Below are 112,875 nucleotides of genomic sequence, written 5' to 3'. Positions count from 1 at the left end.
CTGGGCGGAGCCAAGGACATGCCCTGCCGGGACGAAGCGGATATCGACCGGACCGATCGACGTCATCGCGCCCGGCACCGCCTCCTGCCGGCTCTGCGTAAAGCCCTCGCCATAGCGCAAGGCCATGATCGCCAGCGTCTCGCGCGTCGCCAGGACGGCGCCGTGTCCCGCCCGCGCATGGTCGGAATGGCCATGGGTGATCAGCGCCCGCGCCACCGGGCGAACCGGATCGATATGAATGTCAGCCAGCGGGCAATAGAGGCCGGCCGGCGTCGGGATCAACAGCTCCGAAGGGCGCATTGTCTGGTCTGGTGCATGGGCGTGAGATAAAGTCGATCGCTCATGGAAAAAATCCAGCCTCGTTTCTCGACGTCGTCCGGCGATCCCCGACTCGACCGCCGCTATGAATGGGCGGCCGCCGCGCTCTCCGAGGGAGACGCCGCAACAGCCGTCGATCTCCTCGATCAAACGCTCGGGGAGGCGCCGGGTTTCGTCGCGGCCTGGCATCTCTACGGCAAGGCCAAGGCGAAACTTGGCAGCAAGGAGGAGGCCGCGGAAGCATGGCGGCAATGCCTGGTTCTCGATGATGCGGATCATCTCGGCGCCAGGCTCGATCTCGCGCGCATCGGCGCGATTCCGGCGGAACTGGCCGCCTCCGATGCATTCTCCGGCCGTCTCTTCGACGAATACGCCGAACGTTTCGATAGTCACCTCGTAGAATCCCTGTCCTATCATGGTCCAGCCCTGCTGAAGGACGCACTTGCGCGGGCCTGTGCAGCGCAAAACCGCGCCCTGTCCTTCGCCATGACACTCGATCTCGGTTGCGGCACCGGGCTGATGGGCGAAGCGATCAGAGCCGAAACCGAGTTTCTCGCCGGCTGCGATCTCTCGGCCCGGATGATCGAGAAGGCGCGCGCCAAGTCACGCGATGACGGAGGCCCGCTCTATGACAAGCTCGCCGTGGCGGGCCTCGTCGAATTCCTCGCAAGCCGCCGCGATGCGTCGGCCGATCTGGTCATCGCGGCCGATGTCTTCGTCTATCTCGGCGAACTTGCGCCGGCCTTCGCTCAAACGGCGCGGGTTCTGACAGCCACGGGCCTGGTTGCCTTCACCGTGCAGGATCATGACGGCGAGGACGTGATCGTCGGTGAGGATCGTCGTTTCGCCCATGGCGAACGCTGGCTCCGGCGGCAGTTGTCCGAAGCTCGGTTGACGCCGCTCCTGCTGGAGGCCGCAAGCACGCGGAAGGACCGCGGGAAGCCGGTGCCGGGGCTGGTTGTGGTGGCGGCGCGCGCTTAGGCCAACGCAAGGTCTCAGGGTCCCATGGCCCAAAGGGGCGGGATTTCACTCTCGCCCCGCACCGCCTATCTCTATCCCGCATGGATGCCCCCGCCGCCTCCCTCCCGCCAGGATTCGCCGACTGGTTCGCTTATCGCGGCTGGACTGCACGCCCGCATCAGCTTGCATTGCTGGAAGAGGCGCGCGCCGGGCGCTCGACCCTGCTCGTCGCGCCGACCGGCGCCGGCAAGACGCTTGCGGGCTTCCTGCCCTCGCTGGTCGAGCTCAGCGAGGGCAATGGCCGCCGTGACGGCCTGCACACCCTCTACATCTCGCCGCTCAAGGCTCTCGCTGTCGACATCGCCCGCAATCTCGAGACGCCGATCCGGGAGATGGCGCTGCCGGTCACGGTCGAGACCCGCACGGGAGACACCTCCGCCGCCAAGCGCACCCGGCAGATCGCGCGACCGCCGGACATCCTGCTGACCACGCCGGAACAGCTCGCCCTCCTGGTCTCGCACCGGGATGCGAAGCCGTTCTTCGCCAGCCTCAGGCGCGTCGTGCTCGACGAGTTGCACGCGCTCGTCACCTCGAAGCGCGGCGACCTGCTTTCGCTCGACCTGGCGCGGCTGCGCAAACTCGCGCCAAAACTCTCGGCTGTGGGCCTCTCGGCGACGGTGCGCGAGCCGGCCGACCTGCAGCGCTATCTCGGCGGGGTCGGGACTTCGGCCGGGCTGGTCGCCGTCAAGGGCGGGGCAAGCGCGCGGATCGGCATCCTGCAATCCGCCAACCGCCTGCCGATGGCCGGGCACACCACCGGCCATGCCATTCGCGACGTCTACAAGGCGATCGGCGATCACCGCCTGACCTTGGTCTTCGTCAATACGCGCATGCAGGCCGAGTTCATGTTCCAGGGCCTGTGGAACATCAATGACGACAATCTGCCGATCGCGCTGCATCACGGCTCGCTCGACGCCCAGCAGCGCCGCAAGGTCGAGGCGGCGATGGCCGCGGGCAAGCTGAAGGCCGTCGTCTGCACCTCGACGCTGGATCTCGGCATCGACTGGGGCGATGTCGACCTGGTCATCAATATCGGCGCGCCGAAGGGCGCGAGCCGGCTGATGCAGCGCATCGGCCGCTCGAATCACCGCATGGACGAGCCGTCGCAGGCCCTGCTCGTTCCCTCCAATCGCTTCGAACTTCTGGAATGCCGCGCCGCCCTCGACGCTGTCGCTGAAGCCGCTCAGGACACGCCTGAGCCCCGTATCGGCGCGCTCGATGTGCTGGCCCAGCACGTGCTCGGCATCGCCTGTTCCGACGGTTTTGCTCCGGACGCGCTCTACGAGGAGGTGCGCACCGCGTCGCCCTATGCCGGCCTTGCGCGGGTCGATTTCGACGCCGTGGTCAATTTCGTCGCGACCGGCGGCTATGCCCTGCGCAGCTATGAACGCTTCGCCAAGCTCCGGCGGGGCAAGGACGGGCTCTTCCGCGCAAGCAACCCGCGCGTGATCCAGCAATATCGCATGAATGTCGGCACCATCGTCGAATCGACCATGCTCAAGGTCCGGCTTGGCCGGCTGCGCAGCGCAAGGCCCGGCCAGCCCGGCATGCTGAGCCGCGGCGGCCGTATCCTGGGTGAGATCGAGGAGTATTTCGCGGAGACGATGACGAGCGGCGACACCTTTGTCTTCGCAGGCGAGGTGCTCCGCTTCGAGGGTATCACCGAGAACGAGGTCGTCTGCTCGCGCACCAATCCGGGCACCGACCCAAAGATCCCGTCCTATGCCGGGGGCAAATTCCCCCTCTCGACCTTCCTCGCGGCCCGCGTGCGCGCCATGCTCGCCTCGCCGCAGGAATGGGCCAGGCTGCCGGACGAGGTGTCCTCCTGGCTGCATGCGCAAAGGCTGAAGTCGCGCCTGCCCAAACCCGGCGAGTTGCTGGTCGAGACCTTTCCGCGCGGTGGGCGGTTCTATCTTGTCGCGTACCCGTTCGAGGGCCGCCTCGCCCATCAGACGCTCGGCATGCTGCTGACGCGGCGGCTGGAGCGGGCCCGCATGAGACCGCTCGGCTTCGTCTGCAACGATTACGGTATCGCGGTCTGGACGTTGGGCGACATGTCGGCGGCGGTCGCCCGTGGAGCGCTCTCGCTCGACGAACTGTTCGCCCAGGACATGCTCGGCGACGATCTCGAGGCATGGCTCGCCGAATCGGCTCTGATGAAGCGCACCTTTCGCGCCTGCGCCATCATTGGCGGGCTGATCGAACGCCGCTTCCCCGGGCAGGAGAAGAGCGGCCGGCAGGTCACGATGTCGAGCGATCTCGTCTACGACGTGCTGCGCCAGCACGAGCCTGACCACGTGCTGCTGAAAGCCGCATGGGCCGACGCTGCAACAGGCTTGCTCGATATCCAGCGGCTCGCTCAAATGCTGACACGAATCAGCGGCCGGATCGTGCATCAGCCGCTGGACCATGTTTCGCCGCTCAGTGTTTCGGTAATGCTCGAAATCGGACGCGAGGCGGTTCATGGCGAGGCAGCCGACGAGATCCTGGCGGAGGCTGAAGCGATGATGCTCGAAGAGGCGATGGCGTGACGCTGCCCGCAACCAACGAATTTTCAGCCCGTGAGGCGGGAGCACTCATGCTCGGGCGGCTCGCAATCGTCCCCGATCTCTCGGGCGCGCTGTGGCTGCCCGAAGAGCGCACGCTCGTCGTAGCCGATCTGCATCTGGAAAAAGGCTCGGCCTATGCGGCGCGCGGCATCTTCCTGCCGCCCTATGATTCCGCGACGACGCTGGCGACGCTGACGGCCGCGATCCTGCGTCACGCTCCAGCGCGCGTCATCGCGCTTGGCGACAGCTTTCACGACCGCGGCGCGGAGGAGCGGATCAGCAGTGACGATCTGCGCTCCCTGCACCTGCTGCAAAAGGGCCGTGACTGGCTCTGGGTGACCGGCAACCACGACCCCGCGATCAGCCGGACGATGGGCGGCGAAACTGCGGCCTGCCTCGCGATTGCAGACGTCGTGCTGCGCCACGAACCCGATGCGGCTGAGGCCGGCTTCGAGATCGCCGGGCATCTCCACCCGGCGGCCAAGATCAGGATGCGCGGGCGGGCCCTGCGTCGCCGCAGTTTCGCGCTCTCCGGGCGGCGCTGCATCCTCCCGGCCATGGGCGCCTATGCCGGCGGGCTGAACCTTCGCGATGCCGCCTTCCGTCCGCTTTTTCGCGACGGTCTGACGGCGCATATGCTCGGCGACGGCAGGCTCTTCCGGATCGATCGGCAGTTGCTGCTGGCGGACTGATGCGGGRCCATCGTTCCCGGAGAGCGCCAGCGCACCCGGCTCTGAGCTGAAGCAATCTCTCCATTACCAATGGAGTGCTCGACAGCAGCAGGATCGCCGAGAAGGACCGGTTCCGACTTTTTCACATGCTGTTTGCCCGCTACGGGTTGCGTCCGGCGGGGGCTTGTGGCATCAGGACGCCGCTTCGGAACGACGCCGCGCCTGCCATCGCCGATTTCGCGATTGAACGGCGCTTCAAGGCTTACGGTCCTGCTGCGGTAGCTCAGTGGTAGAGCACTCCATTGGTAATGGAGAGGTCGAGAGTTCAATCCTCTCTCGCAGCACCAGCCCAACACGCCTGAAATCACGCAAATCAATGTGAGCATGGGTTACACACCCGCTTGGCGGTACGTGGGCGGCCGGTATGCCTGTTCTCACAGCTCGCCATCGCCGATATCCAAGGACCGGCATCCGTCCCTTGGAAATACCGATCGGACAGCCACCCCATCACAGATCGTCACATTGTGCTGAAACCGAGCCTCACGGACTGATCGCTCCGTCCTCCCATCGCGCTCGCGACCGCTGCTACCGTCAGACAGGCTCTGCGCGTGCCGTCACGGCCCCGCGCATCTTCTCAGTGTAGTCCGTCAAGCTCGGCCAGACCGAGGCGATGACGTCGAGTTCGGCCAGGGACGACATCGTGTCGCCCTGGGCCAATGCAGGACGCAGTCGTGCCTGGGCTGACAGGAGCGCTTGCCCCTCTGGCGTATTGCGCAGGCTTGCCTCGCCCAGCACCGTGAAGATCGGCGTCGCTTCGGTGCGCCCGCGAACGGCGATGCGGTCGAGTTCAAAGACAAAGAAGGCGTCCTCGATCGCGCGCGCGGTCCCGTCTCCGATGACGACCGGCACCGCGTAATCCTTGGTCACGCCCTCCAATCGCGACGCGAGATTCACGGCATCGCCCAGAACAGAGTAGTCGTAACGCCAGCGCGACCCGATATTGCCGACAACGCACATGCCGGTATTGACCCCCACTCCGACGGCAAGCGGCGGCAGACCGGGCTCCTCCATCTGGAGTTCCCCATTCAAGCGCTCGACCGCCTGCGACATTCTTAGCGCGGCGGCGATGGCAGCACTCGCATGGTTCGGATCGGACAGYGGCGCATTCCAGAATGCCATGACGCAATCGCCCATATATTTGTCGATTGTGCCACGGGCCTCCAGGACCTGTTCCGATAGCGCATCGAGAAGGCGGTTGATGATGCTGGTCAGCCGGATCGGGTCATCTTTCAGGCGCTCCGACAGGCTGGTGAAGCCACGCACGTCGCAGAACAGGACGCTGATCTCGCGCCGCTCGCCGCCCAGCTTCAACGAATCGGGATTGCGCGCGAGTTCCTCGACCAGATCGGGCGTGACGTAGCGGGAAAAAGCCTGCGAAACGGCGGCGCGCAGCCGGCGCTCGCGGGCGTAGTCGATGCCAAAGCGTGCGCCGAACCCTATGAAGGCCGCAAGCGTCGGCGTCACCGGCGGCAGCCAGACTCGGCCGTAGCGCAGCAGGAGCCAGCTGCCGGCGGCAATGGCAATGACGCTTGCCGCCGCGATCACGCCCGTGCGCCAGGTGATGGCCGCCGAGCCCGTGCCGCAGCCGATCAGGGAGCAAACCAGGACGACGGCTGCGATCGCGCTGAGTGGTGCGGGTCTGATCCAGAGCCCATGCCTGAGATTATCGAGCAGGGTCGCGTGGATCTCGACGCCCGACGTCAGTGTTCCGGTTTTCGTGGTGTAGGGGGTGGAAAACGCATCGTTCGCACCGGAAGCAGCAGTCGGGGCCGCCTTCAGGTTGAACCCAACCAGCACGACCTTGTCTTTGAGGAGGCCTGGCGGAAGAAAGGCTGCCGGGTCGAGCGCCTGATAATAGGAGACCGTCGGATAGGTGCGTGGTCCGCCGAGATACTGGATCAGGACACGCTCGGGGATAGCGGGCAGGGGTTCGCCAATCTGGCCAAGGAGCGCGGCGGCAAAGCTGCCTTCGATGCGTGGCATTCGCCGCAGGACGCCGTCGCTGTCGAGATCGACGGAGGTCACACCGGTTTCCGCGCCGTTTTCCGTGAACGCCGGCAGGGGCTCGACCAGCGAGACCTGCGTGCCATGGTCCATGGCGATGACTTCGCGATCTGCCGCCAGCACCATGCCGGGTGCGAGCGCAGCGGCAAGAGCGGCATCGGCGGCTTCACCCGACGGTTCCGAGAAGATGATATCGAGGCCAATGACCTTCGCGCCTGCCTGCTTCAGGCTCTGGACCAGGCGGGCGTGAGTTGCGCGCGACCAGGGCCAGCGCTCGGACAATTCGGCGAAGGACGGCTCATCGATTGCGACGATCACGGCCCCGGGCTGATCCGGCTGGGGCGGGGCGATCATGGTCAGGATATCGAAGACCCTGGCCTCGACGATCCTGATGCCGGCGCGGCCATGCAGCGGCACGATGAGAAGCGAAACCAGCGCTGCCAGTAAAATGTTGCGCAGGCGGGGGCGCCCGCGCAATTCGATCTGCAGGGCCCTGTAGCGGTGAAGCAGAGCCGCGGCGACCCGGCCTTGAGCAGGCGCTGCGCGCGCCATCAGAACCGGACCTTGAGCGAGCCGGCAATCGTGCGGCCCGCACCGAGGATCGCTTCGCTGGTGCCGACGCGCGCGGCGACCTGCTCGTAGCGCCTGTCGAAGACGTTGAGCAGGGAGAGTCCCAGCAGAAAGCGCCGATCCGGCGTTTCGTAGCTGGCCGCGAGGTCGGTGGTCCAGAAAGGATCGAGCTTGACGCCGCCGGGACTGTCGTAGCGCTCACCGATATAGTTCTCGATCACCGAGAACTTGATGCGGCTGGGATGGACGAAAGTCAGCCCGGCGCGCGCGAAGCGACGCGGCACGAACGGCACGTCGACTTCCAGGCCGTTCGCGTCGATCGTACTGGAATTGGCCATGCCGATGGTGCCGAAGACGCCGATGCCATGCGTCAGCCAGATATTCGCGGTCGCCGTGACATAGTCGATCCTGGCCTTGTTCAGGTCGAAGCTGTCGAGCGTGTCGGGGAAATCGAGCCGCAGGTTTCGGGCTCGCTGGTTCTGGTACTCGACTGCGGTGAAAATGTTCTGGGTCCATTCGGCGTCCCAGCGCAGCGCCACCGTTTCCTTGTTGCCGCCGAGCTGGACCGGCAGGGCGTTCGGAACCAGCCCCACCGTGGTCACCGGTGACAATGTGAACCCGTTCGGCAACTCGGTGTCGCGCCGCCAGGCCGCGCGCAGCCAATGGTTATCGATCGGGGAGAAACCTATGCCGATGCGCGGATCGGCATAGGTCTTGGACCGCGACGGCCCCATATCGGCGCCGAGCAGCTGGATGCCACCCTCGATCTGGATCTTGTCGGAGGGCTGCCATTGCAGATTGGTATAGGCGCGACCGGCCGTGAAATTGCTGCGGGTGCCGTCAAAGGTGTCGTTGCTTTCCAGGAACGAAATGAGGGGAATGGACAGCGTCGCGCCTTGCGCGATGAAGCTGCGAATGCGTCCGCTCTGGCCTTCGAGGCCGCTGCGCAAGGTGAAATCGCCGAAGCCGAAGGTATGGCTGAGCGCGGCCGTGACTGAATCGACCTTCGTGTCCTTCCGCTCGCGCGTGTCGAGCGACAGGAAGAACGGCCCGAAGGTTGGATCGTCGATGACGGCGGCATTCGTCACAGTCCGACGCTGTGACTGATCAGCCCCGGTCGCGACCACTGCACCGGTCAGCACGTTGCGGTAGCCGAATGTGTGGCTCCAGCCGGCGCCGGCCTGATAGGTCTTCACGGAATTGGTATCAGCGTCGAAGAGGTTGATCGCCGGAGCGATCAGATCCGGCTTGGCTGAGTTCACCGTGCCCCAGAGCAGGAAGCGATCGGCCGCACTGGGCGCGATACCGACGAATGCCGCCGCCGACTGGCCGTCTTCGCCGCCGGCCCGGCCGCGGCGATTGCCCGTGTCGATCCGGTTATAGGACAGGGAAACCGATGTCGGCACCGGCTCGTTGCTGAAGGCCTGGACCATGGCCTCGCTTTGCCAGCCGTTGCGGCCGTTGCGGCGTATGAGAGAGCCGCCGAACTCGATGTCGATGAAGGGCCGGCGCAGCAGATCGATGCGGCCGATACGGCCGGAGACCGCCAGCGGATCGAAGAACAAGCCCTGCAGGATGAGGTTGCCGGCGACATCGGCGGTACCGCCTTCGATCTGGTCGAGCGTCGGGCGGGCGAAGAGCGGCCGGGCGCGGCGCGCTGCCGATTGGTCGAAATAGCTCGTGGCGCTGAACGGATCGGCGACGCGGTCGGTGTAATAGCGCCCCCAATCCTCGAGGCTCAGCAGGCGATAGGCCTGCCCGAGATAGGAACCACCGGTCTTCGTCGTCGCCAGCGCCGCGAAATAGCCCCCACGGTTGCGATAGCGTCTCACAGCCTCGCGCGCATTGATGATGGCGGCATCGGCCTCGAGCTGGTCGACGGCGATGGCAGTCCGGGTGATGGATATGATGGGATCGTTCTTGTCGAGACGGTCGGCATTGTCGAGCGCCTGGCCAGCCACTTCCAGGTCACCACTCTGATATTGGGCAATGGCGACCGCGAGCAGACTCTGCGCGTCAGCTGGATTGGCGGCGCTTCCGGCGAGCGTGAACTCCAGCGCCTTCGCCATGTCGCCCTTCTGCAGGTAGTAGCGCCCCTTGGCGGTGTAGGCGGCATCGAGCGAGGGATCGAGCGCCAGTGCCTTCTCGATCAGCCTTCCGGCTTCATCGACGCGGCTCTGGTCGAGCAAGAGAGTGGCGAGATTCGCATAGGCAACAGGATCATCGGGATCGACCGCGATAGCCCGCCGGAAGGCACGCTCGGCCTCAAGCGGCGCATCGCGGGCGCTCTCGGCGAGGCCAAGGCCGTTCCAAAGCGTGGCCTCGCCGGGAGCGACCTCCGTGCCGCGCGTGAAATCGGCAACGGCCCCATCGAGATCGCTGTCGATGCTGCTCTTGAGGTAACCGGAGGCCAGCAGCGTCTCGGGGCTGTCGGGATCGATGGTGCGCATGCGCTCGACGGTGGCCCGCATCTCGTCGCGTCGGTTCAGGAGCAACGAGACCTGCGCCGACACCATCGAGGAGAGCAGGTGGCGGGGCGCCGCCTTCTCCGTCTGACGCAGCACGTTTGCCGCCTCTTCCAGGCCTTTGCCGAAGCCCATGACATAGGCGGCACAGACATTCTGGTCCGCTCCACCGACGCGTGGCATTGGCAGCACGCGCTTGGGTTCGGCCATCGTGGCGGCGGCGTAATAACCGCATCGCGCCGTCAGTTGCTGGCGCCCCGTCGTGCCACGTGCCGCCCGCGCGAACAGCGCGGCTGCTTCCTTGTAGCGCTTGGCCGAACCCGCGAGCATCGCCTCGACGAGATCGAGGCGGGCGCTCTGGCTGGAACGGTTCGCCTGCGTCTCGCCCGTACCGCGCCGCGCCGCAGTCCAGTCCTCGTCCGGGCCCGGGATGAAAGCCGGACGCTGGCCGAGGCGCCGGCGCGCCTCCGCCACCGCCTGCAGCACGATCTCGCGCGGATCATGACCCATGCCATTTTCCGCAATCGCGACCCAATCCTCAGTCGTGCGCGCCGGGATCGGGATGGCGGCGAGCCGCGCGCGCTCGCTGCGCCGTGCCGCACCGTCGAGGCGGGTCGCCGGCAGGCCACGGAACAGGCCGCGCAGCTCCATGTAGAACAGCATCTGCTCGCGATCGTCGGACCTGACCAGAACGGTCTTGGTCGGACGTTCTCCGATACGCGCCGTTGCGCCTTCGCCTTGCTGGACCGTGACCGAGCCCTGGGGGTTGCTGAACTCGACTGTGCCTTCCAGCACGACCAGCGACGTGCGGTCGCCCTGGACCGACAGCGACCAGTCGGTGCCGCGGATCGCGGCCGAGGCGGCCGGCGTCTTCACGGTCACGCCAGTACCGCCGCGCGAGGCACGAGCCCAGACATTGCCATTCGGCACTGTCAATTCGGTCGTGCCCGTCGCCGCTGCGACCTGGTTGACGACGAGCGTCGACTGGCGCCCGACGCGGATCGTCGTCTGGTCCTGAAAGGTGATGCCGAGCGTCCCGATCTCACCGGTACGCAGCGTATCGCCACCAACCACGTCCTGGCGCACGACGGCCGGGTGCCAGCGCGGCTCTCGCTGCAGCTGGAGTTCCTCGCCCCCCTTTGCGGAGACGATGGCGCCGGCGCGAGGCGTCGATCGCGGTACAGGCTCCTGGGCCGATCCCGCCGTCGACGTTGCGGCCACAACCATGAGGCCGGCAAATCCCCGGCGAACGACGCGGCGGAACATGGTGAAGCCCCCGGAGCAATCCAAAACCGTCTAACTAGCTTTTGCTGGTTACAGGTATTAGGGGATGACCTACCGTCCGGCTGTGCCTTTTAGGCAACATGCCGGAGAAGATTTCCAAGCTCCGATTAAAGTGACTTGGCCAAAGATATGGCCCATGTCCACGGGACGGCAGTCAACAAGAGTGCAATCAGCCCCCGCTTGAGGCAGCGAAACTTCGAACGCAGTATCCGGGCGTTGACGTAACACTGGTTCAACACGTCATCGAGGTATTCTTCTTCCGTCATCTTGACGAAGCGAGAACGAAACTCGTCCTGCGGGAGGCCTGCGACAGTACCGAAAAAGGAGAGCGATGGTTTTCCAGCCCGCAGGCGAGGAATCTGCCCGCGCATCAACTGGTACAGAACCGTCGCGAACCCGCCCGCCGCAACGGCCAGGGCAAACATAAAAATGCCGTTCCATTGCTTTACGGCAGGCGTTGCAGCCGAGAGCGCGCCCATCATAGCAACTGTGATGCCCATCAGCCCGGCGCTGCGGCTATCATGCCGCCCGATCCAGTCGATCATCTGCGAAAGCGACTTCTCGGCCCGCTCCCTGACCCAGTCCTCAGCCATTTTCTGCCCTCGCCCCCACCAAGTCCCTTTGCGTCAATCCACAATCACGCGCAAGTACTCTCAGTATCGACCCGACGTGCGAGAGAGATCGGCATCGTTGCTCATTCCATCGCGGCATCAGGCGCCAGGACGTCTTCGGTTGGAATACAGCTTCAGCTGGCTTCGAACTTCCGGGCTCGAAACGCGCGCATTTTCGCGCGGTTGCCGCAAACCTCCATCTCGCACCAGCGTCGCCGCCGATTCTTGGTCGTGTCGAACATGAGCCAGCCGCAATGGTCTCCCTCGCAGCGCTTGACCCGCGCGAGATCTTGCTGGGTCATCACGGTGAGAGCCGAGAGCGCAATCGGCCCGAGCACCGCCTCCACGAGGGCCGTGTAGGGGTCCCATGTCCAGGCGAATCCACCGCCTGAGGTCGAGAGCCGCGCCCGGCTCAGGCAATGGGCATGAACCGCCGTCAACGCCGCGCGATCCTCCTCCCGCGGCGTATCGCGCCGGGCCAATGCCGCGCCGATCTCGTAGACGGTTTCCCGAAGCGCATGGGCCTCGCTCAGCAGCCGGGAAGCGAGAACCTCGTCGGCAGCGACCATTGCCAGGGCCGCATCCCTGTCCGTGTCACTAAGCAGTTTTGCGAGATGCGCCCAGAGGACGATATCGGCCCCGTTATGCAGATACTCGGCATGCTGCGTCCCTCCCCGATCCGCGACAGAATTGACAAAATCGAAGGCGAGCTCGCTGGCGATAAGCGGCAAACTCACAGCGCGGCTGGGGGGCGGCAGGTCGTTGGCATCCATGTAACCGCCTATACCCGTTTAAAAGGTTCTATCAAGCGCTTTCCTCGCGCTCCCTCCCGTAGCGGAGAGCCAGCGGGACACTTGCCCTCGGGGATGCCTCTGACCATGTTGCTGGCCCTCCCGCAGACCGGACGCGGCATCTTGCAGGTACGCTGCGACAGCAGTGCGATTTCAGCAAGGAGGCGCCGCGGCCACCCTTTCGAGCCGTTCGAAACACAGTTCGAGTTCGGCATCGGTCACGGTCATGGGCAGAGAAAAGCCGATGCTGGCCGGCCCTTTGGACGTCGTCGAAAGGCCGAACTCGAAACAGCGCGACACGAGCCTGGCCGCGAATGCCGGGCCGGGATTCATGCCGAAAGCGGCGGGGTCGAACTCGATGGCGAGCAGCAATCCGCACCCTCGTACGCCGAGAATGGCGGGGGCCTCGCTTGCGAGAGCGGCGATGCGCGACCTGATGCGCCGTTCAAGCTCGGCAGCGCGCCGCACCAACCCGTCACGCTCGACGATATCGATCATGGTCAGGGCGGCTCGCGTGGTGAGCGGGTTCTTCTCATGCGTGTAGTGACCGAGATCGAGCTCGGGGGCGATGTCCAGCCGCGCGTCGGCGATGACGGCGGCGATCGGCAGGAGCCCACCACCCAGCGCCTTACCGAGCACCACCGCGTCGGGTATGGCGCCGACATGTTCAAAGGCGAAGAAGCGGCCGGTCTTGCCGAGGCCTGATGGAATCTCGTCGAAGATCAGCAGTGCGCCGTGCCGGTTGCAGAGATCGCGCACTTCGGCCCAGAGCCCGTCCGGCGGGACATGGCAGTTGGAACGGATCGGCTCAGCGACAACGGCCGCGATGCCGGTCTCGGACCTCCCAAGAGCTTCGCGCATCTCCGCGAGCATGCGCTGCGCGCCGTCCGGCGCCCAATAGGGCGTCACGTGCCGACGCCCCGGCAGGAAGGGGCCGAGGCGCGGGTCCGCTGCGGCTTTCGACAGGCCAAAAGCGCCGAAGCCGTGCCCGTGATAGGAGCCTTCCAGCGAGATCGTCTCGTGGCGGCCCGTCGTCACGCGCGCCAGCTTCAGGGCGATCTCCATGGCGTCCGAACCGCCGGTCGCGAAGAGAACCTTGGCCCGCGCACCGGGCCAGTACGCCAGCAGCTTCTCGGCCAGCCCAACTGCGGGTTCGTTGGTGAAGCGGCGCGGCGCGAAGGGCAGCGTATCGAGCTGACGCTTCAACGCCGCGATCACCTCGGGGTGACCATGCCCGATATGGTGGACGGTGTTGCCGTGCAGGTCGATGAAGCGGCGCCCCTCGCTATCCTCGAGCCAGATGCCCTCCGCGGCCCGCAGTGCCGACAAACAGGGGCTCGATCCCTTCTGGTGGAAGAAGGCAGTTGCGTCGCGCGATACGAGATTGTCTTCCATGGCCATCGTCATTTCGAGAATGCTGAGAAGCGCGGCAACGTCAGCCAACGCAGTGGCGAGAGCCGGTGCCGACCAGGCTCCCTGCGCTTTTCGATCAATCTTGCGAGGCCGATGGCGGCGAGCGCGAAGGCCAGCAGGACGAGGCTCTTGGCGGCGGCATAGCCGAATTCACCAGAGCTGGCGTGGTTGAAGATCGCCACCGAAGCGAGCTTGTGGTTGCCGGAGACCAGGAAGATGACCGAGGACAGTGTCGTCAGCGCGTCGATGAAGACATAGAGCATGCCGAGCAGCAGGGCCGGCAGCAAGATCGGCAGCGTGACGTTCAGGAAGCGCAGGACGAGGCCGGCGCCAAGACTTTCTGCTGCTTCGTCGATGGAACCGTCCACGCGCTGCAGGGCTGCGCGGGCGGCCAGCACGCCGACGAAGATGTTCGAGAACAGGATATTGACGACGAGGATCGCTGAGGTGCCGGTCAGCGACAGGCTCGGAATGCCGAAGGGGATGTTGAAGGCGACGATATAACCGATGCCGAAGATGATGCCGGGCAGGATCGCCGGCACCAGCACGAGGAAGACGATGAGGTTGGCGCCCGGCGGCCGCAGGCGCTCGACGACATAGGCGATCACCACGGCGAACAATCCACCCACCGGGCCCGCGATCACACCGATACGCAGGCTTTCCCAGACGAGTTCGAGACCGCGCTCGGAGCTGCCATAGCCCGTGCCGGCAAGGCCGACCTTTGCGCCTTCTCCCGTGAAATGGCCGAGCGTCAGGCTCCAGTCGGTGCCCCAGACCTTTGTCACAGCACCCAGCGCCATGGTGCCGTAGACCGCGAAGATGAGCGCGCCCACCATCCCGGCCAGCGTGGCCAGGCCGATGCGCCAGGAGCGCGGCATGGGCAGCTCGGAGCGCCCCGCGATGCTCGCGCTCGAGTAGCCCTTGCGGCGCCCGAACAGCTCGAGGCCGAGATAGAGCAGCAGCGAGGGGATGATCAGCCAGACACAAAGCGCGGCGGCAAGCGGCGTATTCCTGTAGGCGGTGATCTCGTCATAGACGATCCCGGCGAGAACAGGGGTATCCCGGCCGAGAATCAGCGGATTGCCGAAATCCGTCAGGCTCATGATGAAGACGAGCACGATCGCGCGTTTGATCGCGGGCAAGGCCAGCGGCAGCGTGACATGGCGAAAGGTGGTGAAGTGACCAGCGCCAAGTCCGGCTGCGGCCTCGTCGATGCGCCCGTCCTGCCGGCGCAGGACGTTGTCGAGAATGATCAGCGTCGCTGGCATGAAGGACAATGTCTGTGCCAGCACGACGCCGAGAAGACCGTAGAGATTGCTCTCATCAGCGTCGATCAGCCCGAGGCCCTGGTCGAGCAGCGAATGCGTCACCAGCCCGCGCCGGCCGAACAGCATCACGGTCGCGGTCGCGATCAGCACCGGTGGTGCGACCAGCGGCATCAGGAAGACGCCTCTCATCACAGAGGGCCAGGGCACGCCGCCGCAATTGATGCCGTAAGCCAACGCAAACGCCAGGGGCACCGTGAAGACCACCGACAGGCCGGCAAGCGTCAGGCTATTGAATGCAGCGTTTCGAAGATAGGAATCCTGGAAGACCTTCAGGTAGTGGTCGAGCCCCCAGCGCTCCTCGGAGCCATTGCGCAGCGTGTCGAACGCCTGCTGGCCGATCAAGCTCTTCACCCTGAAGGCGAGCGCAGTCCGTTTGTGCAACATCACATGCGCGAGCGCCTGATTGTCGGCCACCTCGGCCCTGTCCTGCGGCCCAAGGGCGGTGAGTGCGGCCTGCATCGCCTGAGCCTGTTCGGAATAGGGCGCGGTGCGATCCCAGGGCGGGGTGAGCCCGGCGAGCCGGAAGGCCGCAGCGCTCCCTTCGACGCGTTCCGGCTCGGTCGCCGTCTCGCTCCAGCGGCGCATCAGGATTGCCCTGTCTTCCGTCGGTAGCTGGTCCAGGGCCTCGACCGTGACCGCCTTCAGGCGCACCAGAGGCATCGGACCGGAGATGACGAAGCTATTGACGAGCACGGCGCCGATCGGCACGCCGATGAAGACCAGCAGCAGCAGCGTGACGACGCCGCTCGCGAGTGCACGCGGCACTTGGCGCAGCAGGCGCGTCATGACCGGCCCCGCGCCGGTATCAGCGCCGCGCGCCGAGCATCTGGCATGACGATGACCGGCGCGCCGCGTGTGCCGATCCGCTCAGCCTCGTGCGACGGGCAATCGGCAATGACGGTCCGCCCGGAGTCCAGCGTCACGGTGAGGCGCACGACGGCACCAAGGAAGGCCGCGCCCGCGATCCGCCCAGGGAGCCCGCTTACCCCAGGGTGGGCAGCTGAGGCGACCCCAATATGCTCGGGCCGATAGACAGCGGTGACGCGTTCGCCGGATCGGATATCGGGCGGGAGCGCCATGGGCCAGATCTCGCCATAGGCGTCCACGCCGCCGGCCACCGCATGCCCTTCGATCAGGTTCGAGACGCCGATGAACTGCGCGACGAAGAGGGAACCGGGGCGGTGATAGATTTCCGCGGGCGTGCCGATCTGCTCGAAGCGTCCGTTGCACATCACCGCGACCCTGTCGGACAGGGCCAGGGCTTCTTCCTGATCATGCGTCACATAGAGGGTTGTGATGCCGAGCCTGTCGATGATCGACCGCAGCTCGTTACGCAGCTTGACGCGGATGCGAGCATCGAGTGCCGACATCGGCTCGTCGAGCAGCAGCACCTCGGGATCGGATGCGAGCGCGCGCGCCAGTGCGACGCGCTGCTGCTGACCGCCCGACAATTCGTGCGGATAGCGTTCGAGTAGTCGCTCCATCTCGACGAGTCGTGCCAATTCGACGACGCGGCGCTCCCGTTCATCGCGGCCGCGCGAGGCGATCATGAGCGCGAAACCGATATTCTCGGCGACGGTCTTCGTCGGAAACAGCGCATAGGACTGGAAGACGAAGCCCATGCGCCGCCGCGCTGGAGCCATGTCGGTGACATCCTGCTCCGCGCGCAGGACGCGCCCGCCATCCGGCCGCACGAAGCCGGCGATGATCCGGAGCAAGCTCGTCTTGCCGCAGCCGGAATCGCCGAGAAGGGTCACGAATTCTCCCTTGGCGAGATCGAGCGAGACGGCATCGACCGCCCGGGCGGAACCGCCATAGGATTTGACGATGTCGCGCACGGCCAGATGCGGCCGGCCCCTCACGAGGGCCGGTCGCTCTGCGGCAAAGGGCGAGGCCGCCAGTTCGATCACGGTGGCCAAATCCGTCACTGCTTGAGGATGCGGCTGGCGAATTCGCGCCGGAACGCTGTCATGTCGACGGGGCGGCGCATCTGCCAGAGCGTGATCTGCTTCAGATCGACCAGACCGTGCCCGGGCACCGCGGTCGCGCCCACCACCTTGCCGAGCACAGCGGCGGCATCGTCGCTCGCCATGAAATCGAGGAAGACCTTGGCCTCGGCCGGGTTGGGACCGCCGGCAACGAGACCACCGCCCTCGGTGACGTTGGGCGTGATCCGGCCATAGACGATCTCGACCGGCTTGCCCGAGGCCTTGGTCTCGAAACAGGTGGTATCGAAGGTCAGGCCGATCGCGACTTCGCCCGCGCCGGCCAGTTGCGCGCCACCGGAACCTCCATCGGAATACTGGTAGACGTTCTCGTTCAGGTTCTCGACGAACGGCCAGCCGAAAGCGTCGACGAAAGTGGTGAGGATGGCGCCGCCGGTGCCCGATTTGAGCGGCGACGGCAGCGAAATCTCCTTGCGATAAGCCGGCCTGATCAGGTCTTCCCAGGTCGCGGGCATCGGCAGGCCCTTCTGCGCCAACCGTTCCTTGTTGACGACCATGCACATCGTCGTGGCGAAGTACTTGTTGTAGAAACCATCAGCGTCGCGGAAGGCGGGCAGGATCTTCGAGCCCTTCGGCTCGTAGGGCTCGAATACGCCGGCCTGCTTGAGTTGCTCCAGAGCGGCGTTGTTGACGAGATAGACGACGTCGGCCTGGGGCTTGGCCTTCTCGGCGATCGCGCGTTCGGCGATCGGGCCGGTCGAACCCGATACGAACTTCACCTCGATATCGGGATGCTTTTTCTTGAAGGCGCCGACCAGCGCGGTGTTGACGCTGTCGGAGGCGTTGTAGATCACGACCTCCCTGGCGTGTGCGGCGCCGCCTGCCAGGGTGAACGCCGCCGCCGCGATGGCGGCGATCCGTGTGAGGCCTTTGATGCTGGGGCTTGGCATGAATGTCTCCGTGCCTTTAGGAGCTGTCGTGATATAAGTGTTGCTAAATTGTGTGACACTGAAATGAAGCTTCACTTATTCTAACGCCGGCCCGCCCCATGAACCTGTCCCAACTCCGTGCCTTCCACGCCGTCGCGAGCCATCGCACGTTCTCAGCCGCCGCCCAGGCGCTGGGCGTCAGCCAGCCTGCGATCACCCAGCACGTGAAATCCCTTGAGGATGCCGTCGGGACGCGCCTGTTCCTGCGCATGGCGGGCGGTGTAGAACTGACGCCGGACGCACTCGACCTGTTGCCGAGAGTCCGGCAGGCAATCCTCATGCTCGACGATATCTCAGCCCGGATGAGCAACGGCCGCAGCCTTGCCGTGGGTCATCTCTCCATCGGTCTATGCGCGCCTTATGTGGCGATGCCGATCCTGAAGCGCTTTGCCGTCGAGCATCCGGGAGTGCAGCTCGACCTGCGGCTCGAAAATTCCAGCAACCTGCTGGACCTCGTCGCGCAGCACCGCGTCGACATCGGCATCGCGACCCTGCGCGAGCCGCATCCGGATTTTGCCTGCAACTTTCTGCTCGATCAGCGGCTGGAGATCCTGGTCCATGCCGGCCATCCCTGGTGGGAGCGCAGCCAGGTCGAGGCAGCCGAACTGGTGGGTCAGCGCCTCGTCACGCGCGAGGCCGGCTCAATGACCCGCCATCTCTTCGAGACGGCGCTGGCCGACCACGGCATCGAGATCACGCCGCATCTGATCCTTGGCAGCCGGGAGGCGGTCAAGGAGGCCGTAGCGGCCGGCATCGGCGTCGGAATCGTGCTCGACCGCGAGCGCGGCTTCGACCCCCGGCTGCGCGCGCTGACCGTCCGCGACTTCGATGTCATGGCCGGAGAGTATCTGGTCACGCGCCGGGAGACCCGCAGCCTCGGAAGCGTCGGCGCCTTCGTCGCCATCGCGCTCGCGGCCTTCAAGGGAGGAGCGGCCGATCGCCGCCTGTAGATCGCAGCCCGGCTGGGGCCGGGCCGCTCAAGGGCTGCCCTGCGCTGCGGACTGGCCAGCCGGTGGCTGGCACATTCCGCAGCTTCAGGTCCGCTCACGTGCCAGCGGCGGCAAGGATCACTCGGCCGGGGCGAGCAAGGGCTCGTCGAGCAGGTCCGGCAGATCGCCGCTCAGCGCGGCCTTGAGCCGGTCCTGATCAAGCTCGCCCTCCCAGCGCGCCACCACGATCGTGGCGACGGCGTTGCCGATGAAGTTGGTCACCGCACGGCATTCCGACATGAACCGGTCGATGCCGAGGATCAGCGCCATGCCGGCAACCGGGACGGCCGGCACGACGGACAGGGTGGCGGCCAGCGTGATGAAGCCAGCGCCCGTGATCCCGGCCGCTCCCTTCGAGCTCAGCATCGCCACCAGCAGCAGCAGGATCTGGTCGCCGAGCGGCAGGTGGATGTCCATGGCCTGGGCGATGAAGAGCGCCGCCAGCGTCATGTAGATATTGGTGCCGTCGAGGTTGAACGAGTAGCCGGTCGGCACGACGAGGCCGACGACGGAGCGCTTGCAGCCGGCCTGCTCCATCTTCTCCATCAGGGTCGGCAGCGCTGCCTCCGAGGAGGACGTGCCGATCACCAGCAGGATCTCTTCCTTGATGTAGCGGATCAGCGCCAGGATCGAGAAACCGTTATAGCGCGCGACCGCACCGAGCACGACGAGCACGAAGATCGCCGAGGTCAGGTAGAAGGTGCCGATCAGCATCGCCAGATTGGCGACGGAGCCGATGCCATAGCGGCCGATGGTGAAGGCCATGGCGCCGAAGGCGCCAAGCGGGGCCGCCTTCATCAGGATGGCGACGAGCTTGAAGATCGGCGCCGACAGGGCCTGCAGGAAGTCGACCACCGGCTTGCCGCGCTCGCCCACCATCGACAGCGACAGGCCAAACAGCACCGAGAAGAACAGCACCTGCAGGATGTCGCCGGAGGCGAAGGCGCCGACGATCGTGTTCGGGATGATGTTCTGGAGAAAGCCGACCACGCTGGAATCATGCGCCTGGGTCGCGTAGCCCTGCACCGATTTCGCGTCGAGGCTGGCGGGGTTGATGTGCAGGCCGGCGCCCGGCTGCAGCAAGTTACCGACCACAAGCCCGATGATCAGCGCCAGCGTCGAGAAGGTCAGAAAGTAGATCATCGCCTTGCCGGCGACGCGCCCGACCTTCTGCATGTCGCTCATTCCGGCGATGCCGGTCGAGACCGTCAGGAAGATGACGGGCGCGATGATCATCTTCACCAGCTTGATGAAGGCGTCTCCGAGCGGCTTGAGGGCAGCGCCCTGCTCCGGCCAGAAATGGCCGAGCAGGATGCCGGCCGCGATGGCCGCGAGCACCTGCACATAGAGATGCTGATAGAATTTCCTGGCAGGGGCCGGCTGGGCCGGCGCCTGGTCGAGCGTGATCGCCATGACTTCCTCCTTGGGGTCGGTCTCGCGGTGTTCTTGCTGTTCTGGACGCCGCTTGGCCGCGCTGTTGGCAATCGCCGTGCCAAGCCCTGAAGACGAATTTAATTGCGTATATTCAAAGGCTTGACCGGCCACGCGCTTCTCGCGGCGATGCACCCTGGCGATCCCCCGCACAGCGAAAGGTTGATTTGTGCGGATTTCCGCACATGATGGGACATGACCATACCCCCGCCGGAAGAGCGCGACCGCTGGGCGGCCAGGCGCCGCTGGATCGCCTTCGGGCTGCTTGTCGCGGTCATCGCCGTCGTCGCCTTCGTGATCGCCGGCGATATCGGCCGCAACCGCGCCATCGCGACCACGCACGCTCGCGCCGAGGATGCCGGCACGCTGGCGCTCGCGATCCTGCGCGGCGAATTGGAGAAGCAGCGCGCATTGCCGGTCATCCTGGCGCGCGATCCCGATGTGCGCGCGGCCCTGGTCGATGGCGACAGGCAGGCCCTCGACAGCAAGCTGGAGGCGATCGCGCGCGAGACCCGCGCCGCCGTGATCTATGTGCTCGGCAAGGACGGGATCACGATCGCCGCGAGCAACTGGCGCGAGCCGACGAGCTTTGTCGGCAACGACTACGCCTTCCGCGACTATTTCAGCGCTGCCGTCTCCGGCGGCGCGGCCGAGCAGTTTGCGCTCGGCACGGTCAGCAAGCGCCCCGGCCTCTACATCACCAGCCGCGTGGATGACGGCGAGACCGCGCTCGGCGTGATCGTGGTCAAGGTCGAGTTCGACCAGGTCGAGGCCGATTGGCGGGCGCTCGGCGGGCAGACCTTCGTCGTCGACAAGCGCGGCGTCGTGCTGCTCTCCACATTTGCGGACTGGCGCTTCCGGGTCGAAGAGGCCCTGGCCCCACAGACAGCAGCTGAGATCCGGCAGTCCCTGCAATTCGGCGCCGCGCCGCTGACGCTGCTGCCCTTGCAGCGCGAGGACGAAATCGTCCGCGGCACCGGCGCTGTTGCCGGAGCGCATGTCGCCTCGCGTATCCCGATCCCGACCACCGACTGGAGGCTCGAGGTGCTCCTCCCGGTCGACCAGGCGATCCGCGACCAGCGGGCGGAACTGCAGACGCTCATCGCGCTCCTGCTCATGCCGGGCGCCGCGCTCGGCGCGCTGGCGCTGCGCCGCCGTCAGGTCAACCTCGCCAGGCGCAGCGCCGAGGCGCGGATCAAGGACGAGCTCGAACGGCGCGTCGCCGAGCGCACCGCCGCGCTCGCCGGAGCGAATGCCCGGCTCGTCGAAGAGATGGCGGAGCGCACGCGGGCGCAGGAGCGCCTCTCCGATGCGCGCGAGGAGTTGGCAAAGGCCAACCGACTCGCAACCTTGGGCCAGGTCACGGCCGGCGTCGCCCACGAAATCAACCAGCCTCTCGCCGCGATGCGGACCTATGCCGAGAATGCCCGCGCCTTCCTCGAGCGTACGGATGCGGCCAGCGTCGACGGCGCGCTGGGCAAGATCGTCAGGCTGACCGAGCGGATCGGCACCATCACGGACACGCTGCGCGGCTTCGCGCGGCGCGGCGGGGGGCCGCTTGGGCCGGTCGATCTTCGAGAGGCGATCGACGGCGCGCTGATGATCCTCGATGCCGCGCTGCGCCAGGCCGGCGTCACGCCGGTGGTCCCGGCGCTGACCCCGCCGGTCTCGGTGCTTGCCCGCCCGGTCGAACTCGAACAGGTCCTCGTCAACCTGATGCGCAACGCCATCGAGGCCATGGCCCAGCGCCGGAACGGGCAGGCACCGCGGCTCGCCATCAGCATCGCAACTGAAGCCGAGCACGTCGAGATCGCCATCGTCGATAACGGACCGGGGCTCGACGCGGAGGCCCTGGCGGCGCTCTTCACCCCGTTCCGCACCACGAAATCGCGCGGGCTCGGCCTCGGGCTGGTGATCTCCCACGACATCGTCGCGGCCTTCGGCGGCACGCTTAATGTCGCCAGCCGCGCCGGAAAAGGCAGCACCTTCACGATCAGCCTGAAGAGAGCCGCATGACCGGTCCCGACAGCACCCACGGCATCATCGAGGTCGCCTTCGTCGATGACGATCCCGATCTGCGAGACGCCAATGCGCAGGCGCTGCGCCTCGCCGGCTTCCGTGCGGTGCCACTGGGCTCGGCCCAGGCCGCGCTCGACCGTATCGGCCCGGACTATGCCGGCGTCGTCGTGACCGATGTACGTATGCCCGGCATGGACGGCATCGCCTTGTCCAGGCAACTGCGCGCCCTCGATCCGGACATTCCGGTGATCGTGATCTCCGGTCATGCGGATATCGCCATGGCGGTCGAGGCGATGAGCGAAGGCGCTTATGACTTCATCGCCAAGCCCTATTCGACCGAGCGCCTGGTCGAAACCTTGCGCCGTGCGGTGGAGAAGCGCGCGCTCATCATCGAGAACCGTCGCCTGCGTGCGCTTGCCGCCAGCTCCGACGAGGAGACCGCGCTGCTCGGCGAGGCGCCTGCCATCCTGCGCCTGCGCCAGACCATTCGCGATCTCGCCGATGTCGATGTCGACGTCCTGGTGCTGGGCGAAACCGGCACGGGCAAGGAGGTCGTCGCCAATCTGCTGCATCGGCTCGGTCGCCGCCGCGACAAGCCCTTCGTCGCGCTGAACTGCGGCGCGCTGCCCGAGAGCGTCATCGAGAGCGAGCTCTTCGGCTACGAGGCCGGCGCCTTCACCGGCGCGCAGAAGCGACGGATCGGCCGCATCGAGCATTCCAGCGGCGGCACGCTCTTCCTCGACGAGTTGGAGAGCATGCCGCCCGCAGCCCAGGTCAAGCTGCTGCGCGTGCTGGAGATGCGCGAGATCACGCCGCTCGGCTCCAACGACCTGCGCCGCGTCGACCTGCGCGTCGTCGCCGCGACGAAGCTCGATCTAGGCGACCCCGCGCAGCGCGGCGATTTCCGCGAGGATCTCTATTACCGCCTCAACGTGGTCACGTTGCGCATCCCTCCCCTGCGCGAGCGGCGCCGCGACGTGCCGCTGCTCTTTGCCCAGTTCCTCGCCCGGGCGGCGCGAAAATACGGGCGCGAGGTGCCGGCGCTGGACCGCAGCGTCGAGCGTCACCTGGTCGAGAATGCCTGGACGGGCAATGTCCGTGAGCTGGTCCATTTCGCCGAACGCGTGGCGCTCGGGCTCTCCGGCGACATGCCGGCTGCGCAGGCGCGCGAGGATGCCGTGCCCTCCAGCCTGCCCGAGCGCCTCACCGCGATCGAAGCGAACCTGATCCGCGAGGCGCTGGAAGCCAATCGCGGCGATGTCCGCGCAACCCTCGAGATGCTGGGCATCCCGCGCAAGACCTTTTACGACAAGCTCGCCCGTCACGGCATCGACCGCGCGGCTTACGCGATGCCCGGGTGAGCTCCGGCGGGGATAACCGCCCGCGCACCGGCGTGCGAGCGGATACCAACGGCACGAAATCGCTTGATGCCCCCCGCAGGGAGGCCGTTGTGGCGCAAAGCCGGACTCGGGCATTATGGCCGGTGTCCGCCATCGTCATCGTGAACGTCAGCGCCAAGTCCTCAGCGTGCGCCGCCGCTCCTGCCGACTGGCGATCAGCTTCAGCCAGGGCGCCATGTGGAAAGCGCTCATCAGCACGTACATCGGCACCATTCCGTTCAACGGAGATGCGCCTTGTGCGGCCGTGCAGAGGATATCCAGCTGACCACCGCCATTCATGCCGGTGAGCAGCGCCATGACCGCGAAGGTCGGCGCTGCCGCGAGGCATAGCCAGTCGGCAGCACCGTGAGCCGCCACGCCGCCGCTTTCGGAACGGATCGCCATGACCTCACTCACCCCTGCTCGTATTCGTCGTGGCGGCGCCACCAGGGACCACCGGCCTCGTTGCGCCCCTTGGGTGCGCGGTCGAGCCAGGGATACATGCCCCAGATGCCATCCACCCCGCGCGCATAGGTGGAATAGGTGTGGTAGACGACGCCATTGTCGCGCACGAAGGCGCTCATGCCCGGCCTGTCGCGCGTATATGTCGGCACATCGGTCCCGGACATGGCCGCGAAATCGGCGACGGGGCCCGTGACCGGCAGTGCGTCCATTACGAAACCGCTGCGCCGATAGTTGTAGTCTATCGCCCCCGCGCGCTGCACGTCCTCGGTGAACGAGACGTTGAAGTCGTAATTGAAGTCGCCGCCGGCCGAGGATGCCCAGGGAAACGTCCACCCCATCCGCTGCTTGTAGGCCTGCAGCTTGGTGAGCGGCGCCCGCGACACCGCCGTGAGCGTCACATCGTGGTTCGCGAGGTGCAGGTAGAAGCCGTTGAACCCATCGGCGATTGCAGAGCAGGACGGGCACCCCGCCTTGTAGTCGGGCCCGAACATGAAATGATAGACGAGGAGTTGCGAGCGCCCTCGAAAGAGGTCCGTCAGTGCGGCGCTGCCATCATCGGTCTCGAAGCGGTACTCCTTGTCGACCTGCACCCAGGGCAGTTCCTGGCGCCGCCGCGCCAGTTCGTCGCTGCGCCGTGTCAGGTCCTTCTCGTCATCGAGCAGCCCGAGCCGGGCGGCCAGCCACTCTTCACGCGTCCCGGTGATATGTATCGTCATTGTCGCAGCTCCTGTCGTCAGGTGACCTTCGCCGCTCGCCCCTCTTGCGAAGCGACGGGTGGTCGGCGGTGATGAGATTGATAGGGACAGCGCCTCGAGGGGTGGGAGTGACAAATGTGACGGGATTCCGATGGACTCTCTGATCACCGCGGCGGCGCGCGCGCTTGCCGCAGGCGATCCCCTCGGCGCCTTGAACCGGGTTGCGCTGCGCGACGATGCGCCCGCGCTCGCGCTGCGGGGCATCGCGATGGCCCAGCTCGGGGATCTCGTTCGGGCGAAGGGTCTCCTGCGGCGCGCGGCCCGTTCCTTCGGCCCGAAAGAGGCCGTGGCGAGAGCACGGTGCATTGTCGCCGAGGCCGAGATCGCGCTCGCCTCCCGCGATCTCGGCTGGCCTGCGAAGGCGCTCGATGCAGCGCGCGCGACACTCGAGGAGCACGGTGACCGGCTGAACGGCGCCCATGCGCGGCATCTCGAGGTGCGCCGGCTCCTGCTGATCGGGCGCCTCGACGAGGCCGAGCGCAAGCTTGCCGAACTCGACCCCATCCCCCTTCCGCCCGCATCGCGGACCGTCCACGAACTGGTGGCGGCAGGAATCGCGATGCGACGCCTCCGGACGAAGGCGGCGCGTGTTGCGCTTGCGCATGCCGAAGATGCGGCGCGCCGTGCCGGTATCCCGGCGCTGACCGCAGAGGTCGAAAGCGCGGCCCTCCTGCTGAGCACAACGGCAGCACGGCTGATCGCGCGTGGCGAGGAGCGCCCGCTCCTGCTCCAGGATGTCGAGACGCTGCAGGCGTCGGATGCTCTCGTGGTGGATGCGTGCCGATATGTGGTGCGCGCCCCGCACAGGGTTGTCTCACTCGCCACCCGCCCGGTCTTGTTCGCATTGGCACGGACACTGGCCGAAGCGTGGCCCGGGGACGTATCGCGCGACATGCTCGTCGCGCGGGCCTTCGGAGCGAAGCAGGCCGACGAATCGCACCGCGCCCGGTTGCGGGTCGAAATTGGGCGGCTGCGCCGATTGCTGCGGGGGCTGGCCGGCTTAAGCGCGACGAAACAAGGCTTCTCGCTAGCGCTGCACCACGCTGGCGATGTCGCCGTCCTGGCCCGGCCCGTTGAGGAACGGCATGCGGACGTGCTGGCTTTCGTTGCCGATGGTGAGGCGTGGTCGAGCTCCGCGCTCGCGCTTGCGCTTGGCGCCAGCCAGCGGACCGTGCAGCGGGCGCTGGACGCGCTTGCGGCAACCGGAAAGGTGCAATCCTTCGGTCACGGACGGGCGCGGCGCTGGATCACCCCGCCGATGCCGGGATTCACGACAACCTTGTTACTCCCCGCTCCGCTGCCAAGCGACTAGGATGAGAGGCATGGAAAAATCAGCAGCCGAAATTCTCCGTGAGTATGGTCCCTTTCCGGGTGTCGACCACGTCCACGGATTGACCTTCGATGGCCAGCACGTCTGGTTCGCGTCCGGCGACAAGCTGAGCGCGCTCGACCCTGCCAGCGGGAAGACGGTTCGCTCGATCGAGGTGGCAGCACATGCCGGAACGGCCTTCGACGGCCAACACCTGTTTCAGCTTGCCGAAAGCCGCATTCAGAAGATCGATCCGAAGACCGGTCATGTGCTTGCGACGATCCCCGCTCCGGGCGGCGGCGGCGACTCGGGGCTCGCCTGGGCCGAAGGGACACTCTGGGTGGGGCAGTACCGGGACCGCAAAATCCATCAGATCGATCCCGAGACCGGGACGATTCTTCGCACAATCGAATCCAATCGCTTCGTCACCGGAGTCACGTGGAGCGACCAGGAACTCTGGCACGGCACATGGGACGGTGACGAGAGCGACTTGAGACGAGTCGACCCTCGAACGGGAGAGGTCCTGGAGGTGCTCGATCTGCCGCCCGGCATGGGCGTGTCAGGGCTCGAGGCCGATGGCGGTGATCAGTTCTTCTGCGGAGGCGGAAACAGTGGCAAGGTGAGAGCCGTCCGCCGACCGAGGCGCCTGGCCTAAGCCTCGATCCCTGCCGGCCGCGCTCGCCTGCAGCGCAGTTCAGTTCGTCAGGACGGTGAACTCAGTCTCGATCGACGAGGCGTGGCGTTGATGATCGAAGCCGTAGATATGGATCGAGATCGCGTCCGTGCTGCCGAGGTTCTGCATGCGGTGGATATTGGGACCTGAGGGCAGCATGCAGCCCACGAAGCCCGGCATGCGCGCATGCTCCTGGGTGGGGACGGCACGGCTCTCGTCGACGGCGCGATACCAGGTCTCGGTGACCGTTCCGCTGACCACCCCGAAGCAGCAGGAGCAATGGTGATCGTGGATCGACGTCGCTGCGCCGGGGCTCCAGACCATCGCCCAGACGCTGACGCCATCGTCACCCACGAGAAGGTTCCGGGCATAGCTGCCGGGCTTGCGCTCCAGGGGCAGGCGCAGAATGGCTTCCGGATTGGCAACGATCTCTTCGAGCACCGCGCGGGCCGCCTTGAGGTAATCGCGGGAAAGCGTGCCGCTATCCGTCCGCAGGACCTGCAGCACGTCTGCGCGCCTGCCCTCGCTCAAGAACCCCTGCATGACGCGAACTCCCCTCTCCATCGCTTGCAGCAAGGATAACTCGGGAGACGGGAAACGCGTTTGCGATCTCGGTCAAAAATTCCCCACTTCTAGAAACTCATACCAATTTGTTCTCTGTCCTTGAAATCTGTTACCCATTCCATGATCAAATGGGCAACCGGATCGCGCGATCGCATGAGGGACCATGGCCAAGCTGGATGAGTTCGATCTCAGAATTCTCTCCTGCCTGCAGAGGGACGCCAGCATGCCGCTGGCCGAGCTGGCCGCAGAGGTTGGCCTCTCGGCCACTCCATGCTGGCGCCGCGTGCAGAAGCTGGAAGGCAGCGGCCTCATTCGAAAGCGGGTGGCGCTGCTCGACCGTACAAGGCTGGGAGCCGGCGTAACCGTCTTCATCGCGGTCAAGACGAGCCGCCACTCGATGGAGTGGCTCGAGCGCTTCCACGCCGCCGTCGCCGACCTGCCCGAGATCGTCGATTTCTATCGGATGAGCGGCGAAATCGATTACCTGCTCAAGGCTTTCGTGCCCGATATCGCGGCCTATGACGCCCTCTACAAGAAGCTGATTTCACGCGTCGACCTCAACGACGTGACCTCCATGTTCGCAATGGAGGAGCTCAAGTCGACAACTGCGATCCCCCTGGCCTTCGCCAAGGACGGCTCCTGAGCCCGGAGCAAGCGCCAGTGGCTGTCGACCCCCGGTCCTCCGGTCGCGCAATGCTCGGCAACCGCCGGCAATCCCGGACGGTTCGGGCTCAACCCTGTCAATGACCGTGGCGACATTGTCCGTGATCGGCCAAGGCCTCGATGATCGCACAGTCGCAAGCCTTGACGCCGCCCGAGCAAGTGGTGGCGATGCGAGCGAGCTCGGTCTCCAGCGAGCGCAGCTTCGCGATCTTGTCGCGGACCTCGTCGAGATGGCTGACCGCGATCGCATGGGCTTCATCGCAGGCCATCGCCGGATTGTCGGAGAGGCGGAGCAGGGTCCGGATGCCTTCTACGGGGAAACCCAGATCTCGAGCGTGCTTGATGAAGGCGAGCCGCTCGATATGGCGTCGTCCGTAGCGGCGCTGATTGCCTTCCGAACGCTCGGGTGGCGGCAGCAGCCCGACCTGCTCATAATAGCGAATGGTCTCGACCTTGACGCCGGTCCGATCGGAAAGTCCGCCGATCGGAACCACCCGTTCGAGTTTTTTTGCCTCGAGCATGATTTCCCTCTTGAACCTCTAGTCACTCCAGATTGTACATGGGGTGTCTCACAAGCCCGTCAAGCGGAGACAAGTCATGTCCAGCACTGCCCAAGCCAAACCGCAGCTCCTGAGCTGGAAGGTTGGCGGCATGGACTGCGCAAGCTGCGCGGCGACCATTCGTGGCGCGGTGGAGCGCCTGCCCGGCGTCAGCGAGGTCAAGCTTTCCGTCATGGCCGAGACGCTGTCGCTGGCCCTCGACGAGAGCCGCACCAAGCCGGCGGCAATCGAAAAGCGCGTCGCAAGCCTTGGCTACACCACGACCTCGATCCAGGCGAAAGCAGCGCCCGTCGCTGAGACCGCTGCGCCCGGAGGATGCGGGCACGATCATGGCTCCGAGGCCCACGACCATCATAGCCATGCTGCACCCAAGCCGGCCCATGTTCACGGTCCCGGATGCTCCCATGACGACCATGATCATCACAGCCACGCCGCACCCAAGCCGGCGCATGTTCACGGCCCTGGCTGCTCCCATGACGATCATGGCCACCCTGATCATGATCACGGCCACGCGCATGCCCGTTCGGATGCAGGCGAAGCGAAAGCTGCGGCACGAACGGCTGACCAGGGGCACGGCCTGCCCGGCCATGTTCACGAAGCGACGCCGAAGGGCGTCTCCTGGTATCAGACCAACAAGGGCCGGCTCGTTCTCGGCACCGGCGCCCTGCTCGGCGGCGCCTGGACCGCGGGCCTGATCTGGCCGGCCGCAGCCCATTGGGCCTTCATTCTCGCCTGCGTGATCGGCGTCACTCCCGTGGCACGCCGCGCCTTCGCCGCCGCCCGCGCCGGCATGCCCTTCACCATCGAAATGCTGATGACGATCGCTGCCGCCGGCGCGCTCTTCATCGGCGCAGCGGAGGAGGCGGCCCTCGTCGTCTTCCTCTTCGCCGTCGGTGAGGTCCTCGAGGGCGTCGCCGCCGATCGCGCGCGTGCCTCGATCCGCGCGCTTGGCGACCTCGTTCCCAAGACCGCCCTCGTCGAGGAGAACGGCGCAACCCGCCAGGTCGATGCGGCCAAGCTCGCGATCGGACAGACGGTCCTCGTCCGTCCGGGTGACCGCATCCCTGCCGACGGCGACATCACCGACGGTATCTCCGGGATCGACGAGAGCCCGGTCACCGGCGAATCCGTGCCGAAGACGAAGGGCGTCGGCGAACCGGTCTTTGCGGGCTCGGTCAATCGCGAAGCCGCGCTGCGTGTGCGGGTGACCAAGGCGGCGCAGGACAACACCATCGCCCGCATCATCCGGCTGGTCGAAGAGGCGCAGGAAGCACGCGCACCGACCGAACGCTTCATCGACCGGTTCTCGCGTGTCTATATGCCTGCGATCGTCGGTCTTGCGCTCGCCGTCGCACTCGTCCCGCCGCTGTTCTTCGGGGGTGAATGGGCGGTCTGGGTCTATCGGGCCCTGGCGCTGCTGCTGATCGGCTGCCCCTGCGCGCTCGTCATCTCGGTTCCAGCCGCGATCGCCGCCTCGCTCTCCTCCGGCGCCCGACAGGGCCTGCTGATGAAGGGCGGCGTCGTCATCGAAACCGCCGCAAAGACCGGGATCGTCGCCTTCGACAAGACCGGCACGCTGACCGAGGGGCGCCCGCGCGTCACCGAGGTCATCAGCCTCGGCAAGACCGAGGCCGATGTGATCGCCCTGGCCGCTGCGGTCGAGACCGGTTCGAGCCATCCGCTGGCAGAGGCGGTTCTGGCACGTGCGAAGCAGGATGGCATCGCGATCCGCCCCGCCTCCGAGGCAGCCGCCATCCCCGGCCAGGGTGTCACCGGCACGCTCGATGGCATCTCGATCYTCGTCGGCGCACCGCGTCACGCGACCAGGCGCGCCGAATTCGACGCCAAGGCGAGCGCTGCGGTCGAACAGCTCGAATCGGCTGGAAAGACAGTGGCGGCCGTGATCGCGAACGGCGCTCTCGCCGGCCTGATCGCGCTGCGCGACGAGCCCAGAGCCGATGCCGCGACAGCGGTCGCAGAGCTGAAGGATCTCGGCGTCCGCTCCATCATGCTGACCGGCGACAATGCCCGCACCGGCGCGGCCATCGCCCGCGCACTCGGCCTGGATCACAAGGCCGAGCTGATGCCCGACGACAAGGTCACGGCGATCAAGGCGCTCGGCGCCGACGCGCCTGTGATGATGGTCGGCGACGGCATCAACGATGCCCCGGCGCTCGCGGCAGCATCCGTTGGCGTCGCCATGGGGTCCGGCACCGATGTCGCCCTGGAGACCGCCGATGGCGCGGTGCTGAAGAGCCGCGTGCGCGACATCGCTGCGATGATCCGGCTGGCGCGGGCCACGATGGGCAATATCCGCACCAATATCACGATTGCGCTCGGGCTGAAGGCGGTCTTCCTGGTCACCAGCGTGCTCGGCTATACCGGGCTCTGGGTCGCGATCCTCGCCGATACCGGCGCGACCGTGATCGTCACGGCCAATGCACTGCGCCTTCTGCGTTTCGACGCAGGCAAGGCCGGCTGATCAAGGGAACGGAAGCCTGCCCATGAGTCCGATGGAGATCGCGAGCTATCTGATGGTCGTAGTCTACGTCATCAGCTTCCTCGCGATGTCGGCCATCCTGGCGAAGGAGGCCGGACGGCCGATCTGGCTGTTCGGCAAGGGCTCGGAGCCGCAGGGCGTGCCGGCCCTGCTCTTCCGGATCGCCTTCATCGGCGGCGTGCTCTGGCCCCTCGGCCTGGCGATCTTCGGCAACCCGATCAAGGCCGACCCTTTGGCAATCTGGCTCGACGGTCCCTGGTTCGACGTGTTCGGCCATCTTCTTGTTGTCGTCGGCGCCTGCATCGCCATCATCTCGCAGCGTTTCATGGGCGTGTCCTGGCGTATCGGCGCGGCCGAGGGCGAGCTTGGACCCATCGTCGATGGCGGTCCCTTCGCGATCTCGCGCAATCCGGTCTTCGTCGGCCAGGCCGTCCTGTTCACCGGCCTCTTCATCGTGCTGCCCAATCTGATCCAGATTGCTTTGACGCTGGCGCTATTCGCGGCGATCGCCCTGCAGGTCAGGATCGAGGAGCGCGTGCTCGCAGCCTCGCTCGGCGAACCCTATCGCGATTATCAGCGCCGCGTCCGGCGTTGGATCGGGACCAGGCGCCCGCGCACCGCCCCTGCGCGATAAGCCTTCGTTCACCATCCCAGCGCTTCCGCCGCTGCACGCATGGCGGGCAACGTTGCCGTAATCTTCACCAGCAATTTGCGCGGTGTTCGACTGATCCGATCCACGGATTCGGGAGCAAGGAGACGCGGCGAGGCCCCCGGCTGCCGCGAGGAGTTATCGATGCATCGTTCAATCCCGATCATGAGCCTCTGCCTGCTGGCAGTGCTTGCGGTCCCAGCGGCTGCGGCGGATCGCCCGGTGCCGCGCACCCAGCAATGGCCGACCCACACCCAGCCGCTTCGCTATAATTGGAACGGCGTCTATGCCGGTATTCACGCTGGCGGCGCATTCGACCGCTTCACAGGAGTGACCAGGAAGAGCCGCAACGAGACGCTGCTTGGCGGCCAGATCGGTTACAACGTCCAGACCGGCAGCATGGTCTATGGTCTCGAGGGCGATATCTCGATGAACGGCTTCGGCAAGGGTTCGTCGCGCAGCACCGTCGGCACCAGCGCCGACACGCGCTATGTCGGAACCGCCAAGGCCCGCGCCGGCGTCGCCTTCGACCGCGTCCTCGTCTATGCCACCGGCGGTCTTGCCTATGGCAACATCAAGGCGACGAATAACGGGATCTCGAAGACGAAGAGCAAGGTCGGCTATGTCCTCGGCGGCGGCGTCGAGTACGGCATCACCGAGAACCTGTCGGCTAAGGTCGAGTACAACTACGTCTCGCTCGGCAAGCAGAACTTCCAGTTCGGCTCGGCCCGCACCAAGGTCGGTGTCAATGAACATCTGGTCAAAGCCGGTGTGAACTACCGGTTCTGATCCGCTAGACTATCCGGGGCCCGGTCGCTCCGGGCCCGAATAACCTACGGCCCAGAGGGCCGTTCATGAGCATGGATGGGATGTGATGCGTTTGAAGAGCTGCCCCGAGCTTTTCTGCGACGCGTTCCAGCCATGGCCTACGGCAGGAACGACATGCGCGCTCTGATTGTCGAAGACGAACCGGAGCTGATGTCGTTCCTGTCGTCCCTCCTGCTTGGTGCAGGTTTTATTGTCGACCGCACCAGCAGTGTCGAAGCGGCGCTGGCCGCCCTCAAAACGGCGCCCTTCGACATCGCCGTCGTCGACCGGCGTCTGCCGGACGGCGACGGCCTGTCGATCGTCAAGGCGATGAAGACGGCGGAACCCCGTCCAGCCTTCCTGATCCTGACCGCGCGAGATGCGAAATCCGACGTGATCGACGGCCTCAATGGCGGCGCGGATGATTACCTGGTCAAGCCCTTCGAACCGGGCGAGCTGATCGCCCGCATCAGGGTCATTGCGCGGCGCCGCTATCCCGGCCGCTCGCTGGTGATCTCGGCAGGCAACCTCTCGATCGACATCGAGGGTCGCAACGCCTCGGTCTCGGCCGTTCCGCTCGACCTGCGACGGCGCGAGGCGCTGATCCTGGAAGCGCTGGTCCAGCGCGCCGGGCGTGTCGTCACCCGCAACGTCCTGATCGAAGCGGTCTATGGCTTCGATGACCTGATCGAGTCCAACACGCTCGAAGCCCAGATCTCGCGGCTGCGCCGCAAGCTCAAGGAGGCTGCCGCGAATGTCGAGATCTCGTCGCTGCGCGGCATCGGCTACATCCTGAGGAAGTCCGAACAGCCCGTGTGAGGCCGCCGGGCTCGGTCCCTGTCACCAATCGACCAAGATCATCAGTCCAGATATCGTATCGGGCCTGATGATCTGGCCGTCCGTGCTTGCATCGGCTTTCCCGAACTCCGCATTCCCCGTTTCGGGCCGATGGTTGAGCCCGTCATTCTCCTTCAGAGAACAGCAGGCGGACGGTCGTGCCACCGCCGCGCGTCGCCAGGACGGTCAATGTCCCGCGATGTGCGGTCATGATGTCCCGTACGATGGTGAGGCCGAGCCCCGCTCCGGTCGAGCGCGGCGACATGCGGTTGAACGCCTCCGTCACTTCCGAACGCTGGGTTGCCGCGATGCCGATCCCGTCATCCGCCACTTCCAGCACGACGCCATCGATGACCCGCACGATGATGCTGGATTTCGCCTGGGCATGACGAAGTGCGTTGTCGATCAGATTGGCCACCGCGGCGCGAACCGTGGCTTCGTTGGCCATGATCGTTCGCGTGTCGTCGCCCTCCTCCTCGAGCGCCACGTCGATCGCGTTCTGCAGGATCAGCGGCGCGAGATCGACGAGTACGTCACGGGCCACGCTGTTGAGCTGAACCGGCTCGAACGGCAGATCGGTGCTGTGCAGCCGGGCGAGCTGCAGCATCGACGAAACGATCGTCGTCAGCCGGTTCACATCGGTCGCCAATGCGGTGCGCACGACGCCATCGGAAACAGTGTCGATCTTGGTCCGCATGACGGCGAGCGGCGTGCGCAATTCGTGCGCGACGTTGTTCATGAAGCGCCGTTGCACATCCATGTTGCTGGCGATCTGGTCGAGCGCTGAGTTCAGCGCCGTCGTCAGCGGCATCAGCTCGACCGGCGTTTCCTGTGTCGGCAGCAGGCCTCGCGGCGCCCTGGGATCGATGCTGGCCGCAGCTTCGGCCGCACTCCGCAGCCGCGCGGTGATATAGGAGACCGACATGGCGATCGCCGAGGCGATGATGACCCCGAATATGAAAGAGATGACCAGCGCCGGAATCGCGATGGCCCGCAGGAAATAGGCAAGAATCAGGTCCCATCCCGGACGTCCGCCGCCCGTCGCGACGATGACGCGGCTGCCTTCCATCTCGATGATGTCGAAGGCCAGGCCGTTGTCGCCGCCACCACCGACCCGCATCTGCGCAGCAATCGTCGGTCCATCGAGCCTGACATCGATGGGAAGGCTCGGCCGCAATTCTGGGGCATACTCGACAACGGACCGTCCGTCGGAAACCAGATACCAGAGTCTGGGGCTGGCGCTCTCGATCTTGATCAGGGTCGGCGTCTTCTCCACCCGCAACCCGTCAGCCGCAGTCTGACGCACGCCTTGCCGAATGATCTCGGAGGTCACATCGTTGCGTAGCGCCCCAGGATCCTCGGTAATGAAAGTAAAGGCCAGCACAGCGGCGATGACCGCCGCGAAGAGGGCGAAGCCGAGAAGCGTCAGCCGGATCGTCAGGGCGCGTGAGAGCGAGATCACCGGCAGCCCCCGGAGCGAAGATTTGCCGCGCACGGATCGGACAGCACCCGATTGCGCTGGGGCGTCAGGCGCTTCACTGTCGTGGTGCTCGTCGAGCTATGAATCGTCACGGAGCCTCTGTGCGGTTATGGCTTGCGAATCCGGGGACCGCGCCCGCAGTCCATGTCCATGGACTGCATCCCCATCTTCGTTCAACCCTCCCTCGAGTCTGCTTGTCTCATGAGTGCGCACAGAGCCAGATCGGGAGAGCTGCGCTTGCGCTTCGCCTTGGCCGCCATGCTCGCGCTGCTGTTTGGCCTGACGCAGGGCGCCCGGGCTGAGGAGACCATCAGGCCGGGGCAACTGCCGACCGCCCCGGGGCGCGACATTCTGGGTCTCGTCGAACGGGCCTTCGACACCGCTTCCAAGACGGTCAGCATCCCCGTCGAGCGCTCCCTTTCGCTCTTCGGAGAGCCGAACGCCTATATTGTCGGCGGAGAGGTCAGTGGCTCCTTCGTCGTTGGCGGCCGACACGGCGTCGGTGAGCTTCGCTTCGCCGACGGCATGCCCTCCCCGGTGACATGGTCGGCCCTCTCGGTCGGGATCGGGCTCGGGGCCGATTACGGGCGGGTGATCATGCTGGTCTACGGCCTCGACCGACATGAAGACGTCTTCGGGGTCTATGCCAGCCTCGGCGGCGGCGCGCATTTTGTGGCCGGCGCCAATGCGATGGTCCTCGCCTCCGACCGAGCCCGGATCGTGTTGATCTCCTCCGGGCTCGGCCTGCGATTGTCGGGGGAACTCAGCCGCATCCGCATCGAGCCTGCGAATGATCGCGGCGTCCTGCGCCCTCCTGCAAACATCTGCGCAAACCCGGCCGATTGCCCACCGCCGGGCCGACGCTAAAAGGAAGACGAGCACGGTCGGACCGAACGCCTCGCGCGCGTCAGGCGCGATGTCCGAGATGCTGATGCGCCAGGGCATGCAACTCGTCGAGCCGGGCGGTGATCTCCAGCGCAGTCAGGTTGATCTCGCGTTCATCGGCGCATGCCCGGACATAGAGCGGTTCGGACCAGACCACGCACCCGCGTCCGAACGGCAAGGCGATGCTGGCCTTGTCCCAATTGTCGAGATCGACGCGTGCCGTCGTCACTGCGGCGAAGAGATAGATCGGCCGGCCCGACGCCCGCGCCAACTGGATGGCCCCCTTGCCGGCAACCCGCGAAACCTTCGGCACATCGGCCGTCAACAGCACGCTGGTGTCGCCGCGCAGCGCGTCGCGCATCTCGATGAAGGCCGGAACGCCGCGCTTGGCCTGGATCTTCAGCCGGCTCTGCGTGCCCGAGCCGCGAATGACGCGGTAGCCGGCGCGCTCCATCGCCGAGGCGACCACCGAACCGTCGAAATGGAGCGAGGCCAGCACGGCTGTCTTGGGCGCCCCGTCCAGGGCGACAAGGCTCAACATCTGCTGGCCATGCCAGGTCATGGCGATGAACGGTTCGCGGCTGCGCTCCCAGGGCCGCGCGCCGGGGATCACCGGCTTGAAGCGCGTGGTTTGCGCCACGAGATTCAGATACGCATGCAACGCGCGCCCCGCGAGGCCCGCTGATCGTTCTTCCCTGAGATGCATCGCCCCAATCTCCACGGTGAATCACCTGGAGTGGTCGGCGCGTTGGCTTGCTGGAACATTGCACGGACAGGTTGCGGCCCCCGAATGGCGAAACGAGCGGCATGCCCCGTTGCCGGCGGGGTTCGCCCTGCCTATCGTGCAAGGGTTCAGTTTCCTCCAAGTCGGGTTTCATGCCAGCCAAGGATATCGCGATAGCGGGATGCGGCCCGGCAGGGCTGGCGGCCGCACTGATGCTGCATCGCGACGGACATCGCGTCAGGCTGTTCGAGCGCTTCGAGACGCCTCGTCCGGTCGGATCCGGTCTGATGATCCAGCCGACCGGTCTCGCCGTCCTCCGGGAATTGAAGCTCGCCGAAGCCACCCTCGCGGCGGGGGCCAGGATCGACCGGCTCTTCGGGCGCGCCGAACCGTCGCAGCGCATCGTACTCGACGTGCGCTATGCGGCACTTGGGCAGGATGCCGGCCATGGCATCGGCATTCATCGCGCTGCACTGTTCGACATCCTGCACGACGCCGCACGAGAGGCCGGAATTGCGATCGAGGGAGGCCGCAGCGTGGCCTCGAGCGAAATCGTCGGGGCGAACAGGCGCGCGCTCATCTTTGCCGACGGCACACGGACGGAGCCCTTCGACCTTGTCGTGGATGCCCTTGGCACCATGAGCCCGCTCGCGCGCCATCAGGGCCGGCCGCTGGCCTATGGCGCGCTCTGGGCCAGCCTCGATTGGCCCGACGACGCGGGCTTCGACATGGCGACGCTGGAACAGCGCTATATCCGCGCGAGCACGATGGTCGGGGTCCTACCCATCGGCCGGCTGGCCCAAGCGCCGACCGCAAAGGCAGCCTTCTTCTGGTCGCTGCGCTGCGACCGTCTCTCGGACTGGCAACGCTCCGGACTTGCGGCGTGGAAGGCGGACGTCCTCAAGCTATGGCCGGCAACTGCGCCCCTGCTCGCGCAGATCGAAACGCCGGATCAACTGACTTTCGCACGCTATGCCCATAGGACCACGCCCGTCCCAACGGAGCCTGGCCTGATCCATATCGGCGATTCCTGGCATTCGACGAGCCCGCAGCTCGGTCAGGGAGCCAATATGGCGTTGCTCGACGCCTTCGCGCTCGCAAAGGCGCTGCGCGACGGGAACGAGACGACGACTGCGCCAGGTTTTGCCATCGCCGCGCGTCGCCGACATGTCCGGCTCTATCAGACCATGAGCGCGATGTTCACGCCGGTCTATCAATCCGACAGCCGGATCCTGCCCCTGCTCCGCGATCGGATCGTCGGGCCGCTCGCCCGGATCTGGCCGGCCCCTGCCATCCTGGCGGCGATGGTCAGCGGTTTGATCGGCGCACCCCTGAAACGGCTCGGGCTGCCCGCCCCAGCGGCGATCACGCTGGGCGACGCAATCGAGGCGCAGACCCAAGGCAGGCGCGTGATCGTGTTTGACGGTGAATGCGTGATGTGCTCGCAACAGGCACAATTCGTCATGCGCAATGACCATGAACGCCGCTTCACGCTCACCACCGCGCAAGGGCCCCTTGGCCAGGAACTCTATCACCGCCTCGGCCTTCCCAAGTCGGACTTCGAGACGATGCTGCTGATCGAGGGCGGGCGAATCCTGGGCCGGTCGGACGCTGTCATCGCCATTGCGGCAGGGCTGGGCTGGCCCTGGCGCATCGCACTGGCGGCACGCGTCATTCCACGACCGCTCCGCGACCGGCTCTATCGCCTTGTTGCCCGCAATCGCTATCGCTGGTTCGGCCGACGCGAAACCTGCTGGCGCCCCACCCCGGATATGGCGGACCGCATCCTGTGAAGGTTCTCCTGCTCGGTGGCTATGGCGGCTTCGGTGCCCGCATCGCGCGGCGGCTGGCCGATACGGGGCACGAAGTCCTGGTCGCCGGGCGCAGCCTGGAGAAGGCGGAACGCTTCTGCGCTGGCAGACTGCGCCTCACCCCGCTTCTCCTGGACCGGGACCGCGATATCGCGCTGGCGCTCGCCGAGCACCGCCCTGCTGTCCTGATCGACGCCGCAGGCCCCTTTCAGGGCCTGGATTATGCGGACGCTCGCGCCTGTATCGCCGCGCGGTGCCACTATCTCGACATCGCCGATGCGCGCGATTTCGTCACCGGCATCGGGTCTCTCGCTGAAGCGGCCCTGGCCGCCGACGTGGTCGTCGTCTCGGGCGCCTCCAGCGTCCCTGCTTTGTCGGGCGCTGTGGTTCGCGCCCTCGCAGACGGTATGGATCAGCTCAGCGCCGTCGAGCTCGCGATCAGCGCTTCAAACCGCGCGACCGCGGGCGCTTCGGTCACGAAGGCAATCTTCTCCTATATCGGCAAGCCGATCCCGCTCTGGCGCGCAGCGCGCCGGGCGAACGGCTTTGGCTGGCAGGACATCAGGCGCGAAGACTTTACGATTGCCGGCGAGCCACCTCTTGCTGGCCGCCTCGTGGCCCTGGCAGATGTGCCCGATCTCACTCTCCTGCCCGATCGCCTTCCGGGAAAGCCCTCCGTCAGTTTTAGAGCCGGCACCGAGCTCCGCTGGCAGAACCGTGCGCTTTGGCTGGCAAGCTGGCCTGTTCGATGGGGTTGGATCGAGAACCTGACCCGCTTTGCGCCCCTGGTCCTTCAAGCGCAGCGGCTGAGCTCTTCATGGGGCAGCGATCGCTCCGGCATGATGGTTCGACTGTTCGGGTACGCTGACGGCCGGGGTGTCGAACGGCGATGGACATTGATCGCGAGCAAGGGCGATGGTCCGGAGATTCCAGGCCTGGCGGCCGCAATCCTCGTCGACAGGCTCGCCAGGCGTGACGTTCCAGCCGGGGCCCGCGATGCCGGCGAGATGCTGTCACTGCCAGAGTTCGAGCCGGCCTTCACGCGACTGGCGATCCGGCACGAGATGGCAGAGCTGCCGCAGCCTCCCCCGCTCTATGCCCGGGTCCTCGGCGATGCCTTCGCAACCCTGCCTGCGGCCCTCCGCGCGATCCACACTGTCCTCCGCGATCGCGGCGCCCATGGACGGGCGATGGTGACGCGCGGGCACAACCCGGTTGCACGCGCTATAGCGGCCCTATTCGGCTTTCCGCCTGAAGGGGAGCATGGGCTGCACGTCGCCTTTGCGGAGAGTGGCGGCGTCGAAACCTGGATTCGCGACTTCTCGGGCCGCCGCTTCAGCAGCCGGCTGTCGCAGCAGGGGCGGCTGCTCATGGAGCGCTTTGGCCCGCTGCGCTTCGGCTTCGATCTGCTCGCTGACGACAAGGGGCTCGCGATGCACCTGAAGCGTTGGTGGCTGGGCCCCGTCCCCATGCCACTTGCCCTGGCGCCTCGATCGCTGGCGCGCGAATGGGAGGAGGATGGCCGCTTCCATTTCGATGTCCCGATCGCATTGCCGCTAATCGGACTGGTTGTGCACTATCGCGGCTGGCTCGAGCCGACGGCTGACAATACCGGCGCCTCGCAGCAGAACGCGCCGGACAGGGCCCGGCGCGTTCTGGCTGGTTGAAGCCGTCAGACTCCCCCTCAGGGCAGCCTGTGCCCCGGTCAGGCGGCTTGCGCCAGTTCCGCTTCCGCCTCGACATGCTTCAGCGGCTTGTTTCCGGTCAGGGCCCGCATCAGCACGTAGAAGACCGGAGTCAGGAAGATGCCGAAGGCGGTGACGCCGATCATGCCGGCGAAGACCGCGATGCCCATCGCCTGACGCATCTCGGCGCCGGCACCGGTCGAGATCACCAGCGGGACCACGCCCATGATGAAGGCGAGCGAGGTCATCAGGATCGGACGCAGGCGCAGACGGCTGGCTTCGATCGCGGCCTCGACCGGCGTCTTGCCCTCGAACTCCAGTTCGCGGGCGAACTCGACGATCAGGATCGCGTTCTTCGCAGATAGCCCGACCAGCACGACGAGACCGATCTGGGTGAAGACGTTGTTGTCGCCGCCGCTCCACCAGATGCCAGCCATGGCGGCAAGCAGGCCCATCGGGATGATCAGGATGATCGCGATCGGCAGCGTCAGGCTCTCATACTGGGCCGCCAGCACCAGGAAGACGAGCAGGATCGCGATCGGGAAGACGATCAGCGAAGAGTTGCCCGCCAGGATCTCCTGATAGGTCAGGTCCGTCCATTCGAAGGCAAAGCCCTTCGGCAGCGTCTCGTTGGCAATGCGCTCCGCCGCCGCCTGAGCCTGCCCCGACGAGAAGCCGGGTGCCGGACCGGCATTGATGTCGGCGGCCAGGAAGCCGTTATAGCGCATCGCCCGTTCCGGCCCGGCATCGGCACGCACGTTCAGCACAGCGCTCAGCGGCACCATCTCGCCTGAGGTCGAACGGACCCGGAGCTTGCCGATATCCTCCTGATAGGCCCGGAAGGGCGCATCAGCCTGGACGCGGACGGTGTAGGTACGCCCGAACTTGTTGAAATCGTTGACATAGGACGAGCCGAGATAGATCTGCAGCGTCTCGAAGACATCGGTCACCGGCACGCCGAGCTGGCGGGCCTTGGTGCGGTCGATATCGGCATAGAGCTGCGGAACATTCACCTGGAAGCTCGAGAACATGCCGGCGAGTTCGAGCGCCGTCGCAGCCTTGGCCATGAAGGCCTTGGTCGCTTCATCGAGCGCCTTGTAGCCAAGGCCGGCGCGGTCCTCGATCTGCAGCTTGAAGCCACCGATCGTACCGAGCCCCTGCACCGGCGGCGGCGGGAACATCGCGATGAATGCCTCCTTGATGCCGGCGAACTCCTTGTTGAGCTGCATGGCGATCGCGGCGCCGTTGAGCGAGGGGTCCTTGCGCTGCTCGAAGGGCTTCAGCGTCACGAAGACGATGCCGGCATTCGACGAGTTGGTGAAGCCGTTGATCGAGAGGCCGGGAAAGGACACCGCACTCTGGACGCCGGGATGCTTCAGGGCGATCTCGCCCATCTTGCGGATAACGTCCTCGGTGCGGTCGAGCGTGGCGGCGTCGGGCAGTTGCGCGAAGCCGACGAGATACTGCTTGTCCTGGCCGGGCACGAAGCCGCCCGGGACAGTGCGGAACAGCACGACCGTCAGGCCGACGAGCACGAGATAGACCGCCATCATCGCCGTCTTGCGGGTCAGGATGCGGCGCACGCCGCCGCCATAGGCCTGAGAGCTGCGATTGAAGAAGCGGTTGAAGCCACGAAAGAACCAGCCGAACAGCTTGTCCATGACGCGGGTCAGCGCATCCTTCGGGGCGTGGTGCGAACGCAGCAACAGGGCTGCCAGCGCCGGCGACAGCGTCAGCGAGTTGATCGCCGAGATCACCGTCGAGATCGCGATGGTCAGCGCGAACTGGCGATAGAACTGGCCGGTCAAGCCGCTGATGAAGGCGAGCGGCACGAAAACCGCGACCAGCACCAGCGCGATCGCGATGATCGGGCCGGAGACCTCGCGCATCGCCTTGTAGGTCGCCTGGCGGGGCTCCAGCCCCTGCTCGATATTGCGCTCGACATTCTCGACCACGACAATGGCGTCGTCGACGACGATGCCGATGGCGAGCACGAGGCCGAACAGGCTGAGCGCGTTGATCGAGAAGCCGAAGAGATACATCACGGCGAAGGTGCCGATGACCGAGACCGGCACGGCGACCAGCGGGATGATCGAGGCCCGCCAAGTCTGCAGGAAGACGATGACGACGAGCACGACCAGCGCGATGGCCTCGAGCAGCGTGGTGATGACGGCCTTGATCGAGGCGCGCACGAACTGGGTCGTGTCGTAGACGATCGCGTAGTCCACGCCTTCCGGCATGTTCTGCTTGATCTCGCGCATCACCGCCTGGACGTTGTCGGCGATGGCGATGGCATTCGAGCCCGGCGCCTGGAAGATCGGCACCGCGACCGCCGACTTGTTGTCGAGCAGCGAGCGCAGGGCATAGTCGGCCGCGCCGAGTTCGATGCGCGCGACATCCTTCAGCCGCGTCACAGCCCCGGTCGGGCTGGTGCGGATGATGATCTCGCCGAACTCCTCCTCATTCTGAAGGCGCCCCTGGGCATTGACCGAGAGCTGGAGATCGAGGCCCGGGGCGTTCGGGGAGGCGCCGATGACGCCGGCAGCAGCCTGGACGTTCTGCGCGCGGATCTCGCGCACGACGTCGCTCGGCGAGAGCCCGTGCTCGGAGACCTTCTGCGGATCGAGCCAGACGCGGAGCGAATAGTCGCCCGAGCCGAAGAGCTGGACCTGGCCGACGCCGTCGATGCGCGCCAGCCTGTCCTTGACGTTCAGGACTGCGTAGTTGCGCAGATAGGTCATGTCGTAGCGATCGTTCGGCGAGGTGATGTGCACCACCATCGTCAAATCCGGCGAGCTCTTGATCGTGGTGACGCCGAGGCGCCGCACCTCTTCCGGCAAGCGGGGCTCCGCCTGCGAGACGCGGTTCTGCACGAGCTGCTGTGCCTTGTCGGGATCGGTGCCGAGCTTGAAGGTGACGTTCAGCGTCATCACGCCGTCGGTCGTCGCCTGGCTGGACATGTAGAGCATGCCCTCGACGCCGTTGATCTGCTCCTCGATCGGCGTGGCCACGGTTTCGGCGATGACGCGAGGATTGGCGCCCGGGTATTGCGCGCGCACCACCACGGTCGGCGGCACGACTTCGGGATATTCCGAGATCGGCAGCACACGCAGCGAGAGCAGGCCGGCGACCAGGATGAGAACCGACAGCACGCCCGCGAAGATCGGGCGATCGATGAAGAACTTGGAGAGATTCATGAGATGCCCCCTTCGGGCGCCTCAGGCCTGACGACGGGCGCCATCACGCGACGTCGTCAGCACCCGAGTTCTGATAGGCGTCCCAGCTCAGCGCTGGGCGATTTCCGTGGGTCCTGCACCGGCCACCCGGCGCAGCTCTGACTTCTCGGCCATCGGCACCTGCTCGGGAGCGACAGCTGCGCCCGGACGAATGCGCTGCAGGCCGTTGACGACGATTTTTTCGCCCGGCTTGAGCCCGGCGGTGACGATGCGCAGCCCCTCATTGGCCGAGCCAAGCGTCACTTCACGCCAGCTCGCCTTGAGGTCCTCGCCGACGACGAAGACGAACTTCTTGTTCTGGTCGGTGCCGATCGCGCGCTCATTGATCACCAGCGCAGGCTCGGTCCGGGCCTGGCCCATGCGCAGGCGCACGAACTGGCCCGGCATCAGCGTGCCATCGGGATTGTCGAAGATCGCCCGCACCCGAACGGTGCCGCTGCCGACATCGACACTGTTGTCGACGAATTGCAGCCTGCCGTTGATCGGAGTGCCGTCCTGCGTCGCCGTGCCCATCTGAACCGGGATGCGCTCCAGCGCACGCGGACCATCCGAGGCCGGCAGCGAGCCGAGAGCCCTCAGCACCGTGTTCTCGTCGGCATTGAAGCTGGCATAGATCGGATCGACCGAGACCAGTGTCGTCATCAGCGAAGCCCCCGCCCCGGCTGCGACGAGATTGCCGACAGTGACCTCGAGCCGCCCGATCCGGCCACTGATCGGCGCCCTGATCTGGGTGTAGTCGAGGTTCAGCCGCGCTGTCTGCAGGGCCGCCTGGGCCGCGCGGTGATTGGCCTGCGCTTCACGAAGAGCATTCAGACGGGCGTCGAGATCGCGCTGCGACACGTTCTGCGTCGTCATCAGCTTCTGACCGCGCTCATGCTCGTTGGCGGCAAGCGCCACCCGGGCTTCGGCAGCCAGGACCTGGGCCTGGGCGCGTTCGAACTCGGCGAGATAGGGCGCCTGGTCGATGCTGATCAGCAGGTCGCCCTGCTTGACGAGGTTGCCCTGCTTGAAGTGCACGGCCTCGACGACGCCGGCGACGCGCGAGCGCACATCGACGCGTTCGATCGCCTCCAGGCGGCCGGAGAACTCGGCCCAGTTGGTCAGCTCACGCTGCTCGACGAGCGCGACCGAAACCGGGGTCGCCTGCGCGGCCGCCGGAGCGGTATCGCTCTGGGCCTTGTCGGAGCCGTTCATCACAAGCAGGACGGCGGCGAGAGAGATGGTGGCGGCCAGGCTTCCGCCCAGCAGGCCATGACGGATCGTTCCCTGAATCATGGGTTCATTCCTTGCGAGAGAAGAGAGGATCGAGTTGGTCGCGTTGGCCCCGATCAGGACGGCGCGGTGGATTTGAAGAACTCGGTTACATGGTCACATGCCAGGCAGAGGCAGGAACCTTCCTTGGGAGCCTCGGCATAGGCACCGGGCCAATTGGTTGGCGCAGTCTGCACGTAGCGACTGACCGCGACACCCGCTTCCTGCAGCCGACAGGCATAGCTCGCGCATTCGTCACGCAGCGGATCATCCTCCGCCGTGATCAGCAGGGCAGGAGCCAGCCCGGCAAGCCGGGAGGCGTTGAGCGGCGCGGCATAGGGATGAGCCGCCTTGTCAGGCGAACCCAGATAGTCGTGCCAGCCATCGGCCCAGCGACATCCCACCGGACCGGCATCGGCCTCGCGCAGCGAATAGGTCCCAAGGCAGGAATCCAGCATCGGCGAGAGCAGGATCTGCCCGGCGAGCGGCGGTCCCTGCCGGTCCCGCGCCATCATGGCGAGAGCCGCGGCCAGGTTGCCGCCGGCTTCTTCGCCAGCGACGTAGAATGGGGCGCTTTTCGCGACCCAGCGGCTGCGCGCCTTGTAGAGCGCCAGCAAGCCACCAAATACGGCCTCCAGCACATCGGGGAAACGGTGCATTGGCGCGAGCGGATAATCGACCGAAACGACAGCGGCACCGGCGCGAGCCAGGATCGTCGCGACCGCCTCTCCGCTTGCCAGCGAGCCCTCGTTGAAGGTGCCGCCATGCAGGTGCATGACGAGCGCTGTGTTGCGGTTGAGCTCTGCCGGGATGAACACACGCGCTGCCAGCGAGACTGGCTTGGCAGCGATCACCTCGTCCCGCCATGTGACGGAGATGGGGCGATCGAGGGTGGCGGTTTGAGCGGACATGGCGTGTCCCGGCGGCTTCTGTTGCAATGCAACCTGATTTAGACCATCGTGTTTCGGCAATAAATACCCGTAAAGCTCATTCATTATTTCCATATGGAAACAATCGAAGAAGCGACCTGTTAGAAAAAGCCATGGACCAGCTCAGCGCCATGCGCGCCTTTGTCCGCGTCGTCGAAGCCGGCACCTTCACCCGTGCTGCCGATCTGCTCGACATCCCCAAGCCGACGGTGACCAAGCAGATCCAGCAGCTTGAGTCGCATCTCCACGCCAAACTCCTCAACCGCACCACACGGCGCGTGACGGTGACGATGGACGGGGCGGCCTATTACGAGCGCGCGCTCAGGGTCCTGAACGAAATCGACGAGCTCGACGGCAGCATGGCCTCGTCACAGGCCAGGCCGAGCGGGCGCCTGCGCGTCGACGTCAGCGCGCCGCTGGCCATGCGCGTCATCATCCCGAACCTGCCTGAATTCCATGCGCGCTATCCCGACATCCAGCTCGACCTCGGCCTCAGTGACCGACCTGCCGATCTGCTGGCGGAAAATCTCGATTGCGCCGTCCGGGCCGGCGAGCTCACGGACCAGAGCCTGATCGCCCGGCGCATCGGCGAGATGTATCTCGTGACCTGCGCCTCCCCCTCCTATGTCCAGCGCCATGGCGAGCCCCAGCATCCGACCGACCTCGAGGGCGATCATTTCATCGTCGGCTACCGCTATGCCGGGACCAGTCGCACAGCCCCCTTCACCTATGCCGACGGTAAGGAAAGCCACGAGATCAGGGGACGTTTCGTCGTATCGCTGAACGAAGGTGCTGGTTACGTCGCTGCCGCGCTGGCGGGGCTCGGCATCGTTCAGGCACCAACCTTCATGGTGCAGGAGGATATCGCCGCCGGCCGGCTCGTACCGCTGCTGACGAATTGGTGCTCGACCCCCAAGCCGCTGCACATCGTCTACCCACCGAACCGTCATCTCAGCAACAAGGTGCGTGTCTTCGTCGACTGGCTGGCCGAGCTCTTCGCCAAGGACGACCTGATCCAGCGGCGCTCCAGCTTGCCGCATTGCGCCTAGGACCTAAGGCACGCTTTGGAGAGCCGGCCCGGCGCCGGCGGAGAGTCTCATTAAGCCATGGAGACGCACCAGCCCGCAGGGACACAATACGCGTCGATCCCTGCGGCCTGGGCCAGCCATCCAACCTCGTCCTAACTGCTCAGGCAGCTGGGCTCAGGCGGCCTGCGAACTCGCCGTCGGCTTCACATTCTGGTTCATGCGAAACAGGTTCATCGGGTCGTAGCGCCGCTTCAGCTCGGCAAGGCGATGGTAACTGCCTCCGTAAGCCGCCTGGACGCGGTCCATCTCGTCTGCCGGCATGAAGTTGATATAGGCCGTTCCAGCTGAATACGGCCTTGCGGCATCAAAGAGCGCGCGCGCCCAGGCGATGCAGGCCTGATCCATGCCCTGTTCGCGCCAGCGCGCATGAACATTCATGACGAAATGGGAGCTGCGCTGCGGAAAGGCGGTCGCATCCGCCGCAACGCGGCCGGCCGCCCCACCGACATGGCCGATGAAGATCTCGCATTCCGGCCCCGGGAGGCGACGCACCGCGCCAATCAGGATCCTGATCGCCGCGTCCGAGAGCTCGGTGAAGTCGTGGCTCTTCCAGTAGTTGCGGGCACCGGCTGTGAGCAGAGGATCGAAAGCCTGTTGCCACGTCGCGAAAGGCGCCGGCCCCACCACGTCGACGATCGGTTTTCCGATGGAACGCAGCCTGGCGGTTGCCTTTTCGCCTTCGGCGATGTCGCCGCAATAGCACATCGCGAGCACCAGCACTTCCTTGCCATGCCACTCGGCCGGCAGGAACGGCAGGGGCGGCGCCTGCCGCATCACGACCCAACAGGTCAACTCGTCGGGCGCCACTTCGAGCGCCTGACGATATTCCTTCAGGACGGCCTCGGCATCATCGAAGGGATGCACGACAAGGCCAGCCAAAACCTGGGGGCCAAGCTTGTGAAGCCGAAATTCGAACGCGGTGGCCACCCCGAAATTTCCGCCGCCGCCGCGCAGGGCCCAGAACAGGTCCGGATTTTCCGACTGGCTAGCGCGCCTGAGCTCGCCGTCAGCCGTCACCACCTCGACCGACAGCAGGTTGTCCAGGGTAAGCCCGAACTTCCGCGTGATCCAGCCGAAGCCGCCGCCCAGCGTCAGGCCGGCAATGCCCGTGGTCGAATTGATGCCCGTCGGCACCGCCAATCCGAATTCCTGGGTTTCCCTGTCGACATCGGCCAGGGTAGCGCCCGGCTMGACCCAGGCGCGCTGCGATGCTTCGTCGACTCGGACCGATTTCATCGGTGACAGGTCGATCATCAGGCCGCCATCGCAGACGGCATTTCCGGCAATGCCGTGTCCGCCGCCACGCACAGAGAGCAATAGTCCGTTGTCACGCGCAAATCGCACAGCGCTGACGACATCGGCAGCCACCGCACAGCGTATGATCAGGCCAGGTCTGCGATCGACCATCCCATTCCAGATCGCGCGTGCATCGTCATATGCGGCATCAGTCTCGTCGAGCACGCTTCCGTGAAGCTGCGCGGCGAGCGCCTCGATGGCTGAGGCGCTGATGGATTTCGTTCCGGCCGCCAGTGTCGTGAGGCTCTGGGCTTGCATGATCGTTCCTCCCGAATGGGTCATGAACTCTCAGCCCCCCGCCACAAGAATTCTGCGCCTGCGCCGGGCCGCACTCAATGACGCAGATCACAGAAGCTCGGATTTCCACGCTTCAGCGGATGGAGCTTTGGAGCGGGCAGTCATGCGACGATGGTGTCTAGCGATGACCACAGGCAATGGCGCGGGATCCGACGGTTGGAGGTCGGATGGATGCAAGCCTGATCGGCAGCACATCACCTCAGGCGGAACGAGCTTCCTCCCGCGCATCGAGTTCCGCTGCCACGGCAGCGATGCCGCCGAAAGCGAAGCGCTGGAAATGGGCGACCATCTCGTCGACAGCGCCCCGGTCCGACGCCAGGTCGGGAAAGACCTGCGCGAGGACCTGGCGGTTGCCGACGAGCATCACCACGAAGGGGGCGATGACAGTGAGACAGCACCGGGCAACGACGGGGTGATCATGCGGCACTCCCAGGATTTCGCCGACGATCCCGGTGACGATGCGCTTCTTCGGGAGAATCTCGCGATCCCGCAGCACTGCGAAAGCGGGTGTTGGAGCCAGCACCTCACGGCTCAGGACCCGCAAGGACCAGCTCGAGGAGGCGGGCCCCATGATCGTGCGGACCACGAGACCAATGAGGGTGCGAAGCTTGTCCTCCGGAGTCCCTGGGGCTTCTGCCAGCTTGAGCAGCCGATCATAGGTCAGCAGGCGGCGATGCGCCTCGACCAACACCTCGGCATAGAGCCCGTCGATGCCGCCATAATAGTAATTCACGGCAGCAGAATTGCTGCCCGCCCGCTCGGCGATCTCCTTGCCGGTGGCGCGATCAAAGCCCTTTTCCGCAAAGACCTCTCCGGCCGCATCGAGAATCTGCGCCTTGGTGGCCGCACCGTCCTCGCGGCGACCGGGTCGTTTTTGAGGAATCGCTCGTTTCATGACCCGAGCTTAACGCCGATCAAGAATATTTGAAAGATAGAATTTAAATTCAGATTTGACATATTGCACCACGCGCCTATCCTTGAAGGCATGAGCAAGGCACCGCGCATACTGGCTGTCATCGCCCTCTTGGGGGCCGCAGGCGCCTGGTGGTTTAGCCACCGCCCCGCCGCGACATCCGAGTTGGTCCTCTACGGCAATGTCGATCTCAGGCAGGCCTCGCTGGCCTTCAACGGCAGCGAACGCATCGCCGCGATCCTTGTCGAGGAGGGCAATGTCGTTCGCAGCGGCCAGGTCCTTGCGAAGCTGGATACGAGCCGCCTGCAACCGCAGATCGACCAGATGGAAGCGATTGTCGGGGCCCAGAAGGCCGCACTCGATCGATTGCGCAACGGCTCTCGCCCCGAGGAGATCGCCCAGGCCCGCGCCAACCTGGAATCGGCCAGGGCGGATTCGGTCAACGCCGCCGCGCAATATGAGCGGCGGCGCGCCCTGTCCGCGAATGCCGTCAGCCAGCAGGACCTCGATGCCGCCAAGGCTCTTGCCGAGACCTCCAAGGCAAAGCTCGATGTCGCAAAGAGCGCCCTCGACCTTTCTCTCGCCGGCCCGCGCTCGGAGGACATCGCGCAGGCAGAGGCACAGCTCCGCGGCAACCAGGCGCAGCTTGCGCTCGCCCGGCGCCAATTGGTCGATGCGCAGCTGCTTGCTCCCTTCGACGGCGTGGTTCGCTCGCGGCTGATGGAACCCGGCGAGATGGCCTCGCCCAGCCGCCCGGTGCTTTCACTGGCCATGACCGGCACGAAATGGGTGCGGACCTATGTGGCTGAGCCGAAGCTCGGACAGGTCCGCTCTGGCATGCGGATGCAGGTCACCACGGACAGCTTTCCGAACCAGCCGCTCGAAGGCTGGATCGGCTTCATCTCACCCGTCGCCGAGTTCACCCCGAAAACGGTGCAGACCGAGGATCTGCGCACGAGCCTCGTCTACGAGATGCGTGTCTTCGTCGAGGACCCGCAGGACAGGCTGCGCCTCGGCATGCCAGCCACCATCAAGATGTTGCCGGGAGCCGAGGCTGCGGTCGCAAACAGCGCTGCTGTACCCGAGACCGGGAAGACCAAGCCATGACCCCCGCCGCGCCCGTCTCACCCGTCACGGCGCGGACCCTCCACAAGACGTTCCGCCGGGCCACCGGCGAAACCGTCAAGGCACTCGACGATGTCTCCTTCGAAGCCAGGGAAGGCACGCTGACCGCCCTCGTCGGCCCCGACGGTGCCGGCAAGACCACATTGCTACGGCTGATCGCCGGGTTGATGAAACCCGATGAGGGTATGCTCGACGTTCTCGGCATTGTCGTCGCTGACGATCCCCAGGCCGTACAGGACCGCATCGGCTACATGCCGCAGAAATTCGGGCTCTATGAGGATCTGAGCGTCCAGGAGAACCTCGATCTCTATGCCGATCTGCACGGCGTCGGTGCCGACCAACGCGAGCACATCTACCCTCGCCTCTTCGAGATGACCCAGCTCGGGCGTTTTCGCGAGCGGCTGGCCGGGAAGCTGTCCGGCGGCATGAAGCAGAAACTGGGGCTCGCCTGCACCCTCGTCCGTGCTCCCGAACTACTGCTGCTGGACGAGCCGACCGTCGGCGTCGACCCACTGTCGCGGCGCGAGCTCTGGGCGATCGTGCTCAAGCTGGTGCGCGAGGATGGGCTCACCGTCATCGTCAGCACCTCCTATCTCGACGAGGCCGAGCTCTGCGACCATGCAGTCGTCATGCATGCCGGAAAGGTGCTGTCGCAGGGCACGCCGAGCGAGATCACGGCGAAAGCTGAAGGCCGCACCTTCATCATCGAGACGCCCAAGGGAATGCCGGCACGTTCGCTGCAGGCACGCTTGTTTCAGCAGGACGGCGTCATCGATGCCGTGCCCGAAGCCGGGCAAGTCCGCGTCGTGCTCGCAGCTCCGAGCGAAACGGGCGCCCTGCCCCTCGGCGACGGCACGCTTCGGCATCGCCGCGTGCCGCCACGTTTCGAGGACGGGTTCATGGTGCTGTTTGCTGCCGTCGCCGAGCGCACACGCAGCAGTGCCATGACGCTCGACCAGCCCACCTCCCCGGGTTCCGGCGCCATGGCGGTCGAGGTGCGTGACCTCGTCCGCACCTTCGGCGATTTCACCGCTGTCGATCATGTCAGCTTCGAGGTTCGGAGCGGCGAGATCTACGGGCTTCTCGGCCCCAACGGCGCCGGCAAGAGCACCACGTTCCGGATGCTCTGCGGGCTGCTGCCAGCCTCGCACGGCACGCTGCGTGTCGCTGGCGCGGATTTGCGGACATCTCGTGCCGAGGCGCGGCGCAGGCTCGGCTACGTMGCCCAGAAATTCTCGCTCTACGGCCAGTTGAGCGTCGACGAGAATCTCGATTTCTTCGCCAGTGCCTATGGGCTGCGTGGGAGGCGCAAGGCGGACCGGATCACCTGGGCGAAGCAGCAATTCGAGCTCGATGCCTTCTCCCGGCTGCCGAGCGGGCAATTGCCGGGCGGCTTCAAGCAGCGCCTCGCGATGGGCACCGCCCTGCTGCACGAGCCGGACATCCTCTTCCTCGATGAGGCGACGAGCGGCGCCGATCCGATCGCGCGGCGCGAATTCTGGGGCCGGATCACGGCGCTCTCCGAGCAGGGCGTCACCGTGATCGTGACCACGCATTTCATGGAGGAAGCAGAATATTGCGACCGGATCATCATCCTCGATGCCGGACGCAGCCTGGCAGAAGGCACGCCGGCCGAGATCAGGGCCCATGCCACGGCCCAGGACGGACGCCAACCGACGATGGAAGATGCCTTCATCGCCATCGTCGAGACGTCGCGTGACGGGCGTGCCGAGCAGAGGCCCGCAGCATGACCGCCGTGACCTCACAGACCGGCGGAATGGCAAGGCTGCGCCGCATCGCGGCGCTGATCCGGAAGGAGGGCTGGCAGGTCGTGCGCGACCCGAGCAGCATCGCGATCGGCGTGATCATGCCGATGCTGCTGCTCGTGCTCTTCGGCTACGGGCTTTCCTTCGACGTCAAGAACGTCCCGGTCGCGATCGTCATGGAGGACATCTCGGCCGAGGCGCGCGGCGCGGCGTCGAGTTTCGAACTCTCCGACTATTTCAACGCGGTGCAGGTCAAGACCATGGCCGAGGCCGAGCGGATGATGCTCGACAAGCGCGTCCACGCCATTGTCCGCATACCGCCCGATTTCGCGCGCCGGATGGAGCAGGGCACGGCCGAGATCCAGGTGCTGGTCCATGGCACCGACGCCAATACCGCCCGCATCTCGCTCGGCTATGCTCAGGGTGCCGTTGCAACCTGGATGGCGCGCGAGGCCGCGATGGGCCGCATCATCGCCGGTCCGCCAGTCTCGATCGAGAGCCGGCTCTGGTTCAACGATGCCAATAACAGCAGCTACTTCCTGGTTCCCGGCCTGATCGTGCTGGTGATGACGCTGATCGGTGCGCTGCTGACCGCGCTTGTCGTTGCGCGGGAATGGGAGCGCGGAACCTTCGAGGCGCTGTTCGTCACGCCCGTGCGTCCCGGCGAGATCCTGCTTGGCAAGACCGTGCCCTATTTCATCCTCGGCATGATCGGGCTCGCCCTCTCGATCCTTGGTGCCAAGCTGCTCTTCGGCGTGCCGATCAGAGGCTCGCTCGGGCTGCTCGTTGCCGTGTCGATGCTCTATCTGATTGTCGCGCTCGGCATCGGCCTGTTGATCTCCTCACTGACCAAGAGCCAGTTCGTCGCGAGCCAGATCACGATCATCGCCACCTTTCTCCCGGCGATGATGCTGTCCGGCTTCATGTTCGACATCCGCAGCATGCCGGTCGCGATCCAGGTGATCACGCATATCTTCCCGGCGCGCTATTTCGTCAGCGTTCTGCAGACCCTGTTCCTCGCCGGGGACATCTGGCCGGTAATCCTGCCGAATGCTGCGGTGCTGGCCGTCATGGCCGCAGTGCTGATCGCGCTTGCGATACGCGCGACGCGCAAGACCATCGTGTGAGGTGGGCCATGCTCGACACGCTGCTGCGCATCCTCGCCCTAATCCGCAAGGAACTGCTCGCGATCCTGAAGGATCCGAAGAGCCGCATCTCCCTGATCGCCCCACCGGTCCTGCAGTGCCTGATCTTCGGCTATGCCGCGACCTATGACCTCAACAACGTGTCCTATGCACTGCTCGACCACGATCGAAGCGCCGTCTCGCGCGCACTGATCGCGCGCCTGGACGGTTCCGGCACCTTCACGCGGGTCGCCACGCTCGACGTCGAGCGCCAGATCGCCGACATCATCAACGACCAGCGCGCCTTGCTGGTGATCACCATTCCCTACGATTTCGAGCGCGGTCTGCAGGCGGGGACCGCGCCCGCCGTGCAAGTCATCGCCGACGGGCGCAACTCAAACACCGCGGGTACCGCCCAAACCTATGTCAGCCAGATCGTCACCGGCTTTGGAGCCGACTGGCAGAGTTCGCACGGCCAGCCCGGCCCACCCGTTCGCATGACCACACGGGCCTGGTACAACCCCACCCTCGAAACGCGCTGGTACATGGTTCCGGCCCTGATCGGCACCATCACCATGATGATGACGATGATGCTGACTGCGATGTCGGTGGCGCGAGAGCGCGAGGAAGGCACATTCGATCAGTTGCTGGTGACGCCGTTCCGGCCCTCGGAGATCATGGTCGGCAAGGCAGTCCCCGCCATGCTGATCGGGCTCACCCAGTCGACGCTGATTCTGCTGGTGGCGCAACTCTGGTTCCAGATCCCGTTCTCCGGCAGTTTTGCGATGCTCTATCTCGGCCTCTTCCTGTTCCTCTCGGCATCGGTCGGGATCGGCCTCTTCATCTCGTCCATCGCGGGCAATATGCAGCAGGCAATGATCGGCTCATTCGTGCTGCTGATGCCGTTCATGCTGCTCTCGGGCCTGACGGCGCCGATCGGCAACATGCCCGAGATCCTGCAGTACTTCACCCTGATCAACCCGCTGCGCTACGCCATCAGCATCACGCATCAAATCTATCTGGAGGGTGCCGGAATCAGGCAGCTCTTGCCGGAGATGCTGGCGCTCGTCGCCATTGCCGCCGTGACCCTGCCCTTCGCCGCCTGGATGTTCAGGAACAGGCTCACCTGAGCCGATGGCGCCAACCATCGGCCCGAAGAGCGGATTGCGATCGTCGGGGAAGCCGACGCGATCACAGAAGGCCAAGCCCTCCGGCAGGATACGATATCCGCTCTGCGGAACTAGCCGCCGGTGCGCAGCACGGAGAATTCCGCCCGCCGCCCCGGCGCGATCCGGCCATGGCTGGTGGATAGGCCGAGATAGGCCGCAGGCGTTGCGCTCGCCATCGCCAAGGCCTGCTCAAGCGTCGCGCCGCCGTGCCGATAGGCATTGAGAATCGCGGCATTCATGTCGAGATGAGCGCCTGCGAGGCGGCCCTCGGCATTGACGAGCCGGCCGCCGCTGACATGAATCGTCTCGCCGAAGAGTTCGAAGGCATCCCCGTCGGCGCCGATCGTCGCCATCGCGTCGGTGACAAGCATCATCCTGTCCGGCCCGATCGCGCGAAACGCAGCCTGAAAGGACGGCCAGGCGACATGGTGCCCGTCCGCGATGATGCCCGCGGTCAACCCCATGCCCGACATCACGGAACCGACCACGCCCGGCTCGCGCGAGCCGAGCTGCGACATGGCGTTGAACAAATGGGTGGCACCGCTCAGGCCCTCGGCATGGGCCGCCGCCATCTCAGCCGCGCTCGCGTTGGAATGGCCCGCGCAGACCTTGACGCCACGCGCGACCAGCGCGCGGATGAAGCCGGAAGGCACGCATTCGGGCGCGAGCGTCACCAGTGTCACGCCAGCGGCGCCGAGCGACGTCAACAGATCGACATCCTCCGGCTCGGGCCGCAGGAGATTGGCGACCAGATGCGCGCCACGACGTTCGGGATTGATGAAGGGGCCCTCGATGTGAATGCCGAGAACGCCCGGCACAGCGCGCGCAATCGCTTCGCGTGCGGCTGCGATGGCCTTCGCGATATCTGCCCTGCTGGCGCTGATGAGGGTCGGCAGCAGGAACCGCGTGCCGAAGCGGGCATGGGCAGCGCTGATCGCAGCTATGCCGTCGCAGCTCAGTGTATCGTTCAGCATGACGCCGCCACCGCCATTGACCTGAACATCGATGAAGCCCGGCGCGAGCACGCCGTCATCCGGCAGTTCCTCGATCACGCAGTGCGGCTGCGCGCTTGACGGCAGCATCTCGGTGACGATCCCATCCTCGGCGATGACGAGGCGATCCGGCCAGATCCGCTCGCCATCGAACAGGCGCCGCGCACGCCAGCCCTGCCGCCGCGCTGCCATCACAGCGTCTCCGTGACCTTGACCAACCCCGGTGGACGGTCGACATCGCGGCCAAGCCGCACCGCCTCGGCTTCCAGCGCGCGATAGACGGGCACCAGCAGCGCGATCGCGTCGAGCGCCGGGTCGCCCGCTGCCAGTCCCGGGAGTGTCGGCCGCAGTCCGCTTCCCGAGAAGATCGACGCCCCCTCGTGACGAAGCGTCGCCAGGGCCTCCTCGATGCTCTCCGAAACCTCACCACCGGCATTGAGGCCGAGGATCGGATGCTCGCTCCGGATCGCGGCCTTGGGTCCGTGCAGGACTTCCGCCGAGCTGAACGCCAGCACGGGCACGCCCAGGACCTCGGCCGCCTTGAGCGCGGCCTCGCGCGCTGGTCCCAGCGTCAGACCGCGCCCGATGACGAAACCCGCCGGTGCATCGGACAGCCGGCGCGCCCAGGCCGACCAGTCGAGGGTGAGCGCCTGGGCAAGACGTTCGGGAGCCGATTGCGCAGATGTCGCGAGCGCAGCGTCCCTGCTCAGACGCGCGACCAGCAGCATGCCGGCCAGCATCGTGTTCACAACGGTCTTTGTTGCGGCCACGGCGAGCTCGGGACCTGCCGCGATCGGGATGACATGGCGGCAGGCCCGAGCGGCAGGGGAATCGGGATCATTGACGATGGCGACCGTTTGCGCCCCGGCCTCTGTCGCCTGCTCGGCCGCCGCCACCAGATCGGGGCTGCGGCCAGACTGCGAGATCAGGATATAGAGCGCCTCCCTGAGACGCGGGCTTGCGCCATAGCGCGTCACCACCGAAGGGGCCGCCGCCGCAGAGCTCAAGCCCAGGCGGGTCTCGATGAGATAGCGCAGATGCGTGCCTGCATGGCCGGAACTGCCCCGGCCGCTGACGACGACATGGCTGACGCGCGACATCTGCAGCGCATCGGCGACGCGCGCAATCTCGCCTTGCCCCTCCTGCAGAAGCCGCGTCGCGGCCTCGGGGATTTCAGCGATCTCGGCTGACATGCGGGAGGGGTTTCGATCCTGCAGTGTCACGATTGCGGCCCCATCGCTTCGCCCTTCAAGGTCGCGACAAAATCATAGCGATCGCCGCGATAGGCGGAGAGCGTGAACTCGACCGGCTTGCCATTGCCGAGAAACGCACGGCGCTCGATCCTGAGCAGCGCGCTGCCTGCCGGAATGCCGAGATGCTTTGCCTCATCCGCCGTCGCGAGGCCGGCATGGATGCGCTGCACGCCATGGGCAGGTGCTGCCCCCCTCTGCGCGAGCGCGGCGTAGAGCGAGGTTTCGATCAGATCCGGCGACGGCAGGATGGTGGCGGGCACGACGGCGCATTCGATCGCCAGCGGCTCTCCATCCGCCGTTCTGACCCGGATCAACCGGACGACAGCGTCGCTCGGTCCGAGACCCAGCGCCATCGATTCCTGCGGCTTCGGCCGCGCCAGCTCCTTCGACAGCCAGATCGAGCCCGGCCGGCCGCCGCGGTTCTCGATATCGGTCGAGAAACTCGCCAGGACCGAGAGCGGCTGCTCCATACGCGAGGCGACGAAGGTGCCCGAGCCATGCCGTCGCGACAACGCGCCGCTGCGAATGAGCTCGTCGATGGCATTGCGCACGGTGACCCGGGCATAGCCGGTCAGCTGGGCGAGGTCGCGCTCGGAGGGAACGGCATCGCCGGGAAGGAAGACCTCGGTCTCGATCAGCCGGGACAGAGCGCCGGCGAGCCTGAGATAACGTGGCGTCGGGTCGTCTCCGGCGAGCGCCTGAAGGATCGCCTGCTGCTTGGCCGGCATCGCTTCGGGGGCAGCGTCGGACGCGCCCTCGCGCGGACGCCGCGGACCGCGCCCGGGTGAGGTTTCGCTCACCGGGCCGCCCTTGGAGGCGCCTTGGCCGGGCCGTTCGTCCCGACGCCGAGATCGAACAGGGCCAGGCGCAGATTGCCATGATGGCGAGCGAGCAAGCTCTCGGCCAAGGCAGCCTCGGCGCCGCTTGCAAGCAGCACGGCGCGCTTCACATCGCCGCCGGCGCGGTCGAGATGGCGGGCGGCGGCCTCCATGCCGCATCCGGTGATCATCTCGACCATCTGCGCCGCCCGCAGCCGGAGCTTGGCATTGGTCGCGCGCATATGGACCATCAGGCCGCGATAGACCCGGCCGAGACGAATCATCAGCAGCGTCGAGAACAGGTTGAGCACGATCTTCTGGGCGGTTCCGGCCTTCATCCGGGTGGAGCCGGCAACGACCTCTTCCCCGGTTTCGGTGAGGATGCCGAGATCCGCCGTGCGCAGCAGTGCCGAGCCGCGGTTATTGGCGACGCCGATGGTCAGGGCGCCACGCGCCTTGGCTTCCCCGATGGCGGCGAGCGTGTAAGGCGTGCGGCCGCTGGCAGCGAGACCGATCACGACGTCGTTCGGCCCGACATCGGTGCGGCGCATCGCGCCCGCGCCGTCATCAACCGAATCCTCGGCATTCTCGACGGCGTGGAGGATCGCCTCGTCGCCGCCAGCGATGGCGAAGGCCAACCGCTCTTCCGGCCAGTCGAAGGTCGGGGTCAGTTCCGCGCCGTCCTGCACGCCGATGCGGCCCGAGGTGCCGGCACCTGCATAGATCAGGCGGCCACCGGCCTCGAGGCGCGGCACGGCCGCGGCAACGGCTTCCGCAATCGCCGGCAAGGACGACGCGATGGTGGCGACCGCTGCAAGCTGGCCTTCGTAAAGCGCCTTGAGGATGTCGAGGTCGCCCCAGGCATCAAGTTCTCGAAAGCGCGCGCTGACGTCTTCAGTCGCCATGGATAGCCCCTCGTGACCAGACCAAAATAAGTCCACTTTAGCCCAGTAGCAAGCGAGGAACCGACAGGGAAGAGTTGTTTCGTCTGGAAGGCATGCGGCCTCGACCAGCGTCCCTCGTTTTGCTCGGTTGTCGGACCAACCACGCCGACCCGATTCTCGCTTCACGGCAAGGCAAGCCAGCCGATCGCGCCGCGGCGGGCCAATTCATCATTGGGCTGCGCCGCCAAAGGTCGGATTGCGGATGCTGCGATGCGGGGCCCGGCGCTGGCTGCCCGAAGCGCGCCGCCGACGCGAAGACTAGCTCGGCAGGTTGAGCCGCCCGCCGGTCAGCGGTTCCGGCACGCCGGTCGTGCCGGGCAGGCTGAGCGGCAGGCCCTTGACCGAGCGGATCGCGAGATAACCGAAGGTCTGCGCCTCGATGACATCGCCAGCCCAGCCAGCAGCCTCTACGGGCTCGACCGGCACACCGAGGCGCTCATGCAGCCTCGCCATGAAATGACTGTTCAGGCGACCGCCGCCCGTGACCAGCCAGCGCCTCGGCGCCTTCGGCACATGACGCAGCGCGGCGACCACGCTTTCCACCGTAAAGGCGGCGAGGGTTGCGGCGCCATCGGCGTCGGAGAGAGCTTCCACGCCCTTGGCGCGGCGATGAAAATCATTGCGGTCCAGAGATTTCGGCGCTGGGCGTTCGAAAAACGGATTCGCCATGAAATCTGCCACGAGGTCCTCACGCATCTGCCCGCTCGCCGCCAGTGCCCCGCCGGCATCGTATTCACGGCCCAACCGCCGCAAGACGAAATCGTCAAGGATCGCGCTGGCCGGACCGGTGTCGAACGCGATCACGTCGTCGCCGTCGATATAGGTGACATTGCCGACGCCACCGAGGTTCAGCACCATCACGGGCTGCTCCAGCCCCTGCGCCAGCGCACGGTGATAGAGCGGCGCGAAGGGAGCCCCCTCGCCGCCCGCCGCAACGTCGGCGTAGCGGAAGCGATCGACGGTCGGGACGCCAAGCGCTCTTGCAACCGCCGGCCCGTCGATGAGCTGGCGGGTGAAGCGGATTTCCGGCCGGTGGTAGACGGTCTGGCCATGCAGGCCGACGAGGTCGATGCTCTGCGGATCGAGCGCCTGTTCGGCCATGAAGCGCCTGACCGCATCGAGATGGGCGGCGGTGACAGCCGCCTCCAGCTCGAGCAGCGGTTCCTTGACCGCTCGTTCGGCCTCGGCAATCAGAGCCTGAAGTTCACGCCGCGTCTGTGCCGGATAAGGGTAGGAAGCGCCGGCGCCGAAGCGGAGCGTCTCGCGGCCATCGCTCTCGACGATGGAGACGTCGATCGCGTCCATCGACGTGCCGCTGATCACGCCGATCGCGGTCAGTGTCTGCTTGGCCAGATCGCGCATCTTCCGTTCCCTAATGCCCATGGCAAGCTTCAAGGCTTGCACTGGCTCTAGGCGATCGGCTAAGCGTTGTCCAGATTGGTCCCTAAGTGGTCCATATGCGAAACTGATCGCACGAGCGCCCGAGAATGCGCCGTCTGCCGGGAGGGATGGGCCATGTATCGCGCCATGAAGCAGGGTTCGGGACGATGCCGCGCGCTGCGCAGCAGCATCGCTGCCACGGCCTTCGCGTTGATCGCCGGTGCTGCGTCCGCCCAGGTGCTCGAGGTCGCCGTCGAGGCTTCTCCCGCAGGGCTCGATCCCCATATCGTCACAGCCTTCGCCTCGTCGCAGCTCGTGCTCGGCCCGATCTATGAAGGACTGACCGCGCTCGACAAGGACCTCAACATCATCCCCGGCCTGGCCGAGTCCTGGACCGCGTCCGCCGACGGCAAGACCGTGACCTTCAAGCTCCGCTCCGGCGTGACCTTCCATGACGGCAAGCCGATGGAAGCGGAAGACGCCGCCTCGTCCTTGCGGCGGGTGCTCTCGAAGGATGTCGGCTCGCCGCTCGCGAGCCGCCTCGGAGCGCTGGAAAGCGCAACGGCCGTCGACGCGACCACGCTCAAGCTCAAGCTCAAGGAGCCGTCGGCCCCGCTGCTCGCATCATTGACCGGCATCGCGATCGTCCCACGCGGGCTCGAGGGCAACAAGGACGCGCTGCAGCGCGCGCCGATGGGCACCGGCCCGTTCAAGTTCGAGGAATGGCAGCCGAACGGCTTCATCCGACTCGCCAAGCATGCCGGCTACTGGAATGCGGCCGAGGTGAAGCTTGCAGGCGTCAAGTTCAACTTCGTTCCCGAAGCGGCCACGCGCCAGGTCGGAATCGGCAATGGCCAGTTCGCGCTGCTGCCGCATATCGATGCAGCCACCGCGCTTCAGCTCAAGGGCAAGCCCAATGTGGCGATCCGCGAGACGATGGAGCTCGCCTACACGCTGATCGGCATGAACGTCTCCAAGCCGCCCTTCGACAATCCGAAGGTGCGCGAGGCGCTGAACTACGCCCTGAACCGCAAGGAGATCATCGACGCAGCGCTGTTCGGCAGCGGTGCACCGGCTGCCCCGCTGCCTCCCGTGCTGAAGGACTGGGCGGTCGATGTGAAGGACCTGCCCTGCTACACGCATGATCCGGCCAAGGCCCAGGCACTGCTCAAGGAAGCCGGCATCGCCACGCCGATCTCGGTCAGCATGACGGTCCTGCCGCGGCAGGACATCCGCGACATCGCCCAGGTCGTGCAGCAGCAGCTCGGCAAGGCCGGCTTCAAGGTGGAGCTGAAGAACCCCGAGCTAGGCCAGTTCGTACAGGACTGGCGCAACTCGAATTTCGACCTCTTCGCCTCGACCAATGCCGGCAGCATCGAGCCCGACGACTATTTCTACCGCGCGTTCCGCACGGGAGGATCGACCAACGTCTTCAAGTACAGCAACCCCGAGCTCGATGCGCTGCTCGACAAGGGCCGCGCGACACTCGACAAGCCAGCGCGGCAGGCGGCGTATCGCGACGCGCAAAAGATCCTCGGTTGCTCGGGCCCGGCGGCCCATATCGCCTATCCCACCCTGTTCAGCGCCGTGCGCGGCAACCTGCAGGGCTATGACATCTACGCCAACCGCTCGCTGGTCTCGCTCGGCCGCGCCAGCCTGCGCTGATCCGGCACGGTCGAGGCATGCTCCGCCATCTGCTCCAGCGCTGCCTCGACCTCGCGATCGTGCTCTTCGGAATCTCCGTGATCGTCTTCATGATGATCCGGCTGATCCCGGGCGATGCGGTCGCGATCATGCTCGGCGCCAATACCGAAGTGACGCCGGAACGCGTTGCGGCGATGCGCAGCGAACTCGGGCTCGACCGGCCGCTGCTCGAGCAATATCTGAGCTGGCTCGGGCGAGCGCTCCACGGTGACTTCGGCACCTCGATCTGGACCGGCCGGCCGGTGCTCCAGGAAATCACGGCCCAGATCTGGCCGACCCTGCAGCTCACCGTGCTGGCGCTCGTCATCGGCGCCGGCCTCGCTGTGCCCGTCGGTTGCCTGATGGCGCATTGGCGCGGCGGACGGGCTGATCTCGTCCTGCGCATCGGCGCGATCGCGGGGCTCACCATCCCGTCCTTCTGGCTCGGCATCGTCATGCTGATCACCGTGGCAAGCCTGGCCCCAAGCTTCGCCTCGCTCGGCTATGTCCCGTTCAGCGAGGACCCGCTCGGTAACCTGCAGCGGCTGCTGCTGCCGGCGATCGCGCTGGCATTGCCGATCCTTGCCAATCTGTCGCGCCTTGTCCGCACAGCGATGCTCGACGCGCTCAGCCAGGACTATATCCGCACGGCCCGCGCCAAGGGGCTTTCGGAGACCGCGGTGCTCTACCGGCATGCGCTCCGCAACGCGCTCATTCCCTTCGTCACCAGCGTCGGCATCATGACGGGCTATCTGCTTGGGGGCGCGATCGTGGTCGAGCAGGTCTTCTCGATTCCGGGCCTCGGGCGGCTGATCCTCGGCGGCATCGCCGAGCGGAACTACCCGCTGGTCCAGGCCACCATCCTCATCGTCACCGTCGGCTTCGTGCTGGTGAACGCCCTGGTCGATCTCGCCTATGCGCTGATCGACCCAAGGCTCAGGACTACGTGATGAGCCAGAGCCGCCGTATCGCCATCGCAGCGGGCATCATCGTCACGCTGCAGATCGTGCTGGCGCTCGCCGCCCCCCTGATTGCGCCCTATGACCCGCTCGCCCAGGACATCGTCGCCCGCCTGAAGGGGCCGAGCCTCGCGCATTGGCTTGGCACCGATCATCTCGGCCGCGATATCCTGGCGCGCATCCTCTATGGCTACCGCACCGCCCTGATCGCCTGCGGCATCGCCGTCGGCCTCGCGCTGCTCGTCGGGGGCGGCCTCGGCCTCCTCGCAGCCTTCTATCGCAGCTGGTGCGAGCGCATCGTGATGCGGCTGATGGACATTCTCTTCGCCTTTCCCGTGATGCTGCTCGCCATCGGCATCATCGCCATGCTCGGGCCGCGAACGGAAAGCGCCGCCATCGCGATTGCGGTCGTCTATGTGCCGATCTTCGCACGACTGATCCGTGGCCCGGCCCTCGTTCTGGTCGAGAGCGACTTCGTCGCCGGCATCCGCTCGATCGGCGCCTCGGACCTGCGCATCATGCTGCGCCATATCCTGCCCAATCTGGCCTCCGTGATCCTGGTCCAGACCTCGTTGCTGCTGTCGGCCGCCATCCTGGTCGAGGCCTCGCTCTCCTTCCTCGGCCTCGGTACCCAGCCGCCGACGCCCTCGCTCGGGCTGATGCTGGCGGAAGGGCGCAATTTCGTGCTGCTCTCGCCCTGGAACGCGATCTTCGCCGGGCTCGGCATCCTCTTCCTCTCGCTCGGCTTCAACCTGCTCGGCGACGCGCTCCGCGATGAACTCGATCCCCGTCTGCGGGGCCGGTCGTGATCATCCGCAAGGCAGAGCCTGGCGATATCGCTCCGGCGGCAGCCATCCTTGCGCAAGCCTATCAGACCAGCTTCCGTCCCATCATCGGCGATGCGGCGTCGACCTATGACGTTGCGCATTTCGAGGCCCGGTTCGAACGGGACCTGGAGCATCTCACAGTCCTGGACGATGGCGGCGTCAGAGGCGTCCTGCTGCTGCTCGACGGTCATGTCATCATGCTTTTCGTGGCCGAGACCGGCCGCCGCCATGGAGCAGCCCTGCTCTCCCATGCCGAGGCGAATGGCGCCTGCTCGCTCGAGGTCTTCGCGGCCAATATGGGCGCGCGACGCTTCTATGAGCGGGCTGGCTGGCATCGAGCCAGCGAGTACAGCCGCGATTTCGCCGGCGCGGAGCACCGCTTCCTGCGCTATGAGAAGTCCCCCGAACGCGCGCAAGAGGCCCCCTGATGGACAAGCTCCTGATCCGCGGCGGCCAGCGGCTGTCCGGAACCGTCGATATCCGCGGCGCCAAGAATGCCGCCTTGCCTGCCTTTGCAGCCGCGCTCCTCTCCGACAAGCCACTGACCCTGCGCAACCTGCCTGATGTGGTCGATATCGGGACAATGCAGGCCCTGCTGGAAGGGTACGGCGTCAGCTTCTCCGGGCGCGCGGCGGATGCGCTGACGCTCAACGCCAGCGAAGCCGCGCCGCGGGATGCGAGCTATGACATCGTCCGCAAGATGCGCGCGACCATTCTGGTGCTGGGGCCGCTCATCGCCCGCTTCGGCCATGCCCGCGTCTCCCTGCCCGGCGGCTGCGCGATCGGCGCACGCCCGGTCGACCTTCACCTGAAGGCGCTTGAGGCCCTCGGCGCCGAAATCAGCGTCGCCGGCGGCTATATCGAGGCAAATGCTCCCGCCGGTCTGCGCGGCGCGCGCATCGTCTTTCCCTTCTCCTCGGTCGGAGCCACCGAAACCGCCTTGCTGGCGGCGGGCCTTGCCAGCGGCGAAACCGAGATCGTCAACGCGGCGAAGGAACCGGAGGTCCTCGACCTCGCCCGCTGCCTCGTCGCAATGGGCGTCAGGATCGAGGGTATCGGCAGCCATCGCCTGCAGGTCCAGGGCGCCCAGAGCTTCAGGCCAGCGACATATGAGATCGTCGCCGACCGCATCGAGGCAGGCACCTATGCGGTTGCGGCCGCGATCACCGGCGGCGAACTCGAACTGGTCGGCGCACGGCTCGAACATCTCGCAGCCGTCGGCGAAGCGCTCGAAGCCGCCGGCGTCAGACTCTGGCCGACCGATCGCGGGCTGATGGTGTCGCGGCCAGGCCGTCTCACCGGCATCGACATCATGACCCAGGCCTATCCCGGGTTCTCGACCGATCTGCAGGCGCAGTTCATGGCGCTGATGAGCGTGGCGGACGGTACCTCGCTGATCCGCGAAACGGTGTTCGAGAACCGCTTCATGCATGTCCCGGAGCTGGTCCGGCTCGGCGCCGACATCACGCTGAAGGGTACCAGCGCCATGGTGCGCGGCGTCGAAGCGCTCAAGGCGGCGCCGGTCATGGCGACCGACCTGCGCGCCTCGGTCAGCCTCGTGCTCGCAGGGCTCGCTGCCGAGGGCGAGACCGTGGTCAGCCGCATCTACCATCTCGACCGCGGCTATGAGGCTCTCGACCGCAAGCTCAGGCGCTGCGGCGCCGATATCGAACGGGTCGGCGCATGAGCGCTGTGGCCGATCTGTATCTTGGTGTCGATGGCGGCGGCACTGGCTGCCGCTGCCGGCTCGAGACCGCCCAGGGAGAGGTGCTCGGCTCGGGCATCGCGGGGCCGGCCTCGCTCCGTCTCGGTCTGGAGGCCTCGCTTGCCGCGGTGATGCAGGCAGCGCGCGGCGCGATGAGCGAGGCTGGCCTCAGCGAGGATCAGTTCAGTCGGGTCCGCGCCGGAATCTGCCTTGCCGGCATCGGCCGCAAGGGCATGCAGGAGGAGCTTGCAGGCTGGACAAGCCCCTTCGCCGTCACAGTCTTCGAGAGCGATGGGCTCGGCGCCTGCCTTGGCGCTCATGCCGGTGAGGACGGTGGGATCATCATCATCGGCACCGGCTCGATCGGCCTCGCCCGCGTCGACGGACGCGAGATTCGGATTGGCGGCTACGGCTTCCCGGTTGGTGACGAGGGCAGCGGCGCCGATCTCGGCCTTGCCGCCATTCGCGTCTCGCTGCGTGCCCATGACGGCCGGGAGCCGCAAACGCGCTTCACGACGGACGTCCTGGCCAGGTTCCAGGGCGATCCGTTCGAGGTCATCGCCTGGATGGACAAGGCCCACGCCACGGATTACGCGACGCTCGCGCCCCTGGTGCTGCGCCATGCGGACCTCGGCGACTCGCATGCCCGGGCCATCATGCAGAATGGCGCGGCCCTGATCGACGCCATGGTGCGCACCTTGTTCGAGCGCGAGGTGCCACGCGTTGCGCTGATCGGCGGCCTGTCCTCCGCGATGGAGGCCTGGCTTGCGCCCGATGTCAGGCGCAGGCTCTCCGCCGTCAGAGGCGATGCGATTGCAGGCGCGCTATCGCTGGTGCGGAGGCATCACGCGCCGGGCTGAGGCCCGTCATAGCCCCCGATGATGACGAGGTCGGACTGACCCGCCTGCGCCAGATGCTTGGTCGCCTCCTGGTATTCAGGCGACTCGTAGCAGGCGCGCGCCGTTGCCTCGTCCTTGAACTCGATGACGACGTTGTGCTTGCGTCCCTCGCCGCGCGCGAGTTTGTACTCGCCGCCACGCACCAGGAACTTCGCGCCGAATTTGGCGAAGGCGATGGCATTCAGGGTGCGATACCTGGCGTATGCCTCCGGATCCTCGACATCGACGCGGGCGACCCAATATCCCTTCGCCATGGCTCAGAGCCCTTCCACGACAACGAGATCGATCTCGCCAGCGCCTTCGCGCTCCTTGCGGGCCGCAGCATATTCCGGCGAATTCGCATAGGCCTTGGCCGTCTCGAAATCCTTGAATTCGATGACGACGTTGCGGGCCCGGCCCTCGCCTTCGGCCACCGTCATCTGGCCGCCACGCACGATCGGCGTACCGCCATACTGCTTGATCACCTCGGAGGCCTTGGCGGCGTAGACCGCCCAGAGCGTCGCGTTGGAGACCATGGCGCGACCGATGACATATCCCTTGGGCATTTCCAGCTTCCGTTCTTTGGTTGAAACCTGATCCGGCCAGACTACGAAGCCGCGGCGATCTCGTCCATGATCGCGGCAGCCGCCGCACGCGGGTCAGCCGCGCGGATAATGGGGCGCCCGATGACGAGATAGTCGGCGCCGACGCGGATCGCCTCGCCGGGCGTCAGGGTCCGCTTCTGGTCGCCGGCGGCACTTCCCGCGGGGCGAATGCCGGGCGTCACGATGACCATGTCGGGACCAATGATGTCGCGCACGATCTCGGTCTCGGCGGCGGAGCAGACGATACCGTCGATGCCCGCGCTGCGGGCCTGCTGGGCACGCAGGCGCACGAGATCGCGCACGGCGAGGCCGTAGCCGGCATCGCGCAGATCGCCATCATCGTAGGAGGTGAGCGCGGTGACGGCGAGCAGCTTCAGATCGGAGTCGGCCCGCCCCTCGACCGCTCCGCGCATGGTCTGCGGATAGGCGTGGACGGTGAGGAAGGTGACGCCGAGCTTGGTCAGGGAATCGACCCCCTCGGTGACCGTGTTGCCGATGTCGTGCAGCTTGAGGTCGAGAAAGACCTTCTTGCCCTCCGAGATCAGCTGACGGGACAGGTCGAGCCCGCCGGCAAAGGCGAGGCGGTAGCCGATCTTGTAGAAACTCGCCCCATCGCCCAGTTCGGACACGATGCGGTAGGCGTCCCAGATCGTCGGCACGTCGAGCGCCACGATCATGCGGTCACGAAGATCGTTGATCTTGGCGGTCATAACGCTGCGAACTCCTCAATCGATTGCCAGCCGTGCTGCACGATTCGCGTCGTTACGTCGAATGCGAAGAGATTGCCACCGCCTGCGGGCTGATCGCGCAGGCGCTTGATCGGCCAGCCAGACGTAGCGCAGAGCAGCAAGGTGCCGACCCCGCCATGGCCGACGAGCAGAATGTCGCCATCCCCCGCCGCGGCCAGTACGGCTTCTGTTTCCCGAACGATCCGCAACTGCGCATCGAGCGCACGCTCCCAGCCGCGAACGCTCAGCTCGGGATTGGCGAAGAACTCGTCGGCCACCTTCTCGAATTCCGACGGCGGCAGGAAACCCGTGGCCGACCGATCGTTCTCGTGCATGGCCTCGCGGATCTTGACGGTGAGGCCGAGCTGCTCCGCGACGCATTCGGCCGTCTCGATCGCCTTGCGCTCGGCCGACGAGACGACGAGCCGGGTTCCGACGAGCCCAGGCGCAGCCGCAAAGGCCTGGGCCCGTGCCCGGCCGATATCCGACAGCCCCCAATCGGGCACAGGCACGGCTGGATCAATCTTGACCTGGGGGTGGCTGAGATAGCGGACGACACCCATCACATCGGACCTTCGCACATGAACATCACTTCAAAGCCAGCACGAACATGATGGCGATCAGCGCAATCAGCAGATTCATCATCCAGCGATTGAGCACGGTCATCTGGCGCAGCTTGCGGAACTCGATACCGTCCTCCGGGTCTTCACCCGCAGCTCCAGTGGGATGGACAGCAAGCACCGGATGCGGCTCTTCCTGCCTGCGCCCGCGCTGAGACCAGCTCAGGCTCTGCACCAGCCCCTTGGCACTGCCACTCGTGCGACCGTCCGCCTCGATACCGAGATACCAGGTCACAGGGCCGCCGGCCGGCGGATCGCGATCGGCATCGCTGATCCAGAGATTGGTCGCCGCCGAGATCGAGATGGCATCGACCAGGCCCGCCTGCAGATCGCTCTTCAATTCGGCATAGACCGGTGCGGAGACGAAAAGATCGGCCGAAAAGGCCCCGGCATGCGGAGCATCCGCTTCGTCGTCAAAACCCAGCCTGAGCAGCATCTTGCCTTCGCCGGTTTCAGGAAGGGCCCGTATGCTCAGCGCGACGTGCTGAGCACGGTCCGCAAATCCGGCACGCCCGAGCCAATCGCGCCCCAGGGAGCCAAATCCGCGAAGTCTAGCAGCGGAACCGAGCGAACCGTTCTGGCTGGCATAGCCTGAGACCACATCGAGCGGCCCCGTTTCAAGAAGGAGGTGCCGGGCCGGGCTCTGTACGAACGCATTGCGCTCGCCCTCGATCGTCAATCGGCCGTCCGCAGTCGTAACGGCCCGTGTCGTCGCGTCCGATCTCATCTCGACTCTGCCCCCCGCCGGCCCCTTCTAGACCAGCGCGGAGGCAAACGAAAACCGGAGATATTCTCGCTCACGCCGTCTCGCGCGCAAGCTGGGCAAAGACCTTGGTCCAGACATCCGGCGTCTGCGCGCCCGAAACCGCGAGCTTGCCGTCGACAATGAAGAAAGGCACCCCGGTCACCCCGACCTTCTGGGCGTGGGCCTCGAGGCCGATGATCGTCTCACGCAATTCATCATTGGTGAGTTCGTCGCGAGCCGCATTTTCCTCGAACCCGAGTTCGGTCGCGATCGCCACCAGCGTCTCCAGATCGCCGATATCTCGCCCGTCCTGGAAATAGGCCTTGAACAGGGCTGCCTTCATCTCACTGCCGCGCTGCACGGTGGACGCGGCCGCGATCAGCATATGGGCCATACGGGTGTTGGGCGTACGCATGACCTTCGACCAGTTGAACGTCACACCACTTTCGAGTGCCGCTTCCGAGAGCCTGATCTCGATTTCCTTGCGCTTGCCGGGCCCGAACTTGGCATCGAGATAGCTCGCCCGGTCCGCACCTTCCGCAGGCATGTCCGGATTGAGTTCATAGGGCAGCCAGGTGATGGCGACGCGGTCGGTCAGGCCGTGATTGGCCAGCGCCGTCTCGAGCCGCGCCTTGCCGATGAAGCACCACGGGCAGACCACATCCGACACGATGGCGATGGGCATTTTCTCTTGCATGATCGCTCCTTGGCGATGCGCCGCGCTGGTACTCAAGCTGGCGGGTAGGAATGCTGCGTACCGAAACGGTCTTCAGCCTGCGCCTCGGCGCCCGGCATCTCGCAGCCCGAAAGGAAGGATGGACCGACCGGAATCTTGCCGGCCCCTCCGGGAATATCGAGGATATAGGTCGGCTGGCACAGGCCCGAAAGATGGCCTCGCAGGCTTTTGACGAGCGCTTGTCCCTCCGCCAGAGACAGCCGGAAATGGGAGGTGCCCGGTGCGAGATCCGGATGGTGCAGGTAATAGGGCTTCACCCGGTTCTCGACGAAGGCGCGCATGAGCGCAGCCAAGGTCTCGATATCGGCATTGACACCCTTGAGCAGCACGCTCTGGCTGAGCAGGACATGGCCGGCATCGGCGAGGCGCGCGATCGCGGTACGCGCCGCCGGCGTGAATTCGCGCGGATGGTTGGCATGAATGGCGATGTAGCTCGCCTTGCCGGGCACGCGCAGGGCGCGGGCGTAATCGGCCGTGATCCGCTCGGGGTCGACCACCGGCACCCGCGTGTGCCAGCGCGTCACCTTGATATGCGGGATCGCCGCCAGCCGCTTGGCGACCTCGCGCACGCGGCGCGCCGAGAGGATGAACGGGTCGCCCCCCGTCATGATGACTTCCCAGATCTCCGGCCGCGACGCGAGATAGGCCAGCGCCGCGTCGAGCTTCTCTCCGGCAAGCGAGGCGCCACCGGGGCCGACCATCTCGCGCCGGAAGCAGAAGCGGCAATAGACCGGGCAAGCATGGACGAGCTTCAGCAGCGCGCGGTCGGGATAGCGATGAACCACCCCCTCGACCGGCGAATGCGCGTCGTCTCCGATCGGGTCGGCCATTTCCTGCGGCATGGTCAGCAGTTCCGCCGCATCGGGGATGAACTGGCGCGCGATCGGATCGGCCGCATCGGACGGGTCGATCAATGCCGCGATCGCGGGAGTGACGGAAACGGCGTAACGTTCGGCAACCGCATCCAGCGCCTCACGCCGCGCCGGCACGACAAGCCCCCGCGCCACAAGCGCGTCGATGCTGCGAAGAGGGGTATGGGCGGTCATCGGCGTGTCCTGCCCGCTTCGGCTACCGGCGTCCAGAGCACGTCCTCGATCCGGCGCGCACCGGTGCAGAGCATCACCAGCCGATCGAAGCCGAGCGCGATGCCGGAGGCCGGAGGCATCGCATCCAGCGCTGTGAGGAAATCCTCATCGAGCGGGTAGCGTTCGCCGTAGATGCGCTGCTTCTCGTCCATGTCCGCCTCGAACCGCCGACGCTGTTCGGCCGGGTCCGTCAGTTCGCCAAAGGCATTCGCAAGCTCGACACCACAGGCATAGAGCTCGAAACGCTCGGCGACACGCGGATCGTCCGGCTTCGGCCGCGCCAGGGCCGCCTCCGAGATCGGGTATTCGCAAAGGATGGTGGCGCAACCGCGACCAAGATGCGGCTCGATCTTCTCCGAGAGAACCCGGCTGAAAATGTCAGACCAGCTGTCGTCCCCAGCAAGCCGGATATTGGCAGCCAGCGCAGCTGCGGCGAGAGCCTCTCGATCGGTCGCCCCGTTCTCCGCGATGGTCGCGAGCAGCTCGATGCCGGCATGTCGGACAAAGGCATCATGCAGGGTCAGGCGCTCGGGTTCGGCGAAAGGATCGGCGACCAGCCCCCGCCAGTGCAGCTGACTTGCGCCAGCGGTGCGGGCCGCCTCGGCCAGCAGAGCCGCGGCATCGGCCATCAGCGCGTCGTAATCCTCGCCGGCGCGGTACCATTCCAGCATGGTGAATTCGGGATGGTGCAGCGCCGTGCGTTCGCGATTGCGGAACACCCGGGCGAAATCGAAGATACGGCTTTCGCCGGCCGCCAGCAGCTTCTTGGCCGCGAATTCCGGGGACGTGTGCAGGTAATAGGGATGCACGCCCTCGGCATCGTCGATCAGCGCGGTCGCGAAGCCGTGCAGATGTGTCTCGTTGCCCGGCGAGACCTGCAGGATCGCCGCCTCGACCTCGATGAAGTCGCGCGCCTCGAACCAGCGTCTCAGCGCTGCCTTGATGCGTCCGCGCGCCAGCAATGCGGGCCGGCGGTCGGCATGAATGTCCCGCCGCCACCAGGGCGGATGTCCCTCGACCATCGAACCTCGGTTAAGAATCTCTGCAAGCTTCCGTTTCGCCCGCGAATGCGGTAGTTCCGCGGCGACGAAATCCGCATAGCGCGCGCGCTCGATGCGCACCAGCAAGGAAACTCACGTGGTCAAGGTCATCGCCAGCTCCGTTCGCAAGGGCAACGTTCTCGAACTCGACGGGCATCTCTGCTCCGTCATCTCGGCTGAGAGCTTCTTTCCCGGCAAGGGCACCCCGACGACGCAGATCGACATGCGCCGCATCTCCGACGGCGTGAAGATGACGCAGCGCTACAAGACGACCGAGCAGGTCGAGCGCGCCTATGTCGAAGACCGGGATTTCACCTATCTCTACCAGGACGGCGAACAGTACGTCTTCATGAACCCCGAGACCTTCGACCAGATCCATGTCGACAACTCCGTGGTCGGCGACACGGCGCCCTATCTGCAGGAAGGCATGAAGGTCTCTCTCTCGGTCTTCGAGGACAAGGCTGTCGCAATCGAGCTGCCGCAGCGCGTCACGGTCGAGGTTGCCGAGACCGAGCCGGTGACCAAGGGTCAGACTGCCTCGTCCTCCTACAAGCCCGCGATCCTGACCAACGGCGTGCGCACCGCCGTGCCGCCCCACATCGGACCCGGCACCCGCATCGTCGTGATGACGGCTGACGGCTCCTATGTCGAGCGCGCCAAGGACTGATGCAGCCCTGCCCCTGTCATCGACGGGCCAGCAGTATTATCGATAGTGGAACGGGCCCTTCCGGGCCCGTTTCGTTTTTGAGGGATCCTGCATCATGCCGATTTCCGTTCATGCCGCCGCCTTCGCGGGCATTATCCAGACCCTGAAGGCGCTCGACGCCATTCTCGACAAGGCTGTGGCGCAGGCGGAAGCCCGCAAGATCCAGCCCGAGGTCCTGCTCAACAGCCGCCTGGCGCTGGACATGCTGCCCTTCACCCGACAGATCCAGCTCACCTGCGACTTCGCCAAGAATGCTGCGGCGCGCGTGAGCGCCGGCGAGAACCCGAAATTCCCGGATGAGGAGAAGACCTTCCCGGAACTGAAGGAGCGGATCGCCAAGACGCTCGCCTTCGTGCAGAGCATCGACGATGCCGCCCTCGAAAGCGGCATCGGCAAGGACGTTACCTTCCCGCGCGGTCCGCAGCAGACGGTCACGATGACGGCCGAGGCCTATCTGACCCGCTTTGCCGTGCCCAATTTCTATTTCCATGCCACCACCGCCTACGCGATCCTGCGCGAGAACGGATTTGACATCGGCAAGCGCGACTTCCTCGCCGACGTCTTCGAGGCGTAACGCCTGATGGCCGCGGCTGTCTCGACGAAATCGGGCGACCTGGCCATTATCGGGCGCGCGGCTGCGTCGGACGCCGCCGCCATCGCCGATCTCTACCTCGCCGCCCGGGCTGATGCACTGCCCTGGCTGCGCCGAGTCCATAGCGATGAGGCAGTGCGCGACTGGATCATCCATGATCGCCTGGCGCGCGGCGAGAACTGGGTTGCCCGGTTGGGCGACGAGGTCGTCGGCTTCATGGCGCTCGACGGCGACGATCTCGATCAACTCTATCTGAAGCCCGGTCACTATCGGCAAGGCTTCGGCTCACAGCTCCTCGCCAAGGCCAGGGAGCGCAGCCCACAGCGGCTGCATCTCTTCTGCTTCCAGCGCAACGCACGCGCCCGCGCCTTCTACGAGAAGCACGGCTTCAAGACCATCGACATGAACGATGGCTGCCGAAATGTCGAAGGAGAGCCGGACATTCTCTATGAATGGCGGCCGAGCGCGTCATAAGCCCTTGAAATCGGGACAGCCCCTCCCCATTTGATGTTCACGGCGATGTCGAGGGCGTTCCACTGTCCTCCATCCTCGTTGAAGACGGCCATGAGCCGAACGTGTGACGCCGGATGTACGCGCGCCCGTTCTGGACATGGCCGTTGGCGTTTCCGGGGCCCGAGGGCCCCGGGACGCAGGTTTCAGCGATCCGCCACGGCAAGCTTCGCACCGAGTGCAACGAAGGCGCCGGCAAAGATGCGCCGCATCCAGGTCATCACCTGCGGCCGGGAGATGACGTGGTTGCGGACAGACGCTGCGAACAACCCATAGACCACGAAGACCACAAAGGTCAGCAGCATGAACACGCCGCTCAGCGCGAGCATTTCCGGCATGGGATTGGTCGCATCCGCGCTGACGAACTGTGGGAGGAATGCGAAGAAAAAGATCGAGAGCTTCGGATTGAGCAGGTTGACCAGAACCGCATCGATCGTCACGCGCAGTGCAGAGCGCGTGTCGACAGGGCCCCGCGTTCCTGGAGTGTGTTCCAGGCCATGTAGAGCAGGTAGGCCACACCGAGATATTTGAAGATCTGGAAGGCAAGCGCGCTCGTGTGCAGCAGCGCCGCCAATCCCATGATCGCCGCGAGCATGTGGGGCACGATGCCGAGCGTGCACCCGAAGGCCGCGACGACGCTTGCGCGCGCGCCCCGCGAGAGGCCCGCTGCCACGGTGTAGATCATGCCCGTGCCCGGCGAGGCAACGATGATGAGGGAGGTGATTAGGAATTCGAGGCTCATGGCGGCGCTCCGTGCTATGCCGCCAAACTAGTGAGCTACGCCCTTACGTCAATCGCTGTGGCGCGCGCCCTCCACAACCTGTACGAGCACCGGGCGCGGAGCGCCTGTGCCCTCAATCCTGCAGGAATGGGTTGTTCTGCCGCTCCTCACCGAGCGTACTCGCCGGCCCGTGTCCCGGCAGGAACTGGACATCGTCGCCCAGCGGCAGGAGCTTGGCCTTGATGCCGGCAATCAGCGTCTCATGGCTGCCATAGGGAAAATCGGTGCGCCCCACCGAGCCTGCGAACACCGTATCGCCCGCAAGCAGGAAATGCGCGTCCTTCTGGAAGAAGGTGACATGGCCGGGCGTATGGCCGGGCACATGCTGCACCGAAAAGGCGACATCGCCGATCGACACCGTTTCGCCCTCGGCAAGCCAGCGCGTCGGCGTGACCGGACGAATGCCGCGCATCTCGAAGCGCAGCCCCGAAGCCGGCAGGTCGTCGAGCAGGAACTTGTCGGCCTCATGCGGACCAATGACCGGCACAGCGAGCGCATCGGCAAGATCGGCCGCACCGCCGGCATGGTCGATATGGCCATGGGTCAGCCAGATCGCGACCGGCTTGACGCCGAGTTCCTTCAGCGCGTCCTGAATGCGGTCGACATCACCACCGGGATCAACCACCGCTGCTTCCTTGGTGCGGGTGCACCAGATGACCGAGCAATTCTGCTGGAACGGAGTCACCGGTACGACGGCGACATTCAGGGGGGTGGCAGCCTGCTCGGTCATGCGATCTTTGCCTTTCCGTAAGGGGTGGGCACCTGCTCAGCGCGCCTTGCAGCGATTGGCGAGAAGCACCCGGTATTCGGAGATGGAGGTGTCCATCTGCGCGACATTCTCCTCGCGCTGCCGTCCAGCCTGGCAGGTTGCGAAGACGGAGCGCGCGCCCTGAAGATAGGTGACATGCTCGCGCCAGACGCGGCATTGCGTGGCCTGGTCGGCTGTGCCGGCAGATTGCAGGCGGGTGAGTTCACGGCGCATGCCGGCCTCGTTCTGGAAGAGATCCCGCTGGCAGTCCGCCGGAGCGCCAGCCCTCCCCTGCGCCAGGACGGGAGGCGCCGCGAGAACAAGGATCAGGGCAAGGCCAGCCGAAAGCCGCATCATCCGAGGTTCAGCTCCTTGAAGAAGTCGTTGCCCTTGTCGTCGAYGACGATGAAGGCGGGGAARTCCTCGACCTCGATGCGCCAGACCGCCTCCATGCCGAGCTCCGGATACTCCAGGATCTCGACCTTGCGGATGCAGTCCTGAGCGAGGCGCGCCGCCGGGCCGCCGATCGAGCCGAGATAGAAGCCGCCATGCCGGGCGCAAGCCTCGCGCACCGCCGAGGAGCGGTTGCCCTTGGCGAGCATGACCATCGAGCCACCGAAGGACTGGAACTGATCGACGAAGGAATCCATGCGCCCGGCCGTCGTCGGACCGAAGGAGCCGGAGGCCAAACCCTCGGGCGTCTTGGCCGGACCGGCGTAATAGACCGGATGGTTCTTGAAATAATCGGGCATGCCCTGCCCGTTCTCGAGCCGCTCACGAATCTTGGCATGGGCCGAATCGCGGGCGACGACGATGGTGCCGGTCAGCGAAAGCCGGGTCTTGACCGGGTATTTGCTGAGCGTCGCGAGGACTTCGCTCATCGGCCGGTTGAGATCGACCTTGACGACATCGCCACCGAGCGACGCGTCTTCGACCTCAGGCAGGTACTTGGCCGGATTGGTCTCGAGAGCCTCGAGGAAGATGCCCTCCCGGGTGATCTTGCCCTTGGCCTGGCGATCGGCCGAGCAGGACACGCCAAGGCCGATCGGCAGCGAGGCGCCGTGACGCGGCAGGCGGATGACGCGAACGTCATGGCAAAAATACTTGCCGCCGAACTGTGCACCGACGCCGAGCGACTGCGTCAGCCTGTGAATCTCCTCCTCCATCTCGAGATCGCGGAAAGCGTGCCCCGAGGGAGAACCCTTTGTCGGAAGTTCGTCGAGATATTTGGTCGAGGCGAGCTTGACGGTCTTGAGATTCTGCTCGGCCGAGGTGCCGCCAATGACGATGGCAAGGTGATAGGGCGGGCAGGCGGCCGTGCCCAGCGTCAGGATCTTCTCCTTCAGGAACGCGATCATGCGGTCCTTGGTGAGGAGCGAGGGCGTCGCCTGGAACAGGAAAGTCTTGTTGGCCGAACCGCCGCCCTTGGCCACGAAGAGGAATTTGTAGGCGTCCTCTCCCTCGGCATAGATATCGATCTGCGCCGGCAGGTTGGTCGCCGTGTTCTTCTCTTCGAACATGGAGAGGGGCGCGACCTGCGAATAGCGCAGATTGCGCTTGTAGTAGGCATCGGCCACGCCCTCGCCCAGCGCCGACTCATCATCGCCATCGGTCCAGACCTTGCGACCGCGCTTGCCCATGATGATCGCGGTGCCGGTGTCCTGGCACATCGGCAGCACGCCGCCAGCCGCGATATTGGCGTTCTTCAAGAGATCGAAGGCAACGAACTTGTCATTCGAGGTCGCCTCGGGGTCGTCGAGGATCTTGGCCAGCTGGGCAAGATGGCCCGGGCGCAACAGGTGGTTGATGTCGATGAAGGCCTGTTCGCTGAGCTGGCGGATCGCTTCGCGCGAAACGCTCAGGACCTCGCGGTCACCAATCGTCTCGACTGTGACGCCCGCGTCGCCGAGCTTGCGATAGGGGGTCTTGTCCTCGCCGAGAGGGAAGAGATCGACATGCGTGTAGGCCATGAGGAACTGGCTCCGAAACAGGATGCGCCGCGGCTACAGCATGCGGCGCCGGTCATGCCGGCGTCATAGCGGCTTGCGCCCTCCAGTCCAAGCCCAGGCTTGAACGGTTCCAGTGTCAGGCAGCCTTCGCGGCGGTCTCCGCCAGGATCGCATAGATGGCGGCCGGGTCATGGGCGCGCCGCACCTGCTCCAGCACGGCCTGATTGCGCAGGACGCGCGCGACGCGGGCAAGCGCCTTCAGATGATCAGCCCCCGCCCCTTCCGGCGCGATCAGCACGAAAATGATATCGACGGGCTGGCCATCCAGCGCCTCGAAATCGATCGGCTTCTCGGCGCGGGCGAACAGCCCGACGAGCCGGTCGATTCCAGGCATGCGCCCGTGGGGGATCGCGATGCCGTCGCCAATCCCGGTCGAGCCAAGGCGTTCTCGTTGCAGCAGGGCCTCGAAAAGCTCGCGCTCAGGCAGCCCAGTGAGCACGGAGGCGTGCTGGGACAGTTCCTGCAGCGCCTGCTTCTTGCCATTGGCCCGCAGCGGGGAGACCACGGCTGCGGGCGTCAGAAGATCAGTGAGGGTCATGCGCCAGTCCATGCATGTCCCGTGCCGGGTTCTCACCCAGCGCCACGGGTCAGGAGTGATAACCGGGGCTACCGCCTGCCGGGGCTCAAGACAGCGAGGCCGGCGGGTCAATCCAGCCGATGTTGCCATCGCGGCGGCGGTATACGACGTTCATCCGCCCATTGCCAGCATGGCGGAAGATCACGACGGGCGCACCAGTGAGGTCAAGCTCGGCGACTGCATCACTAACGGTCAATTCGTGGAAGGATTTGGTCGATTCCGCCACGATAACAGGGTTGTCACCGCCAGAAACGGCCTCAGCCTCCTCGATTTCATCATCAGGGGCCGCAATCACATAGCTGGGGATTTCCACCCCGGAGGCACGACCATTCATTGCGGATGAGCGATCCTTCAACCGCCGCTTGTACCGACGCAACCGCTTCTCAATGCGCTCCGCCATCTTGTCGAGACTCGCATACGGATCATGCGCCGTAGCGGACGCTTCGAGTGTGATGCCGGAGGAGAGATGCAAGACCCCGTCCGTCCGGAAGGCGGTACCGTCCTTGTCGACGGTGACATGGCCCTGATATCCGCCCTCGTAATACTTGCTGAGGGCGGCGGCCACGCGCTCCTCGGCCTGGCCCCGCAGGGCCTCGCCGACATCGAGATTCTTGCCGGAGATTCGCAAGCTCATGGAGTGCTTCCCCTTCTTGTCGCCATGATCAGTGATCGATCATCTCACTGAGGTAAGGACGGGGAGTCGCCATTGTCAATGAGCGCTGCGGAATAGTCGCCGCCAGCCGACGGCAGCGAAAGGCATCCGATCGGGCTCACTCGGGCGGAGAAAAAGCCGAGCGGGTTCAGCGCCCTCCCAGCGCCATCGCCACCTTCTCGCGCCGACGCTCCATAGAGGACGGAATGCGCAGGGACTCGCGGTATTTCGCCACGGTGCGCCGAGCAATATCGATGCCGCCTTCCTTCAACCGGGCGACGATCGCGTCGTCGGACAGCACCTCGGCGGGGACTTCGTCGTCGATCATCTGCTTGATGCGGAAGCGAACGGCTTCCGCGGAATGCGCCTCGCCGTAACCGGTCGCGGCGATCGCTGCCGAGAAGAAATATTTCATCTCGAACACACCGCGCGAACAGATCAGATATTTGTTCGAGGTGACGCGCGAGACTGTCGATTCGTGCATGCCAATGGCATCCGCGACCGTCTTCAGGTTCAGCGGCCGCAGATGCTCGACGCCATGCGCGAAGAAGCCATCCTGCTGGCGCACGATCTCGCTTGCGACCTTGAGGATGGTGCGGGCGCGTTGCTCGAGGCTACGCGTCAACCAGTTCGCCGTCTGCAGGCATTCGGCGATGAAGGCCTTGTCCAGGTCGTTCCGCGCCGCCCGGGAGACGCGGGCATGATAGGTCTGGTTGATCAGCACGCGCGGCAGGGTATCCGGATTGAGATCGACCAGCCAGGAACCGTCCGGCGCCGGCCTGATGAAGACATCCGGAACGACGGTCTCGGCCGCCGAGCCGCCGAAACCCCGTCCAGGCTTGGGGTCAAGCCTGCGGATTTCTGCGACCATGTCGGCGATATCCTCATCGTCGACGCCGCAGATGCGCTTGAGCGCCGAGAAATCACGCTTGGCGACAAGATGGAGGTTGGCGACCAGAGCCTGCATGGCCGGGTCGAAGCGGTCGCGCTCCCGCAGCTGGATCGACAGGCATTCGCGAACATCGCGCGCCCCGACACCGGAGGGGTCGAAGCCCTGGATGACGCCAAGCACGTGCTCGACCTTGTCCGTGCTCACACCGAGCCGCTCTGCGATCTCAGGCACCGGCTCGCCGAGATAGCCGGAATCATCGACCGCATCGATGAGGTGGCTGCCGATCAGTCGCTCCGCAGGATCGGTCATCGCGAGATCGAGCTGTGCGCTGAGGTGATCGCGCAGGGACAGTTCCGAGGTCAGGCTGGACTCGAAGCCTTCCGACCCGTCCTCGAACGAACCACCGGAGCCGCCATAGGCGCCGCCGGTGATCGGCAGGCTGTCGGCCCCCTTCGTGTCGAGGCGGGCGATTGTCGGCTGTTCACCCTGGAAGACGTTGTCGAGCCCGGTGCCGAGCCGGCCTTCCATGCCGTCCTGGGTGTTCAGGCTCTCGGCACGCGCAAAACTCTCTGGATCAGCCGCCAGGGGGCTATCGCCGCCATTGAGCTGTATAGGAGCCTCAGGCGCGTCGTCGCGCTCCAGCAGCGGATTCCGCTCCAGCTCACCCTCGACAAAGTTCTGAAGTTCGAGATGCGAGAGTTGCAGGAGCTTGATCGCCTGCAGCAGCTGCGGCGTCATCACCAGGGACTGTCCCTGGCGCAGCTCCATGCGCGGCATCATCGCCATTGCGCTCTTGACCTCTCATCCGCCTCGGCATGTTTCTTGCCTTCGGAACAAAGCCTAGCCGCGCAACGCGGGCGCGTCAAAGCCTCTGCACGCGCTTTGTGCAGAGAAATTAATGCAGTGCAGCATTCTGCCGAGATTATGGCAGCGGCATCACGGCCGGCTGGATCAGAGCTTGAAATCCTCGCCGAGATAGACACGGCGGACGTCCGGATTGGCGATGATCTCGGCCGGAGAGCCCTCGGTGAGCACGCGGCCGGAATGGATGATATAGGCGCGATCGACGAGGCCGAGCGTCTCACGGACATTGTGGTCGGTGATCAGTACGCCGATGCCACGATCGGTCAGCTGGCGCACCAGCGCTTGAATGTCGCCAACGGCGATCGGATCGATGCCGGCGAAGGGCTCGTCGAGAAGAATGAAGGACGGCCGCCCGGCCAGGGCGCGGGCGATCTCGCAACGGCGGCGCTCGCCGCCCGACAACGCGATGGAAGGAGCCTTGCGCAGGCGAGAGATCGTGAACTCTTCCAGAAGCGTATCGAGCTGACGCTCACGGCTCTTGCGGTTCGGCTCCACGACTTCAAGGACGGCCCGGATGTTGTCCTCGACAGTGAGGCCACGAAAGATCGAGGCCTCCTGCGGCAGGTAGCCAATTCCAAGCCTCGCGCGCTGATACATCGGCAAGCCGGTGATATCGTTGCCTTCCAGCGAAATGACCCCGAGATCGGCGGGCACCAGACCAGTGACCATGTAGAAGATCGTGGTCTTGCCGGCGCCGTTTGGACCGAGCAGGCCCACCGCTTCGCCCTGCCGGACGTAGAGGCTCGCCTCGCTCACCACCGTGCGGCCGCCATAGCTCTTGCGCAGGCCGCTGACAGCGAGAATACCCGGTCCACCGATCGATGCGGCAGATGATGTTGCCGGCTCGGCCTCGCTGTCCCGCGCCTTTGCGCCGAACAGTCCGCGCAAGCGCCCGAACATGCCGGGGCTTTGCTCGCTCCGGGGTGCCGTAGCCTGAGCGGGCAGGGTCGAACTGTCGGATTGCGGCATGGAATGGACTGTCACTGAGAGCAGGGCTCGCTGATGTGAAAGGCAGTCGGCCCGGCATGCGCCGGACCGGAGCGGCTAGTTGGTCGGCGGGCTCGCCGGGCGAGCGGGGGCCGCGGCACCGGGCTTGGGCGGAGTGTTCTTGCCCGCGTCCTTGCCGGCCTCGCCGGAATTCGGAACGAAGAAGCCCTGCACGCGCCCCTTGTTGTTCTCGATATTGGCGACGCCGGTCTCCGTGTCATAGACCAGTCGCTCGCCACGGGTGATGTTCGGCCCGTCATTCAGGGCGACATTCCCGGTCATGATGACCTTGTTGTTGGCGCGGTCGAACACCGCCTTGTCTGAGGTCGCAGCCTGCGTCTTCGAGACCACGGTCACCGGACCATCGCATTCGATGCGCTTGATGCTGCTATCATTGGATTGCGGCGCGCCCCCCGCTGCGGCTGGCGCCGGCGTTGCAGGACGCGATGCTCCTGGTACGGTCCCAGCGCCGCGCCCCTCGTAGAACACGGTCATGACCGAGCACCGCACCGTGGTCTCGCCCTGCACCGCCACGACATTGCCGGTGAAGACCGCGCGATTTTCCTTGTCGAGCACATCGAGCTTGTCAGCATCGATCTTGATCGGCTCCTTGCTGTCGCCACCAAGGCCGCCAAGAGGCGAATTCGCCCCCCCGCCGCCGCGGGCGGGCTTGGCCTTTCCAGCCGCAGGCGGTGTCGCCTGCGCAACCTTGGAGGCATCGGAGCGTGGCTGCGGGGTCTGGGCGACCGCCTCGGCAACGCATGAAAGACTCAGCGCTGCCGCAAGTAGCCATACCGGCTGCCAGCCCTTCGACATCGCAGGATTCACTGATGCAGCTTCGAATGCGGACCGCATATCACTGTCTCGTCCCAGTTGCAGGGGCATTGCCCGGAGAACTACCGTCGACCGCTGCCGGTTCCCGGTTCGGCGCGGCAGGCGCCTTGACCGGTCCTAGCAGTTCCGGAGCCGGCGTGCTGCCTTCGCGTTCAGGTCCGGCCAAGGCGCGAGCCGGTGCATTCTCTATCACGACTCGGACACGGCCGTCGAAGACGATCAGCGCGCCATTGTCCTTCACGTCCAGGGTATCGCCCTCGACGGTGGTCGAACCGAGCAGAACCTTGACCGGCTCCCGCGATACGACGGTCCCCGCCTTGAAATCGATATCGGCGCTGCGCATCCGCATATCATAGCCGGACTCGGTACGGACCTTCACGTCATCGACCAGTTTCAGCTTCTCCTTCTGGGAGTTGAACAGGCCGGTGCGGGCGTTGACCGTGACCCAGCCCTCCTGCTGCATCTGAATCCTGGCTGTCATTGTCGACAGCTCGATTTCGGTCGGATTGCGAATGTCCTGCAGCGCTTCGAGCGCCGTCACCTCGTAGGGCCGGTTGTCCTTGCGATAGCCCGAGAGGCGCGGCGACTCCATCTTGACCTTGCCGCCCGAAATGCCGACGGAACCGATCGACACGCCGGAGACGCCAGACAATGGATGCAGGAACGGCGTCACGATCAGGCCGAGCACGGCCACGACCGCACCGACGGGAATCGCGCGGCGGAGGAAGCGGACGAGCATGGTGTGCCGCTGCGCTGCCTTGAACGCAGCGCGACGTCGACTCGCACGTTTCGATTCGGGGGCGGTCCAGTCGCCCGTTGTCATCGCCACAGTCATGCCCCGCGCAATGGCAGTCGCTAACGGCTTTTTCGTGTCAGCCGGCGAACGACCTGCGGGCCCCTACGCGCTTCGTTCGCGTGGAGACTGACGCAAGAAGACTTAGAATTTGTCAAGCGTGAGCGAAGATGTCGTTCTCGGCCCAGCCGGCAAGATCGAGCTCCGCGCGGAACGGAAGGAAATTGAAACAGGCTTCGGCGAGATGCGAGCGCCCCTCGCGCACCAGCATGGCCTCGAGCTTCTCGCGCAGGGCGTGGAGATGCAGCACGTCCGAAGCCGCATAGGCCAATTGTGCCTCCGACAGCGTATCGGCGCCCCAATCCGAGGATTGCTGCTGCTTCGACAAGTCGATGCCGAGCAGTTCCCTGACAAGGTCCTTCAGGCCGTGCCGGTCGGTATAAGTCCGCACCAGCTTCGAGGCGATCTTGGTGCAGTAGACCGGGCCGGTGGTGACGCCGAAGGCGTTCTTCAGAACGGCAACGTCGAACCGCGCGAAATGGAACAGCTTCAGCACGGAAGGGTCCGACAGCAGTCGGATCAGGTTCGCAGGCGCAGGACCGTCCCGAAGGATCTGGACCACATCGGCAGAGCCATCGCCGCGCGAGAGCTGGACCACGCAGAGCCGGTCGCGATGCGGGTTGAGACCAAGCGTCTCGGTGTCGATCGCAACGACGGAGCCCGGCAGGAAATCATCCGGCAGATCACCGCGATGCAGACGGATGGTCATGACAAGAACCTCACTGGGCCAAAACACGCGGGACAAGGCCCCTGCCGCAGCTAGCGGGCGCCGAGCCCACGTTCAAGCCTTTTCTGCGCGCCGGGATCGCCGCGGGGCCATCGCGTTAACGCATTCTTCACCCTGAGCTTCAGGGCTGAGGGCCGGCGTGAGACAGTCTCCGAAACGGAATCATCGCCTTGCCGCTTCTCACCCTCCTGACCGGCTTCGAGGGCCGCATCGGACGCCCCGCCTTCTGGTCGGGCACGGCCCTGGTTGCTCTCGCGCTCGTCCTCGCCGACATCGGCAGCGCTCGCCTTGGCGCGGAGCATGGCCCCCAGATCACGGCCTTTGCCGGGGCTTTCGCCCTGTTTCCCTGGTCGGCGCTTGCCGCCAAACGCGGCCGGGACCGCGGACGGCCGTGGTATTACGGGCCGACGCTGGTCATCGCGATCGTACTGTCCGGACTTGGCCCCGGCCATCTCGAAGCAGCAGCGGCCAAAACACTCGGCACCTTCTCCCTGCTGCTCTGGCTCGTTGCGCTGATCGATCTCGGTTTGCTGCCGGGCTGCATTGCGCCCGAGTCCGTTGCAGAGACAGAAGCGGGTGCTAAACCGGCGGAATGAAGCCGCTCCCTCCTCCACTTCCCTTCGACCCGCTCGATCCCGTCGCCCTGACGCAGGCGCTCGTGCGATGCCCCTCCGTGACACCAGTTGAGGGGGGAGCACTTGCTCTGCTCGACACCGTTCTGAGCGCGGCTGGGTACTCGGTCGATCGGCCGGTATTCAGCGAGCCCGACACGCCGGATGTCGAAAACCTCTATGCCCGGATCGGCACCGAGGGGCCCGTTCTGGTCATAGCCGGCCATACCGATGTCGTTCCCCCGGGCGACCTCGCGCAATGGTCGCGCGACCCGTTCTCCGGCCAGGTCGAAGACGGTGTCCTGCATGGACGCGGTGCCTGCGACATGAAGGGCGGGCTCGCCTCGATGATCTCGGCTGCGCTGCGCTTCCGCCGCGATTATCCGGATGCGCCGGGCTCGATCGCCTTTCTCGTCACGGGGGACGAGGAATCGGTTGCCGTCAACGGCACCGTCAAGCTGCTGGATTGGGCGAAGGCACGCGGCGAACGCTTCGACCATTGCCTGCTCGGCGAGCCGACCAACCCGGCGACGATGAGCGACATGATCAAGATCGGCCGCCGCGGCTCGCTGACCGGCCGGCTGGTCGTTCACGGCAAGCAGGGCCATGTCGGCTATCCGCACCTCGCAGACAATCCGATCCGCGGCATGGTGCGCCTGCTGGCAGCGCTCGATGCGACGCCACTCGATACCGGAACGGCCTATTTCGATCCGAGCAATCTCGAGGTGACCACTCTGGATGTCGGCAATCCCGCGACGAATGTCGTTCCAGCCCAGGCAAAGGCTGTCTTCAACATCCGATTCAACGATATCTGGACGCCAGAGAGCCTCGCCGCCGAGCTCGACCGGCGGCTGCGGGACGCTGCCGGCAACCAGGTGCGCTACGAGCTCGAAGTTCAGCCGACGAATGCGGTCGCTTTCCTGACCGAGCCGGGGCCGTTCGTCGCGCTGGTCGCCGATGCGGTCGAAGCCGAGACCGGCACGCGCCCGGCACTCTCGACGACGGGCGGCACCTCCGATGCCCGCTTCATCAAGAGCTATTGCCCGGTCGTCGAGTTCGGCGTGGTCGGCCAGACCATGCATCAGATCGACGAACGGGTCGCGGTCTCCGACCTGCTCTGCCTGGAACGGATCACGCACCGCCTGCTCGAAAGCTACTTTGCTGCAACGCAACAAGGCGCTTGACCCCAAACCGGATACGCCGTTTACTGCATTAGACGAAAGTCTAATGCCACGTATCCGGAGTACCCGGCCATGGCTCTTGCTGCCGATGACGTGCTGCGCTCGCTACGCGGTTCATGGCGCCTGATGACCGACGGCGCCGAGGCGCTGAAGGAACTCGATCTCAGCCGCGACGGGTTCTGGCGCTCCTTTGCCGCGCTCGTGCTCACCGTGCCAGCGCTGGTCGCGATCCTGGCGGCCGAACGGCAGATTGCCGGGCTGTCCAACGCCGGGAACATGTTCGATTCCCCCGCCCTCATTGCCCGCGTGCTGGGCGCCCAGTGCCTGGCGATCATCGCAGTACCGGCGCTGCTGATAGGCCTCGCCCCGAACCTCGCCCATTCGCCGCGGCTGACCAGTTTCGTCATCGCCTGGAACTGGGCCGGCATCGTCTCGGCCAGCCTGATGGCGGTACCCGCCACTGTCTTTGCAATCGGCTGGTCGAACCCCGCCATCGCGACGATGCAGGCGATCGCCTTCGCGGTCATCGTGCTGCGCCTTCGCTATTGCGTGGCGCGTGCCGCCTTCGGCGCGCAAGGCCATGTCGCGCCCGCAATCCTGCTGGCGAGCGTGATGGCCGACTATTCGATCATCCGCGTCTTCGGCCTGGCGGGCATCTGAGCCCGGCTCAGTAATCGACGCCGGCGAGATAGAGCCCGCAGGATGGAGCAAGCGCCGCGCATTGCGAGCGGTCGCGCGCGGCCAGCACCTTGCCGACCTTGTTTTCAGGCCAGCGCCCCGCTCCCACCATCTTCAGACAGCCGACCATCGAGCGGACCTGATGATGCAGGAAGGAGCGGGCATGGGCGTAAATCACGATCTCCGAACCCTCCCGCGTCACATCGAGCCGGTCGAGCGTCCGAACAGGCCCGTTCGCCTGACATTCGGCGGCCCGAAATGTCGTGAAATCGTGGTGACCGACGAGCGCCTTGGCAGCGCGGTCCATGGCTTCATGATCAAGTCTGAAGGGGACATGCCAGAGTCGGTCCCGATCGAGCGCCGGCGGTGCGCGTCGGTCGAGCATGCGGTAGATGTAATAGCGGCGCCTAGCCGAGATGCGCGCATCGAATTCGTCGGACACAGCCTCGGCGCTCAGAACCGCGACCGGCAGATGCTTCAGGCGGGCATTGCTCGCGTCACGCACGACATCGGTGCGCCACTCCTTGTCCAGAACGACATGGGCGACCTGATGCGTCGCATGGACGCCGGCATCGGTGCGCCCGGCGCAGTGCAGGCGGACGGCATGACCACAAAAGGCCTCGACCGCTTCCTCGATGCTCTGTTGAACCGACGGACCGTTGAGCTGACGCTGCCAGCCGGAGAACGGCGTTCCATCATACTCGATGACGAGCTTGTAGCGGGGCATCAGAATATGATGCCGAAAACTGGGAACCGAACTTTGGGCGACATCATGCGGGCGCCCTAGATCCGATGGCCGGGATCGAGCCGCGCGCCGCGCAGGAATTCGCTCCCGCTCATGGGCGCACGGCCGGCGCGCTGAACCTGAAGCAACCTCACTGCGCCCTCGGCGCAGGCGATCGTGCCCTCACCGTCCAGCAGCGTGCCCGGCTCGGCAGCGCCGCCAGCCAGCGCCGTACGCAGGATCTTGAGCCTCTCCGGCCCCTTTCCGAGATCGACCTCGGCAAAGGCGCCTGGAAAGGGCGAGAGCCCGCGCACGAGGTCATGGACCTGCTGCGCTGGACGCGCCCAGTCCAGCTTCGCCTCGGCATTGGCGATCTTGGCAGCGTAGGTCACCCCCTCGACGGGTTGTGGAGTGAACTGCAGCCCGCCACGCCCGAGCGCAGCCAGGGCGCGCACCATCAGGTCGGCGCCAAGCGAAGCCAGCCGATCATGCAGTTCGCCGGCCGTCATATCGGGGCCGATCGCAAGCTTCTCGACCATGCCGACCGGGCCGGTATCCAGCCCCGCCTCCATCTTCATGACGCAGATGCCACTCTCGGCATCGCCCGCCATGATGGCCCGCTGGATCGGGGCAGCGCCGCGCCAGCGCGGGAGAAGCGACGCGTGCAGGTTGAGGCAGCCCAGTTCCGGCAGATCAAGGATCGCCTGCGGCAGGATCATGCCATAGGCGACGACGACCGCGACGTCGGCCTGATGCGAGGCGATCACCTCGGCAGCTTCGTCGGTCTTCAACGTCTTCGGCGTGAACACCGGAATGCCGAAGCGCTCGGCGGCGCGATGCACCGGGGACGGCTTCAGATCGAGACCACGACCGGCCTGCGCCGGGGCGCGGGTGTAGCAACTCACAACCTCGTGGCCCTGGCCGATGATCTCGGTCAGGGTCGGCACGGCGAAATCCGGTGTGCCCATGAAGATGACGCGCAAACTCATGCGAACAGCGCCGCTTTCTGATCGATACGGATCATTCAGGCCGCGCTGTCGCGACGCGCCGCCTTGGCGAAACGCTTGGTGACACGCTCGCGCTTCAGCCGCGACAGGTGATCGATGAAGAGCACGCCATTGAGATGGTCGATCTCGTGCTGAAGGCAGGTGGCGAGCAGGCCGTCCGCCTCGATGTCCTGCACCTTGCCGTCGAGATCGAGATAGCGAACCTTCACCCGCGCCGGACGCTCGACCTCCTCGTAATATTCGGGGATCGAAAGGCAGCCTTCCTCATGGATGTTCAGCTCCTTGGAAGACCAGGTGATTTCCGGATTGATGAAGGTCATCGGCGCCTTCTCCTCCTCCGGCTTGGCGAGGTCGATCGTCAGCAGGCGCAGCGGCACGCCGATCTGGATCGCTGCCAGGCCGATGCCGGGTGCGTCATACATGGTCTCGAGCATGTCGGCGGCGAGCGCCTTGATCTCGGGCGTGACGGCCTCGACAGGTTTCGAGACCTGGCGCAGGACTGAATCGGGCAGGATGACGAGAGGGCGAATAGCCATAGGGCGCTCGAACCGGTTTTTCTTGCTGACGCCGCGGACATAAGCACTTGTTGGCGGGTGGTCAAACCGTTCCGCTTTCGTTCGGCATGCGCACGCGAATCGGCTAATCTGCCGTCATGAACGGAATTGCCTTCACGCTGCTCGAGCGGCCGGTCACCTGGAGCGAGGCCGCCCTTGCCTTCGCCGGTAGCAGCCTGTTTCTGCTTGTGCTCGTCGCGTTGTCGCTCTGGCGCAGTTCGCGCGGGCGAGCGATCGAGGCCGTCATCGCTGCCGAACGCGCCCGCGAGATGGACGACAAGGTCGCCGAGATGAACCGCATGCAAGCCGAGATGACGGGCCGGATGCAGACGATGGCCGAGATTCTCTCGACGCGGCAGGCCGACCTTGCCCGCCTCGTCGCCGAGCGGATGGACGGCCTGCGCCAGCAGGTCGGCTCCGGGCTCGAGCAGAACGTCAAGCAGACCACGGAGAGCCTCGGCAAGCTGCAGGAACGGCTTGCGGTCATCGACGCTGCCCAGAAGAACCTGACCGACCTGACCAGCGAAGTGGTGACCCTCAAGGACGTGCTCTCCAACAAGCAGGCACGTGGCGCCTATGGCCAGGGCCGGATGGAGGCGATCATCCGCGACGGGCTGCCCGCCGCCTTCTTCTCGTTCCAGCCGACGCTCTCGAACCGCAACCGGCCGGACTGCCTCGTCACCCTGCCAGGAGACGGGCGCGGCCTCGTCATCGACGCCAAATTCCCGCTGGAGAGCTTCACCATGCTGCGCGAAGCGCGTGGCGAGGAGGCAAAGAAGGCAGCGGGCGTGCGCGTGCGCGGCGATGTCGGCCAGCACGTCAAGGATATCGCCGAGCGCTATTTCGTGCCCGGCGAAACGCAGGACATGGCCCTGCTCTTCGTGCCGTCCGAATCGATCTATGCCGACCTGCACGAGCATTTCGACGACGTGATCCAGAAGGCCCATCGCTCCCGCGTCATGGTCGTGTCGCCGTCCCTGCTCGCCCTGGCGATCCAGCTGATGCAGTCGCTCATTCGCGATGCCCGCATGCGCGAGGAGGCTCGCGTCATCCAGACCGAGGTTGGCAGGCTCCTGACCGATGTCCGCCGGCTCGGCGAGCGGGCCGAGAAGCTCGACCAGCATTTTCGCCAGGCGCAGGAGGATGTCGCCGGCATCCGCACCTCGGCCGGCAAGATCACCAGCCGCGGCGACAAGATCGGCGCGCTCGAATTCGATGAGCCGGCGAAGAGCGAGCCGTCGCTACCCTTCGCCAAGGGGCTCGAGCTGAAGGCCGCCGAGTGATCAGCCGCGGTTGAGCACGGCCGAAAGCTCCGGCTTGACGTTCAGCGTCTGGAAGACGACGCAGTAGCGCTCGGTCAGCTTGAGCAGAGTGTCGAGCTTGTCCTGTGGGGCGTCGCTCTCGACATCGAAGGACAGGCGGATCGCCTTGAAGCCGACGGGCGCATCCTTGACGACGCCGAGCGTGCCGCGGAAATCGAGATCGCCCTCGGCCCTGACAGTTCCCTTCTTCAGTTCGATTTCAAGGGCGGTCGCGACCGCCTTCAGCGTGACGCCGGCGCAGGCGACCAGCGCCTCAAGCAGCATGTCGCCGGAGCAGAGCTCGGCACCGGTTCCGCCGGTCGCCGGGTGCAGCCCGGCCAGGGCGATCGCGCGGCCGGTCTCGACCTTGCAGGCGATATGCTGGTCGTCGAGTTCGCCACGGGCCTTCAGCGTGATCACCGCGGCGTCGGGCGCCTCGCGGTATTTGTCCTTGAGCGGAGCCTGGAGGGCGCGAAGCGCGGTGACGTCCATGGTTCTCAACCTTCTTCAGACGAGCGGCGATGTGCCGCCGTGATAAGCCTGTCGCCGACGCGGGGCCAGCCCCAACCCGGCATGGGCGTCTCGCGCCTCACCACCACATGCCTGCGGTCTCGGCGGCCTTGTGCTGATGCGGCTCTCCGTTCGCGAGGGAGCGATCGAGAGTGCGCAGGACCTCGCGCTTGCTCGCCTCGAAGGCTGGAGAGAGCCTGTCGCGCGGACGGGCGAGAGGATTGTCGAATTCATCGAAGATGCGGCCGGGGTTCGGCTGCATGACGATGATGCGATCTGCCAATGTCACCGCCTCCTCGACATCATGGGTGACCATGACGACGGTCGGCCGGCTCTCCTCCCAGAGCGCCAGCAGATGGCCGTGCAGGCTTGCCCGCGTCGTGGCGTCGAGCGCCGAGAAGGGCTCGTCCATCAAAAGCAGCTTTGGCCGTGTCACCAGGGCGCGCGCGATGGCGACGCGCTGCTGCTGCCCGCCGGACAGTTCGCGCGGCCAGCGCTTCTCGTAGCCGGCGAGCCCGACACGCACGAGCGCATTCGCGACCAGTCCCTCGCGTGCGAAGGGCGTCAGATGCGACAGGCCGAAGGAGACATTCTCGGAGACACTGAGCCAGGGGAAGAGGCGCGGCTCCTGAAAGATCACGCCGACATCGGCGCGTGGCGCCAGGATCGCCTCGCCGTCGAGGCTGACGCGGCCGGCGCTTGGTTGGTCCAGCCCGGCGACGAGCCGCAGTAAGGTGGTCTTGCCGCAACCGGAGCCGCCGACAAGCGCGAGGATCTCGCCGGCGGCCACGGTGGTGGTGACAGCAGACAGTGCCTGTGTGCCGTCGGCATAGGTTTTGGAGAGGCTGTCGAAGCTCAGCATCGAGGATGCCTTTCAGAGCTTGTCGCGACCCAGATCCTGCCAGGCGAGGAAAGGCCGCGTGATGGCGAGAAGCAGGCCATCCGCCAGTTTGCCGAGCACGGCGAAGGCGATGATGGCCGCGATGATGGTGTCGGGACGGCCAAGCTGCTGGCCGTCCACAAGCAGATAACCAAGGCCCTCGCTCGCTCCCATGATCTCGGCCGCAACCACGAACATGAAACCAAGGCCGAGGCCCGAGCGCAGCGCGGTGAACCAGGCGGGCAGGATCGCCGGCAGCAGCACCCGCCGCACCATGGCGAAGCGGCCGAGCCGGAAGACGCGCCCAACCTCGATGATCTTGCGATCGATCGAGAGGATCGCCGCCGCCACGCCGAGATAGACGGGGAAGAACACGCCAACGGCAATCAGCGCGATTTTCGACGCTTCGAAGATGCCGAACCAGAGGATGAAGAGCGGCACCCAGGCAATCGAGGGAATCGCTCGCAGAGCCTGCAAGGTCGGATCGAGCACGCTGCGCGCCAGAGGCAGGGCCCCCGTCAGCGCGCCGAGCAGCGTGCCGACAGCCGCTCCCAGCCCGAAGCCGGCGGCAACACGCCAGAGCGTGGCCGACGCATGGGTCAGGAGTTCGCCCGAGACGGCGAGTTGCCAGAGCGTCTTGCCGACCACGCTCGGCGGCGGCATCAGACGACCATTGGCCAAGCCGGCACCGACCAGGAACTCCCAGAGAGCAGCCAGAAGAAGCGGCAGCAGCAGGCCGGCCAAACCGAGGCCGCGGGGTTTCCGGAAGACATCCGGACGCCCCCTACCCTCGGCAACCGTATCGAGTCCCAGCGTGCTCATCGTTCCGGCTTGTGTCTGCTCGTCCGGGCTCAGTTATTGGCGGCAGCGAAGCGACGGTCGAGCAGGCTGTCGACCACCGCCTTGACGTCGGTCGTCGCCGGCAGGACGCCCGCCTCCTTGAGTGCGAGACCAGCAGCAAGGATGGTGTCGGCCTGGGCCTGCCCGATCGCGGAATGGGTCAGTTCGGTGCGGGTAAGCTGGCGCTCGATGACCGCGTCGGAGAGCTTGGTATAGTCGACGAGCACCTTCTTCAGCTCGGCCGGGTTGGCCAACGCATAGGCACGGGCCTCCTCGTAGGCGGCCAGCACCTTGCGGACCAGCGCCGGATGCTCGTTGGCGAAGGCCTCGCGGACATTCAGGATGCCCCAGGTGTTGTCCTCGGCCTTCCGGTGGAACAGCTTTGCACCGCTCTCGACCTCGGCTGCAGCCATCAGGGGGTCGAGCCCGGCCCAGGCGTCGACATCGCCGCGCTCAAGCGCGAGGCGGCCATCGGCATGCTGAAGCAGCACGAGCTTGACGTCCTTCTCGGTCAGCTTGGCCTCAGCGAGTGCCCGTACCAGGAAGATATGCGGATCGGTGCCGCGGGTGACGGCGACGCGCTTGCCCTTGAGATCGGCAACCCTCGTGATCTCGCTCTTGGCCCCGGTAACCAGCGCCGTCCATTCAGGCCGCGAATAGACATAGATCGACTTGATCGGGTTGCCATTGATCTTGCCGATCAAGGCGGCAGCGCCGGCCGTCGAACCGAAATCGATCGAGCCGGCATTGAGGAATTCGAGCGCCTTGTTCGATCCGGCGGATTGCACCCAGCGCACCGTGATGCCCTCGGAAGCGAGTGCCTTCTCCAGCGTGCCACGCTCCTTCAGCACCAGGCTGACGGGGTTGTAGGTGGCGTAATCGATGCGGATTTCCTTCGGCGCCTGGGCATTGGCGCTGAGAGCGCCCAGACCTGCACCGGCCATGGCAAGCCCGGCGAGTACAAGACGGCGGCTGACTGCCTTGATGACGTTCATTGTCGATCCCCATTTCGGTGACGCGAAGGGATCGGGAGAGGTCGAGCCTATCCTACCCCACGCTTTAGCTGCACTTGTTTCGCGCCCGCAAGCTGGTGGCTCAAATCGGCGCGTGTCCTCTTTCTAGGTCCGATCGTTCTGTTTGTCAAACAAACTCAGATAGACTGTTAAATGATATAATACACGTTCTGTTGCGTGTAATTTCTGGTTTCTGGGAATCCCGTCACCATGTTACGAGCGGCTTGGTTCGAAGCCGTCCTGCGCGATATCCGAAGGTCATGCCGTCCGTGTCGATCAGCGCCGATACCCCTTACTTTGCCCTCGCGGAGGTGCTGGCGAACCCTGCCGCCGCCGTTGCCCGGCTGGCGGGCAAGATGCGCAAGGCATCGGCCGCCGATCTGCGGCAGGAACTGGTCGCCTGCCTGCGCCATACACTCGAGGAAGGTCACGCCTCCGCCAAGGAAATCCTGAGCGAGGAGCGCAATGGCCTCGCCTGTGCCCAGCGCCTGTCGGCGATGATGGACGGCATCGTCGGCTGCCTGCATGTGGCGGCGAGCGAGCACTTCTACCCCGCCGTAAACCCGTCCTCCTCCGAGCGGATCGCGGTCGTCGCCGTCGGCGGCTATGGCCGCGGTACACTGGCGCCAGGATCGGATGTCGACCTGCTCTTCCTGTTCCCGCACAAGCAGACGGCCTGGGGCGAGAGCGTGGTCGAAGCGATGCTCTATCCCCTCTGGGACCTGAAGCTGAAGGTCGGCCATTCCGTGCGCTCGGTCGACGACTGCATCCGCGAAGCGCGCGCCGACATGACGATCCGCACCGCCTTGCTCGAGGCCCGCTTCCTCACCGGCGACCGGGCGCTCTTCGACGAGATGGTGCACCGCTTCGACGCCGAGGTGGTCGAAGGCTCGGCGCCCGCCTTCACCGAAGCCAAGCTTGCCGAACGCGAAGCACGCGTGCGCCGCGCGGGATCATCGCGCTATCTCGTCGAGCCCAACGTCAAGGACGGCAAGGGCGGCCTGCGCGACCTCAACACATTGTTCTGGATCGCCAAATACGCCTACCGCGTCCATGACGCCGATGAACTGGTCACCGCCGGGCTGTTCGACCGCAAGGAACTGCTGATGTTCCAGCGCTCGGAGGAGTTCCTCTGGCGGGTGCGCTGCTGGATGCATTTCATCACAGGCCGGGCAGAGGAGCGCCTTTCCTTCGACCTGCAGCGGCAGGTAGCGACGGCGATCGGCTATGCCGGCCGCAGCGGCCAGGCCCCGGTCGAGCGCTTCATGAAGGCCTATTTCCTGGTGGCGAAGGATGTCGGCGACCTGACCGCGATCGTCTGCGCCGCCCTCGAGGCGCGCCAGCAGAAGCCGCGGGCGAGCCTGTCTAGCCTGCTCGGCACCTTCACCAAGCGGCGGCAGGTGCGTGCGCTCGGCCATCCCGACTTCACGCTGAAGAGCCAGCGGCTCAACGTCGTCGACGGCGACGCCTTCAAGCGCGACCCGATCAACCTGCTCAGGCTCTATGAGATCGCCAGCCGAAACGACGTCGCCATTCATCCCGATGCAAGCCGCCTGGTGACGCAATCCCTCAAACTGGTCACGCCGCATTTGCGCAACGACCGCGAAGCGAACCGGATCTTTCTCGATATCCTGACGTCGCGGCGCGCGCCGGAGGCGGTGCTGCGCCGCATGAACGAGTCGGGGCTGCTCGGCCGCTTCGTGCCCGAATTCGGGCGCGTCGTCGCGATGATGCAGTTCAACATGTATCACCACTACACCGTCGACGAGCATCTGATCCGGTCGATCGGCGTTCTCTCCGAAATCGAGGCCGGTGCGCTCGAGGCGGAGCATCCGCTCTCGAACTCGATCTTCCCGACCATCACCAACCGCCGGGCGCTCTATGTCGCGCTGTTTCTGCACGATATCGCCAAGGGCAAGCCGGAAGATCATTCGGAAGCCGGCAGCCGGATCGCGCGCAAGCTTTGCCCACGCTTCGGGCTCAGCGAGGCGCAGACCGAGACGGTCGCCTGGCTGGTCCAGCACCATCTCGACATGTCGACCGTCGCCCAGAGCCGCGACCTCGGCGACCCCAAGACGATCGAGAGCTTCGCGGCCACCGTGCAGACCCTCGAAAGGCTGAAGCTCCTCCTCATCCTGACGGTTGCCGATATCAAGGCGGTCGGGCCCGGCGTCTGGAACGGCTGGAAGGGCCAACTCCTGCGCACGCTCTACTATGAGACCGAAATCGTGCTGGCCGGCGGTCATTCCGGCATCGAGCGCCGCGCGCGCGTCGAACAGAAACAGGATGCGCTGAGGGCGGCGCTGGCCGACTGGGACGAGGAGGAACGCGAGGCCTATCTCGCGCGCCATTACCCGCCCTACTGGATCAAGGTCGACCTGCCGCGTCAGGAGAAGCAGGCGCGCTTCCTGCGCGGGGCCGAGGCTGAAGGGCGCACCACGGCAACCCTGGTCGAGACAGACCAGTTCCGCGGCATCACGGAGCTGACCATTCTGGCGCCCGACCATCCGCGCCTGCTCGCCATCGTCACCGGCGCCTGCGCCGCGGCCGGCGGCAACATCGTCGACGCCCAGATCTTCACGACTACCGACGGCCTCGTGCTCGATACCATCTTCATCTCGCGCGCGTTCGAGCGCGATGACGACGAGCTACGCCGGGCCGGCCGCATCGCCGCCGCGATCGAACGGGCGCTGAAGGGCGAGATCAAGATCGCCGATCTGGTGGCGCAGCGCCGCGCGCCGCCGCCGCGTGGCGCCACTTTCCAGGTCGCGCCGGAGGTGATCATCGACAACGTGCTCTCGACCCGGCACACTGTCCTGGAGGTTTCCGGCCTCGACCGCCCGGGCCTGCTCTACGATCTCACCACCGCGATCGGAAAGCTCAACCTCAATATTGCCTCGGCCCATATCGCCACGTTCGGCGAGAAGGCCGTCGACGTTTTCTACGTGACCGACCTGACCAACGCCAAGATCACCGGCACGGCGCGGCAGCTCAGCATCCGCAAGGCACTGCTGGAGGTTTTCGCTTTTGACCACGAGAAGGCGCAGGGCGGAAAGACGCGCGTGCCCGCCCGTGCTTGATTTCGCGGACCACAAGGCCGATATCGGCCTCGAACGCTGTCGCGCTCCCGAGTGACGACCAGCCCCATGATTTGAATTGGATGAGGCGATGACGCGGAACCCTGCGACCGACGAACCGAAGCCGGACATGGCCGCCCAGATGGCCGCCCAAGAGGCAAACGAGCCGGCCCCGCTCGAGTCCGGGCTCGAAGCCCAGCTCGGGCAGGTCGAAGCCGAGCGCAACGACCTCAAGGACAAGCTGCTGCGCACCCTGGCCGACATGGAGAACCTGCGTCGGCGCACCGAGCGAGAGATTGCCGACGCCAAGGCCTATGCGGTGACGAGCTTTGCGCGAGACCTGCTCGGTTCGGCCGACAATCTGCGCCGCGCGCTTGAGAGCCTGCCGGAGACCGCTCGCACCGAGGGCGAAGCGGCCCTGAAGGCGTTGGTCGAAGGTGTCGAGCTCACCGAACGCGAACTGCTGAAGACCCTGGAACGCCATGGCGTGCGCCGCATCGACCCCCATGGCGAGAAGTTCGACCCACATCTGCACCAGGCAATGTTCGAGGCGCCCGACGCCGGCATCGCCAAGGGCCTTGTCTCGAAGGTCGTGCAGACCGGCTACAAGATCGGCGAGCGCGTGTTGCGGCCGGCCTTGGTGGGCGTCTCCGCCGGCGCTCCGAAGGCGCCTTCGGCCGAGGCCGGCGGCGACACCAATACAGGCCACTGAACCGTGCTGGAGGTTGCCGGCGTTGCCGTCTTCGCATTGACGGGAGCGCTGGTCGCGGTCCGCAAGGGGATGGATCCGTTCGGGTTCATCCTGCTTGCGACCGTCACTGGCGTCGGCGGCGGCACCTTGCGCGATCTCGTGCTCGACCGCGGCGTCGGCTGGGTGCAGGCGCCGTCGGACGTGATCGTCTGCACGATCGTCGCGCTTGCGGCCTGGGCAACGGCCTATTTTCGTCCCGGCACGCTTGATGGCTGGATGGGCAAGCGCATGCTCGTCTGGGCCGATGCCGCGGGGCTTGCGCTTTTCGCGGTCGTCGGCACGCAGAAGGCGCTGATGGCCGGCGTCCCGGTCCTCTCGGCGGTGGCGCTGGGAGCGGTGACCGCCTCCTTCGGCGGCATCCTGCGCGACATCCTCGCCGGCGACAGGCCAATGGTGCTATGGAGCCGGGATTTCTACGTTACGGCGGCGGCGACTGGGGCAACCATGACGGCGTTCCTGTCCGGTCTCGGCGTCAGCCCGCTCCTGGTAATGCTCGGGGGCATAGCAGCCGGATTTGGCTTGCGCGCCGGCTCGATCCTGCTCGGCTGGTCGTTTCCGAATCTGCCTGGCTCAGGTTCTGCCTGATCAGCCTCACCCCGATCACCCTCCTGGCTTCGTCACGCGCCGCAAGGTCAGATTGATCCGCCCCCCCTGCGGCAGCAGGGCTGACGAGCCCGCCAGTATCCTGTCGATCCCGTGATAGGCAAGGCGCGCCTCGCCACCGAAAAGCAATGCATCGCCCGAGGCAAGTTTCAGCGAGACGGTCTTGCTGCCGCGTTCCGTGCCGCCGATCCTGAAGACCGCCGTGTCGCCGAGCGACAGCGACAGCACCGGCGCGTCGAACTCCCGCTCGTCACGATCCTGGTGCAGGCCCATCTTCGCGCTCGCCTCGTAGAAATTGACCAGGCAGGCCTCAGGAGGGTGCGGGTAACAGGCAAGCGCACGCCAGGCATCGAGCAACACGGCCGGCATCGGCGGCCAGGGCGCGCCGGTCTCGGGATGCTGGGCCTGGTAACGATAGCCGGCCAGATCCGACACCCATCCCAGCGAGCCGCAATTGGTCATTCGCACGGAGAACGGCTTGCCGGTCTTCGGCATCCGCGGTGAGAAGAATGGCGCCTGCCGGGCAACCTCGCGCAGTTCGGCCAGCAGCGCCGACTGCATCTGGGGTGAAAGATAGCCCGGCCAATGAAATACGCCGGGAGCGACGGCAAGCCTGGTCACGGGCGCGCCGTCACAGGGTATCGAGGCCGAGGACGTCAGCCATCGAGTAGAGGCCGGGCTTACGCCCCCTGCCCCAGAGCGCCGCCTTGACCGCGCCTTGCGCAAACAGGCCACGGTCCTCGGCGACATGCGCCAGTTCCAGCCGCTCGCCCGCACCAGCGAAGATGATCTTGTGATCGCCAACGACGGTGCCGCCGCGCAACGCCGCAAACCCGATCGCGCCGGGAGGGCGGACGCCGGTATGGCCATCGCGCGAGGCGACGCGGGTCTCAGCGAGAGAGACATCCCGCCCCTGTGCCGCGGCCTCGCCGAGCAGCACCGCCGTGCCCGATGGCGCATCGACCTTCATCCGGTGATGCATCTCGACGATCTCGATATCCCAGTCCGTACCCAGCGTGGCAGAAACCTTGCGGACCAGGGCTGCCAGCAGGTTCACGCCCAAGCTCATATTGCCGGAGCGGATGATCGCAGCATGGCGCGCAGCCGCCTCGAGCTTGGCGAGATGGACCGGCTCCATACCCGTGGTCCCGACGACGTGGACGATGCGGGCCTGCGCGGCGAGGGCCGCAAAAGCGACCGTGGCCTCAGGCGCCGTGAAATCCAGCACGCCCTCAGCTTCAACGAAGGCCGGCAGCGCATCGTCGGTCACCGGCACCCCCAGTGCAGGCAAGCCCGCCAGAATGCCGGCATCCTGCCCCAGCGCAGCGGAGCCCGAACGCTCGATCGCGGCCGAAACGGTGCAGCCCTCGGCCTCGGTGATCGCCTTGATCAGCATTCGCCCCATGCGCCCGGCGGCGCCGACAACGACGAGACGCATGTCGCTCATGAGGGGAAGCTCCTGACCAGTCGAGGATGGTGACGCAGCGGCTATAGAGCATCACCGCATCACGCGAAACCACTCTGCCTTCGTCCCCGGGTGGATGCTCGAACAAGGCGACAAGACCGGCCCGCACAGCGCCGAAACGAAAACGGCCGGGGAAGCTCCCGGCCGTCGATCCTTGCTACGATGCCTGTCGCGTCAGGCAGCCTGCTGGATGCCCGAGAGCTTCCAGTCACCGCCGCGCGAGCGCACGAAGGTCCAGTGTTCCGTGACCTCCTGCGGGACGGTCGCATTGCCCTCGACGATGCGACCGGTGGCGCGCTCGGTCAGCGCGTTGATCAGGCTGAAGCGCATCGCAACGGTTGCGAACTCGAAATCGTCCTCCCGCCAGGCTTCCGAGAGATCGCCCTGCAGCAGCTTGACGTTGGAGACCCGATCAACCAGCCCCTTGGCGGCGTTCTCGGCAATGTCATCAGCGAAATAGCCGGCCATTTCGGGCGTCAGCTTCTCGCGGAGAACCTGCTGGTTCTCGTTCGAATAGGCCGTGTTCACTTCGCCGAGCAGCCGCTCGAAGCTGCTGAAATCCTCGCCCGCGAGCGTGATCTCGACCGGCTTGGACGCCGCGCGCGGCGCGCCGCCACCGAGGCCGCCCATCGCAGACATGCGCGGATTCGGCTGAGGCTGGGCGGCCTCACGCGACATCGGTCCGCCAGCGGTGGCGAGCTGCGGCTCGGACCGGCGCCGGAAGAAGCGCATCGCGAGGAAGATCAGGCCGCCGATCAGCGCGATCTGCAACAGGAAGCCGAAGATGCCGGCCAGCGAAGCCAGGCCGCTGAAGAAGCCCGAGCCCGAAAGCATGCCGAACAGGCCAGCGCCGAGCAGGCCGGCGCCGACGCCCATCATCAGGTTACGTGCCATGGACGGACGCGCCGCCTGTGCGGCAGCACCCGCCGCGCCAGCGGCCGGACCCGCCATCGACGGAGACGGCGTCGGAGCAGCGCTACGCTGGAAAGGCTGTGCGCCCGTCGGCGCTGTATTCGTCGGGGCCGGAGCCGAATTGGTACGCGTGCCGCGGCTGCCGAAACCCTTGCCGCCACCAGGACGAGCCTCGGCCAGCACGGGAACGAGCAAAAGCGCACCAGCGACCACGGCGACGACCCGGCCACGCCGAGCAAGTGAAATCAGTGACATGGTTCCTCCCGGAGCCCCCGTTGGGCCCGCTGCCGCGAAATATGGCGCGCGCCCTGCCCTTGCGCAAGGTCGGGGCGGCCAAGCGCGTGAGCCAAAATAATAATCAATGTTTCATGCGGGGCCCGGAGCCGTGCTAAACTGGCTCATTCGCCCAATCGCCCGTGCGCGGGCCGGCGAAGGAGTGTGCCATGATCCGGATGTCACGGAGGCCGCGCCAGAAAGCACCGCACGCGCTGCGCTGCCTCGCCCTTGCCACGCTGCTCACACTTGCCCCGTTCACTGCACCGAGAGCGGGTGAACCGGCTGTCGCCCTCGATCCACCGCGGCTCGCGCAGGCGCCCGAGCCGCTCTGCTTCTGCTGGAGCGACGGACGGAAGATTGCGGAAGGGCTGACCGCCTGCATCAAGACGACGCAGGGGCGGCGGCTCGCCGAATGCGGCCGGGTCATCAACATGATGTCCTGGCAGATCACGGAGAATCCCTGCCCGGAAAGCTGATCGACCCATTCCGGCATAAGAAAAACGCCGCCGAACCCGTGTTCGGCGGCGTCTTTTTTCAAACGCTCTTGCGGTCCATTCGACTTAAGACTGACGGCAGTCAGAACGCCCCCAACACGATGGCGATCATGAACACAAAGGCCGCGCCCATCGCCAACCGGTCGAGACTCAGCGTGAGGCTCATCGCATCCTCCTTTGTCATTGACCTGTCACCGAAGCTAGCAGAACTGACGATGGCCGCAAGGGGGCTGCCTCATGACGGCGGCGTGGCAGAGCCTATTGTATCCCTAACACTTCATTAAATCATTGATTTGATTTGTGGACAAAGAAGATCATCTCCTTGAGACGACAAGTCTTTCCAAAGCCTTCGCCACAGCGATGACGCGCTCATCCGCTCCGAAACGACCGATGATCTGAACCCCCACCGGCAATCCGCGAGGCCCCGTCGTCACTGGAATCGTCAGGCATGGCGTGCCGAGCAAAGTCCACAATCGGTTGAAGCGGGAATCGCCGGTCGAGCCCAGCGTATCCGGCGCTTCGCCTGGCGCGGCATAGCTCACGACGACGTCGACCCCGGCGAAGAGGTCACGGCAGGCATCACGCCCGCGGCGCGATAGCGCACGCGCGTCGTCATACTGCGTCGGCGAAACGGCTCCCGCCGCATCGAGATAGGCCGAGAGCTTGGGCGGGATCACGCCGCGATGGTTGCGATACTCCCAGGAGAGCGCCTGCGCGGCCTCGAAATCCTGCAGCGGGCCATGGGCGTGGAAGGCTTCAACCAGGGCCCGCGGCGTCGCGAGCTCGACCACGGTCGCTCCCGCCTTCGCGACAAGAGCGAGAGCCGCGGCCAGCGCGGCTTCGGAACCCGCCTCCGGCTCCCCGGCAAAGGGCTGGCGCGTCACGCCGATCCGCGAGCCCTCCAGCCTCGCCATGTCAGCGTCCAGCTCAGGCCGGCCCGTCAGGGCCGCGAGTGCAAAACCCAGATCGTCGGCGCTCGCTGCCATCAGCCCGGCGGTATCGAGCGACCAGGAGAAGGGCTTGATGCCGACGGTCGGCAGCAACGCATAGGACGGCTTGATGCCTGCGACACCGCAATAGGACGAGGGCCGAATGACCGAGCCCCCGGTCTGCGTACCGATCGCCAAGGGGATCATACCGGCTGCGACCGCCGCCGCCGAACCTGCCGACGACCCTCCCGGGCTCGCGGTAAGATCATGCGGATTGCGCGTCGGCGCCGGATCGAGGAAGGCAAAGGCGGTGGTGTGGGTCTTGCCCGCGATTGTCGCCCCGGCGGCCTTGAGCGCCATCACGATCGGCGCGTCGGCGCGCGGTTGCCAGCCATCATAGATCGGGGAGCCCATGCCGGTCGGCAGATCGGCGGTGTCGATGATGTCCTTGACGCCGCATGCGACCCCCGCGAGCGGGCCGGAGCCGGGCTCCAGCCGTTCGGGCCGACTGGCGAAGGCGCGAATGTCGGGCTCCTTGGCAGCGATGCGGGTGGCGCAATCGGCCAGCGCGGCCGACGCGCTCACGGCGCCGCTGGAAACCTGATGGGCAATGGCGCGAACGGACAGCATGCGAGATCCTCGAAGGGCTGGCTTTGGTTGGATCGTCGGATCGATGATCCAACCACCTGTGTCTGCATCGGCTTTCCCGAAAACCGCGTTCCACGTTTAGGGGCCGATGTCTTCTGCGTTGCATCGGCTTTCCCAAAAACTGCATTCCACTTTTAGGGGCCGATGCTGAGAGCAGATGCTGGCATGATTTCAGCGCGCTGCGATACCGCCGGACATCCCCCTTGGCGCATGACGTCGATGCGCCGGATCGCCTTAGGTCAGGCCGGACTGGCCCGCTAACCACTCGTTAACCGCCGCTCCAAAGTTAATCCGCCTGTGGCGTACGGGGCTCACTGGGTTGAGAAACCGTTCACCAACCGGGTCGCATTTGATCGGTCATGCGACGCGTTCATCTCGCCCTCTTCGCGCTCGGCGTCATCGGCGCCACTGGACTTGCCGGCTGCGGCAAGTTCCAGAAAGCACAGCGTGCCGCCTGGCGCGACCAGGCGGAAGCCGCCTGCATGGCCTCCCGTCAGGTCCCGCTCTCGTCCTATGTCAGCCTGCGCGAGAAGCCGATCGACGGGCCGGGCACCTGCGGCATGACCAGGCCGCTCCGTGTCTCCGCCTTCTCGGGTGGCTCGGTTCACCTCACCAGCAATGCCACGCTCGGTTGCCCCATCGTCGCCACCACCGACAAGTGGCTGGCCGAAGTGGTGCAACCAGCGGCGCAGAACGTACTCGGCGCGCAGGTGATCGAGCTCAGGGCAGGCTCCTATTCCTGCCGGGCGATGAACAACGGCACCGGCACCAGCCGCACATCCGAGCATGCCTTCGGCAATGCCGTCGACGTGTTCTCCTTCCGGCTGAATGACGGGCGCAACATCACCGTCAAGGACGGCTGGCACGGCTCGCCTGAAGAGCAGGCCTTCCTGCGCGAGGTTTTCGTCGGCGCTTGCCAGCAGTTTTCGACCGTGCTCGGGCCGGGTGCGGACATGTTCCACTACGATCACTTCCACATCGATCTGGCGCGCCACGCCAAGGGCCGGCAGATCTGCAAGCCGGTGATCAAATACACCCCGAACTACAACCTGCCGCCGCCGGACCCGGCACGCACCTATTCGACCGCGCAGAAGTCCATGCGCGACAACCTCCCACCCATGGTGGCAGGCGCCTCAGGCAGCATGCTACGGCAGCCCAGCGACGGCTTGCGCCCCCCCGGCGCGGTCAACGGCGGCTATCCGGTCGCAAACCATCAAGGCGGCCAGAGCCTCGATGCACAGCGGCGCTATCTCGACGAGCAGCCGCTCAACCCGCCGCGCTACCGACCGGAGACACCACCGAGCGCGGCGCAAGGCCCGCTGAGGCTGCCGGGCTCCGTCCCGCCGGCCGAAGAACTGATCGTAGGCGATGATGAGGGCAATGGCGTCATGGACATGCAGGGCGAGGAGCAGGCACAGCCGCAGATCTCGCCAGGCAACGACCCCTTCGCTTACGGCCGGGCGCAAACCGGCGGCGGCCGGCGCTACTGAGGGCAGCGTCAGCGCGAGACCAGCACCTGCCGACATTCCGCCGGCAATGCATCGACGGACATCGGCGGCTTCGGTTTGGGCTTCGGTCCCGGGCGCGGCTTGGGCGGATTGAAGATCGCCTTGTATTGCCGCTCGACCCAGCCGGTCAGTTCCGCGCCGCAGCCGTCGCCAAAATTCGGCGGCTCCTGGCCGGAGCACCCCTCCATTCCCGCCGGACAGCTCAGCCGGATATGGAAATGGTAGTTATGGCCCCACATCGGCCTGACCTTCTCGAGCCATGAGCGATCCGCACCAGCCTCGCGGCACAATGCAACCTTGAGCGCGGGATTGACGAAGATGCGCTCGACACGCGCTTCGGCAGCCACGGACTTGATCAGCCTGGTATGGGCGGGCGTCCAGTTCTTCGGGTCGACATCGCGCCAGTCGGCTCGCGCCATGTTCACCGCCGACATATTCTCGCGCGCGTCACTGTCGAGGCGCTGCTTCGGCATCGGCGTGAGCCAGACATCGGCATCGAGGCCGATCTGGTGCGAAGCATGGCCGGTCAGCATCGGGCCGCCGCGCGGCTGGGAGATGTCGCCAACCAGCAGGCCGGGCCAGCCGTTGATCCTGGGGACGTTGCGGGCAAGCGTCTCCAGATAGGAAATCAGCGCAGGATGGCCCCAATTGCGGTTCCGGGCCAGCCGCATCACCTGCCAGCTTTCGCCGTCGACCGGCATCGTCGTCGCACCGGCAAGACACCCCCTCGCATAGGAGCCGATGGCACGGGCCTGCATGCTGGCCGGCGTCGTCTTCTGCCCGAACAGGGCACGCGCCGCCTCGGGAAAGGCCGCGATATTGGCCGTCCGGCGCTTCGCTTCCTCCTCCGCAGTCGACTGCGCATGCACGACCGGTGCCGTCAGCGCGGCCAGGAGCAAGGCGGACAGGGCCAGGAGCGGGCGATTCGTGCTCTGCATCGCCCGAGAACGCCGGGTTTTGGAGATCAGGTCAAGCACGAGAAACGTCACACGTATCAGGCATGGACAACGCCTACGCAGGGTTGCAGCCTTGGCTACGCAGCGATCGGGCGCCTTCGCCCAGAAGAAGATCGCGCGCCCATGGGAGGAGATAACGCTGATGACGGACACCACGATCAACCGCCGCGCGCTGCTTGGAGGGCTTGGTGCAAGCCTGGCCTTGCCCGGCACGGCGAGCTTTGCGCAGGGCTCCTGGCCGCAGGGCCGGACGCTGAAACTCGTCGTGCCCTTCCCGCCAGCGGGAGCGACGGACGTGCTTGGGCGCCTCGTCGCCGACAAGCTCGGCCAGGCATGGGGCACAAACATCGTCGTCGAGAACCGGCCCGGTGCCGGTGGCAATATCGGCACCGATGTCGTCGCCAAGGCGGAGCCCAATGGCGACACCTTCCTGATCGTCTCCGTCGGCATGGCGACGAACCAGTATCTCTACGCCAAGCTGAACTACGACCCGGCCAAGGATCTTGCCCCCATCACCATGGTTGCGCTGGTGCCGAACCTGCTGGTCGTCAACAAGGATCTCCCGGTCAAGGACACGGCTGAGCTCGTCGCCTATGCCAAGGCCAATCCCGGCAAGTTGACCTATGCCTCATCCGGCGTCGGGACCTCGGTCCATCTCTCCGGCGAATTGTTCCAGAAGCTGACCGGCACCAAGATGGTCCACGTGCCCTATCGCGGAACCGCGCAGGCAACGCAGGACCTGATCGGCGGGCGGGTCGACCTGATCTTCGACAACATCACCCAGGCGCTGCCCCATGTCCGCTCGGGGTCGATCCGCGGCCTCGGCATCACCACGGCGAGGCGCTCGGCGACCGCTCCGGAATTCGCGCCGATTGCCGACGTCGTTCCGGGCTTCGATGTCTCCTCCTGGTTCGCGCTCTTCGCTCCGGCAAAGACCCCGCAGGCCGTCATCGACAAGATCCATGCCGACACCAAGGCCGGGCTCGCCGATCCAGCGCTTCGGGCCAAGATGGACCTTCTGGCGGCCGAACCCGTCGGCAACACATCGGCAGAGCTCGGCGCCTTTCTGCAGGCGGAAATGAAGAAGTGGGGCGAGTTGATCCGCGAGGTCGGCGTCAAGGTGGAGTAAGCGGCACTCCTGGGGAACTCTCGGTACACCCCAGACGTTTCCCTGTCGCATCCTGTCGCATCGCGGCAGCGCGATGCGACAGGGAGAGGGGCGCGTCATGTCTACACTCGTTATCGTTCTGCTGGTCATCCTGCTGCTCGGCGGCGGCGGGTATTATGGCCATCGCAGCTACGGCAATGCCGGCCTCGGCGGTGTCGTCGGCGTCGTTCTGATGGTCGTTCTGGTGCTTTGGCTGCTAGGTGCAATCGGGGGCGTGCCCGTCCGTGTCTGACGGGATTCAGCTAGGATTGGCGAGGTGCCAGACCAGCATGGCCGCGGCGAGATCCTCGATCGCGGTACCGACCGACTTGAACAGCGTGATCTCGCCGTCCTCATTGGCCCCGGCGACTTCGCCGCGGCACAGTTGAGCCAGCGTGCCGGCGACCTTGTCCGCCTCATAAGCACCGGCCTTGATCGCGACCGCCACATCCCCGCCCTCCACCAGGGCGGCTTCAGTGTCGATGAAGACGCGCGCACGGTGCAGAGCCTCGTCATCGGCCTCGCGCATCGACAGATTGAAGGCGCCCACGAGGTCGAGATGGGCGTCGCGCTTCAGCCAGCGGCCCATGACAATGGGCTCTCGCGACAGAGTCGCGCAGGAAATCAGGTCGGCCTGCCGTGCGTCGCCCTCGAGGTCGTCGCTGACGCGCACGGTAATACCCTCCGCGGCCAGGGCTTCCACCACCGCCTCGCTTCCCTCGCGCCGGCGGCCCCAGATGGCGATATCCTCGAAATCGCGCACGGCACCGTGCGCCTTGATCAGGAAAGGCGCCAGCGCGCCCGAGCCGACCATCAGCATGCGCTTGCCATGGGGATGCCCGAGCTTGCGTGCGGCGAGCGCGGAGGCCGCGGCCGTCCGCCAGGCCGTGAGGCGCGCGCCATCAAGCGCGGCGAGCGGCGCGCCCGTCGAACCGTTCATGAGCAAGTATGTGCCCATCACGCTCGGCAGGCTCAGCGAGCCGTTCGACGGATAGACCGTGACGACCTTGGTGCCGAGGAAAGCCTCCGGCGCGGTCGGCCCGGTCCAGGCCGGCATCAGCAGAAGCGTGGCATGATCGGCCGGCCGTTCGATCTCGTGGTGATGGCGCACAGGCGTGACGATGTCGCCGCGAAAGGCTCCATCCAGCGCATCGATCAAGGCGGGGAAAGTGAGAAGGCGGTCGATCTCCGCCGCGGGGATAACGCGCATCTGTCTTTCGTCAATCAGTTGTTGCGGCTGGTCAGAGCCGGCAGGGCGGAATCGGGCACAGCGGCCCGCAATGACTGCGCCTCGCTGCGCAGAGCCTCGGCCTCGCGACGATTGCGTCGCGCCGCCTTGCGATGCTTGCCCTGCGCGATCCATGAGGCGAGGCCGCCGATCAGGACCCCCGCAGCAATCGCGGCCAGAACCACGGCGAAGAGCGGAAGATCGAAGGCCAGCGTCGGCGCGTCGCGGCTGAACGGATCGAGCGAGACCCGCACCGGGCCCCGGTTCGCGATCGAGAAGAGGACGATCGCCAAGGCGACCGGCACGAGGATCAGCGCCTTGAAGAAAGCTTTCATGGATTTTTCCTCGCGTGCCGCACGAGCGAGCCTGACATCCGGCTGGATGTCAGTGCTTGCCGTTCAGCCTCTGGCGAAGCTCCTTGCCGGTCTTGAAGACCGGCACGAACTTCTCTTCGACCTCGACCGCATCGCCGGTGCGAGGGTTGCGGCCGACCCTTGCGGCGCGGGCCTTGCGGGAGAATGCACCAAAGCCGCGCAGTTCGACACGGTCACCACGCCCCAGCGCCTTGACGACCTCGTCGAGGATAGCCGTGACGATGTTCTCGATATCGCGCTGGTAGAGGTGAGTGTTGCGCTCGGCGATGCGTTGAACGAGTTCAGATTTTATCATGTGTCCAATATAACCGATTGTATCAACATCACTTTTCGGCGACAGGCTGCCAGAGCGCCAAGGGCGCGTCAAGCCGCAGGCCAACCGGCTGATCGGCAGCCCGCGCAAGGATCACGGCCAGCGATTCCAGACCGGCTGCGCGGGCCATCGCCTCGCCAGCGCTCCACAGACCAAAGGCGGAGGCCTCGTTGCGGCGGCGCCAGTCACGCACCGGCAAATCCTTCGCGACATTCTTCTCGCGCTCGAGCCAGGCGATCGCCTCCGGCTCGCCGCCGATCTCGTCGACCAGCTTAAGGCCGACGGCCTGCCGGCCGGAATAGACGCGGCCGTCCGATACGACGGCAATCTCGGTCTCTCCGAGCTTGCGGCGGTCCCCGACGAGGCGCTTGAACCAATCGTAATTATCCTCGACCACACGTTGCAGCGCGGCGCGCGCCTCAGGCGAGGTCGGCTCAAAGCCGTTCGGCGCCGCCTTCAGCGGGCTCGATTTGATCTCCTCGACCTTGACCCCGACGGTGTCGAGCAGGCGGCCGACATTGGGAATCTGGAAGAGCACGCCGATCGAGCCGACGAGCGAGGTCTGGCGCGCCACGATGCGGTCCGCGCCCATGGCCGCGATATAGCCGCCCGAGGCGGCGAGCCCGTCAACGACCGCCACCATCGGCTTCTTGGCCGCCAGACTGCGCAGCGCGATGTGCAAGGCCTCGGAACCGCTGGTGGTGCCGCCGGGACTGTCGATCCGAACCACGACGGCGGACGCCCGACTGTCCTCGAGCGACTTGATGAGATCGAGCGTGCGCCTGTCCCCTGAGATGAAACCCGAAATGGTGACCCGCGCAATATGCGCGCGGGAGGTCGAACCGGGCGCGTTGCCGCTCCAGGCCAGCCCCGCGACGACAGCCGCCGCGATGACGCCAAGAACGGCGAGCAGGCGCCAGAGCGTCAGCTTACGCCGCAGGTTGCGGCGGTCGGCGAGCAGGTCTGCATCGGACGACATGGGGTAAACGCTCCTGTGGTCACGGACGCTGGCTGGGCCCGTGATGTAGCCTCGCCGCAGCGACGGGGCAAGGCGACGCTCGGCCTCAGGCGTCGAGCGTCGCTCTTTGCCGATCGAGCGCCAATAGCGCAAGGCCGCTCGCGACAGACCGGAAGGCGTCACCGATGTGAACACGTTCCGAGCCGAAGCGACGATCGAACAGGGCGCGCACGGCCGGGACATGCGATGTTCCGCCGGTCATGAAGACGGCCTCGATCGCACCGGATTCGACCTTGGCTTCGACGAGGGCGCGATCGAGCGCCGCCTCGATCGACGCGACGTCCTCGGCGATCCAGCTTTCGAAATCCGTCCGGCGGATCGTCCCCTCGATGCTGACATCCATCTGGCGGAAGTTCAGCACGGTCTCGTCCTGCGACGACAGCGCAACCTTGGCCGCCGAGACGGCGCGATAGAGTTCATAGCCAAGATCGTATTCGATCACGGTCAGCAGATCCTCGAGCTTGCCGGGCTCGACCGCGTCGCGGATCAGCGCCTTGAGCTCGGCCATGGTCTCGCGGCTCTTCATCAGCGAGAGCCTGTGCCACTGCGCGAAGGCCGCGTGGTAATGGGCGGGAATCGGCAGCAGCTTCTCGAAGGAACGATACTGCGAGCCCTTGCCGAGCCGCGGCGAAACGGCGTGTTCGATGATGCGATAGTCAAAGGTGTCACCGGCGACGCCGACACCGGCATGCGAGAGCGGGATCGCTTCCAGCCGCCCTGCCCCGCCAGGCTCGAAGCGCATCACGGAGAAGTCGCTCGTRCCGCCGCCGAAATCGGCGACCAGCATGGTCTGGGGCGTCTTCAGGTCGCGCGCATACCAGTAGGCCGCGCCGAGCGGTTCATAGGCGAAATCGACCTTGGGCATGCCAGCCTTCGCATAGGAGGCCGAGAGGCGCTTCACGGCCAGTTCCTCGTCCGGGCGCTCGCCGGCGAAGACGACCGGGCGGCCCGAGATCAGTGGCGTCTCCGAGAGATCGTCGAGCCCGGCACTGAGATCGGCGAGGAAGACGCCGATCAGGTCCTCGAGCCGATACAGCTTTCCAAACAGGCGCGTCTCCTGGAAGGCGCGGCTGGACAGATGCGTCTTCAGCGATTGCAGAAAGCGATGCTCGGTCGTCATGCCCAGCGCCATGTCGAGCGCATCAGGTCCGCTGACATGCACGACACGGGCCTGCGGCGGCCGGCCCTCACGCCAGAACATCAGCGCCGAGCGGTAGGCGTCGACGGCGCCCTGCTTCGTCGCAAAGCTGCGGGTCGAGACCGAACCATCCGGCCGTGCCAGGGCGACCACGCTGTTGGTGGTGCCGAAATCGATGCCGATCGCGATGTCGTTCATGCCGCTTCCTTTCGCCGAAACAAAAGCCCGCGCGGATTTCTCCGCGCGGGCTGATGGATGTGTCAGGCCGCGAGACGCGGCCCGAAGATCACTTCTTCTCGGTGCTGGCCTTCTTGAGGGCCGCGCCGAGGATGTCGCCAAGCGAGGCGCCGGAGTCGGACGAGCCGAACTGAGCGATCGCTTCCTTCTCTTCGGCCATTTCCAGCGCCTTGATCGACACCTGGATCTTGCGAGCCTTCTTGTCGAACAGGATGACGCGGGCATCGACCTTCTCGCCAGCCGCGAAGCGCTCGGGGCGCTGCTCGGAGCGCTCGCGTGCGATTTCGGCGCGCTTGATGAAGGTGGTCATGTCGGTGCCGGTGATCTTGACGTCGAGACCGGCTTCCTTGACCTCGATCACCTCACAGGTGACGACCTGGCCCTTCTTGAACTCGCCGGCATCCACGAAGGGATCGCCGCCAAGCTGCTTCAGGCCGAGCGAGATGCGCTCCTTCTCGACGTCCACATCGAGAACGACAGCCTGAAGCATATCGCCCTTCTTGTATTCTTCGATGACCTGCTCGCCCGGACGGTTCCAGTCGAGATCGGAGAGATGGATCATGCCGTCGATGTCGCCTTCGAGACCCAGGAAGAGACCGAACTCGGTCTTGTTCTTGACCTCGCCCTCGACCACCGAACCCGACGGGTGGGTCTCGGCGAAGACCTCCCACGGATTGCGCAGGGTCTGCTTGAGACCGAGCGAGATGCGGCGCTTGACCTGATCGACCTCGAGGATCGCGACGTCGACTTCCTGCGAGGTCGAGACGATCTTGCCGGGGTGGACGTTCTTCTTGGTCCACGACATCTCGGAGACGTGGATGAGGCCTTCGATGCCCGGCTCCACTTCGACGAACGCGCCGTAGTCCGTGATGTTGGTGACGCGGCCCTTGAGGCGCGCACCGACCGGATAACGGGCGGCGATGCCATCCCACGGATCGGCCAGCAGCTGCTTGATGCCAAGCGAGATGCGGTGCGTCTCCTGGTTGATCTTGATGATCTTGACCTTGACCGTCTGACCGATGGTTACGACCTCGGACGGATGGTTGACGCGGCGCCAGGCCATGTCGGTCACGTGCAGCAGGCCGTCGATGCCGCCGAGGTCAACGAACGCACCGTATTCGGTGATGTTCTTGACGACGCCGTCGATGACCTGACCCTCTTCGAGGCTGGCGACCAGCTCGGAACGGGCCTCGGCGCGGGTCTCTTCGAGAACCGTGCGGCGCGAAACGACGATGTTGCCGCGACGACGATCCATCTTGAGGATCTCGAACGGCTGCGGCTGGCCCATCAGCGGGCCGACGTCGCKGATCGGACGGATGTCGACCTGCGAACGCGGCAGGAAGGCGACGGCGCCGTCGAGGTCAACGGTGTAGCCACCCTTGACCGTGTTGAAGATCATGCCGGTGACCTTCTCGCGAGCCTCATAGGCCTTCTCGAGCTTGACCCAGCTTTCTTCGCGGCGAGCCTTGTCGCGCGAGATCACGGCTTCGCCGAGGGCGTTCTCGACCCGGTCGAGATAGACCTCGACCTCGTCGCCGACCTTGATGTCCTGGTCGCGGCCGGGGCCGGTGAATTCCTTGAGGGCGACGCGGCCTTCAGTCTTCAGGCCGACATCGATGATCGCCATATCTTTCTCGATGGCGACGACGATGCCCTTGATAACGGAACCTTCAAGCGCGTCGTTACGGGCGAAGGATTCCTCGAGCAGGGCGGCGAAGTCCTCGCGACCCGCGTGATAGCTTTCTACGGCTGACATGCATTCTCCTGACGCCGGTCGCGTATCCCGCGATAGCCGGCAAGCGCCGTTTGGGTTGGTGCTGCGGTCCGGACCGTCTCCGACGGCGCCTCATGGAGGCTGCCTCGCAGGGAGGCTGGCGGCGCTGAGCCGTCGAACATGATCCGTATCCGACGAGCTCGCTTCCAACACCAAACGGGAGCCAGCCTCAAAGGCCGCCCCCGGCTGTGATCGATCACGGCCCTTCGGACGAGGCGGATGTAGTCGATCAAGCGACGCACGGCAAGAGTTTTGCCCGTCAGCTGCTCGCAATCAGGTCGAAGCGCATGGCGCAGCGGCGCGCGATGGGAAGCCCGTGTATCTCTTCGCGCTCCAGGACCGCGCGGAGCCTTCCCTCGATCGCGCCGTCCTCGAGCGTCACGAAGCCGAGCCGGACATAGAAGCGTTCATTCCAGGCAAGAGCCCGGAAGGTGGTGAGTGTGAGGGCCCGCAGCCCACTTGCCCTGGCATGGCCGATGGCTGCGCCAACCAGGTGAGTGCCGATGCCCCTGCCCTGGCGGTCTGCACGGACCGCCAGCTCCCAGACATGCAATTCGGTGTCGATCCGCTCGGCACTGAGGAAGCCGACGACCTCGCCTGTCACGTCAAGAGCAACCCAACTCGTGCCAGCGACGATGCTGACGAGATGGGGCTCGGCCGACATCACGGCATCGTCCGCGATCCAGGCCAGGTCTGGTACGGTTCGGAAAATCTGGCCGGCGGAACGCTCGACCTCCGGAAGGCGGCCGGCGTCCTGCGGCACGGCGAGGCGGATCGTGATTTCGGCCATGTCACATCCAGTCATTCATCGCTCCGCAGCACTCGGCAATCGCGTTGGACATACTCCGATGACCGATGGGGGTTCCAGTCCACGCGGCGACGGGATAGGGCGAACCGGCGGTGAGGACACCGCGGGAGTTGGGGCAGTGAATCATGACGACCGGCGAACGGCCAGGCCGACGCACTATACCGGCGGATGCCTTTGCGGCTCGATCCGCTTCGAGGCCAAGGGCCCGGCCGAGAAGCCGCACACCTGCTCCTGCACCCTATGCCAGCGCCATACCGGAGCACTGACAGTCGCCTGGGTCGAGTTCGCCAGGGACGCAATCGCCTGGACCGGCCCCGGCGGGGCACCGTCGCTCTTCCGTTCGTCGGACTATTCGAGCCGGGCCTTCTGCCCGGCCTGTGGAAGCAGCATCGGCGCAGTCGATGACGATCCCGTCATGGCGCTGCTCCTCGGCTGTTTCGACAAGCCGCTCTCGGCGGAGCTGATGCCGACCTCCCACAGCTATCGCGACGGGCGGCCCGGATGGTGGCATGTGGAGGAAACAAAACGGGACGTCGGCGCTCCCTAGATGCCGTAATGGGCCGGCGCTTCGAATAGCCATTTTGGGTGGCTGTCCCTCAGAATGATGGTGTTGAAAACGAGGTCCGAGCGATCGGCCTCAAGCATCATGAGAGGAACAGCCGTGGAGCATTATGCTGGAATCGATGTCTCTCTGACAGAGAGCAGCGTGTGCGTGGTCGATGCGACGGGTAAGATCGCCCGCGAGATCAAGGTCGCCAGCGAGCCCGAGGCGCTTGTTGAGTTTTTCGCCGA

104 protein-coding genes, 1 tRNA gene and 3 pseudogenes (1 of these 108 only partly in view) are annotated in these 112,875 nt (G+C 65.8%); 44 read left to right on the top strand and 64 right to left on the bottom strand.

All coding sequences use genetic code 11. The annotated features are described in order from the left end of the window. A protein-coding gene (locus tag AC1DW9_RS23325; RefSeq protein WP_441490146.1) for a ligase-associated DNA damage response exonuclease crosses the window boundary here: on the bottom strand, positions 1 to 300 show its 5' portion. The gene continues 744 nt to the left of window position 1, outside the view; 300 of the gene's 1,044 nt are visible here — the first part of the coding sequence; it begins with the start codon at positions 298 to 300; its stop codon lies off the left edge, out of view. Between the two features lie 42 nt (positions 301 to 342). Between AC1DW9_RS23325 and AC1DW9_RS23320 the strand changes: the two genes are divergently transcribed. The 4 genes from AC1DW9_RS23320 to AC1DW9_RS23305 all read left to right on the top strand — a co-directional run bounded on the left by AC1DW9_RS23320 (position 343) and on the right by AC1DW9_RS23305 (position 4,905). Further along, the gene (locus AC1DW9_RS23320) at positions 343 to 1,299 is read left to right on the top strand and encodes a class I SAM-dependent DNA methyltransferase (protein WP_441490147.1); all 957 of its coding nucleotides are present in this window, start codon (positions 343 to 345) and stop codon (positions 1,297 to 1,299) included. A gap of 80 nt (positions 1,300 to 1,379) precedes the next feature. After that, a complete protein-coding gene (locus AC1DW9_RS23315) occupies positions 1,380 to 3,869 on the top strand; it encodes a ligase-associated DNA damage response DEXH box helicase (protein WP_441506022.1) in 2,490 nt (829 codons plus the stop codon). Between the two features lie 47 nt (positions 3,870 to 3,916). Next, positions 3,917 to 4,579, top strand: coding sequence for a ligase-associated DNA damage response endonuclease PdeM (pdeM, locus tag AC1DW9_RS23310; protein ID WP_441506134.1), 663 nt, complete (start codon positions 3,917 to 3,919; stop codon positions 4,577 to 4,579). A gap of 251 nt (positions 4,580 to 4,830) precedes the next feature. Beyond that, positions 4,831 to 4,905: transfer RNA gene (locus AC1DW9_RS23305), tRNA-Thr, on the top strand. 244 nt (positions 4,906 to 5,149) lie between these two features. Here the strand turns inward: AC1DW9_RS23305 and AC1DW9_RS23300 are convergent. The 8 genes from AC1DW9_RS23300 to AC1DW9_RS23265 all read right to left on the bottom strand — a co-directional run bounded on the left by AC1DW9_RS23300 (position 5,150) and on the right by AC1DW9_RS23265 (position 17,980). Continuing rightward, positions 5,150 to 7,174, bottom strand: coding sequence for a CHASE2 domain-containing protein (locus AC1DW9_RS23300; RefSeq protein WP_441507228.1), 2,025 nt, complete (start codon positions 7,172 to 7,174; stop codon positions 5,150 to 5,152). Continuing rightward, complete coding sequence (locus AC1DW9_RS23295) at positions 7,174 to 10,923, bottom strand: FecR domain-containing protein (protein ID WP_441507229.1); 3,750 nt, start codon at positions 10,921 to 10,923, stop codon at positions 7,174 to 7,176. The genes AC1DW9_RS23300 and AC1DW9_RS23295 overlap by 1 nt, the downstream gene beginning before the upstream one ends. A 125-nt stretch (positions 10,924 to 11,048) precedes the next feature. Then, on the bottom strand, positions 11,049 to 11,534 hold the full coding sequence (locus tag AC1DW9_RS23290; RefSeq protein WP_441507230.1) for a Pycsar system effector family protein: 486 nt from the start codon (positions 11,532 to 11,534) through the stop codon (positions 11,049 to 11,051). 152 nt (positions 11,535 to 11,686) lie between these two features. Further along, positions 11,687 to 12,325, bottom strand: a complete 639-nt coding sequence (locus AC1DW9_RS23285) for a CGNR zinc finger domain-containing protein (RefSeq protein ID WP_441490151.1) — start codon at positions 12,323 to 12,325, stop codon at positions 11,687 to 11,689. Between the two features lie 171 nt (positions 12,326 to 12,496). Continuing rightward, positions 12,497 to 13,744 (bottom strand): aminotransferase class III-fold pyridoxal phosphate-dependent enzyme, encoded by a 1,248-nt coding sequence (locus AC1DW9_RS23280; RefSeq protein WP_441507231.1) that lies wholly within the window; start codon positions 13,742 to 13,744, stop codon positions 12,497 to 12,499. A 2-nt stretch (positions 13,745 to 13,746) separates the two neighbouring features. Then, positions 13,747 to 15,870, bottom strand: coding sequence for an ABC transporter permease (locus AC1DW9_RS23275; protein ID WP_441507232.1), 2,124 nt, complete (start codon positions 15,868 to 15,870; stop codon positions 13,747 to 13,749). After that, positions 15,867 to 17,012 carry an ABC transporter ATP-binding protein gene (locus tag AC1DW9_RS23270; RefSeq protein ID WP_441507233.1) on the bottom strand — a complete coding sequence of 382 codons (1,146 nt, stop codon included), beginning with the start codon at positions 17,010 to 17,012 and terminating at the stop codon, positions 15,867 to 15,869. Before AC1DW9_RS23270 ends, AC1DW9_RS23275 begins: the two co-directional genes overlap by 4 nt. Then, positions 17,009 to 17,980, bottom strand: a complete 972-nt coding sequence (locus AC1DW9_RS23265; RefSeq protein ID WP_441507234.1) for an extracellular solute-binding protein — start codon at positions 17,978 to 17,980, stop codon at positions 17,009 to 17,011. Before AC1DW9_RS23265 ends, AC1DW9_RS23270 begins: the two co-directional genes overlap by 4 nt. Positions 17,981 to 18,078: 98 nt before the next feature. Here AC1DW9_RS23265 and AC1DW9_RS23260 point away from each other — a divergent pair, with 98 nt between their 5' ends. Next, positions 18,079 to 18,969: a LysR substrate-binding domain-containing protein gene (locus AC1DW9_RS23260; RefSeq protein ID WP_441507235.1), complete on the top strand. Its 891-nt coding sequence runs from the start codon at positions 18,079 to 18,081 to the stop codon at positions 18,967 to 18,969. Positions 18,970 to 19,086: 117 nt separating this feature from the next. On the opposite strand, the gene AC1DW9_RS23255 is transcribed toward AC1DW9_RS23260, so the two are convergent. Then, entirely contained in the window at positions 19,087 to 20,421 is a 1,335-nt protein-coding gene (locus AC1DW9_RS23255; RefSeq protein ID WP_441490156.1) for a dicarboxylate/amino acid:cation symporter, read from the bottom strand. 213 nt (positions 20,422 to 20,634) lie between these two features. Between AC1DW9_RS23255 and AC1DW9_RS23250 the strand changes: the two genes are divergently transcribed. Continuing rightward, positions 20,635 to 22,455, top strand: a complete 1,821-nt coding sequence (locus tag AC1DW9_RS23250) for a sensor histidine kinase (protein ID WP_441507236.1) — start codon at positions 20,635 to 20,637, stop codon at positions 22,453 to 22,455. Further along, positions 22,452 to 23,819, top strand: a complete 1,368-nt coding sequence (locus tag AC1DW9_RS23245; RefSeq protein WP_441507237.1) for a sigma-54-dependent transcriptional regulator — start codon at positions 22,452 to 22,454, stop codon at positions 23,817 to 23,819. The genes AC1DW9_RS23250 and AC1DW9_RS23245 overlap by 4 nt, the downstream gene beginning before the upstream one ends. Before the next feature lie 147 nt (positions 23,820 to 23,966). On the opposite strand, the gene AC1DW9_RS23240 is transcribed toward AC1DW9_RS23245, so the two are convergent. Both AC1DW9_RS23240 and AC1DW9_RS23235 read right to left on the bottom strand, forming a co-directional pair. Then, a complete protein-coding gene (locus AC1DW9_RS23240; protein ID WP_476767783.1) occupies positions 23,967 to 24,242 on the bottom strand; it encodes a hypothetical protein in 276 nt (91 codons plus the stop codon). An 8-nt stretch (positions 24,243 to 24,250) separates the two neighbouring features. After that, complete coding sequence (locus AC1DW9_RS23235; RefSeq protein ID WP_441507239.1) at positions 24,251 to 25,018, bottom strand: DUF899 domain-containing protein; 768 nt, start codon at positions 25,016 to 25,018, stop codon at positions 24,251 to 24,253. Positions 25,019 to 25,148: 130 nt separating this feature from the next. Between AC1DW9_RS23235 and AC1DW9_RS23230 the strand changes: the two genes are divergently transcribed. Beyond that, positions 25,149 to 26,369, top strand: a complete 1,221-nt coding sequence (locus AC1DW9_RS23230) for a helix-turn-helix domain-containing protein (protein ID WP_441507240.1) — start codon at positions 25,149 to 25,151, stop codon at positions 26,367 to 26,369. Positions 26,370 to 26,379: 10 nt separating this feature from the next. Next, positions 26,380 to 27,021, top strand: coding sequence for a Vgb family protein (locus AC1DW9_RS23225; RefSeq protein WP_441507241.1), 642 nt, complete (start codon positions 26,380 to 26,382; stop codon positions 27,019 to 27,021). A 39-nt stretch (positions 27,022 to 27,060) separates the two neighbouring features. On the opposite strand, the gene AC1DW9_RS23220 is transcribed toward AC1DW9_RS23225, so the two are convergent. After that, positions 27,061 to 27,582 (bottom strand): cysteine dioxygenase, encoded by a 522-nt coding sequence (locus AC1DW9_RS23220; RefSeq protein ID WP_441490163.1) that lies wholly within the window; start codon positions 27,580 to 27,582, stop codon positions 27,061 to 27,063. 193 nt (positions 27,583 to 27,775) lie between these two features. Here AC1DW9_RS23220 and AC1DW9_RS23215 point away from each other — a divergent pair, with 193 nt between their 5' ends. Further along, positions 27,776 to 28,246 carry an Lrp/AsnC family transcriptional regulator gene (locus AC1DW9_RS23215; RefSeq protein WP_441490492.1) on the top strand — a complete coding sequence of 157 codons (471 nt, stop codon included), beginning with the start codon at positions 27,776 to 27,778 and terminating at the stop codon, positions 28,244 to 28,246. 97 nt (positions 28,247 to 28,343) lie between these two features. On the opposite strand, the gene AC1DW9_RS23210 is transcribed toward AC1DW9_RS23215, so the two are convergent. Then, positions 28,344 to 28,760, bottom strand: coding sequence for a MerR family transcriptional regulator (locus tag AC1DW9_RS23210; protein WP_441490493.1), 417 nt, complete (start codon positions 28,758 to 28,760; stop codon positions 28,344 to 28,346). Between the two features lie 103 nt (positions 28,761 to 28,863). Between AC1DW9_RS23210 and AC1DW9_RS23205 the strand changes: the two genes are divergently transcribed. The 4 genes from AC1DW9_RS23205 to AC1DW9_RS23190 all read left to right on the top strand — a co-directional run bounded on the left by AC1DW9_RS23205 (position 28,864) and on the right by AC1DW9_RS23190 (position 33,601). Continuing rightward, entirely contained in the window at positions 28,864 to 31,308 is a 2,445-nt protein-coding gene (locus AC1DW9_RS23205; protein WP_476855192.1) for a heavy metal translocating P-type ATPase, read from the top strand. 22 nt (positions 31,309 to 31,330) lie between these two features. Next, positions 31,331 to 31,960, top strand: a complete 630-nt coding sequence (locus tag AC1DW9_RS23200; protein WP_441507243.1) for a methyltransferase family protein — start codon at positions 31,331 to 31,333, stop codon at positions 31,958 to 31,960. 159 nt (positions 31,961 to 32,119) lie between these two features. Then, complete coding sequence (locus AC1DW9_RS23195; RefSeq protein WP_441507244.1) at positions 32,120 to 32,764, top strand: outer membrane protein; 645 nt, start codon at positions 32,120 to 32,122, stop codon at positions 32,762 to 32,764. Between the two features lie 153 nt (positions 32,765 to 32,917). Next, positions 32,918 to 33,601: a response regulator transcription factor gene (locus AC1DW9_RS23190; protein ID WP_441507245.1), complete on the top strand. Its 684-nt coding sequence runs from the start codon at positions 32,918 to 32,920 to the stop codon at positions 33,599 to 33,601. Positions 33,602 to 33,743: 142 nt separating this feature from the next. On the opposite strand, the gene AC1DW9_RS23185 is transcribed toward AC1DW9_RS23190, so the two are convergent. Further along, positions 33,744 to 35,081 (bottom strand): sensor histidine kinase, encoded by a 1,338-nt coding sequence (locus AC1DW9_RS23185; protein ID WP_441507246.1) that lies wholly within the window; start codon positions 35,079 to 35,081, stop codon positions 33,744 to 33,746. Positions 35,082 to 35,336: 255 nt separating this feature from the next. On the opposite strand from AC1DW9_RS23185, the gene AC1DW9_RS23180 reads away from it, so the two are divergent. Then, complete coding sequence (locus tag AC1DW9_RS23180; RefSeq protein WP_441507247.1) at positions 35,337 to 35,966, top strand: EipA family protein; 630 nt, start codon at positions 35,337 to 35,339, stop codon at positions 35,964 to 35,966. A 40-nt stretch (positions 35,967 to 36,006) separates the two neighbouring features. Here the strand turns inward: AC1DW9_RS23180 and AC1DW9_RS23175 are convergent, their stop codons facing one another. Next, the gene (locus AC1DW9_RS23175; RefSeq protein WP_441507248.1) at positions 36,007 to 36,690 is read right to left on the bottom strand and encodes a lysophospholipid acyltransferase family protein; all 684 of its coding nucleotides are present in this window, start codon (positions 36,688 to 36,690) and stop codon (positions 36,007 to 36,009) included. Positions 36,691 to 36,860: 170 nt separating this feature from the next. Here AC1DW9_RS23175 and AC1DW9_RS23170 point away from each other — a divergent pair, with 170 nt between their 5' ends. Both AC1DW9_RS23170 and AC1DW9_RS23165 read left to right on the top strand, forming a co-directional pair. Further along, positions 36,861 to 38,501: a DCC1-like thiol-disulfide oxidoreductase family protein gene (locus tag AC1DW9_RS23170; protein ID WP_441507249.1), complete on the top strand. Its 1,641-nt coding sequence runs from the start codon at positions 36,861 to 36,863 to the stop codon at positions 38,499 to 38,501. Then, positions 38,498 to 40,186: an SDR family oxidoreductase gene (locus AC1DW9_RS23165; protein WP_476775452.1), complete on the top strand. Its 1,689-nt coding sequence runs from the start codon at positions 38,498 to 38,500 to the stop codon at positions 40,184 to 40,186. The genes AC1DW9_RS23170 and AC1DW9_RS23165 overlap by 4 nt, the downstream gene beginning before the upstream one ends. A gap of 38 nt (positions 40,187 to 40,224) precedes the next feature. Here the strand turns inward: AC1DW9_RS23165 and AC1DW9_RS23160 are convergent, their stop codons facing one another. From AC1DW9_RS23160 to AC1DW9_RS23150, 3 genes are all read right to left on the bottom strand, one after another. After that, entirely contained in the window at positions 40,225 to 43,401 is a 3,177-nt protein-coding gene (locus AC1DW9_RS23160; protein ID WP_476775451.1) for an efflux RND transporter permease subunit, read from the bottom strand. An 87-nt stretch (positions 43,402 to 43,488) separates the two neighbouring features. Beyond that, positions 43,489 to 44,715 (bottom strand): efflux RND transporter periplasmic adaptor subunit, encoded by a 1,227-nt coding sequence (locus tag AC1DW9_RS23155; RefSeq protein ID WP_476775450.1) that lies wholly within the window; start codon positions 44,713 to 44,715, stop codon positions 43,489 to 43,491. A gap of 53 nt (positions 44,716 to 44,768) precedes the next feature. Then, entirely contained in the window at positions 44,769 to 45,602 is an 834-nt protein-coding gene (locus AC1DW9_RS23150) for an alpha/beta hydrolase fold domain-containing protein (protein WP_441490175.1), read from the bottom strand. Positions 45,603 to 45,733: 131 nt separating this feature from the next. Here AC1DW9_RS23150 and AC1DW9_RS23145 point away from each other — a divergent pair, with 131 nt between their 5' ends. After that, positions 45,734 to 46,669, top strand: coding sequence for a LysR family transcriptional regulator (locus AC1DW9_RS23145; RefSeq protein WP_441490176.1), 936 nt, complete (start codon positions 45,734 to 45,736; stop codon positions 46,667 to 46,669). A 153-nt stretch (positions 46,670 to 46,822) separates the two neighbouring features. Here AC1DW9_RS23145 and AC1DW9_RS23140 read toward each other — a convergent pair whose 3' ends face one another. Together AC1DW9_RS23140 and AC1DW9_RS23135 are read right to left on the bottom strand one after the other, a co-directional pair. Beyond that, a complete protein-coding gene (locus tag AC1DW9_RS23140) occupies positions 46,823 to 48,262 on the bottom strand; it encodes an FAD-binding oxidoreductase (protein WP_476855191.1) in 1,440 nt (479 codons plus the stop codon). Between the two features lie 238 nt (positions 48,263 to 48,500). Then, positions 48,501 to 49,196: a CerR family C-terminal domain-containing protein gene (locus AC1DW9_RS23135; RefSeq protein ID WP_441490178.1), complete on the bottom strand. Its 696-nt coding sequence runs from the start codon at positions 49,194 to 49,196 to the stop codon at positions 48,501 to 48,503. A gap of 90 nt (positions 49,197 to 49,286) precedes the next feature. Here AC1DW9_RS23135 and AC1DW9_RS23130 point away from each other — a divergent pair, with 90 nt between their 5' ends. The 4 genes from AC1DW9_RS23130 to AC1DW9_RS23115 are packed head-to-tail and all read left to right on the top strand — an operon-like array spanning position 49,287 to position 54,359. Further along, positions 49,287 to 50,321: an HlyD family secretion protein gene (locus AC1DW9_RS23130; protein WP_441490179.1), complete on the top strand. Its 1,035-nt coding sequence runs from the start codon at positions 49,287 to 49,289 to the stop codon at positions 50,319 to 50,321. Continuing rightward, a complete protein-coding gene (locus tag AC1DW9_RS23125; protein ID WP_441507252.1) occupies positions 50,318 to 52,090 on the top strand; it encodes an ATP-binding cassette domain-containing protein in 1,773 nt (590 codons plus the stop codon). The genes AC1DW9_RS23130 and AC1DW9_RS23125 overlap by 4 nt, the downstream gene beginning before the upstream one ends. Continuing rightward, positions 52,087 to 53,232 (top strand): ABC transporter permease, encoded by a 1,146-nt coding sequence (locus AC1DW9_RS23120; RefSeq protein WP_441490181.1) that lies wholly within the window; start codon positions 52,087 to 52,089, stop codon positions 53,230 to 53,232. Before AC1DW9_RS23125 ends, AC1DW9_RS23120 begins: the two co-directional genes overlap by 4 nt. Before the next feature lie 8 nt (positions 53,233 to 53,240). Further along, a complete protein-coding gene (locus tag AC1DW9_RS23115) occupies positions 53,241 to 54,359 on the top strand; it encodes an ABC transporter permease (RefSeq protein WP_441507253.1) in 1,119 nt (372 codons plus the stop codon). 110 nt (positions 54,360 to 54,469) lie between these two features. Here the strand turns inward: AC1DW9_RS23115 and nagA are convergent, their stop codons facing one another. The 5 genes from nagA to AC1DW9_RS23090 all read right to left on the bottom strand — a co-directional run bounded on the left by nagA (position 54,470) and on the right by AC1DW9_RS23090 (position 59,767). After that, positions 54,470 to 55,582 (bottom strand): N-acetylglucosamine-6-phosphate deacetylase, encoded by a 1,113-nt coding sequence (nagA, locus tag AC1DW9_RS23110; RefSeq protein ID WP_441507254.1) that lies wholly within the window; start codon positions 55,580 to 55,582, stop codon positions 54,470 to 54,472. Then, positions 55,582 to 56,583, bottom strand: a complete 1,002-nt coding sequence (locus AC1DW9_RS23105) for an SIS domain-containing protein (protein WP_441507255.1) — start codon at positions 56,581 to 56,583, stop codon at positions 55,582 to 55,584. Before AC1DW9_RS23105 ends, nagA begins: the two co-directional genes overlap by 1 nt. A gap of 26 nt (positions 56,584 to 56,609) precedes the next feature. Continuing rightward, entirely contained in the window at positions 56,610 to 57,443 is an 834-nt protein-coding gene (locus tag AC1DW9_RS23100; RefSeq protein ID WP_441507256.1) for a GntR family transcriptional regulator, read from the bottom strand. Further along, a complete protein-coding gene (locus AC1DW9_RS23095) occupies positions 57,440 to 58,366 on the bottom strand; it encodes an N-acetylmuramic acid 6-phosphate etherase (protein WP_441507257.1) in 927 nt (308 codons plus the stop codon). Before AC1DW9_RS23095 ends, AC1DW9_RS23100 begins: the two co-directional genes overlap by 4 nt. Before the next feature lie 297 nt (positions 58,367 to 58,663). Further along, the gene (locus AC1DW9_RS23090; protein WP_476767798.1) at positions 58,664 to 59,767 is read right to left on the bottom strand and encodes an anhydro-N-acetylmuramic acid kinase; all 1,104 of its coding nucleotides are present in this window, start codon (positions 59,765 to 59,767) and stop codon (positions 58,664 to 58,666) included. A 153-nt stretch (positions 59,768 to 59,920) separates the two neighbouring features. Here AC1DW9_RS23090 and AC1DW9_RS23085 point away from each other — a divergent pair, with 153 nt between their 5' ends. The 6 genes from AC1DW9_RS23085 to AC1DW9_RS23060 are packed head-to-tail and all read left to right on the top strand — an operon-like array spanning position 59,921 to position 65,819. Continuing rightward, complete coding sequence (locus tag AC1DW9_RS23085) at positions 59,921 to 61,450, top strand: ABC transporter substrate-binding protein (RefSeq protein ID WP_441507259.1); 1,530 nt, start codon at positions 59,921 to 59,923, stop codon at positions 61,448 to 61,450. Between the two features lie 17 nt (positions 61,451 to 61,467). Continuing rightward, a complete protein-coding gene (locus AC1DW9_RS23080) occupies positions 61,468 to 62,418 on the top strand; it encodes an ABC transporter permease (RefSeq protein WP_441507260.1) in 951 nt (316 codons plus the stop codon). After that, a complete protein-coding gene (locus AC1DW9_RS23075; protein ID WP_441507261.1) occupies positions 62,418 to 63,236 on the top strand; it encodes an ABC transporter permease in 819 nt (272 codons plus the stop codon). Before AC1DW9_RS23080 ends, AC1DW9_RS23075 begins: the two co-directional genes overlap by 1 nt. Next, complete coding sequence (locus AC1DW9_RS23070) at positions 63,233 to 63,682, top strand: GNAT family N-acetyltransferase (protein WP_476767800.1); 450 nt, start codon at positions 63,233 to 63,235, stop codon at positions 63,680 to 63,682. Before AC1DW9_RS23075 ends, AC1DW9_RS23070 begins: the two co-directional genes overlap by 4 nt. Next, positions 63,682 to 64,941, top strand: a complete 1,260-nt coding sequence (murA, locus tag AC1DW9_RS23065) for a UDP-N-acetylglucosamine 1-carboxyvinyltransferase (RefSeq protein ID WP_441507263.1) — start codon at positions 63,682 to 63,684, stop codon at positions 64,939 to 64,941. Before AC1DW9_RS23070 ends, murA begins: the two co-directional genes overlap by 1 nt. Beyond that, entirely contained in the window at positions 64,938 to 65,819 is an 882-nt protein-coding gene (locus AC1DW9_RS23060; RefSeq protein ID WP_441490193.1) for a glucosamine kinase nucleotide-binding domain-containing protein, read from the top strand. Before murA ends, AC1DW9_RS23060 begins: the two co-directional genes overlap by 4 nt. Here the strand turns inward: AC1DW9_RS23060 and AC1DW9_RS23055 are convergent. The 8 genes from AC1DW9_RS23055 to epmA form a co-directional block, all read right to left on the bottom strand. After that, entirely contained in the window at positions 65,804 to 66,112 is a 309-nt protein-coding gene (locus AC1DW9_RS23055) for a DUF1330 domain-containing protein (RefSeq protein WP_441490194.1), read from the bottom strand. The two genes, AC1DW9_RS23060 and AC1DW9_RS23055, sit on opposite strands and share 16 nt — an antisense overlap. Before the next feature lie 3 nt (positions 66,113 to 66,115). Then, a complete protein-coding gene (locus AC1DW9_RS23050) occupies positions 66,116 to 66,403 on the bottom strand; it encodes a DUF1330 domain-containing protein (RefSeq protein ID WP_069877716.1) in 288 nt (95 codons plus the stop codon). Positions 66,404 to 66,444: 41 nt separating this feature from the next. Further along, positions 66,445 to 67,152: an orotidine-5'-phosphate decarboxylase gene (pyrF, locus tag AC1DW9_RS23045; protein ID WP_441490195.1), complete on the bottom strand. Its 708-nt coding sequence runs from the start codon at positions 67,150 to 67,152 to the stop codon at positions 66,445 to 66,447. After that, complete coding sequence (locus tag AC1DW9_RS23040; RefSeq protein ID WP_441507301.1) at positions 67,149 to 67,733, bottom strand: histidine phosphatase family protein; 585 nt, start codon at positions 67,731 to 67,733, stop codon at positions 67,149 to 67,151. The genes pyrF and AC1DW9_RS23040 overlap by 4 nt, the downstream gene beginning before the upstream one ends. A gap of 25 nt (positions 67,734 to 67,758) precedes the next feature. Beyond that, entirely contained in the window at positions 67,759 to 68,517 is a 759-nt protein-coding gene (locus AC1DW9_RS23035) for a hypothetical protein (RefSeq protein WP_441507264.1), read from the bottom strand. A 70-nt stretch (positions 68,518 to 68,587) separates the two neighbouring features. Further along, a complete protein-coding gene (locus AC1DW9_RS23030) occupies positions 68,588 to 69,232 on the bottom strand; it encodes a DsbA family oxidoreductase (RefSeq protein WP_441507265.1) in 645 nt (214 codons plus the stop codon). A 32-nt stretch (positions 69,233 to 69,264) separates the two neighbouring features. Continuing rightward, positions 69,265 to 70,317, bottom strand: coding sequence for a lysine-2,3-aminomutase-like protein (locus AC1DW9_RS23025; protein WP_441507266.1), 1,053 nt, complete (start codon positions 70,315 to 70,317; stop codon positions 69,265 to 69,267). After that, on the bottom strand, positions 70,314 to 71,378 hold the full coding sequence (gene epmA / locus AC1DW9_RS23020) for an EF-P lysine aminoacylase EpmA (protein ID WP_441507267.1): 1,065 nt from the start codon (positions 71,376 to 71,378) through the stop codon (positions 70,314 to 70,316). The genes AC1DW9_RS23025 and epmA overlap by 4 nt, the downstream gene beginning before the upstream one ends. Positions 71,379 to 71,469: 91 nt before the next feature. Between epmA and efp the strand changes: the two genes are divergently transcribed. The 3 genes from efp (at position 71,470) to AC1DW9_RS23005 (ending at position 73,168) form a co-directional block, all read left to right on the top strand. Next, a complete protein-coding gene (gene efp / locus AC1DW9_RS23015; RefSeq protein WP_441490200.1) occupies positions 71,470 to 72,063 on the top strand; it encodes an elongation factor P in 594 nt (197 codons plus the stop codon). Positions 72,064 to 72,157: 94 nt separating this feature from the next. Next, on the top strand, positions 72,158 to 72,676 hold the full coding sequence (locus AC1DW9_RS23010) for a DUF1993 domain-containing protein (protein WP_441507268.1): 519 nt from the start codon (positions 72,158 to 72,160) through the stop codon (positions 72,674 to 72,676). A gap of 6 nt (positions 72,677 to 72,682) precedes the next feature. Next, positions 72,683 to 73,168 (top strand): GNAT family N-acetyltransferase, encoded by a 486-nt coding sequence (locus AC1DW9_RS23005; RefSeq protein WP_441507269.1) that lies wholly within the window; start codon positions 72,683 to 72,685, stop codon positions 73,166 to 73,168. 182 nt (positions 73,169 to 73,350) lie between these two features. Here the strand turns inward: AC1DW9_RS23005 and AC1DW9_RS23000 are convergent. The 11 genes and pseudogenes from AC1DW9_RS23000 to AC1DW9_RS22950 all read right to left on the bottom strand — a co-directional run bounded on the left by AC1DW9_RS23000 (position 73,351) and on the right by AC1DW9_RS22950 (position 83,110). Then, positions 73,351 to 73,946 (bottom strand): annotated as a pseudogene (locus AC1DW9_RS23000) (LysE family translocator). A 112-nt stretch (positions 73,947 to 74,058) separates the two neighbouring features. Next, on the bottom strand, positions 74,059 to 74,715 hold the full coding sequence (locus tag AC1DW9_RS22995) for an MBL fold metallo-hydrolase (RefSeq protein WP_441507271.1): 657 nt from the start codon (positions 74,713 to 74,715) through the stop codon (positions 74,059 to 74,061). Between the two features lie 36 nt (positions 74,716 to 74,751). Beyond that, on the bottom strand, positions 74,752 to 75,090 hold the full coding sequence (locus tag AC1DW9_RS22990) for a hypothetical protein (RefSeq protein WP_441507272.1): 339 nt from the start codon (positions 75,088 to 75,090) through the stop codon (positions 74,752 to 74,754). After that, a complete protein-coding gene (locus AC1DW9_RS22985) occupies positions 75,087 to 76,703 on the bottom strand; it encodes a fumarate hydratase (protein ID WP_476855190.1) in 1,617 nt (538 codons plus the stop codon). Before AC1DW9_RS22985 ends, AC1DW9_RS22990 begins: the two co-directional genes overlap by 4 nt. 115 nt (positions 76,704 to 76,818) lie before the next feature. Next, positions 76,819 to 77,280 (bottom strand): PTS IIA-like nitrogen regulatory protein PtsN, encoded by a 462-nt coding sequence (ptsN, locus tag AC1DW9_RS22980; RefSeq protein ID WP_441507274.1) that lies wholly within the window; start codon positions 77,278 to 77,280, stop codon positions 76,819 to 76,821. 85 nt (positions 77,281 to 77,365) lie between these two features. Next, complete coding sequence (gene hpf / locus AC1DW9_RS22975) at positions 77,366 to 77,953, bottom strand: ribosome hibernation-promoting factor, HPF/YfiA family (RefSeq protein WP_113514942.1); 588 nt, start codon at positions 77,951 to 77,953, stop codon at positions 77,366 to 77,368. A 166-nt stretch (positions 77,954 to 78,119) separates the two neighbouring features. Beyond that, the gene (gene rpoN, locus AC1DW9_RS22970; protein ID WP_441507275.1) at positions 78,120 to 79,649 is read right to left on the bottom strand and encodes an RNA polymerase factor sigma-54; all 1,530 of its coding nucleotides are present in this window, start codon (positions 79,647 to 79,649) and stop codon (positions 78,120 to 78,122) included. A 165-nt stretch (positions 79,650 to 79,814) separates the two neighbouring features. Then, on the bottom strand, positions 79,815 to 80,627 hold the full coding sequence (gene lptB, locus AC1DW9_RS22965; protein ID WP_441490208.1) for an LPS export ABC transporter ATP-binding protein: 813 nt from the start codon (positions 80,625 to 80,627) through the stop codon (positions 79,815 to 79,817). 144 nt (positions 80,628 to 80,771) lie between these two features. Continuing rightward, on the bottom strand, positions 80,772 to 81,569 hold the full coding sequence (locus AC1DW9_RS22960; protein ID WP_476775449.1) for an LptA/OstA family protein: 798 nt from the start codon (positions 81,567 to 81,569) through the stop codon (positions 80,772 to 80,774). A gap of 1 nt (position 81,570) precedes the next feature. Then, positions 81,571 to 82,287, bottom strand: a complete 717-nt coding sequence (gene lptC, locus AC1DW9_RS22955; RefSeq protein WP_441490210.1) for an LPS export ABC transporter periplasmic protein LptC — start codon at positions 82,285 to 82,287, stop codon at positions 81,571 to 81,573. A 208-nt stretch (positions 82,288 to 82,495) separates the two neighbouring features. After that, positions 82,496 to 83,110: a ribonuclease D gene (locus AC1DW9_RS22950; RefSeq protein ID WP_441507276.1), complete on the bottom strand. Its 615-nt coding sequence runs from the start codon at positions 83,108 to 83,110 to the stop codon at positions 82,496 to 82,498. A gap of 188 nt (positions 83,111 to 83,298) precedes the next feature. Between AC1DW9_RS22950 and AC1DW9_RS22945 the strand changes: the two genes are divergently transcribed. The 3 genes from AC1DW9_RS22945 (at position 83,299) to AC1DW9_RS22935 (ending at position 85,580) form a co-directional block, all read left to right on the top strand. Further along, positions 83,299 to 83,724, top strand: a complete 426-nt coding sequence (locus AC1DW9_RS22945; RefSeq protein ID WP_441507277.1) for a DUF805 domain-containing protein — start codon at positions 83,299 to 83,301, stop codon at positions 83,722 to 83,724. Beyond that, complete coding sequence (dapE, locus tag AC1DW9_RS22940) at positions 83,721 to 84,923, top strand: succinyl-diaminopimelate desuccinylase (protein WP_441490213.1); 1,203 nt, start codon at positions 83,721 to 83,723, stop codon at positions 84,921 to 84,923. Before AC1DW9_RS22945 ends, dapE begins: the two co-directional genes overlap by 4 nt. 69 nt (positions 84,924 to 84,992) lie before the next feature. Further along, a complete protein-coding gene (locus AC1DW9_RS22935) occupies positions 84,993 to 85,580 on the top strand; it encodes a hypothetical protein (RefSeq protein ID WP_441507278.1) in 588 nt (195 codons plus the stop codon). A 7-nt stretch (positions 85,581 to 85,587) separates the two neighbouring features. Here the strand turns inward: AC1DW9_RS22935 and truA are convergent, their stop codons facing one another. Genes truA through AC1DW9_RS22920 form a run of 3 tightly spaced genes read right to left on the bottom strand, consistent with a single transcriptional unit; the run spans position 85,588 to position 87,865 of the window. Continuing rightward, positions 85,588 to 86,325 (bottom strand): tRNA pseudouridine(38-40) synthase TruA, encoded by a 738-nt coding sequence (truA, locus tag AC1DW9_RS22930; RefSeq protein WP_441507279.1) that lies wholly within the window; start codon positions 86,323 to 86,325, stop codon positions 85,588 to 85,590. 56 nt (positions 86,326 to 86,381) lie between these two features. Then, positions 86,382 to 87,311, bottom strand: coding sequence for a methionyl-tRNA formyltransferase (gene fmt / locus AC1DW9_RS22925; protein ID WP_441490216.1), 930 nt, complete (start codon positions 87,309 to 87,311; stop codon positions 86,382 to 86,384). Between the two features lie 35 nt (positions 87,312 to 87,346). Continuing rightward, complete coding sequence (locus AC1DW9_RS22920; RefSeq protein ID WP_441490217.1) at positions 87,347 to 87,865, bottom strand: peptide deformylase; 519 nt, start codon at positions 87,863 to 87,865, stop codon at positions 87,347 to 87,349. A gap of 116 nt (positions 87,866 to 87,981) precedes the next feature. Between AC1DW9_RS22920 and AC1DW9_RS22915 the strand changes: the two genes are divergently transcribed. Beyond that, positions 87,982 to 89,166, top strand: a complete 1,185-nt coding sequence (locus AC1DW9_RS22915) for a DNA recombination protein RmuC (protein ID WP_441507281.1) — start codon at positions 87,982 to 87,984, stop codon at positions 89,164 to 89,166. Here the strand turns inward: AC1DW9_RS22915 and AC1DW9_RS22910 are convergent, their stop codons facing one another. The 4 genes from AC1DW9_RS22910 to AC1DW9_RS22895 all read right to left on the bottom strand — a co-directional run bounded on the left by AC1DW9_RS22910 (position 89,167) and on the right by AC1DW9_RS22895 (position 92,400). Next, positions 89,167 to 89,676: an OsmC family protein gene (locus AC1DW9_RS22910; protein WP_069877739.1), complete on the bottom strand. Its 510-nt coding sequence runs from the start codon at positions 89,674 to 89,676 to the stop codon at positions 89,167 to 89,169. A 97-nt stretch (positions 89,677 to 89,773) separates the two neighbouring features. Further along, positions 89,774 to 90,556 carry an ABC transporter ATP-binding protein gene (locus tag AC1DW9_RS22905; protein ID WP_441507282.1) on the bottom strand — a complete coding sequence of 261 codons (783 nt, stop codon included), beginning with the start codon at positions 90,554 to 90,556 and terminating at the stop codon, positions 89,774 to 89,776. 12 nt (positions 90,557 to 90,568) lie between these two features. Then, positions 90,569 to 91,396, bottom strand: coding sequence for an ABC transporter permease (locus tag AC1DW9_RS22900; RefSeq protein WP_441490220.1), 828 nt, complete (start codon positions 91,394 to 91,396; stop codon positions 90,569 to 90,571). 29 nt (positions 91,397 to 91,425) lie between these two features. Beyond that, the gene (locus AC1DW9_RS22895; RefSeq protein ID WP_441507302.1) at positions 91,426 to 92,400 is read right to left on the bottom strand and encodes an aliphatic sulfonate ABC transporter substrate-binding protein; all 975 of its coding nucleotides are present in this window, start codon (positions 92,398 to 92,400) and stop codon (positions 91,426 to 91,428) included. A gap of 287 nt (positions 92,401 to 92,687) precedes the next feature. Between AC1DW9_RS22895 and AC1DW9_RS22890 the strand changes: the two genes are divergently transcribed. The 3 genes from AC1DW9_RS22890 to AC1DW9_RS22880 all read left to right on the top strand — a co-directional run bounded on the left by AC1DW9_RS22890 (position 92,688) and on the right by AC1DW9_RS22880 (position 96,840). Beyond that, positions 92,688 to 95,507: a [protein-PII] uridylyltransferase gene (locus tag AC1DW9_RS22890; RefSeq protein ID WP_441507303.1), complete on the top strand. Its 2,820-nt coding sequence runs from the start codon at positions 92,688 to 92,690 to the stop codon at positions 95,505 to 95,507. Between the two features lie 88 nt (positions 95,508 to 95,595). Continuing rightward, positions 95,596 to 96,216 carry a nucleotide exchange factor GrpE gene (gene grpE, locus AC1DW9_RS22885; RefSeq protein WP_441490222.1) on the top strand — a complete coding sequence of 207 codons (621 nt, stop codon included), beginning with the start codon at positions 95,596 to 95,598 and terminating at the stop codon, positions 96,214 to 96,216. A gap of 3 nt (positions 96,217 to 96,219) precedes the next feature. After that, positions 96,220 to 96,840, top strand: a complete 621-nt coding sequence (locus AC1DW9_RS22880; RefSeq protein ID WP_441490223.1) for a trimeric intracellular cation channel family protein — start codon at positions 96,220 to 96,222, stop codon at positions 96,838 to 96,840. A 15-nt stretch (positions 96,841 to 96,855) separates the two neighbouring features. Here AC1DW9_RS22880 and AC1DW9_RS22875 read toward each other — a convergent pair whose 3' ends face one another. The 3 genes from AC1DW9_RS22875 to AC1DW9_RS22865 all read right to left on the bottom strand — a co-directional run bounded on the left by AC1DW9_RS22875 (position 96,856) and on the right by AC1DW9_RS22865 (position 99,490). Beyond that, a complete protein-coding gene (locus tag AC1DW9_RS22875) occupies positions 96,856 to 97,479 on the bottom strand; it encodes an alpha-ketoglutarate-dependent dioxygenase AlkB family protein (RefSeq protein ID WP_441507283.1) in 624 nt (207 codons plus the stop codon). Between the two features lie 10 nt (positions 97,480 to 97,489). Further along, positions 97,490 to 98,296, bottom strand: coding sequence for a 4-hydroxy-tetrahydrodipicolinate reductase (dapB, locus tag AC1DW9_RS22870; RefSeq protein ID WP_441507304.1), 807 nt, complete (start codon positions 98,294 to 98,296; stop codon positions 97,490 to 97,492). Positions 98,297 to 98,497: 201 nt separating this feature from the next. Beyond that, entirely contained in the window at positions 98,498 to 99,490 is a 993-nt protein-coding gene (locus AC1DW9_RS22865; RefSeq protein ID WP_441507284.1) for a Tim44 domain-containing protein, read from the bottom strand. A 188-nt stretch (positions 99,491 to 99,678) separates the two neighbouring features. On the opposite strand from AC1DW9_RS22865, the gene AC1DW9_RS22860 reads away from it, so the two are divergent. Next, positions 99,679 to 99,987, top strand: a complete 309-nt coding sequence (locus tag AC1DW9_RS22860; RefSeq protein ID WP_441507285.1) for a hypothetical protein — start codon at positions 99,679 to 99,681, stop codon at positions 99,985 to 99,987. A 332-nt stretch (positions 99,988 to 100,319) separates the two neighbouring features. On the opposite strand, the gene AC1DW9_RS22855 is transcribed toward AC1DW9_RS22860, so the two are convergent. After that, a complete protein-coding gene (locus AC1DW9_RS22855; protein ID WP_441507286.1) occupies positions 100,320 to 101,564 on the bottom strand; it encodes an amidase in 1,245 nt (414 codons plus the stop codon). 377 nt (positions 101,565 to 101,941) lie between these two features. Between AC1DW9_RS22855 and AC1DW9_RS22850 the strand changes: the two genes are divergently transcribed. Then, the gene (locus tag AC1DW9_RS22850) at positions 101,942 to 103,072 is read left to right on the top strand and encodes an extensin-like domain-containing protein (protein ID WP_441507287.1); all 1,131 of its coding nucleotides are present in this window, start codon (positions 101,942 to 101,944) and stop codon (positions 103,070 to 103,072) included. A gap of 8 nt (positions 103,073 to 103,080) precedes the next feature. Here the strand turns inward: AC1DW9_RS22850 and mepA are convergent, their stop codons facing one another. Next, positions 103,081 to 104,028 (bottom strand): penicillin-insensitive murein endopeptidase, encoded by a 948-nt coding sequence (mepA, locus tag AC1DW9_RS22845; protein WP_441507288.1) that lies wholly within the window; start codon positions 104,026 to 104,028, stop codon positions 103,081 to 103,083. A gap of 160 nt (positions 104,029 to 104,188) precedes the next feature. Here mepA and AC1DW9_RS22840 point away from each other — a divergent pair, with 160 nt between their 5' ends. Both AC1DW9_RS22840 and AC1DW9_RS22835 read left to right on the top strand, forming a co-directional pair. Beyond that, positions 104,189 to 105,175, top strand: a complete 987-nt coding sequence (locus AC1DW9_RS22840; RefSeq protein WP_441507289.1) for a Bug family tripartite tricarboxylate transporter substrate binding protein — start codon at positions 104,189 to 104,191, stop codon at positions 105,173 to 105,175. 97 nt (positions 105,176 to 105,272) lie between these two features. Beyond that, entirely contained in the window at positions 105,273 to 105,446 is a 174-nt protein-coding gene (locus AC1DW9_RS22835) for a DUF3309 family protein (protein WP_441507290.1), read from the top strand. Between the two features lie 6 nt (positions 105,447 to 105,452). Here the strand turns inward: AC1DW9_RS22835 and lhpI are convergent, their stop codons facing one another. The 7 genes and pseudogenes from lhpI to AC1DW9_RS22800 all read right to left on the bottom strand — a co-directional run bounded on the left by lhpI (position 105,453) and on the right by AC1DW9_RS22800 (position 112,065). Next, positions 105,453 to 106,403 carry a bifunctional Delta(1)-pyrroline-2-carboxylate/Delta(1)-piperideine-2-carboxylate reductase gene (lhpI, locus tag AC1DW9_RS22830; RefSeq protein WP_441490232.1) on the bottom strand — a complete coding sequence of 317 codons (951 nt, stop codon included), beginning with the start codon at positions 106,401 to 106,403 and terminating at the stop codon, positions 105,453 to 105,455. Between the two features lie 14 nt (positions 106,404 to 106,417). After that, the gene (locus AC1DW9_RS22825) at positions 106,418 to 106,756 is read right to left on the bottom strand and encodes a LapA family protein (RefSeq protein WP_441490233.1); all 339 of its coding nucleotides are present in this window, start codon (positions 106,754 to 106,756) and stop codon (positions 106,418 to 106,420) included. A gap of 49 nt (positions 106,757 to 106,805) precedes the next feature. Further along, entirely contained in the window at positions 106,806 to 107,090 is a 285-nt protein-coding gene (gene ihfB / locus AC1DW9_RS22820) for an integration host factor subunit beta (protein WP_043231503.1), read from the bottom strand. A 28-nt stretch (positions 107,091 to 107,118) separates the two neighbouring features. Next, the gene (gene sppA, locus AC1DW9_RS22815) at positions 107,119 to 108,087 is read right to left on the bottom strand and encodes a signal peptide peptidase SppA (protein ID WP_441507291.1); all 969 of its coding nucleotides are present in this window, start codon (positions 108,085 to 108,087) and stop codon (positions 107,119 to 107,121) included. Between the two features lie 85 nt (positions 108,088 to 108,172). Then, complete coding sequence (locus tag AC1DW9_RS22810; RefSeq protein WP_441507292.1) at positions 108,173 to 109,462, bottom strand: Hsp70 family protein; 1,290 nt, start codon at positions 109,460 to 109,462, stop codon at positions 108,173 to 108,175. Positions 109,463 to 109,550: 88 nt separating this feature from the next. Further along, positions 109,551 to 111,263 (bottom strand): annotated as a pseudogene (gene rpsA / locus AC1DW9_RS22805) (30S ribosomal protein S1); the annotation flags it as partial. 271 nt (positions 111,264 to 111,534) lie between these two features. Continuing rightward, positions 111,535 to 112,065, bottom strand: a complete 531-nt coding sequence (locus AC1DW9_RS22800; protein ID WP_441507293.1) for a GNAT family N-acetyltransferase — start codon at positions 112,063 to 112,065, stop codon at positions 111,535 to 111,537. Positions 112,066 to 112,201: 136 nt separating this feature from the next. On the opposite strand from AC1DW9_RS22800, the gene AC1DW9_RS22795 reads away from it, so the two are divergent. Both AC1DW9_RS22795 and AC1DW9_RS22790 read left to right on the top strand, forming a co-directional pair. Then, positions 112,202 to 112,630: a GFA family protein gene (locus AC1DW9_RS22795; protein WP_441507294.1), complete on the top strand. Its 429-nt coding sequence runs from the start codon at positions 112,202 to 112,204 to the stop codon at positions 112,628 to 112,630. Positions 112,631 to 112,744: 114 nt separating this feature from the next. Beyond that, positions 112,745 to 112,875: pseudogene (locus AC1DW9_RS22790) on the top strand (IS110 family transposase); the annotation flags it as partial.

The sequence above is a fragment of the Allobosea sp. P4_E12 genome (assembly GCF_056401655.1).
Note: the sequence above shows the minus strand (reverse complement) of the source record. Positions and strands in the feature narration are given on the sequence as shown.

Coding starts and splice junctions, on each gene's coding strand:
- AC1DW9_RS23320 (WP_441490147.1), top strand. CDS start 343: ATGGAAAAAATCCAGCCTCGTTTCTCGACGTCGTCCGGCGATCCCCGA.
- AC1DW9_RS23315 (WP_441506022.1), top strand. CDS start 1,380: ATGGATGCCCCCGCCGCCTCCCTCCCGCCAGGATTCGCCGACTGGTTC.
- pdeM (WP_441506134.1), top strand. CDS start 3,917: ATGCTCGGGCGGCTCGCAATCGTCCCCGATCTCTCGGGCGCGCTGTGG.
- AC1DW9_RS23295 (WP_441507229.1), bottom strand. CDS start 10,923: ATGTTCCGCCGCGTCGTTCGCCGGGGATTTGCCGGCCTCATGGTTGTG.
- AC1DW9_RS23290 (WP_441507230.1), bottom strand. CDS start 11,534: ATGGCTGAGGACTGGGTCAGGGAGCGGGCCGAGAAGTCGCTTTCGCAG.
- AC1DW9_RS23285 (WP_441490151.1), bottom strand. CDS start 12,325: ATGGATGCCAACGACCTGCCGCCCCCCAGCCGCGCTGTGAGTTTGCCG.
- AC1DW9_RS23280 (WP_441507231.1), bottom strand. CDS start 13,744: ATGGCCATGGAAGACAATCTCGTATCGCGCGACGCAACTGCCTTCTTC.
- AC1DW9_RS23275 (WP_441507232.1), bottom strand. CDS start 15,870: ATGACGCGCCTGCTGCGCCAAGTGCCGCGTGCACTCGCGAGCGGCGTC.
- AC1DW9_RS23265 (WP_441507234.1), bottom strand. CDS start 17,980: ATGCCAAGCCCCAGCATCAAAGGCCTCACACGGATCGCCGCCATCGCG.
- AC1DW9_RS23260 (WP_441507235.1), top strand. CDS start 18,079: ATGAACCTGTCCCAACTCCGTGCCTTCCACGCCGTCGCGAGCCATCGC.
- AC1DW9_RS23255 (WP_441490156.1), bottom strand. CDS start 20,421: ATGGCGATCACGCTCGACCAGGCGCCGGCCCAGCCGGCCCCTGCCAGG.
- AC1DW9_RS23250 (WP_441507236.1), top strand. CDS start 20,635: ATGACCATACCCCCGCCGGAAGAGCGCGACCGCTGGGCGGCCAGGCGC.
- AC1DW9_RS23245 (WP_441507237.1), top strand. CDS start 22,452: ATGACCGGTCCCGACAGCACCCACGGCATCATCGAGGTCGCCTTCGTC.
- AC1DW9_RS23240 (WP_476767783.1), bottom strand. CDS start 24,242: ATGGCGATCCGTTCCGAAAGCGGCGGCGTGGCGGCTCACGGTGCTGCC.
- AC1DW9_RS23235 (WP_441507239.1), bottom strand. CDS start 25,018: ATGACGATACATATCACCGGGACGCGTGAAGAGTGGCTGGCCGCCCGG.
- AC1DW9_RS23230 (WP_441507240.1), top strand. CDS start 25,149: ATGGACTCTCTGATCACCGCGGCGGCGCGCGCGCTTGCCGCAGGCGAT.
- AC1DW9_RS23225 (WP_441507241.1), top strand. CDS start 26,380: ATGGAAAAATCAGCAGCCGAAATTCTCCGTGAGTATGGTCCCTTTCCG.
- AC1DW9_RS23220 (WP_441490163.1), bottom strand. CDS start 27,582: ATGCAGGGGTTCTTGAGCGAGGGCAGGCGCGCAGACGTGCTGCAGGTC.
- AC1DW9_RS23200 (WP_441507243.1), top strand. CDS start 31,331: ATGAGTCCGATGGAGATCGCGAGCTATCTGATGGTCGTAGTCTACGTC.
- AC1DW9_RS23195 (WP_441507244.1), top strand. CDS start 32,120: ATGCATCGTTCAATCCCGATCATGAGCCTCTGCCTGCTGGCAGTGCTT.
- AC1DW9_RS23190 (WP_441507245.1), top strand. CDS start 32,918: ATGCGCGCTCTGATTGTCGAAGACGAACCGGAGCTGATGTCGTTCCTG.
- AC1DW9_RS23175 (WP_441507248.1), bottom strand. CDS start 36,690: ATGCATCTCAGGGAAGAACGATCAGCGGGCCTCGCGGGGCGCGCGTTG.
- AC1DW9_RS23170 (WP_441507249.1), top strand. CDS start 36,861: ATGCCAGCCAAGGATATCGCGATAGCGGGATGCGGCCCGGCAGGGCTG.
- AC1DW9_RS23160 (WP_476775451.1), bottom strand. CDS start 43,401: ATGAATCTCTCCAAGTTCTTCATCGATCGCCCGATCTTCGCGGGCGTG.
- AC1DW9_RS23155 (WP_476775450.1), bottom strand. CDS start 44,715: ATGATTCAGGGAACGATCCGTCATGGCCTGCTGGGCGGAAGCCTGGCC.
- AC1DW9_RS23150 (WP_441490175.1), bottom strand. CDS start 45,602: ATGTCCGCTCAAACCGCCACCCTCGATCGCCCCATCTCCGTCACATGG.
- AC1DW9_RS23145 (WP_441490176.1), top strand. CDS start 45,734: ATGGACCAGCTCAGCGCCATGCGCGCCTTTGTCCGCGTCGTCGAAGCC.
- AC1DW9_RS23135 (WP_441490178.1), bottom strand. CDS start 49,196: ATGAAACGAGCGATTCCTCAAAAACGACCCGGTCGCCGCGAGGACGGT.
- AC1DW9_RS23130 (WP_441490179.1), top strand. CDS start 49,287: ATGAGCAAGGCACCGCGCATACTGGCTGTCATCGCCCTCTTGGGGGCC.
- AC1DW9_RS23120 (WP_441490181.1), top strand. CDS start 52,087: ATGACCGCCGTGACCTCACAGACCGGCGGAATGGCAAGGCTGCGCCGC.
- AC1DW9_RS23115 (WP_441507253.1), top strand. CDS start 53,241: ATGCTCGACACGCTGCTGCGCATCCTCGCCCTAATCCGCAAGGAACTG.
- nagA (WP_441507254.1), bottom strand. CDS start 55,582: ATGGCAGCGCGGCGGCAGGGCTGGCGTGCGCGGCGCCTGTTCGATGGC.
- AC1DW9_RS23105 (WP_441507255.1), bottom strand. CDS start 56,583: ATGTCAGCCGAGATCGCTGAAATCCCCGAGGCCGCGACGCGGCTTCTG.
- AC1DW9_RS23095 (WP_441507257.1), bottom strand. CDS start 58,366: ATGGCGACTGAAGACGTCAGCGCGCGCTTTCGAGAACTTGATGCCTGG.
- AC1DW9_RS23090 (WP_476767798.1), bottom strand. CDS start 59,767: ATGCGCGATCTGGCCAAGCAGACACTGACCGCGATCGGCGTGATCAGC.
- AC1DW9_RS23085 (WP_441507259.1), top strand. CDS start 59,921: ATGTATCGCGCCATGAAGCAGGGTTCGGGACGATGCCGCGCGCTGCGC.
- AC1DW9_RS23080 (WP_441507260.1), top strand. CDS start 61,468: ATGCTCCGCCATCTGCTCCAGCGCTGCCTCGACCTCGCGATCGTGCTC.
- AC1DW9_RS23075 (WP_441507261.1), top strand. CDS start 62,418: ATGAGCCAGAGCCGCCGTATCGCCATCGCAGCGGGCATCATCGTCACG.
- murA (WP_441507263.1), top strand. CDS start 63,682: ATGGACAAGCTCCTGATCCGCGGCGGCCAGCGGCTGTCCGGAACCGTC.
- AC1DW9_RS23060 (WP_441490193.1), top strand. CDS start 64,938: ATGAGCGCTGTGGCCGATCTGTATCTTGGTGTCGATGGCGGCGGCACT.
- AC1DW9_RS23055 (WP_441490194.1), bottom strand. CDS start 66,112: ATGGCGAAGGGATATTGGGTCGCCCGCGTCGATGTCGAGGATCCGGAG.
- AC1DW9_RS23050 (WP_069877716.1), bottom strand. CDS start 66,403: ATGCCCAAGGGATATGTCATCGGTCGCGCCATGGTCTCCAACGCGACG.
- pyrF (WP_441490195.1), bottom strand. CDS start 67,152: ATGACCGCCAAGATCAACGATCTTCGTGACCGCATGATCGTGGCGCTC.
- AC1DW9_RS23040 (WP_441507301.1), bottom strand. CDS start 67,733: ATGGGTGTCGTCCGCTATCTCAGCCACCCCCAGGTCAAGATTGATCCA.
- AC1DW9_RS23035 (WP_441507264.1), bottom strand. CDS start 68,517: ATGAGATCGGACGCGACGACACGGGCCGTTACGACTGCGGACGGCCGA.
- AC1DW9_RS23030 (WP_441507265.1), bottom strand. CDS start 69,232: ATGCAAGAGAAAATGCCCATCGCCATCGTGTCGGATGTGGTCTGCCCG.
- AC1DW9_RS23025 (WP_441507266.1), bottom strand. CDS start 70,317: ATGACCGCCCATACCCCTCTTCGCAGCATCGACGCGCTTGTGGCGCGG.
- epmA (WP_441507267.1), bottom strand. CDS start 71,378: ATGGTCGAGGGACATCCGCCCTGGTGGCGGCGGGACATTCATGCCGAC.
- efp (WP_441490200.1), top strand. CDS start 71,470: ATGCGCACCAGCAAGGAAACTCACGTGGTCAAGGTCATCGCCAGCTCC.
- AC1DW9_RS23010 (WP_441507268.1), top strand. CDS start 72,158: ATGCCGATTTCCGTTCATGCCGCCGCCTTCGCGGGCATTATCCAGACC.
- AC1DW9_RS23005 (WP_441507269.1), top strand. CDS start 72,683: ATGGCCGCGGCTGTCTCGACGAAATCGGGCGACCTGGCCATTATCGGG.
- AC1DW9_RS22995 (WP_441507271.1), bottom strand. CDS start 74,715: ATGACCGAGCAGGCTGCCACCCCCCTGAATGTCGCCGTCGTACCGGTG.
- AC1DW9_RS22990 (WP_441507272.1), bottom strand. CDS start 75,090: ATGATGCGGCTTTCGGCTGGCCTTGCCCTGATCCTTGTTCTCGCGGCG.
- ptsN (WP_441507274.1), bottom strand. CDS start 77,280: ATGACCCTCACTGATCTTCTGACGCCCGCAGCCGTGGTCTCCCCGCTG.
- hpf (WP_113514942.1), bottom strand. CDS start 77,953: ATGAGCTTGCGAATCTCCGGCAAGAATCTCGATGTCGGCGAGGCCCTG.
- rpoN (WP_441507275.1), bottom strand. CDS start 79,649: ATGGCGATGATGCCGCGCATGGAGCTGCGCCAGGGACAGTCCCTGGTG.
- lptB (WP_441490208.1), bottom strand. CDS start 80,627: ATGTTCGGGCGCTTGCGCGGACTGTTCGGCGCAAAGGCGCGGGACAGC.
- AC1DW9_RS22960 (WP_476775449.1), bottom strand. CDS start 81,569: ATGCGGTCCGCATTCGAAGCTGCATCAGTGAATCCTGCGATGTCGAAG.
- lptC (WP_441490210.1), bottom strand. CDS start 82,287: ATGCTCGTCCGCTTCCTCCGCCGCGCGATTCCCGTCGGTGCGGTCGTG.
- AC1DW9_RS22950 (WP_441507276.1), bottom strand. CDS start 83,110: ATGACCATCCGTCTGCATCGCGGTGATCTGCCGGATGATTTCCTGCCG.
- dapE (WP_441490213.1), top strand. CDS start 83,721: ATGAAGCCGCTCCCTCCTCCACTTCCCTTCGACCCGCTCGATCCCGTC.
- AC1DW9_RS22935 (WP_441507278.1), top strand. CDS start 84,993: ATGGCTCTTGCTGCCGATGACGTGCTGCGCTCGCTACGCGGTTCATGG.
- truA (WP_441507279.1), bottom strand. CDS start 86,325: ATGCCCCGCTACAAGCTCGTCATCGAGTATGATGGAACGCCGTTCTCC.
- fmt (WP_441490216.1), bottom strand. CDS start 87,311: ATGAGTTTGCGCGTCATCTTCATGGGCACACCGGATTTCGCCGTGCCG.
- AC1DW9_RS22920 (WP_441490217.1), bottom strand. CDS start 87,865: ATGGCTATTCGCCCTCTCGTCATCCTGCCCGATTCAGTCCTGCGCCAG.
- AC1DW9_RS22915 (WP_441507281.1), top strand. CDS start 87,982: ATGAACGGAATTGCCTTCACGCTGCTCGAGCGGCCGGTCACCTGGAGC.
- AC1DW9_RS22910 (WP_069877739.1), bottom strand. CDS start 89,676: ATGGACGTCACCGCGCTTCGCGCCCTCCAGGCTCCGCTCAAGGACAAA.
- AC1DW9_RS22905 (WP_441507282.1), bottom strand. CDS start 90,556: ATGCTGAGCTTCGACAGCCTCTCCAAAACCTATGCCGACGGCACACAG.
- AC1DW9_RS22900 (WP_441490220.1), bottom strand. CDS start 91,396: ATGAGCACGCTGGGACTCGATACGGTTGCCGAGGGTAGGGGGCGTCCG.
- AC1DW9_RS22890 (WP_441507303.1), top strand. CDS start 92,688: ATGCCGTCCGTGTCGATCAGCGCCGATACCCCTTACTTTGCCCTCGCG.
- grpE (WP_441490222.1), top strand. CDS start 95,596: ATGACGCGGAACCCTGCGACCGACGAACCGAAGCCGGACATGGCCGCC.
- dapB (WP_441507304.1), bottom strand. CDS start 98,296: ATGCGTCTCGTCGTTGTCGGCGCCGCCGGGCGCATGGGGCGAATGCTG.
- AC1DW9_RS22865 (WP_441507284.1), bottom strand. CDS start 99,490: ATGTCACTGATTTCACTTGCTCGGCGTGGCCGGGTCGTCGCCGTGGTC.
- AC1DW9_RS22860 (WP_441507285.1), top strand. CDS start 99,679: ATGATCCGGATGTCACGGAGGCCGCGCCAGAAAGCACCGCACGCGCTG.
- AC1DW9_RS22855 (WP_441507286.1), bottom strand. CDS start 101,564: ATGCTGTCCGTTCGCGCCATTGCCCATCAGGTTTCCAGCGGCGCCGTG.
- AC1DW9_RS22850 (WP_441507287.1), top strand. CDS start 101,942: ATGCGACGCGTTCATCTCGCCCTCTTCGCGCTCGGCGTCATCGGCGCC.
- mepA (WP_441507288.1), bottom strand. CDS start 104,028: ATGCAGAGCACGAATCGCCCGCTCCTGGCCCTGTCCGCCTTGCTCCTG.
- AC1DW9_RS22840 (WP_441507289.1), top strand. CDS start 104,189: ATGACGGACACCACGATCAACCGCCGCGCGCTGCTTGGAGGGCTTGGT.
- AC1DW9_RS22835 (WP_441507290.1), top strand. CDS start 105,273: ATGTCTACACTCGTTATCGTTCTGCTGGTCATCCTGCTGCTCGGCGGC.
- lhpI (WP_441490232.1), bottom strand. CDS start 106,403: ATGCGCGTTATCCCCGCGGCGGAGATCGACCGCCTTCTCACTTTCCCC.
- AC1DW9_RS22825 (WP_441490233.1), bottom strand. CDS start 106,756: ATGAAAGCTTTCTTCAAGGCGCTGATCCTCGTGCCGGTCGCCTTGGCG.
- ihfB (WP_043231503.1), bottom strand. CDS start 107,090: ATGATAAAATCTGAACTCGTTCAACGCATCGCCGAGCGCAACACTCAC.
- sppA (WP_441507291.1), bottom strand. CDS start 108,087: ATGTCGTCCGATGCAGACCTGCTCGCCGACCGCCGCAACCTGCGGCGT.
- AC1DW9_RS22800 (WP_441507293.1), bottom strand. CDS start 112,065: ATGGCCGAAATCACGATCCGCCTCGCCGTGCCGCAGGACGCCGGCCGC.